General features: G+C 68.4%; 118 protein-coding genes and 1 pseudogene (2 of these 119 running past the window's edge). 29 read left to right on the top strand and 90 right to left on the bottom strand.

Annotated features, from left to right (window positions below; genetic code table 11):
* Together sucD and sucC are read right to left on the bottom strand one after the other, a co-directional pair.
* Nucleotides 1-866 carry the 5' portion of a succinate--CoA ligase subunit alpha gene (gene sucD / locus N1032_RS02635; protein ID WP_259537261.1) on the bottom strand. 37 nt of this gene lie to the left of the window's left edge, so 866 of the gene's 903 nt are visible here — the first part of the coding sequence; it begins with the start codon at nt 864-866; its stop codon lies off the left edge, out of view.
* A 16-nt stretch (nt 867-882) separates the two neighbouring features.
* Nucleotides 883-2,052: an ADP-forming succinate--CoA ligase subunit beta gene (gene sucC / locus N1032_RS02630; protein ID WP_259537963.1), complete on the bottom strand. Its 1,170-nt coding sequence runs from the start codon at nt 2,050-2,052 to the stop codon at nt 883-885.
* A gap of 221 nt (nt 2,053-2,273) precedes the next feature.
* On the opposite strand from sucC, the gene N1032_RS02625 reads away from it, so the two are divergent.
* Nucleotides 2,274-4,301 (top strand): hypothetical protein, encoded by a 2,028-nt coding sequence (locus N1032_RS02625; protein ID WP_259537260.1) that lies wholly within the window; start codon nt 2,274-2,276, stop codon nt 4,299-4,301.
* Here N1032_RS02625 and N1032_RS02620 read toward each other — a convergent pair.
* A complete protein-coding gene (locus N1032_RS02620; RefSeq protein ID WP_259537259.1) occupies nt 4,273-6,687 on the bottom strand; it encodes an ATP-dependent helicase in 2,415 nt (804 codons plus the stop codon). The two genes, N1032_RS02625 and N1032_RS02620, sit on opposite strands and share 29 nt — an antisense overlap.
* Nucleotides 6,688-6,699: 12 nt before the next feature.
* Nucleotides 6,700-7,734, bottom strand: coding sequence for a glycerophosphodiester phosphodiesterase family protein (locus N1032_RS02615; RefSeq protein WP_259537258.1), 1,035 nt, complete (start codon nt 7,732-7,734; stop codon nt 6,700-6,702).
* Nucleotides 7,735-7,883: 149 nt separating this feature from the next.
* Here N1032_RS02615 and N1032_RS02610 point away from each other — a divergent pair, with 149 nt between their 5' ends.
* Both N1032_RS02610 and N1032_RS02605 read left to right on the top strand, forming a co-directional pair.
* Entirely contained in the window at nt 7,884-8,714 is an 831-nt protein-coding gene (locus N1032_RS02610; RefSeq protein WP_259537257.1) for a Bax inhibitor-1/YccA family protein, read from the top strand.
* 103 nt (nt 8,715-8,817) lie between these two features.
* On the top strand, nt 8,818-9,867 hold the full coding sequence (locus N1032_RS02605; protein WP_259537256.1) for a DUF418 domain-containing protein: 1,050 nt from the start codon (nt 8,818-8,820) through the stop codon (nt 9,865-9,867).
* A 19-nt stretch (nt 9,868-9,886) separates the two neighbouring features.
* On the opposite strand, the gene guaA is transcribed toward N1032_RS02605, so the two are convergent.
* From guaA to guaB, 8 genes are all read right to left on the bottom strand, one after another.
* Nucleotides 9,887-11,482 (bottom strand): glutamine-hydrolyzing GMP synthase, encoded by a 1,596-nt coding sequence (gene guaA / locus N1032_RS02600; RefSeq protein WP_259537961.1) that lies wholly within the window; start codon nt 11,480-11,482, stop codon nt 9,887-9,889.
* Nucleotides 11,478-11,927: a DUF3817 domain-containing protein gene (locus N1032_RS02595; RefSeq protein ID WP_259537255.1), complete on the bottom strand. Its 450-nt coding sequence runs from the start codon at nt 11,925-11,927 to the stop codon at nt 11,478-11,480. Before N1032_RS02595 ends, guaA begins: the two co-directional genes overlap by 5 nt.
* A gap of 4 nt (nt 11,928-11,931) precedes the next feature.
* Nucleotides 11,932-12,732, bottom strand: coding sequence for an SURF1 family cytochrome oxidase biogenesis protein (locus tag N1032_RS02590; RefSeq protein WP_259537254.1), 801 nt, complete (start codon nt 12,730-12,732; stop codon nt 11,932-11,934).
* A 14-nt stretch (nt 12,733-12,746) separates the two neighbouring features.
* The gene (locus tag N1032_RS02585) at nt 12,747-14,207 is read right to left on the bottom strand and encodes a cation:proton antiporter (protein WP_259537253.1); all 1,461 of its coding nucleotides are present in this window, start codon (nt 14,205-14,207) and stop codon (nt 12,747-12,749) included.
* Between the two features lie 9 nt (nt 14,208-14,216).
* The gene (locus N1032_RS02580; protein ID WP_259537252.1) at nt 14,217-14,753 is read right to left on the bottom strand and encodes a cation:proton antiporter regulatory subunit; all 537 of its coding nucleotides are present in this window, start codon (nt 14,751-14,753) and stop codon (nt 14,217-14,219) included.
* Nucleotides 14,754-14,873: 120 nt separating this feature from the next.
* Nucleotides 14,874-16,604 (bottom strand): glycerol-3-phosphate dehydrogenase/oxidase, encoded by a 1,731-nt coding sequence (locus N1032_RS02575; protein ID WP_259537251.1) that lies wholly within the window; start codon nt 16,602-16,604, stop codon nt 14,874-14,876.
* 44 nt (nt 16,605-16,648) lie between these two features.
* On the bottom strand, nt 16,649-17,767 hold the full coding sequence (locus N1032_RS02570; RefSeq protein ID WP_259537959.1) for a GuaB3 family IMP dehydrogenase-related protein: 1,119 nt from the start codon (nt 17,765-17,767) through the stop codon (nt 16,649-16,651).
* 174 nt (nt 17,768-17,941) lie between these two features.
* Nucleotides 17,942-19,444, bottom strand: a complete 1,503-nt coding sequence (gene guaB, locus N1032_RS02565) for an IMP dehydrogenase (protein ID WP_259537250.1) — start codon at nt 19,442-19,444, stop codon at nt 17,942-17,944.
* A gap of 248 nt (nt 19,445-19,692) precedes the next feature.
* On the opposite strand from guaB, the gene N1032_RS02560 reads away from it, so the two are divergent.
* Genes N1032_RS02560 through N1032_RS02545 form a run of 4 tightly spaced genes read left to right on the top strand, consistent with a single transcriptional unit; the run spans nt 19,693 to nt 23,795 of the window.
* On the top strand, nt 19,693-20,991 hold the full coding sequence (locus N1032_RS02560) for a branched-chain amino acid ABC transporter permease (protein WP_259537956.1): 1,299 nt from the start codon (nt 19,693-19,695) through the stop codon (nt 20,989-20,991).
* Nucleotides 20,992-21,005: 14 nt separating this feature from the next.
* The gene (locus N1032_RS02555; protein WP_259537248.1) at nt 21,006-21,983 is read left to right on the top strand and encodes a branched-chain amino acid ABC transporter permease; all 978 of its coding nucleotides are present in this window, start codon (nt 21,006-21,008) and stop codon (nt 21,981-21,983) included.
* A 1-nt stretch (nt 21,984) separates the two neighbouring features.
* Nucleotides 21,985-22,959, top strand: coding sequence for an ABC transporter ATP-binding protein (locus N1032_RS02550; protein WP_259537955.1), 975 nt, complete (start codon nt 21,985-21,987; stop codon nt 22,957-22,959).
* Nucleotides 22,956-23,795, top strand: a complete 840-nt coding sequence (locus N1032_RS02545; protein WP_259537247.1) for an ABC transporter ATP-binding protein — start codon at nt 22,956-22,958, stop codon at nt 23,793-23,795. The genes N1032_RS02550 and N1032_RS02545 overlap by 4 nt, the downstream gene beginning before the upstream one ends.
* Before the next feature lie 186 nt (nt 23,796-23,981).
* Here N1032_RS02545 and N1032_RS02540 read toward each other — a convergent pair whose 3' ends face one another.
* The 4 genes from N1032_RS02540 to groES all read right to left on the bottom strand — a co-directional run bounded on the left by N1032_RS02540 (nt 23,982) and on the right by groES (nt 27,730).
* Nucleotides 23,982-25,340 (bottom strand): ABC transporter substrate-binding protein, encoded by a 1,359-nt coding sequence (locus N1032_RS02540; protein WP_259537244.1) that lies wholly within the window; start codon nt 25,338-25,340, stop codon nt 23,982-23,984.
* Nucleotides 25,341-25,493: 153 nt separating this feature from the next.
* Nucleotides 25,494-26,303, bottom strand: coding sequence for an ABC transporter substrate-binding protein (locus N1032_RS02535; RefSeq protein ID WP_259537243.1), 810 nt, complete (start codon nt 26,301-26,303; stop codon nt 25,494-25,496).
* Between the two features lie 71 nt (nt 26,304-26,374).
* A complete protein-coding gene (gene rarD / locus N1032_RS02530; protein ID WP_259537954.1) occupies nt 26,375-27,304 on the bottom strand; it encodes an EamA family transporter RarD in 930 nt (309 codons plus the stop codon).
* A gap of 129 nt (nt 27,305-27,433) precedes the next feature.
* On the bottom strand, nt 27,434-27,730 hold the full coding sequence (gene groES, locus N1032_RS02525; RefSeq protein WP_066041091.1) for a co-chaperone GroES: 297 nt from the start codon (nt 27,728-27,730) through the stop codon (nt 27,434-27,436).
* A gap of 160 nt (nt 27,731-27,890) precedes the next feature.
* On the opposite strand from groES, the gene N1032_RS02520 reads away from it, so the two are divergent.
* Complete coding sequence (locus tag N1032_RS02520) at nt 27,891-29,084, top strand: class I SAM-dependent methyltransferase (protein ID WP_259537242.1); 1,194 nt, start codon at nt 27,891-27,893, stop codon at nt 29,082-29,084.
* Between the two features lie 29 nt (nt 29,085-29,113).
* Here N1032_RS02520 and N1032_RS02515 read toward each other — a convergent pair whose 3' ends face one another.
* From N1032_RS02515 to glmS, 10 genes are all read right to left on the bottom strand, one after another.
* A complete protein-coding gene (locus N1032_RS02515) occupies nt 29,114-29,698 on the bottom strand; it encodes a DUF4190 domain-containing protein (RefSeq protein ID WP_259537241.1) in 585 nt (194 codons plus the stop codon).
* A 31-nt stretch (nt 29,699-29,729) separates the two neighbouring features.
* Nucleotides 29,730-30,008, bottom strand: a complete 279-nt coding sequence (locus N1032_RS02510) for a DUF4190 domain-containing protein (protein ID WP_259537240.1) — start codon at nt 30,006-30,008, stop codon at nt 29,730-29,732.
* Nucleotides 30,009-30,134: 126 nt separating this feature from the next.
* Complete coding sequence (gene tsaD, locus N1032_RS02505) at nt 30,135-31,205, bottom strand: tRNA (adenosine(37)-N6)-threonylcarbamoyltransferase complex transferase subunit TsaD (RefSeq protein ID WP_259537238.1); 1,071 nt, start codon at nt 31,203-31,205, stop codon at nt 30,135-30,137.
* Nucleotides 31,202-31,723, bottom strand: coding sequence for a ribosomal protein S18-alanine N-acetyltransferase (gene rimI, locus N1032_RS02500; RefSeq protein ID WP_259537237.1), 522 nt, complete (start codon nt 31,721-31,723; stop codon nt 31,202-31,204). Before rimI ends, tsaD begins: the two co-directional genes overlap by 4 nt.
* Nucleotides 31,720-32,331: a tRNA (adenosine(37)-N6)-threonylcarbamoyltransferase complex dimerization subunit type 1 TsaB gene (tsaB, locus tag N1032_RS02495; protein ID WP_259537236.1), complete on the bottom strand. Its 612-nt coding sequence runs from the start codon at nt 32,329-32,331 to the stop codon at nt 31,720-31,722. Before tsaB ends, rimI begins: the two co-directional genes overlap by 4 nt.
* 103 nt (nt 32,332-32,434) lie before the next feature.
* Entirely contained in the window at nt 32,435-33,013 is a 579-nt protein-coding gene (tsaE, locus tag N1032_RS02490) for a tRNA (adenosine(37)-N6)-threonylcarbamoyltransferase complex ATPase subunit type 1 TsaE (RefSeq protein ID WP_259537235.1), read from the bottom strand.
* The gene (gene alr / locus N1032_RS02485; protein ID WP_259537232.1) at nt 33,013-34,146 is read right to left on the bottom strand and encodes an alanine racemase; all 1,134 of its coding nucleotides are present in this window, start codon (nt 34,144-34,146) and stop codon (nt 33,013-33,015) included. Before alr (N1032_RS02485) ends, tsaE begins: the two co-directional genes overlap by 1 nt.
* The gene (gene alr, locus N1032_RS02480) at nt 34,143-35,294 is read right to left on the bottom strand and encodes an alanine racemase (RefSeq protein WP_259537231.1); all 1,152 of its coding nucleotides are present in this window, start codon (nt 35,292-35,294) and stop codon (nt 34,143-34,145) included. Before alr (N1032_RS02480) ends, alr (N1032_RS02485) begins: the two co-directional genes overlap by 4 nt.
* Nucleotides 35,291-35,650 carry a holo-ACP synthase gene (locus N1032_RS02475; RefSeq protein ID WP_259537230.1) on the bottom strand — a complete coding sequence of 120 codons (360 nt, stop codon included), beginning with the start codon at nt 35,648-35,650 and terminating at the stop codon, nt 35,291-35,293. Before N1032_RS02475 ends, alr (N1032_RS02480) begins: the two co-directional genes overlap by 4 nt.
* A gap of 7 nt (nt 35,651-35,657) precedes the next feature.
* Complete coding sequence (gene glmS / locus N1032_RS02470; RefSeq protein ID WP_259537228.1) at nt 35,658-37,505, bottom strand: glutamine--fructose-6-phosphate transaminase (isomerizing); 1,848 nt, start codon at nt 37,503-37,505, stop codon at nt 35,658-35,660.
* An 88-nt stretch (nt 37,506-37,593) separates the two neighbouring features.
* Here glmS and coaA point away from each other — a divergent pair, with 88 nt between their 5' ends.
* The gene (gene coaA / locus N1032_RS02465) at nt 37,594-38,547 is read left to right on the top strand and encodes a type I pantothenate kinase (protein ID WP_259537227.1); all 954 of its coding nucleotides are present in this window, start codon (nt 37,594-37,596) and stop codon (nt 38,545-38,547) included.
* Nucleotides 38,548-38,652: 105 nt separating this feature from the next.
* On the opposite strand, the gene glmM is transcribed toward coaA, so the two are convergent.
* From glmM to N1032_RS02385, 16 genes are all read right to left on the bottom strand, one after another.
* The gene (gene glmM / locus N1032_RS02460) at nt 38,653-40,017 is read right to left on the bottom strand and encodes a phosphoglucosamine mutase (RefSeq protein WP_259537226.1); all 1,365 of its coding nucleotides are present in this window, start codon (nt 40,015-40,017) and stop codon (nt 38,653-38,655) included.
* Between the two features lie 26 nt (nt 40,018-40,043).
* On the bottom strand, nt 40,044-40,529 hold the full coding sequence (gene rpsI, locus N1032_RS02455) for a 30S ribosomal protein S9 (RefSeq protein ID WP_259537225.1): 486 nt from the start codon (nt 40,527-40,529) through the stop codon (nt 40,044-40,046).
* A 47-nt stretch (nt 40,530-40,576) separates the two neighbouring features.
* A complete protein-coding gene (rplM, locus tag N1032_RS02450; protein ID WP_259537224.1) occupies nt 40,577-41,023 on the bottom strand; it encodes a 50S ribosomal protein L13 in 447 nt (148 codons plus the stop codon).
* Between the two features lie 178 nt (nt 41,024-41,201).
* Nucleotides 41,202-42,065, bottom strand: coding sequence for a tRNA pseudouridine synthase A (locus N1032_RS02445; RefSeq protein WP_407933006.1), 864 nt, complete (start codon nt 42,063-42,065; stop codon nt 41,202-41,204).
* Nucleotides 42,066-42,163: 98 nt separating this feature from the next.
* On the bottom strand, nt 42,164-42,751 hold the full coding sequence (gene rplQ / locus N1032_RS02440; protein ID WP_259537222.1) for a 50S ribosomal protein L17: 588 nt from the start codon (nt 42,749-42,751) through the stop codon (nt 42,164-42,166).
* Between the two features lie 58 nt (nt 42,752-42,809).
* On the bottom strand, nt 42,810-43,799 hold the full coding sequence (locus tag N1032_RS02435) for a DNA-directed RNA polymerase subunit alpha (RefSeq protein ID WP_092547909.1): 990 nt from the start codon (nt 43,797-43,799) through the stop codon (nt 42,810-42,812).
* Between the two features lie 127 nt (nt 43,800-43,926).
* Nucleotides 43,927-44,325, bottom strand: coding sequence for a 30S ribosomal protein S11 (gene rpsK / locus N1032_RS02430; RefSeq protein ID WP_022883249.1), 399 nt, complete (start codon nt 44,323-44,325; stop codon nt 43,927-43,929).
* A gap of 54 nt (nt 44,326-44,379) precedes the next feature.
* Nucleotides 44,380-44,757, bottom strand: coding sequence for a 30S ribosomal protein S13 (gene rpsM / locus N1032_RS02425; RefSeq protein ID WP_259537221.1), 378 nt, complete (start codon nt 44,755-44,757; stop codon nt 44,380-44,382).
* A 145-nt stretch (nt 44,758-44,902) separates the two neighbouring features.
* Complete coding sequence (gene rpmJ / locus N1032_RS02420; protein ID WP_022898361.1) at nt 44,903-45,019, bottom strand: 50S ribosomal protein L36; 117 nt, start codon at nt 45,017-45,019, stop codon at nt 44,903-44,905.
* Between the two features lie 69 nt (nt 45,020-45,088).
* Complete coding sequence (gene infA, locus N1032_RS02415) at nt 45,089-45,310, bottom strand: translation initiation factor IF-1 (RefSeq protein WP_022883252.1); 222 nt, start codon at nt 45,308-45,310, stop codon at nt 45,089-45,091.
* A gap of 123 nt (nt 45,311-45,433) precedes the next feature.
* Nucleotides 45,434-46,585, bottom strand: coding sequence for a mannitol-1-phosphate 5-dehydrogenase (locus tag N1032_RS02410; RefSeq protein WP_259537220.1), 1,152 nt, complete (start codon nt 46,583-46,585; stop codon nt 45,434-45,436).
* Between the two features lie 18 nt (nt 46,586-46,603).
* Nucleotides 46,604-47,035: a PTS sugar transporter subunit IIA gene (locus N1032_RS02405; protein ID WP_259537219.1), complete on the bottom strand. Its 432-nt coding sequence runs from the start codon at nt 47,033-47,035 to the stop codon at nt 46,604-46,606.
* 26 nt (nt 47,036-47,061) lie between these two features.
* Nucleotides 47,062-48,654, bottom strand: coding sequence for a PTS mannitol transporter subunit IICB (locus N1032_RS02400; RefSeq protein ID WP_259537218.1), 1,593 nt, complete (start codon nt 48,652-48,654; stop codon nt 47,062-47,064).
* Between the two features lie 68 nt (nt 48,655-48,722).
* Nucleotides 48,723-50,393: a phosphoenolpyruvate--protein phosphotransferase gene (gene ptsP, locus N1032_RS02395; RefSeq protein ID WP_259537217.1), complete on the bottom strand. Its 1,671-nt coding sequence runs from the start codon at nt 50,391-50,393 to the stop codon at nt 48,723-48,725.
* Nucleotides 50,393-50,662 carry an HPr family phosphocarrier protein gene (locus tag N1032_RS02390; RefSeq protein WP_259537216.1) on the bottom strand — a complete coding sequence of 90 codons (270 nt, stop codon included), beginning with the start codon at nt 50,660-50,662 and terminating at the stop codon, nt 50,393-50,395. The genes ptsP and N1032_RS02390 overlap by 1 nt, the downstream gene beginning before the upstream one ends.
* Before the next feature lie 13 nt (nt 50,663-50,675).
* Entirely contained in the window at nt 50,676-51,023 is a 348-nt protein-coding gene (locus N1032_RS02385; protein WP_259537215.1) for a PTS sugar transporter subunit IIB, read from the bottom strand.
* A gap of 160 nt (nt 51,024-51,183) precedes the next feature.
* Here N1032_RS02385 and N1032_RS02380 point away from each other — a divergent pair, with 160 nt between their 5' ends.
* Nucleotides 51,184-53,106, top strand: coding sequence for a BglG family transcription antiterminator (locus N1032_RS02380; protein WP_259537214.1), 1,923 nt, complete (start codon nt 51,184-51,186; stop codon nt 53,104-53,106).
* 34 nt (nt 53,107-53,140) lie between these two features.
* On the opposite strand, the gene map is transcribed toward N1032_RS02380, so the two are convergent.
* The 31 genes from map to N1032_RS02225 all read right to left on the bottom strand — a co-directional run bounded on the left by map (nt 53,141) and on the right by N1032_RS02225 (nt 74,045).
* On the bottom strand, nt 53,141-53,992 hold the full coding sequence (map, locus tag N1032_RS02375) for a type I methionyl aminopeptidase (protein ID WP_259537213.1): 852 nt from the start codon (nt 53,990-53,992) through the stop codon (nt 53,141-53,143).
* 13 nt (nt 53,993-54,005) lie between these two features.
* The gene (locus N1032_RS02370) at nt 54,006-54,611 is read right to left on the bottom strand and encodes an adenylate kinase (RefSeq protein WP_259537212.1); all 606 of its coding nucleotides are present in this window, start codon (nt 54,609-54,611) and stop codon (nt 54,006-54,008) included.
* The gene (secY, locus tag N1032_RS02365) at nt 54,608-55,930 is read right to left on the bottom strand and encodes a preprotein translocase subunit SecY (protein WP_259537211.1); all 1,323 of its coding nucleotides are present in this window, start codon (nt 55,928-55,930) and stop codon (nt 54,608-54,610) included. The genes N1032_RS02370 and secY overlap by 4 nt, the downstream gene beginning before the upstream one ends.
* A gap of 132 nt (nt 55,931-56,062) precedes the next feature.
* Nucleotides 56,063-56,752: a 50S ribosomal protein L15 gene (gene rplO, locus N1032_RS02360; protein ID WP_259537210.1), complete on the bottom strand. Its 690-nt coding sequence runs from the start codon at nt 56,750-56,752 to the stop codon at nt 56,063-56,065.
* Nucleotides 56,752-56,937 (bottom strand): 50S ribosomal protein L30, encoded by a 186-nt coding sequence (gene rpmD / locus N1032_RS02355; protein WP_171707109.1) that lies wholly within the window; start codon nt 56,935-56,937, stop codon nt 56,752-56,754. The genes rplO and rpmD overlap by 1 nt, the downstream gene beginning before the upstream one ends.
* Entirely contained in the window at nt 56,937-57,602 is a 666-nt protein-coding gene (gene rpsE / locus N1032_RS02350) for a 30S ribosomal protein S5 (RefSeq protein ID WP_259537209.1), read from the bottom strand. Before rpsE ends, rpmD begins: the two co-directional genes overlap by 1 nt.
* 26 nt (nt 57,603-57,628) lie before the next feature.
* Nucleotides 57,629-58,000: a 50S ribosomal protein L18 gene (gene rplR / locus N1032_RS02345; RefSeq protein WP_259537208.1), complete on the bottom strand. Its 372-nt coding sequence runs from the start codon at nt 57,998-58,000 to the stop codon at nt 57,629-57,631.
* Between the two features lie 3 nt (nt 58,001-58,003).
* Nucleotides 58,004-58,540, bottom strand: a complete 537-nt coding sequence (gene rplF, locus N1032_RS02340) for a 50S ribosomal protein L6 (protein ID WP_259537207.1) — start codon at nt 58,538-58,540, stop codon at nt 58,004-58,006.
* Between the two features lie 6 nt (nt 58,541-58,546).
* Nucleotides 58,547-58,945, bottom strand: coding sequence for a 30S ribosomal protein S8 (rpsH, locus tag N1032_RS02335; protein WP_066041161.1), 399 nt, complete (start codon nt 58,943-58,945; stop codon nt 58,547-58,549).
* A 76-nt stretch (nt 58,946-59,021) separates the two neighbouring features.
* Nucleotides 59,022-59,612, bottom strand: coding sequence for a 50S ribosomal protein L5 (gene rplE, locus N1032_RS02330; RefSeq protein WP_259537206.1), 591 nt, complete (start codon nt 59,610-59,612; stop codon nt 59,022-59,024).
* Entirely contained in the window at nt 59,612-59,971 is a 360-nt protein-coding gene (rplX, locus tag N1032_RS02325) for a 50S ribosomal protein L24 (RefSeq protein WP_259537205.1), read from the bottom strand. The genes rplE and rplX overlap by 1 nt, the downstream gene beginning before the upstream one ends.
* A 2-nt stretch (nt 59,972-59,973) precedes the next feature.
* Complete coding sequence (gene rplN / locus N1032_RS02320) at nt 59,974-60,342, bottom strand: 50S ribosomal protein L14 (protein ID WP_066041167.1); 369 nt, start codon at nt 60,340-60,342, stop codon at nt 59,974-59,976.
* A complete protein-coding gene (gene rpsQ / locus N1032_RS02315; RefSeq protein ID WP_259537204.1) occupies nt 60,343-60,666 on the bottom strand; it encodes a 30S ribosomal protein S17 in 324 nt (107 codons plus the stop codon). It abuts the gene before it with no gap.
* A complete protein-coding gene (rpmC, locus tag N1032_RS02310) occupies nt 60,666-61,010 on the bottom strand; it encodes a 50S ribosomal protein L29 (RefSeq protein ID WP_259537203.1) in 345 nt (114 codons plus the stop codon). Before rpmC ends, rpsQ begins: the two co-directional genes overlap by 1 nt.
* A complete protein-coding gene (gene rplP, locus N1032_RS02305) occupies nt 61,010-61,429 on the bottom strand; it encodes a 50S ribosomal protein L16 (RefSeq protein WP_022897965.1) in 420 nt (139 codons plus the stop codon). The genes rpmC and rplP overlap by 1 nt, the downstream gene beginning before the upstream one ends.
* 2 nt (nt 61,430-61,431) lie before the next feature.
* Nucleotides 61,432-62,196 (bottom strand): 30S ribosomal protein S3, encoded by a 765-nt coding sequence (gene rpsC, locus N1032_RS02300; RefSeq protein ID WP_259537202.1) that lies wholly within the window; start codon nt 62,194-62,196, stop codon nt 61,432-61,434.
* On the bottom strand, nt 62,196-62,588 hold the full coding sequence (gene rplV / locus N1032_RS02295; protein ID WP_259537201.1) for a 50S ribosomal protein L22: 393 nt from the start codon (nt 62,586-62,588) through the stop codon (nt 62,196-62,198). The genes rpsC and rplV overlap by 1 nt, the downstream gene beginning before the upstream one ends.
* Before the next feature lie 27 nt (nt 62,589-62,615).
* Complete coding sequence (rpsS, locus tag N1032_RS02290; RefSeq protein ID WP_259537200.1) at nt 62,616-62,897, bottom strand: 30S ribosomal protein S19; 282 nt, start codon at nt 62,895-62,897, stop codon at nt 62,616-62,618.
* A 12-nt stretch (nt 62,898-62,909) separates the two neighbouring features.
* The gene (rplB, locus tag N1032_RS02285; protein ID WP_259537199.1) at nt 62,910-63,749 is read right to left on the bottom strand and encodes a 50S ribosomal protein L2; all 840 of its coding nucleotides are present in this window, start codon (nt 63,747-63,749) and stop codon (nt 62,910-62,912) included.
* A gap of 25 nt (nt 63,750-63,774) precedes the next feature.
* Nucleotides 63,775-64,080 carry a 50S ribosomal protein L23 gene (gene rplW, locus N1032_RS02280; protein WP_259537198.1) on the bottom strand — a complete coding sequence of 102 codons (306 nt, stop codon included), beginning with the start codon at nt 64,078-64,080 and terminating at the stop codon, nt 63,775-63,777.
* Nucleotides 64,077-64,736, bottom strand: a complete 660-nt coding sequence (gene rplD, locus N1032_RS02275) for a 50S ribosomal protein L4 (RefSeq protein ID WP_259537197.1) — start codon at nt 64,734-64,736, stop codon at nt 64,077-64,079. Before rplD ends, rplW begins: the two co-directional genes overlap by 4 nt.
* 3 nt (nt 64,737-64,739) lie before the next feature.
* Nucleotides 64,740-65,396, bottom strand: coding sequence for a 50S ribosomal protein L3 (gene rplC, locus N1032_RS02270; protein ID WP_259537196.1), 657 nt, complete (start codon nt 65,394-65,396; stop codon nt 64,740-64,742).
* Between the two features lie 23 nt (nt 65,397-65,419).
* Nucleotides 65,420-65,728: a 30S ribosomal protein S10 gene (gene rpsJ, locus N1032_RS02265; RefSeq protein WP_092547990.1), complete on the bottom strand. Its 309-nt coding sequence runs from the start codon at nt 65,726-65,728 to the stop codon at nt 65,420-65,422.
* Between the two features lie 277 nt (nt 65,729-66,005).
* On the bottom strand, nt 66,006-66,773 hold the full coding sequence (locus N1032_RS02260) for a fructosamine kinase family protein (protein ID WP_259537195.1): 768 nt from the start codon (nt 66,771-66,773) through the stop codon (nt 66,006-66,008).
* A gap of 210 nt (nt 66,774-66,983) precedes the next feature.
* Nucleotides 66,984-67,958 carry a DNA topoisomerase IB gene (locus tag N1032_RS02255; protein ID WP_259537194.1) on the bottom strand — a complete coding sequence of 325 codons (975 nt, stop codon included), beginning with the start codon at nt 67,956-67,958 and terminating at the stop codon, nt 66,984-66,986.
* A 34-nt stretch (nt 67,959-67,992) separates the two neighbouring features.
* Nucleotides 67,993-68,214 (bottom strand): antitoxin, encoded by a 222-nt coding sequence (locus tag N1032_RS02250; protein ID WP_407932994.1) that lies wholly within the window; start codon nt 68,212-68,214, stop codon nt 67,993-67,995.
* 71 nt (nt 68,215-68,285) lie between these two features.
* A complete protein-coding gene (tuf, locus tag N1032_RS02245; protein ID WP_259537193.1) occupies nt 68,286-69,479 on the bottom strand; it encodes an elongation factor Tu in 1,194 nt (397 codons plus the stop codon).
* Between the two features lie 114 nt (nt 69,480-69,593).
* Nucleotides 69,594-71,708, bottom strand: coding sequence for an elongation factor G (gene fusA, locus N1032_RS02240; RefSeq protein WP_259537192.1), 2,115 nt, complete (start codon nt 71,706-71,708; stop codon nt 69,594-69,596).
* Between the two features lie 45 nt (nt 71,709-71,753).
* The gene (rpsG, locus tag N1032_RS02235) at nt 71,754-72,224 is read right to left on the bottom strand and encodes a 30S ribosomal protein S7 (protein ID WP_259537191.1); all 471 of its coding nucleotides are present in this window, start codon (nt 72,222-72,224) and stop codon (nt 71,754-71,756) included.
* Nucleotides 72,224-72,598: a 30S ribosomal protein S12 gene (rpsL, locus tag N1032_RS02230; RefSeq protein ID WP_011186743.1), complete on the bottom strand. Its 375-nt coding sequence runs from the start codon at nt 72,596-72,598 to the stop codon at nt 72,224-72,226. Before rpsL ends, rpsG begins: the two co-directional genes overlap by 1 nt.
* A 289-nt stretch (nt 72,599-72,887) precedes the next feature.
* Entirely contained in the window at nt 72,888-74,045 is a 1,158-nt protein-coding gene (locus N1032_RS02225) for a hypothetical protein (protein ID WP_259537190.1), read from the bottom strand.
* 158 nt (nt 74,046-74,203) lie between these two features.
* Here N1032_RS02225 and N1032_RS02220 point away from each other — a divergent pair, with 158 nt between their 5' ends.
* Complete coding sequence (locus N1032_RS02220; protein ID WP_259537189.1) at nt 74,204-75,349, top strand: FAD-dependent oxidoreductase; 1,146 nt, start codon at nt 74,204-74,206, stop codon at nt 75,347-75,349.
* On the opposite strand, the gene N1032_RS02215 is transcribed toward N1032_RS02220, so the two are convergent.
* Together N1032_RS02215 and rpoB are read right to left on the bottom strand one after the other, a co-directional pair.
* Nucleotides 75,346-79,224 (bottom strand): DNA-directed RNA polymerase subunit beta', encoded by a 3,879-nt coding sequence (locus N1032_RS02215; RefSeq protein WP_259537188.1) that lies wholly within the window; start codon nt 79,222-79,224, stop codon nt 75,346-75,348. The two genes, N1032_RS02220 and N1032_RS02215, sit on opposite strands and share 4 nt — an antisense overlap.
* A gap of 42 nt (nt 79,225-79,266) precedes the next feature.
* Entirely contained in the window at nt 79,267-82,755 is a 3,489-nt protein-coding gene (gene rpoB, locus N1032_RS02210) for a DNA-directed RNA polymerase subunit beta (RefSeq protein WP_259537187.1), read from the bottom strand.
* A gap of 332 nt (nt 82,756-83,087) precedes the next feature.
* On the opposite strand from rpoB, the gene N1032_RS02205 reads away from it, so the two are divergent.
* From N1032_RS02205 to N1032_RS02190, 4 genes are all read left to right on the top strand, one after another.
* On the top strand, nt 83,088-83,987 hold the full coding sequence (locus N1032_RS02205) for a spermidine synthase (RefSeq protein ID WP_259537185.1): 900 nt from the start codon (nt 83,088-83,090) through the stop codon (nt 83,985-83,987).
* Nucleotides 83,988-84,027: 40 nt separating this feature from the next.
* Nucleotides 84,028-85,230, top strand: coding sequence for a PQQ-dependent sugar dehydrogenase (locus tag N1032_RS02200; protein WP_259537184.1), 1,203 nt, complete (start codon nt 84,028-84,030; stop codon nt 85,228-85,230).
* 130 nt (nt 85,231-85,360) lie between these two features.
* Nucleotides 85,361-85,906, top strand: a complete 546-nt coding sequence (locus tag N1032_RS02195) for a tetratricopeptide repeat protein (RefSeq protein ID WP_259537182.1) — start codon at nt 85,361-85,363, stop codon at nt 85,904-85,906.
* A gap of 8 nt (nt 85,907-85,914) precedes the next feature.
* A complete protein-coding gene (locus tag N1032_RS02190; protein ID WP_259537181.1) occupies nt 85,915-86,415 on the top strand; it encodes a SprT-like domain-containing protein in 501 nt (166 codons plus the stop codon).
* Between the two features lie 94 nt (nt 86,416-86,509).
* On the opposite strand, the gene N1032_RS02185 is transcribed toward N1032_RS02190, so the two are convergent.
* Entirely contained in the window at nt 86,510-87,529 is a 1,020-nt protein-coding gene (locus tag N1032_RS02185; RefSeq protein ID WP_259537180.1) for a Vgb family protein, read from the bottom strand.
* Between the two features lie 91 nt (nt 87,530-87,620).
* A complete protein-coding gene (locus N1032_RS02180; protein WP_259537179.1) occupies nt 87,621-87,923 on the bottom strand; it encodes a DUF427 domain-containing protein in 303 nt (100 codons plus the stop codon).
* Between the two features lie 241 nt (nt 87,924-88,164).
* Here N1032_RS02180 and N1032_RS02175 point away from each other — a divergent pair, with 241 nt between their 5' ends.
* The 3 genes from N1032_RS02175 to N1032_RS02165 all read left to right on the top strand — a co-directional run bounded on the left by N1032_RS02175 (nt 88,165) and on the right by N1032_RS02165 (nt 91,258).
* Entirely contained in the window at nt 88,165-88,746 is a 582-nt protein-coding gene (locus N1032_RS02175; protein WP_259537178.1) for a hypothetical protein, read from the top strand.
* A complete protein-coding gene (locus tag N1032_RS02170) occupies nt 88,743-89,411 on the top strand; it encodes a DUF1684 domain-containing protein (RefSeq protein ID WP_259537177.1) in 669 nt (222 codons plus the stop codon). The genes N1032_RS02175 and N1032_RS02170 overlap by 4 nt, the downstream gene beginning before the upstream one ends.
* Before the next feature lie 224 nt (nt 89,412-89,635).
* Nucleotides 89,636-91,258, top strand: a complete 1,623-nt coding sequence (locus tag N1032_RS02165) for a DEAD/DEAH box helicase (RefSeq protein ID WP_259537176.1) — start codon at nt 89,636-89,638, stop codon at nt 91,256-91,258.
* Between the two features lie 269 nt (nt 91,259-91,527).
* On the opposite strand, the gene N1032_RS02160 is transcribed toward N1032_RS02165, so the two are convergent.
* Nucleotides 91,528-92,121, bottom strand: a complete 594-nt coding sequence (locus N1032_RS02160) for a YdeI/OmpD-associated family protein (RefSeq protein ID WP_259537175.1) — start codon at nt 92,119-92,121, stop codon at nt 91,528-91,530.
* A gap of 8 nt (nt 92,122-92,129) precedes the next feature.
* Nucleotides 92,130-92,669, bottom strand: coding sequence for an NUDIX hydrolase family protein (locus N1032_RS02155; RefSeq protein ID WP_259537174.1), 540 nt, complete (start codon nt 92,667-92,669; stop codon nt 92,130-92,132).
* Nucleotides 92,670-92,817: 148 nt separating this feature from the next.
* On the opposite strand from N1032_RS02155, the gene N1032_RS02150 reads away from it, so the two are divergent.
* Both N1032_RS02150 and N1032_RS02145 read left to right on the top strand, forming a co-directional pair.
* On the top strand, nt 92,818-97,464 hold the full coding sequence (locus N1032_RS02150) for an ATP-dependent helicase (RefSeq protein WP_259537173.1): 4,647 nt from the start codon (nt 92,818-92,820) through the stop codon (nt 97,462-97,464).
* Complete coding sequence (locus N1032_RS02145; RefSeq protein WP_259537171.1) at nt 97,457-98,236, top strand: DNA-formamidopyrimidine glycosylase family protein; 780 nt, start codon at nt 97,457-97,459, stop codon at nt 98,234-98,236. Before N1032_RS02150 ends, N1032_RS02145 begins: the two co-directional genes overlap by 8 nt.
* Here the strand turns inward: N1032_RS02145 and N1032_RS02140 are convergent.
* Nucleotides 98,205-98,690, bottom strand: a complete 486-nt coding sequence (locus N1032_RS02140; protein ID WP_259537170.1) for an MmcQ/YjbR family DNA-binding protein — start codon at nt 98,688-98,690, stop codon at nt 98,205-98,207. The genes N1032_RS02145 and N1032_RS02140 overlap by 32 nt on opposite strands.
* Before the next feature lie 51 nt (nt 98,691-98,741).
* Between N1032_RS02140 and N1032_RS02135 the strand changes: the two genes are divergently transcribed.
* The 3 genes from N1032_RS02135 (at nt 98,742) to N1032_RS02125 (ending at nt 100,559) form a co-directional block, all read left to right on the top strand.
* Nucleotides 98,742-99,464, top strand: coding sequence for an alpha/beta hydrolase (locus tag N1032_RS02135; protein WP_259537169.1), 723 nt, complete (start codon nt 98,742-98,744; stop codon nt 99,462-99,464).
* A gap of 15 nt (nt 99,465-99,479) precedes the next feature.
* A complete protein-coding gene (gene ybaK, locus N1032_RS02130) occupies nt 99,480-99,983 on the top strand; it encodes a Cys-tRNA(Pro) deacylase (RefSeq protein ID WP_259537168.1) in 504 nt (167 codons plus the stop codon).
* A 150-nt stretch (nt 99,984-100,133) separates the two neighbouring features.
* Complete coding sequence (locus N1032_RS02125; protein WP_259537167.1) at nt 100,134-100,559, top strand: hypothetical protein; 426 nt, start codon at nt 100,134-100,136, stop codon at nt 100,557-100,559.
* Nucleotides 100,560-100,707: 148 nt separating this feature from the next.
* On the opposite strand, the gene N1032_RS02120 is transcribed toward N1032_RS02125, so the two are convergent.
* Genes N1032_RS02120 through N1032_RS02110 form a run of 3 tightly spaced genes read right to left on the bottom strand, consistent with a single transcriptional unit; the run spans nt 100,708 to nt 102,815 of the window.
* Nucleotides 100,708-101,613, bottom strand: a complete 906-nt coding sequence (locus N1032_RS02120; protein WP_259537166.1) for a hypothetical protein — start codon at nt 101,611-101,613, stop codon at nt 100,708-100,710.
* Nucleotides 101,614-101,655: 42 nt separating this feature from the next.
* A complete protein-coding gene (locus N1032_RS02115) occupies nt 101,656-102,603 on the bottom strand; it encodes a YqjF family protein (protein WP_259537165.1) in 948 nt (315 codons plus the stop codon).
* Nucleotides 102,603-102,815 (bottom strand): hypothetical protein, encoded by a 213-nt coding sequence (locus N1032_RS02110; protein ID WP_259537163.1) that lies wholly within the window; start codon nt 102,813-102,815, stop codon nt 102,603-102,605. Before N1032_RS02110 ends, N1032_RS02115 begins: the two co-directional genes overlap by 1 nt.
* A gap of 171 nt (nt 102,816-102,986) precedes the next feature.
* On the opposite strand from N1032_RS02110, the gene N1032_RS02105 reads away from it, so the two are divergent.
* Both N1032_RS02105 and N1032_RS02100 read left to right on the top strand, forming a co-directional pair.
* Nucleotides 102,987-103,793: a thymidylate synthase gene (locus N1032_RS02105; protein ID WP_259537162.1), complete on the top strand. Its 807-nt coding sequence runs from the start codon at nt 102,987-102,989 to the stop codon at nt 103,791-103,793.
* A gap of 10 nt (nt 103,794-103,803) precedes the next feature.
* Nucleotides 103,804-104,451 (top strand): dihydrofolate reductase, encoded by a 648-nt coding sequence (locus N1032_RS02100; RefSeq protein WP_310795909.1) that lies wholly within the window; start codon nt 103,804-103,806, stop codon nt 104,449-104,451.
* Here the strand turns inward: N1032_RS02100 and N1032_RS02095 are convergent.
* Nucleotides 104,442-104,699 (bottom strand): hypothetical protein, encoded by a 258-nt coding sequence (locus N1032_RS02095; protein WP_259537161.1) that lies wholly within the window; start codon nt 104,697-104,699, stop codon nt 104,442-104,444. The two genes, N1032_RS02100 and N1032_RS02095, sit on opposite strands and share 10 nt — an antisense overlap.
* Before the next feature lie 302 nt (nt 104,700-105,001).
* Between N1032_RS02095 and N1032_RS02090 the strand changes: the two genes are divergently transcribed.
* Both N1032_RS02090 and N1032_RS02085 read left to right on the top strand, forming a co-directional pair.
* Nucleotides 105,002-105,442: a helix-turn-helix transcriptional regulator gene (locus N1032_RS02090; RefSeq protein WP_259537952.1), complete on the top strand. Its 441-nt coding sequence runs from the start codon at nt 105,002-105,004 to the stop codon at nt 105,440-105,442.
* 11 nt (nt 105,443-105,453) lie between these two features.
* Nucleotides 105,454-105,858: a VOC family protein gene (locus tag N1032_RS02085; RefSeq protein WP_259537160.1), complete on the top strand. Its 405-nt coding sequence runs from the start codon at nt 105,454-105,456 to the stop codon at nt 105,856-105,858.
* 99 nt (nt 105,859-105,957) lie between these two features.
* On the opposite strand, the gene msrA is transcribed toward N1032_RS02085, so the two are convergent.
* Both msrA and msrB read right to left on the bottom strand, forming a co-directional pair.
* The gene (msrA, locus tag N1032_RS02080) at nt 105,958-106,476 is read right to left on the bottom strand and encodes a peptide-methionine (S)-S-oxide reductase MsrA (protein WP_259537159.1); all 519 of its coding nucleotides are present in this window, start codon (nt 106,474-106,476) and stop codon (nt 105,958-105,960) included.
* Nucleotides 106,473-106,961: a peptide-methionine (R)-S-oxide reductase MsrB gene (gene msrB / locus N1032_RS02075; RefSeq protein ID WP_259537158.1), complete on the bottom strand. Its 489-nt coding sequence runs from the start codon at nt 106,959-106,961 to the stop codon at nt 106,473-106,475. The genes msrA and msrB overlap by 4 nt, the downstream gene beginning before the upstream one ends.
* A gap of 150 nt (nt 106,962-107,111) precedes the next feature.
* Here msrB and N1032_RS28370 point away from each other — a divergent pair.
* Nucleotides 107,112-107,698, top strand: a pseudogene (locus N1032_RS28370) (mismatch-specific DNA-glycosylase).
* Between the two features lie 328 nt (nt 107,699-108,026).
* On the opposite strand, the gene N1032_RS02065 reads toward N1032_RS28370, so the two are convergent.
* The gene (locus N1032_RS02065) at nt 108,027-108,551 is read right to left on the bottom strand and encodes a MarR family winged helix-turn-helix transcriptional regulator (protein WP_259537157.1); all 525 of its coding nucleotides are present in this window, start codon (nt 108,549-108,551) and stop codon (nt 108,027-108,029) included.
* Between the two features lie 76 nt (nt 108,552-108,627).
* Here N1032_RS02065 and N1032_RS02060 point away from each other — a divergent pair, with 76 nt between their 5' ends.
* Nucleotides 108,628-109,476: an SDR family NAD(P)-dependent oxidoreductase gene (locus N1032_RS02060; protein ID WP_259537951.1), complete on the top strand. Its 849-nt coding sequence runs from the start codon at nt 108,628-108,630 to the stop codon at nt 109,474-109,476.
* A gap of 42 nt (nt 109,477-109,518) precedes the next feature.
* On the opposite strand, the gene N1032_RS02055 is transcribed toward N1032_RS02060, so the two are convergent.
* The 3 genes from N1032_RS02055 to N1032_RS02045 form a co-directional block, all read right to left on the bottom strand.
* A complete protein-coding gene (locus tag N1032_RS02055) occupies nt 109,519-110,160 on the bottom strand; it encodes a winged helix-turn-helix transcriptional regulator (RefSeq protein ID WP_259537156.1) in 642 nt (213 codons plus the stop codon).
* Between the two features lie 5 nt (nt 110,161-110,165).
* On the bottom strand, nt 110,166-110,600 hold the full coding sequence (locus N1032_RS02050) for a VOC family protein (RefSeq protein ID WP_259537155.1): 435 nt from the start codon (nt 110,598-110,600) through the stop codon (nt 110,166-110,168).
* A 114-nt stretch (nt 110,601-110,714) separates the two neighbouring features.
* On the bottom strand, nt 110,715-110,886 hold the final stretch of the coding sequence (locus N1032_RS02045) for an SMP-30/gluconolactonase/LRE family protein (protein WP_259537154.1). The gene runs 686 nt beyond the window's last position; the window shows 172 of its 858 coding nt (coding positions 687-858); its start codon lies off the right edge, out of view; its stop codon occupies nt 110,715-110,717.

The raw sequence follows: 110,886 nt of genomic DNA, 5'->3' as shown, positions 1-110,886 counted from the left end.
GTCTCGCTCGGGGTCTTGCCGACGCGCACGCCGGCGGCCTCGAGGGCCTCCTTCTTGGCCTGAGCGGTGCCGGCCGAGCCCGAGACGATGGCGCCCGCGTGGCCCATGGTCTTGCCTTCGGGAGCAGTGAACCCGGCCACGTAGCCGACGACCGGCTTCGTGACGTTGGCCTTGATGAAGTCGGCCGCGCGCTCCTCGGCGTCGCCGCCGATCTCGCCGATCATGACGATCGCCTTGGTCTCGGGGTCGGCCTCGAAGGCGGCGAGCGCGTCGATGTGGGTGGTGCCGATGATCGGGTCGCCGCCGATGCCGATGGCGGTCGAGAAGCCGAGGTCGCGCAGCTCGTACATCATCTGGTAGGTCAGCGTGCCCGACTTCGACACCAGGCCGATCGGGCCCTTGCCGGTGATGTTCGCCGGCGTGATGCCCACGAGCGACTCGCCCGGCGTGATGATGCCGGGGCAGTTCGGCCCGATGATGCGGGTCTGGTTGCCCTTCTCCTTGGCGTAGGCCCAGGCCTCGGCCGAGTCCTGCACGGGGATGCCCTCGGTGATCACGACGAGGAGCGGGATCTCGGCGTCGATGGCCTCGATGATCGCGTCTTTCGAGAACGCGGGGGGCACGAACGCGATCGACACGTCGGCGCCGGTGGCCTCGATGGCCTCCTTCACGGTGCCGAACACGGGCAGCTCGACGGTGCTGCCGTCGGCGGCGGTGTGCGAGACGGTGGTGCCGGCCTTGCGGGCGTTGACGCCGCCCACGACCTGCGTGCCCGCCTTCAGCATGAGCGCCGTGTGCTTGGTGCCCTCGCCGCCGGTGATGCCCTGGACGATGACCTTGGAATCCTTGTTCAGAAAAATCGACATGCTCTCTCGTCCTTACTTACTTCGCCGCGGCAGCGAGCTCGGCGGCCTTGTCGGCACCCTCGTCCATGGTGAGGGCCAGGGTCACGAGCGGATGCGCCGCCTCTTCGAGGATGCGCCGGCCCTCCTCGACCTTGTTGCCGTCGAGGCGCACCACGAGCGGCTTGCTGGCGGTGTCGCCGAGCACCTCGAGGGCGCCCACGATGCCGTTGGCGACCGCGTCGCACGCGGTGATGCCGCCGAAGACGTTCACGAACACGCTCTTCACCTGCGGGTCGCCGAGAATCACGTCGAGCCCGTTCGCCATCACCTGGGCGGATGCTCCGCCGCCGATGTCGAGGAAGTTGGCCGGCTTCACGCCGTCGTGCTTCTCGCCGGCGTAGGAGACGACGTCGAGGGTCGACATCACGAGCCCCGCGCCGTTGCCGATCACGCCGACCTGGCCGTCGAGCTTCACGTAGTTGAGGCCGAGCTTCTTGGCCTTCGCCTCGAGCGGGTCGGCCGCCTCGGCGTCTTCGAGCGCCTCGTGGCCCGGGTGACGGAAGTCGGCGTTCTCGTCGAGCGAGACCTTGCCGTCGAGGGCGATGATGTCGCCCTCCTCGGTCAGCACGAGGGGGTTCACCTCCACGAGCGTGGCGTCTTCGCCCTTGTAGACGTCCCACAGCTTCACGAACACCGGTGCGACCTTGTCGACCAGCTCGGCGGGGAACTTGGCATCGACCGCGATCGCCTTCGCCGTGTCGAGGTCGATGCCCTTGATCGGGTCGACTTCGATGCGGGCGAGGGCCTCCGGGCGCTCGACGGCGAGCTGCTCGATCTCCATGCCGCCCTCGTAGCTGGTGAGCGACAGGTAGGAGCGGTTGGCCCGGTCGAGCAGCACCGAGAAGTAGAACTCCTGCGCGATGCGCGCTCCGCCGGCCACCATGACGCGCTTGACGACGTGGCCCTTGATGTCGAGGCCGAGAATCGCCTTCGCGGCCTCTTCGGCGGCGGCGGGGTCTTTGGCGACCTTCACGCCACCGGCCTTGCCACGCCCGCCGACCTTGACCTGGGCCTTCACGACCGTCACACCGCCGAGCTTCTCGGCCGCCGCCCTGACCTCGTCAGGGGTGTCGGCGACGATGCCCGGCAGCACCGGCACACCATAGCTTTCGAACAGGTCTCGGGCTTGGTACTCGAATAGATCCACGCTGGTCTTCCAATCCGCATTCTTCTCGTCGTCCTGGGGTGAGGACATGACTCAAGGCTCGACGAAGAGAAGGTCTCCCCTTCGTCGCTCCGGACACCACCAAGAACTCTACCCCCGCGGAGATACGGGTCTTGTCCTCCCCCGATGCCCGGATGCGCCGCAGACTCCACAGATCGAAGCCACTCGGTCCACGGCCCCGGCCGGCCCGACACCCTGAAGGCATGAACCGCCACCTCCGCATCCTCACCGCCGCCCTGTTCACACTCGTCACACTCTCCGTCGTCGTCGGCGCCGGCCACACGACCGCGTTCGCCGTGCGCGCCCTCGCGCACGGGCAAGGAGTGCTGTGGAACGCCGACCACGCCTCCTGGATCGGCAACTACGAGCTCGACGACGGCAACTTCGGCTACTGCATCGACGTCTCGCGGCATGCCCCCGCCGGGGCCGACGTCGACTACGTCAACGGCGGAGACACCGGATGGTTCTCCCCCGACGACTCGGCCAGGCTCACCTTCATCTCGCGCAACTGGGGCTCCCCCGCCGACGCCCTCACGGCCGCCGCCGCTCAGCTGGCGACGTGGACCATCACGGGACTAGCCGGCCACGACCAGGCCTACTTCGCCCAGCGCGCCAACGCCGACGCCGCACTCGTGCTGCAGACGGCGAACCACATGCTGCACATCGTCGACGGCCCGGGCGGGGCGTCGCGCGGTGCGTCGGCGACGGCCGAGCTCACCCTCGACGGCGACACGGGCACCGTCGTGTCGCAAGTCGTCGCCGACTACCTCGCGGGCCCGTCCTCCATCGACCCCGGCACGTTCAGTTCGACCATGACGTTGCAGGGCGCCACCTTCGACGACGGCAATCGGGCGGCGGTGATCAAGAACGGCGTCGTGGCGCGCATCCATCCCGACCAGGTCGGCGCCACCGAGCACGTCTCGGTGGAGGTCGCCTATCACGACCTGCCGTTCGGCACCGGCTTCCGTCTGGGCCGAAACACCGGCGACACCCAGAACCTGCTGGTGACCATGCCCTTCCCCCTCGACGTGCGGGCCTCCGCCGCCGCGGCGGGGCCCACCGCTCTGCCGTTCCGGCCGCTCGTGCAGACCACCTCGAGCTCGACGACTGCCCGTCCTGGAGACGAGCTCACCGACACCCTCCACCTGGGCGTGCACCCGGAGTCGAAGACCGGAAAGGAGTGGGGGGTCTACCGAGCCGCCGGCGGCACCCTCGAACTCATCCCGGTGGTGATCGAGAGCAGGCTGCTGGGCCCGTTCTCCACGCCTCCGGTCGAGGCCGATTCCATGCCGGCCGACGCCCCGGAGGTCTGCTCCGTGGAGGTCGAGGTCGACACGGGCCCAGGTGTCTACGAGACGCCGCCGTGCGTCGTCCCGACCCCGGGTTACTACGTGTGGGTCGACTCGATCGATCCGGCGCGAACCCCCGTCGATCGCGGTCGCGACCGGTTGACCGGCTGGACGTCGCCTTTCGGAGTGGCGACGGAGACCACCCTCGTGCCGGCGGAGCCGCGCATCGAGACGACGGCCTCGGCGAACGAGGTGAAGCAGAAGACGTGCATCAGCGACAGCCTGACGGTCACAGGGCTCCCGTCGGGCATCGATCCCGTCGTCGTGAGATCGACGCTGATCGGCCCCTTGGGCGTGGCACCGGAAGCCGAGAGCACGCCCGCCGGCTGGGAGGGGTTCCCCGTCGCCGGCGCGGTCACCACGCGCGTGGCCACCGACGGCACCCACCGCACTCCGTGCATCTCGGTGACGAAGCCGGGCTTCTACTACTTCGTCTTCGAGACCACGTCGGGGGACGCCTCGAGCGGTTCCGCGACGCCCGACGAGAATGGTGGAGAGACGTCGTCGGTCGCGGCGTCGCCCGCAGGGCCCGGGCTGAGTTCGTCGGGTCTGGGGCCACTCGTTCCGCCGGTGAGCGACACCCGGGTGCACGCGTCGGAGTCGGTGGAGTTCGCGGCGCCGCCTGCGACGCCGACGCCCACGGCACCGCCGACGCCTCCGGCGACCGCTCCCGCAGTGCCGGTGACCCCCGCGCCGCCGGTGACAGCACTCGCCCGCACCGGCGTGGCGGGCGAGCCGAGCGCTGTCGCGGTCGCCCTGTCGGTCGGCCTCATCGTGATCGGTCTGGCCGTGGTCGGCCTCGTGGCCGTCGCTCGCACGGCAGCGGCGTCAGGCCCCGACGGGAACCGCGCGGTCAGATCTTCTCGATCGGAGCGATCTTGATCAGCAGCTTCTTCGGCCCGGCCGCCTCGAACTGCACATGAGCAACCCGCTTCGGCCCGACGCCGGTCACCTGGTTCACCCGGCCCTCGCCGAAATCGGTGTGGCGGATGCGGTCGCCCGGCACGAGCTCGAGGTCGCCGTTGTCGCGCACCTGGCCGGTGACGCGGTTCGCCCACTCCGTCTTCGGCTTCGGGGGTGCCGGGGGAATGCCGTAGCCCGAGTCGCTGCCCCAGCGCGATCCGCCGCCATACGACGATCGCCCGCGAGAGGCGTTCAGCGCCCGGGGCTCGGTGCCACCCCGCGAGGTGGCCATGCCGGGCGACTGGATCCACTCCACCAGTTCGGCCGGAATCTCCTGCAGATACCGGCTCGGCATGGCGACGGCCGTCTCACCGAACTGTGCGCGCGTCATGGCCAGCGAGAGAAAGAGGCGCTTGCGGGCACGGGTGATGCCGACGTAGAAGAGCCGGCGCTCCTCGGCCGGCCCACCGGGCTCACCGGCCGACATCCGGTGCGGCAGCAGGTCTTCTTCGACACCGGTCAAGAACACGGCGTCGTATTCCAGGCCTTTCGCCGTGTGCAGCGTCATCAGCGACACGGTGCCGCTGCTGTCGTCGAGGTCGTCGACCGCCGCCACGAGCGACACCTCGGTCAAGAAGTCGAGCAGCGTGCCGTCGGGGTTGTTGCGGTTGAACTCCTTCGTCACCGCCAGAAGCTCTTCGACGTTCTCGGCGCGCGCTTCGTCTTGCGGGTCACGACTGGCGCGCAGCGTGGTGACGTAGGCGCTCTTCTCCATCAGCAGGGCGAGCACCTCACTCACCGGAGCCTGCCCACCGGGCCGGTCGGGGTCGATCAGTTCGGTCGCCTCATCGAGCAGCGTGGCCAGCTGCAGGATGGCGCCGGTCACCTTCGGCCCGAGCCCGAGGTCGCCCGCACGCCGCATCGCCTCGCGGTAGGTCACGTTCTCACGCTCGGCATACGACGCCAGCTGGGTCTCGGTGGCGGGGCCGATGCCGCGCTTCGGGGTGTTCAGGATGCGCCGCAACGCGAGCCCGTCGAAAGGGTTGGCCACCGCGGTGAGGTAGGCCATCGCGTCTTTGATCTCGGCGCGCTCATAGAACTTCGTGCCCCCCAGAACGCGGTAGGGCAGCGCGGAGCGGATGAAGATCTCCTCCAACGCTCTGGTCTGCGAGTTGGTGCGGTAGAACACGGCGATCTGGTTGTAGGGCATGCCGCCGTCGTGGAGCTTGGCGATCTCGTCGGCGACGAACTGGGCCTCGTCGTGACCCGAATAGCCGGTGAAGCCGATGATCTTGTCGCCGTCGCCCACCGCCGTCCACAGCTTCTTGTCTTTGCGGTCGAAGTTGTTCGAGATGACGGCGTTCGCGGCCGAGAGGATGTTCTGCGTCGACCGGTAGTTCTGCTCGAGCAGCACCACGGTCGCCCCGGGGAAGTCGCGCTCGAACTCGACGATGTTGCGGATGTCGGCGCCGCGGAACGCGTAGATCGACTGGTCCGAGTCGCCCACCACGGTGAGCGAGGCCCCTCCGCCGGCGAACGACTGGATGCCGGCCAATTCGTTCGACTGCGGTGGCCGGGTCAGCTCACGGATCAGGGCGTACTGGGCGTGGTTGGTGTCTTGGTACTCGTCGACCAGGATGTGACGGAACCGCCGCTGGTATTTCTCGGCCACCTGCGGGAACGCGCGGAAGAGGAACACGGTCTGGCTGATCAGGTCGTCGAAGTCGAACGCGTTCGCCTCGCGCAACGCGCGGGAGTAGGCGCGGAAGATCTCGACGAACATCGCGTCTTGCGGGTCGGAGAAGTTCGCCTGGCGAGCGTAGGTGTCGGCGTCGGAGAGTTCGTTCTTGAGCTTCGAGATCTTGCCGGTGACCTGCGAGACGGTGAACCCGAAGGTGTCGGCCTGCAGGTCTTTGATGATGCGCTTGACGAGCGCCCGCGAATCCTGCGAGTCGTAGATGGTGAAGCTCTTGGTGAACCCGAAGTTCTCGGCCTCGCGACGCAGGATGCGCACGCACGCCGAGTGGAACGTCGAGATCCACATGCCCTCCGCCACCTGGCCCAGCAGGTGCGCGACGCGCTCACGCATCTCGGCCGCCGCCTTGTTCGTGAAGGTGATGGCGAGGATCTGGCTCGGCCACGCCTCGCCCCCCTTGATGAGGCTCGCGATGCGGTGGGTGAGCACGCGGGTCTTGCCACTGCCGGCGCCCGCGACGATGAGCAGCGCCGGCCCGCGGTAGACGACGGCCTCGCGCTGCTCGGGGTTCAGCCCGTCGAGCAGCTCATCGTCGTCGCCCTGCACGCCGGGGCCGCCGACGATGATCGGGCGAATGCCCCTGGTTGTCGATTCGGTGGTGTCGCTCATGCTGCACCAAGTTTAGGCCGCACCACCGACAGCGCTGCGAGCGGCGACCGCGAGATCGGGCTGGTCGGCGAACACCCCGTCCACCCCCGATTCGAGAACCGAGCGGAAGTACTGCTCCCATTGACCGTGAGCGGCCTTGTCGTGACCGATCCGGTAGTTGCGGGGCAGAAATCGGTTCTCGGCGCGGAGGGTCCAGGTGAAGACGTCGAGTCCGGCGGCGTGTGCGCGGTGAACGACATCCGAGGGCGCGTGCGCAGCCCCGGTGAGGTCGCGCGGCACGATGAGCGCGGTGTCGAGGCTGATTCCGTCGACCTCGGCCGCCAGCGCAGCGAGGCCGTCATCGGTGAGGAACGCCGCGTAGTCGCGCGCCTTCGCGCCCGACCGCGCGATCTCGTCGAAGGGGGCACCGGATGCCTCGAGCAAGAACACATACCGCGCCGGCAGCCCCGCGGCAGCCAGCCCCGCGAGCACCGTCTTCTCGAACGACTCCACGACGAGCTGCTCCGGCCGCTCGCTCCACCCTGCGTCGGCGAGTTCCGCGGCCACGATCTCGCCGAGCGGCAGTCCGATCGAGTCGAAATAGGTCGCGTGCTTCAGCTCCACGACCGCCGACCGGGCGACGCCCTGCTCGCTTGCGCAGTCGTCGACGATCTTCAGCACGTCGGAGAGGCGCAGGATGCCGAACCGGTCGTCGAAGCTCGCACTCGACGGGCGGATCGCCGGCAGCCGCTCCCGGGCCTTCAGGGTGCCCAGCTCCGCCCAGGTGAAATCCTCGGTGAACCACCCGCTCAGAGCCTCGCCGTCGACCGACTTCGTCGTGCGGCGGCTCGCGAACTCGCCCCGGGTCGAGACGTCGGTCGTTCCCGAGATCTCGTTCTCGTGGCGCACGACCGGCACACCGTCGAGCGACAGCACGACGTCGGGCTCCACGGCGTCGGCGCCCAACGCGAACGCGAGTTCATAGGCCGAGGCCGTGTGCTCGGGGCGGTAGCCGCTGGCACCGCGGTGGCCGATGACGAGGGGGCGTGCGGGTGGGAGCGGAGTCACCCTCACACGCTACGCCGAGGGCGCCCCGCGCGTTCGCCCAGGGCGTCTCGCGCAGGCCCGAATCAAGCGGATTACCAGCGATCACGAGCCCAGGGTGCACTAAGTTAAAGGGTGTCCACGTTCACGTTCGACACACAGAAGAGACTGACATGGCAGAACCCACCTCGAGCAATCCCGCCTTCGCCCGCAACCCGATCTTCAACGGCAAAGCGGCTGCGACCCAGACCCCGACCATCTCGGCCGAGGGCCTGCAGGAGCTCTACAACAGCCCCGCGGCCACGCCCGCGCAGACCGACCGCATGAGCTACGACGACGTGATCGTCAAGACGGTCGGCATGTTCGTCGTGCTGCTCGTCGGCGCGGCCGCCGGCTTCCTCACCAACTTCCCCGCCCCCACGCCGCTCGGCATCGGGCTGATGATCGTCGGCATCGTCGGCGGTCTCGTGCTCGGCATCGTCAACGCCGTCAAGCGCGAGCCGTCGGTTCCTCTCATCCTGCTCTACGCGGGCCTCGAGGGCCTCGCGGTCGGCGCCCTGTCGGGCTTCTTCGAGGCTCGCTGGTCGGGCATCGTGCTGCAGGCCGTGCTCGCCACCTTCGCGGTCTTCGGCGTCACGCTGGCGCTGTTCGCGAGCGGCAAGGTACGCGCGTCGAAGCGGGCGACCAAGGTCTTCCTGATCGCGATCGTCGGCTACGCGGTGTTCTCGCTCATCAACTTCGTGCTGATGATCACGGGCGCTGTTCCGAACGCCTTCGGCCTGCGCGGCGTCGAGATCTTCGGCATCCCGCTCGGCCTCGTGATCGGCGTGTTCGCCGTCATCCTCGCGGCCTACTCGCTCGTTCTCGACTTCGACGCCATCCAGCGCGGGGTCAAGTCGGGCGCACCGCGCAAGTACGGCTGGTCGGCCGCCTTCGGCCTGGTCGTGACGCTCGTCTGGCTCTACCTCGAGCTGCTGCGCATCATCGCCATCTTCCGAAACTGACGCGGGAGCCATCATCCGCGAGAACGGGGTCGTCCACACGGACGGCCCCGTTCCGCGTTTCCGGCTCCGTTCCCGGCGAGCGACCGGTGGCCGCTCGCGCATCGTGGGGCTCGACATCGCCCGTGGCCTCGCCCTGGTCGGCATGCTCTTCGCCCACACCGTGCCCGAGGGCGACGCCGAGACGGTGTTCGACGGGCGCTCCTCGATTCTCTTCGCCACCATCGCCGGAGTCTCGCTCGGCCTGATGTCGGGCGGCGCGAGCCGCGTCGGTCGCGAAGACCGCGGCCGGGTGGCGCGGGTGGTCGCCCTCCGAGGCGTCGTGCTCGTCGTGCTGGGCCTGGCTCTCACGGCGTTCGACACTCCCGTCGCCATCATCCTCGACACCTACGGGTTGCTGTTCGTCGTCGCGATCCCGCTGCTCTTCGCGCCACGGTGGGCCATCGCCGCGATCGCCGCCGTGAGCGCCCTCCTCGGCCCCGTAGCGGTCGACGCTGTCGATGCCGCGGTCGAGGCGGCCACCGGCCCGGCCGAGAGCGTGGTCGAGAGCGCGTGGGCCTACTTCCCGCTCCGCTGGCTGATCGAGGCCTACCCCGCGCCCGTCTGGCTCGCCTACATCGCCGTGGGCATCCTGGTCGCGCGCTCCGACCTGCGCCGCCCCGTCACACAGCTCGCGCTCGTCGTGCTCGGCGCGCTCGTCGCCGCCGGCGCCTACTCGATCGCCGCCGCCGTCGGGCATCCGGTTCTGGCGCACGACGACACCACCGCCGAGGTGTTGGCCTCGGGCGGCGTGGCTGTCGCCGTGATCGGGGCGCTGGTCGGGCTGACGGCATCGGCACCTCCGCGGATGCGCCGCATCGCCGAGCGTCTGCTCTACCCGCTCGCGGCCGCCGGGTCGATGCCCCTCACCGTCTACACGCTGCAGATCGTCGTGATCTGGGTCTACATCACGATCGTCGACCACCCGGGCGGCTTCCTCGGCTGGCAGAACCTGCCGCTGTTCGTAGGGCTCGCTGTTCCCACGGTGCTCGCCGCGAGTCTCTGGCGACTCCGCTTCGAGCAGGGCCCGTTGGAGTGGGTGGTGAGCCGGGTCACCACGCAACGCCCGTGGCCAGAGAAACGCCGGCGGCAGACGAATCCACCACCGGCGCTCTAGCGAGGTCGAGCCTCGAGCGTCACTCCCACTCGATGGTTCCCGGCGGCTTCGACGTGACGTCGAGCACGACCCGGTTGACCCCGGTGACCTCGTTGGTGATGCGGTTCGAGATGCGCGCCAGCACGTCGTAGGGCAACCGCGTCCAGTCGGCCGTCATGGCGTCTTCGCTCGAGACCGGGCGCAGCACGATCGGGTGGCCGTAGGTGCGGCCGTCGCCCTGCACACCCACCGAGCGCACGTCGGCGAGCAGCACGACCGGGCACTGCCAGATCTCGCTGTCGAGGCCCGCTGCGGTCAGCTCGGCGCGCACGATGGCGTCGGCGTGACGCAACAGGTCGAGGCGCTCGGCCGTCACCTCGCCCACGATGCGGATGCCGAGGCCGGGGCCGGGGAACGGCTGCCGCCCCACGATCTGCTCCGGAAGGCCGAGTTCGCGGCCGATGGCGCGCACCTCGTCTTTGAACAACGCGCGCAGCGGCTCCACGAGCTCGAACTGCAGGTCTTCGGGCAGGCCGCCCACGTTGTGGTGGCTCTTGATGTTCGCGGTGCCGCTGCCGCCGCCCGACTCCACCACGTCGGGGTAGAGGGTGCCCTGCACGAGGAACCGGATGGGGTCGCCGTCTGCCGCGGCCTCGGCCACGAGGTCGGCCTGGGCCTTTTCGAAGGTGCGGATGAACTCGCGCCCGATGATCTTGCGCTTCTGCTCGGGGTCGCTCACGCCGGCGAGAGCGGTCAAGAACTGTTCGCGGGCATCGATGGTGACCAGGCGCACTCCGGTGGAGGCCACGTAGTCTTCTTCGACCTGCCGCCGCTCGCCCTCGCGCAGCAGACCGTGGTCGACGAACACGCACACCAGCTGATCGCCGACCGCCTTGTGCACGAGCGCGCCGGCGACCGCCGAGTCGACGCCGCCGGAGAGGGCGCAGATGACCTTGCCGTCGCCGACCTGAGCCTGGATGGCGGCGACCTGGTCGGCGATGACGTTGCCCGGGTTCCAGTCGGCCGGGATGCCGGCGGCGCGGTGCAGGAAGTTCTCGATCACGGTCTGGCCGTATTGCGTGTGCCTCACCTCGGGGTGCCACTGCACGCCGTAGAGGCCGCGGTCGGGGTTCGCGAACGCGGCAACCGGTGTCGATGAGGTGCTCGCGAGCACGTCGAAGCCCTCGGGGGCCTGCACCACCGAGTCGCCGTGGCTCATCCAGACGGTCTGCTCCGTGGGCTGCTCGCCGAGCAGCGAACCGCCCTGGCCGTCGACGGCCATGTCGGTCGAGCCGTATTCGCGGGCGCCCGTCTTCGCGACCTCGCCGCCGAGGGCCTTCGCCATCACCTGGAAGCCGTAGCAGATGCCCATCACCGGAATGCCGAGGTCGAAGATCGCCGGGTCGAACTCGGGCGCACCCTCTTCGTAGACACTCGACGGCCCACCGCTCAGCACGATGCCCACCGGGTTCTTGGCGGCCACCTCGTCGGCGCTGATCGAGTGCGGCACGATCTCGGAATAGACGCTCGCCTCGCGAACGCGCCGGGCGATCAGCTGCGCATACTGCGCACCGAAGTCGACGACGAGAACCGGGCGGGTGAGGTCGTCGTGGTTCGGAGTGTCTGTTCCGCTAATTGGAGGCCTCCACTGGTTGCGGGGTTGCCGCCTCGGCTTCACGCGAGGCGAGGTAGGTCTTCACCTCACGCGCGACGCGCGCTTCGAGGAAGAAGGAGAGGAACGGGATGACGCCCCCGAGCGCGATGACGATGAACCGGGTGAACGGCCACCGCATCAGGCTCCAGAGGCGGAAGTCGGAGAAGAGGTAGACGACGTAGAACCAGCCGTGGGCGATCAGCACGCCGGTGCTCAGGTTGACGGCGACGGTCGTGCCCGAGGGAACGAACGCCAAGAAGCCCCGGGGGCCGCCGAGCTCGAGCTCGACGCCGATCGGCGTGTATTTCAGCAGCATCTCGACGCAGAGCAGAAGCAGCATGACGCCGGTGATGATCGAGGCGACCTGGTAGAACTTCAGGGCCCCGCGGATGCGCGGGAAGTCCTTCATCTTGGGGGCGAGAGCCATGGATCTAGCCTACCCGCGCATCCGGTGCGTTCTCGTCGGCTTCCTCCAGCTCACGCTCCCAGGCGTCACGCACCAGGCGATACCAGAGGTAGATCGCGAACCCGGCGAACACCACCCATTCGGCGGCGTAGAAGATGTTGAGCCAGTTCAGCTGCACCGAGCGGTCGGGTTCGGGCGAGTCGATCGCGGTGAGACCGGCGGGAGCCTCGTCGACCACGAGGTAGCCGCCGTAGACGTCGGCGTTCGCGTCGAAGTCCGGCCAGGAGTTGATCAGCGACGAAACCGCCATCGTGGTCTCCAGCACGCCGGTGCCGAACGACGACGGGCCGGCCACGGGTTTCTCGGCGTCATCCGGAGCCGGCGCCTCGGTGGGCAGGTAGCGCCCCTCGAGTTGCACCACGCCGGCCGAGCCGCCGGCCGCGAGGGCGTCGACGGCCGCTTGCGCGTCGTCGGCGCTCGAGGTCCAGCCGAGGGCCACGGCGAGCGAGGTGTCGATCAGGCCGTCGACGTGTAGCTGGCCGATCACCCAGTAGCCGGGCTCACCGTCGTTGAGGCGGTCGCCGAGCAGGCCGTAGCCCGACGGCACGTACTCCCCCGCCACACTGACGCGCTGCGCCGCCTGGGTCTCGACCACCGGGGTCTGCGGCTTCGCCACATCGGCCAGCGGACGCACGTTCTCGGTCTGGTCGTTGACGGCGGTGCCGGTGGACACGGCGCGGCCGAGCTGCCACTGCCCGAGCGCCGCGAATCCTGCGGCGACCGCCAGGGCGAGCACGAGCGTCGCGATCCAGCGCGGACGCCTCATCACACTTCCGAGAGTCAATACTCGCTGTCCCTTGCGTTGCGGTTCGGTTCGTCGCCCTGTTGCATCGCCTGCTCGATCAGGCGGTCGATGTTCGCGAGCTCGGGGTCGGCGGTGTCATCGGAGCCTCCGGCGTCATCGAGGCCGTCGCCGGCGAGCGCATCGTCGGCGAGCGGATCGTCGGCGACATCCGGATCGGGGTAGGGGTCGACCCGGTCGGCCTCGAGCTCGCCCTCCATCAGGGCGATCGCCTCGTTCGACACCGGCGACCCCGCCGGAGCGCCCACGGTCTTGGCGGGTGCGCGCTTCTTGTTGGTGCGCAACACGAACGCCCCGATCTTCTCCGAGTTCACGGCGAGGATGGGCCCGATGATGGCCATGATGAGCACGTAGAGCCCCGCGAACGGCTGGATGCGCGCGTCGAGCCCCGCCGCGAGGGCGAGGGTCGCGAGAATGAGCGCGAACTCCCCCCGGTTCTGCAGGATGGCCGCCGTGTTGATGCCCGCCTGGGCGTTCAGGCCGTTCAGCCTGGCCACGAACTGCCCGGCGATGATGTTGAGGCCGATGGTCATGCCGACGGCGATCACCACGGGCACGATCACGAGCGGGAACTTCGACGGGTCGAGCCCCAACCCGAAGTTCAAGAAGAAGAACGCGCCGAACACGTCGCGCAGGGGGATGGCGATCTGTTCGATGCGGTTGCGATAGCGGGTCGCACCCAGCACGAGGCCGATCAGGAAGGCACCGATCGCATCCGTCACCCCGAGGATCTCGCCGAGGCCTCCGAACATGATGGCCAGCCCGAAGAACAGGATGGTGAAGAGCTCGTCGTCTTTGGTGCGGAAGATGCGCGACACGAATCGGCCGCCCCAGCGGGCGACCGCGAACATGACGACCAAGAAGACGAAGGCGATCACGAGCTTGCCGACCACCGGCCAGATCTCGGTCTCGCCGCTCAGCACCACCGAGACGATCGCCAGGTAGATCGCGATGAAGACGTCTTCGACCACCGTCACGCCCAGGATCATCGGCGTCTCGCGGTTGGCCAGCCGGTTCAGTTCGATCAGCAGTTTCGTGACGATGGCGCTCGAGGATGTCGCGGTGATTCCCGCGATGATCAGCGCTTCACGGGAACCCCAGCCCACCAGGAAGCCGAACACGAGCCCGACCGCCATGTTGATGGCGATGTAGGAGCCGCCCGAGATGATGAGCTTGCCGGCGTTGCTGAAGAACTCGTCTTGATCGAACTCGAGCCCCAGGTTGAACAGCAGCAGGATCAACCCGAAGACCGCGATCAACTCGATGTAGTCGCCGTGCGCGAAGCTGAGCGGGAACCAGGTGAAGTAGGGGCTCGCGATCAGCCCCACGACCATGTAGATCGGAATCGCGGGCAGGCCGATCGACTTTCCCAACCGCCCCAGCACATAGGCGATGACGAACAGGATGCCGAGAACGAGGAGGTCGGGGCCCAGGTGCATTCGGCGGGCCTAGCTGAGGCCGGGAGAGCCGTCGACCACTCCGGCCCGGAGCTTCGCCTCACCGGTGCGGAAGAAGTTGAACGCCTTGGCGACCTTCTCGGGCGAACCGGCCACGACGAGCGTGTCGCCGGGGAACACCTTGAAGTCGGTCGCCGGCGCGGGGTTGGTGGAGTCGCCGCGCACGACGGCCACGACGGTGAGACCTGCGATGCCGCGCTCGGCCGGGCTGCCGAGGGGCTGGCCGGCGATGTGGTCGTCGTAATCGACCGTGAACCAGTCGATGCTGAGGCCCGGGATCTGGTCGAGCGCCGTCAGCGACTCGGTGATCTGGGTGCCGCCGAGCAGCTCGGCGAGGGTGTGCGCTTCGTCTTCGGAGAGGCGGAGTGAGATCTTGGTGGCGTTCGAGCCGTCTTCGTCGTCGGAGAACGTGATGAGGTCGCTGTGCCCGGAGCGGTGGGCGATCACGCCGACCTTGCCGCCGTCCGACGTCTTGAACGTGTGCAGCACCCCCACGCCGGGAAGCTTGACTCGCCGAACGTCCACCATGGCTGTCTCCTCAGGAAAACCTCATCGCGATCATCCGATCCGCGGTGATTCCAGTTTAGTCGAGGGGGCGGCATCACCCGTCGTCGCCGGCTGCCCGTTCGCGCCCAGCGCAGCCGCCTGTCAGTCCACCTTCACGATGTCGGGCGCCTCGAGCCGGATGCGCTCGGCCGACTCGTCGTCGGGCTGCTCCTGACTCGCCCGCTCGGCGGCGACGCGTTCGAGGTAGACCGTGACCTCGTGCTGGATGCGCTCCTCGTCCCAGCCGAGCACCTCGCCCATCAGCCGTGCGGCCACCGGCGCCGCCGACACCCCGCGGTCCCAGGCCTCGATCGAGATGCGGGTGCGGCGCGCCAGCACGTCGTCGAGGTGCAGCGCGCTCTCGTGCGACGCCGCATAGACCACTTCGGCGCCGATGTAGTCGTCGGCCCCGGGCAGCGGCTCCGCCAGCTCGGGCCGCTCGGCGATCAGGTCGAGCAATTCGTCGGTGAGCGTGCCGTAGCGGTTCAGCAGATGCTCGATCCGCACGGTGTGCACCCCGAACCGGCGCGCGATCTTGGCGCGCTTGTTCCAGGCCGCCTGGTAGCCCTCGGCCCCGAGCAACGCGATGTCCTGCGTCACCGACGGCGAGATCTTGCCGTCGAGCGCCGAGACCGCGGCGTCGATGGCGTCTTTGGCCATGATGCGGTAGGTCGTCCATTTGCCCCCGGCCACCACGACGAGCCCGGGCACCGAGTGCGCCACGAGGTGCTCGCGCGAGAGCTTGGAGGTCTGCTCCGACTCGCCGGCGAGCAACGGGCGCAGGCCCGCGAACACACCCTCCACGTCTTCGCGCGTGAGCGGCACGGCGAGCACCTTGTTGACGTGTTCGAGCAGGTAGTCGATGTCGGCCGCCGTCGCCGCCGGATGCGCCTTGTCGAGGTGCCAGTCGGTGTCGGTGGTGCCGATCAGCCAGTGCCGGCCCCACGGAATGACGAAGAGCACGCTCTTCTCGGTGCGCAGCAGCAGGCCCGACTTGCCCTGGAACCGGTCGCGCGGCACCACCAGGTGGATTCCCTTCGAGGCCCGCACCTTGAACTGGCCGCGCTCGCCCACCATCGCCTGGGTGTCATCGGTCCACACCCCGGTCGCGTTCACGACCTGCTTCGCCCGGATGTCGAACTTCTCGCCCGACTCGAGGTCGTGCGCGTGCACGCCGACCACGCGTTCGCCCACCTTGATGAACCCGTCGACCTGCACCCGGCTCGCCACGTGCGCACCATAGGAGGCCGCCGTGCGCGCGACGCTCGCCACGTAACGGGCGTCGTCGACCTGGGCGTCGTAGTAGGTGATGCCGCCGATCAGCGCGTCTTTCGACAGGCTGGGCATGAGCGTCTGCACCTGGCGGCGCGAGAGGTGGCGGTGGTGCGGCACCCCCGGAGGGCGTCCGCCCGAGTACGAGAAGATGTCATAGAGCAGCATGCCGGCGCCGATGTAGGCGCGCTCGATGACCCGTTTGTTCAGGGGGTAGAGAAACCGCACCGGCTTCACCAGGTGCGGGGCGATGCGCTGCAGCAGCAGCCCGCGCTCGATCAGGGCCTCGCGCACCAGGCGGAAATCGAGCTGCTCCAGGTAACGGATGCCGCCGTGCACGAGCTTCGACGAACGGCTCGACGTGCCCGACGCCCAGTCCCGTGCCTCGACCATTCCGACCCGCAGGCCCCGGGTGACGGCATCCAGGGCGCTACCGGTGCCGACGATGCCGCCGCCCACCACCAGGATGTCGAGTTCTTTCGACTTGAGGGCCTCGATCGCCGCCGCTCGTTCCTCCGGGCCGATCTTCGTCGAGTGCGAAACCGAACTTGTCGTGCCCATGAGACTCTCCTTCGTTGGTGAGCTAACTGCCCTCGTTCTTTACGCTAGTCAACCCGGTAGGGGGCGACAACCACTTCGATGCGCTGGAACTCCTTGAGGTCGGAGTAGCCCGTCGTCGCCATCGAACGGCGCAGTGCGCCGATCAGGTTGGCGGTGCCGTCGGCGACCGGTGAGGGGCCGTAGAGGATCTGCTCGAGCGGCGCCACGGTGCCCACGTGCACCCGGTTGCCCCGCGGAAGCTGGGAGTGGTGGGCCTCGGGGCCCCAGTGGTAACCGCCGCCTGGGGCATCCGTCGCTCGCGCCAGCGCGGTGCCGAGCATGACGGCGTCGGCGCCGACCGAGATGGCCTTCACGATGTCGCCCGAGGTGCCGAGGCCGCCGTCGGCGATGACGTGCACGTAGCGGCCGCCCGACTCGTCCATGTAGTCACGGCGTGCGCCCGCGACATCCGCCACCGCGGTGGCCATGGGGGCGTGGATGCCGAGGGTCGCGCGGGTGGTGGAGGCGGCTCCCCCGCCGAAACCGACGAGCACCCCGGCGGCGCCGGTGCGCATGAGGTGCAGGGCCGCGGTGTAGGTGGCGGCGCCGCCCACGATCACCGGCACGTCGAGTTCGTAGATGAACTTCTTGAGGTTGAGCGGCTCGACGTTCTTCGACACGTGCTCGGCCGACACCGTGGTGCCGCGGATGACGAACAGGTCGACGCCGGCGGCCACGACGGTCTCGTAGAGCTCCTGGGTGCGCTGGGGCGACAGCGAGCCGGCGACGGTGACGCCCGAGGCGCGGATCTCGGCCAGTCGCGCCGCGACGAGCTCGGGCTTCACCGGCTCGGCGTAGATCTGCTGCATGCGCTCGGTGGCGCGGTCGTCGGGCAGGCTGCGGATCTCGGCCAGCAGGGGCTCGGGGTCTTCGTAGCGCGTCCACAGACCCTCGAGGTCGAGCACGCCGAGGCCGCCGAGCTGGCCGATCATGATCGCCGTCTTCGGCGACACCACGGAGTCCATCGGGGCGGCGAGCACGGGGATGTCGAACTGGTAGGCGTCGATCGACCAGTTCACCGAGACGTCTTGCGGGTCGCGGGTGCGCCGCGACGGCACCACCGCGATGTCGTCGAAGGCATAGACGCGGCGACCCCGCTTTGCGCGGCCGATTTCAATTTCCATCACGCTTCATCCTATCCGGGCGCCCGTCCCCCGGCCCGGGCCTCCACTGGCCCGGCGTCGCCCTCCCCCGCGAGAAGTCACAATCCGTTCCCCACACCCCCACCGAGCAACGAAAAGTGACTTCTCGGCGGAGGTGGGGCAACCTGAGCGAACTACCGCCCGTCCCGCCAGGTACTACCGACGGTAGTTCGGCGCCTCCACCACCATCTGCACGTCGTGCGGGTGCGACTCCTTGAGGCCCGCAGCGGTGATGCGCACGAAGCGCCCCTTCACCTTGAGCTCGGGGATGGTGCGCGCGCCCACGTAGAACATCGACTGCCGCAGCCCGCCGGCCAGCTGGTAGGCCACCGACGACAGCGGGCCGCGGTAGGGCACCTGGCCCTCGATGCCCTCGGCGATGAGCTTGTCGTCCGACGGCACGTCGGACTGGAAGTAGCGGTCCTTCGAGTACGAGGTCTTCTGCCCCCGGGTCTGCAGCGCGCCGAGCGAGCCCATGCCGCGGTAGTTCTTGAACTGCTTGCCGTTGACGAACACGAGGTCGCCGGGGCTCTCGTCGCAGCCGGCGAGCAGCGAGCCGAGCATCACGGTGTCGGCGCCGGCGACCAGCGCCTTGGCGATGTCGCCCGAGTACTGCAGGCCGCCGTCGGCGATCACCGGAACTCCGGTCTCACGAGCGGCGAGGGAAGCTTCATAGACCGCTGTCACCTGGGGCACGCCCACGCCCGCGACCACGCGGGTGGTGCAGATCGAGCCTGGCCCGACACCCACCTTGATGGCGTCGGCTCCCGCGTCGATCAGCGCCTGCGCGCCCGAGCGGGTGGCCACGTTGCCACCGATGACGTCGACGTCGGCGAAGGCCGAGTCGCTCTTCAGGCGACGGATGATGTCGAGCACGCCTGCGCTGTCGCCGTTCGCTGTGTCGACCACGATCACGTCGACACCCGCGTCGAGCAGGTTGGTGGCGCGCTGCCAGGCGTCGCCGAAGAAGCCGATCGCGGCACCCACCCTCAGGCGCCCGGCGGCGTCTTTCGTGGCGTTGGGGTACTTCTCGCTCTTGTCGAAGTCCTTAACCGTGATGAGACCGGTGAGACGCCCGGAGTCGTCGACGATCGGCAGCTTCTCGATCTTGTGCTGCGCGAAGATGGCGACCGCGTCATCCGGGTCGACGCCGACCTTGGCGGTGATGAGCGGCATCTTGGTCATCACGTCGCGCACGAGGGTGGTCGACTTCTCGAACTGCGACACGAACCGCATGTCGCGGTTGGTGATGATGCCCACCAGCACACCGGAACCGTCGACGACCGGCAGACCCGACACGCGGTAGACGCCGCACAGCGCATCGACCTCGGCCACGGTCGCGTCGGGGGTCGTGGTCACCGGGTCGGTCACCATGCCCGACTCGCTGCGCTTCACGCGGTCGACCTGTTCGGCCTGATCGACGATCGACAAGTTGCGGTGCAGGATGCCGAGGCCACCCTCCCGGGCCATGGCGACGGCCATGCGCGACTCCGTGACGGTGTCCATCGCCGCCGAGAGCAGCGGGGTGGCGACCTGGATGCGGCGGGTCAGGCGCGACGACGTGTCGGCCTCGCTCGGGATGACGTCGGTGTGCCCGGGCAGGAGCATCACGTCGTCATACGTCAATCCAACAAAACCGAACGGATCCGCCTGGTCCATCTCACTCCTCTAAACGCCCGAAACCTGTCTAAATGCTAACGGTTAGGCGCTCTCGTTATTCCGGTGTAGAAATGACGGACGTCGAAGATGGCCACCTGAAACACCGTGGACACAATTCGAATGTATGGTCTAGCAATGTCGCTACGACCATAGACACGGAGATCGCCGCTGCACCCGGCGGTCTCCTTCCAGGAGGTGCTGTCTTGATCGCAGGTATCCGTCTCGGACGCGGTGTCCGCTTGACCACGATGATCGTCGCAGTGCTAGCGCTCTGCCTCGGCTTCGCGCTCGGCGCCGCAGCCACTTCGGCAAGGGCCACCGAAACGCCCGCACCAACCCCGACGTCGACCGATTCCGGCGATTTCACCACGACCTACACCATCGGCGGAATCCTCCGCGACGGCGACACCCTCGTCGCCGGCGCCGAGGTCACGGTCGAGGGCGGCGACTTCTCCGAGGTCGCGACGACGGATGACACGGGCCGCTGGTCTGTGGTCGTGCCGGGCAAGGGCGACTACACCGTCACCCTCGACCCCGAGACGCTTCCCGACGGCGTCGAGCTGCGCGATCCCGACAAGAGCTCGGCGACCGTCTCCGCCGGCGAATGGCAGACCAACACGATCACGAGGTCGTTCCCGCTCGGCGCTGACACCCGTCAGACGACGGGCTTCTTCGAGCAGTTCCTGCAACGCCTCGCGGCCGGCCTCAACTTCGGTCTGCTGATCGCCCTCGCCGCCATCGGCATCACACTCATCTTCGGCACCACGGGCCTCAACAACTTCGCCCACGGCGAGATGGTGACCTTCGGGGCCATCGTGGCGTGGGTGGTCGCGGTGCTGCTCGGCATCAACATCTTCATCGCGATGGTGGTCGCCCTCGTGCTCGGTGGCGTGTTCGGCTACCTGAACGACTGGTTGCTCTGGAAACCCTTGAGACGCAAGGGGGTGAAACTCGTGCAGGCCATGATCGTGTCGATCGGTCTCGCGATCGCCCTGCGTTACCTCTATCTGTTCAACATCGGCGGCGACACGAAGACGATGAACGTCGGGCTCTCCGACGCCGTCGTACTCGGGCCGGTGCGCATCACCACGGGATCGCTGATCAGCATGCTGATCTCGGTGGTCGTGCTCGTGCTGGTCGGCCTCTTCCTCACTCGCACCCGCATCGGCAAGGCGACGCGGGCCGTCTCCGACAACCCGTCGCTCGCGGCGGCATCCGGAATCGACGTCGACCGCATCATCCGCATCGTCTGGGTGCTCGCCGGCGCCCTCGCAGCCCTCGCCGGCGTGATGCTGGCCCTCTACCGCCAGGTGTCGTGGGACATGGGCTTCCAGGTGCTGCTGCTGATGTTCGCGGCCGTCACGCTCGGTGGTCTCGGCTCGGCCTACGGCGCGCTGGTGGGCTCGATCGTCGTGGGCCTGTTCGTCGAGCTGTCGACCCTGTTCATACCGCCGGACCTGAAGTACGCCGCGGCTCTCGTGGTGCTCATCCTGGTGCTCCTCGTGCGACCGCAGGGCATCCTCGGGCGTAAAGAACGAATCGGTTAAGGGAGGAGAGACTCATGGACTGGGGAAACATCTTCGGCAATGCCGTCGGCGAGATCATCAGCCCGACGACCGCGGCCTATGCGCTCGCGGCCATCGGCCTCGGCATCCACTTCGGCTACACGGGCCTCCTGAACTTCGGTCAGGCCGCCTTCCTCCTCATCGGCGCCTACGCGTTCGCCATCCCGACGCTCGCGGGCGCACCGCTCATCGTCGCGGTGCTGAGCGCCATCATCTGCTCGGTGATCTTCGCGTTCATCCTCGGCATCCCGACGCTGCGACTGCGGGCCGACTACCTGGCCATCGTCACGATCGCGGCGGCCGAGGTGGTGCGCTACATCGTGACCACGACCGGGCTCACCGACTTCACCGGTGCGGCGAACGGCCTCTCCGGCTTCAAGGGCACCTTCGCGGCGATCAACCCGATTCCCGAGGGCCGTTACGGCTTCGGCCCGTTCACCTACAACGAATACGACTGGTGGATCCGCATCGTCGGCTGGGCCCTCGTGGTGCTCGCCAGCGTGCTGGTGTTCCTTCTGATGCGCAGCCCCTGGGGCCGCGTGGTGAAGGGCATCCGTGAAGACGAGGATGCCGTGCGCTCGCTCGGCAAGAACGTCTACTCCTACAAGATGCAGGCCCTGGTTCTCGGTGGCGTGATGGGCTCGGTCGCGGGCATCATCTTCATCCTGCCGCGAGCGGTGCAGCCGGCGAACTACACCACCGGCCTCACCTTCTTCATCTGGACGATCATGCTGCTGGGTGGCGCGGCCACCATCTTCGGCCCCATCGTCGGCTCGATGATCTTCTGGGTCGTGCTCTCGCTCACCCAGGGCATCCTCTACGGCGCCATCGAATCCGGTGCCCTGAGTTTCATCAGCACCACTCAGGCTGGGCAGATACGATTCATCCTCGTCGGTGTCGCGCTCATGCTGCTCGTCATCTTCAGACCGCAAGGTATTTTCGGAAACAAGAAGGAGCTGTCCTTCAGTGTCTAACATCTCAGAACCCGCCGTCGTCGCCACCCACCCGCTCGTCAAGGGCGAGGTCGGCCCGGGCTGCGCCAAGACCGATCCGATCGTGATCGCCGACCACGTGACCCGCCAGTTCGGCGGCCTCAAAGCCGTGGATGTCGATCACCTCGAGATTCCCCGCGGGCAGATCACCGCGCTCATCGGCCCGAACGGGGCCGGCAAGACCACGATGTTCAACCTGCTCACCGGCTTCGACAAGCCGAACACCGGCACCTGGGAGTTCGACGGCAAGTCGCTCGCGGGCGTTCCGGCCTTCAAGGTGGCTCGCGCCGGCATGGTGCGCACCTTCCAGCTGACCAAGTCGCTCGGCCGCCTCTCGGTGCTGCAGAACATGCTGCTCGGCGCCACCGGCCAGAAGGGCGAGGGCCTGTTCAGCGCCCTGTTCAAGCCGCTGTGGCGCAAGCAGGAAGAAGAGAACACGGCCCGCGCCGACGACCTCCTCGCCCGCTTCAAGCTCGACGCCAAGCGCGAAGACTACGCCGCCTCGCTCTCGGGCGGCCAGCGCAAGCTCCTCGAGATGGCCCGCGCGCTCATGTCGAAGCCCGAGCTGATCATGCTCGACGAGCCGATGGCGGGTGTCAACCCGGCGCTCACGCAGTCGCTGCTCGGCCACATCAAGAACCTCAAGAGCGACGGCACCTCGGTGCTGTTCGTCGAGCACGACATGCACATGGTCATGCACATCTCCGACTGGGTGATCGTGATGGCCGAGGGCCGCGTGGTGGCCGAAGGGCCGCCCGAGAGCGTCATGAAAGACCCCGCCGTGATCGACGCCTACCTGGGCGCGCACCACGACGAAGACCTCGGCGACCTGATGGAAGACGGCCCGAACCCCGTGCTCGAGGCCGAGCGCAAGGCTCGCGAGGCGCATCCGGAGGTCGACGAGGGCCCCGGCTACGGCGAGACCACCACACCCCCGGCAGCGGAGAGGGAGCGATGAGCGACATCAACCCGAACGAGGTCAACGACGAGACGAACGTGCTCGCCGAGGACTCCGCGCGTGCACGCCCCCAGGGCCCGCACACCCTCGCGCCCACCGACCGCGGCGAGCCGGTGCTCAAGACCGACAACCTGATCGGCGGCTACCTGCCGGGCGTGAACATCTTGAACGGCTGCACGATCGAGGCCTACCCGGGCGAGCTGATCGGCATCATCGGGCCCAACGGCGCCGGCAAGTCGACGGTGCTCAAGGCGATCTTCGGCCAGATCAAGATCCGCGGTGGCAAGGTCATCCTGAAGGGTGAGGACATCACGGGCCTCAAGGCCAACAAGCTCGTCACCAAGGGTGTCGGCATGGTGCCGCAGAACAACAACGTCTTCCCGAGCCTCACAATCGAGGAGAACCTCGAGATGGGCCTGTTCCAGAAGCCGTCGATCTTCGCGGAACGCTTCGACTTCGTCACCACCCTCTTCCCCGAGCTCGGCAAGCGCCGCAAGCAGCGCGCCGGCTCGCTCTCGGGCGGTGAGCGCCAGATGGTGGCCATGGGCCGGGCGCTCATGATGGAGCCATCCGTTCTGCTGCTCGACGAGCCGTCGGCGGGCCTCTCGCCCGTGCGCCAGGACGAGACGTTCATGCGCGTGCACCAGATCAACCGCGCCGGCGTCTCGGTCATCATGGTGGAGCAGAACGCGCGCCGCTGCCTGCAGATCTGCGACCGGGCCTACGTGCTCGACCAGGGCCGCGACGCCTACACGGGCACCGGCCGCGAGCTCATGAAAGACCCCAAGGTCATCGAGCTCTACCTCGGCACCCTGGCGGCCGATCAGGGCCACTAGGCCCGCCTCACCCGCCTCGAGAAGTCGAGAAACGCCCCAAGACTGCGGTCTTGGGGCGTTTTTTGACGTCTCGACGAGGGCCGGGCGGGCGCTAGCCCGCGCCCGCGCCGCGACCACGCGCGCCCGGCACAGCGAAAGGCCCGGCACCCTCCGAGGAGGGGCCGGGCCTTCCGGTGTTCGGGAGGACTACTCCGCGAGCGAGCCGAACTCGACGTTCAGCGGCGCGTAGGTGTTGTCCGAGCCGTACTGGTAGATGCCGATGTAGGCCTCGGTCGGGTCACCGTTGTCATCGAACGTGATCGGGCCGGAGATGCCGTCGTAGTCGATGTCGGTGCCCGCAGCGAGCAGGTCGGCGCACTCCGAGAAGCTGGTGCACTTCGTGCCACCCTCAGAGACCGCCTGCATGTTCGCCTGGATGGCGGGGCCGGTGGCCGAGCCGCCGGCGATCGCCGCGAGGGCCATCAGGTTCACCGCGTCGTAGGACTCAGCCGCGTAGCTGAAGTCGGTCAGATCGGGGTTCACACCGAGCAGCTTGGCCTTGAACGCGTCGTCAGCGAGAACGCCGGGGAGCGTGCCCTTGGCGCAGTTCAGGGTGCCCTCGTCGAAGTCGGCCGAGTAGTCGGCCAGGTTGCCGTCGACGAAGTAGACCTTGCCGCCGTCGTAACCCTTGGTTCCGACGAGCTCGGGGATGATGACCTTGGTCTGGTCGAACGCGATCAGCGCGATGGCGTCGGGGTCTTCGGCCACGACGGCGTCGATCTGAGCGCTGAACTGGCTGTCGCCTTCGTTGAAGGCCTCCGACGCGACGACGGTTCCACCGGCCGCTTCGACAGCCTTGGCGACGTTCTCTTCGAGACCGGAGCCGTAGGCGTCGTTGAGGTAGATGATGCCGATGTTCGTGGCGCCGTCACCGACCATCAGGTTGCCGAGCACGCGGCCCTGCAGCACGTCGGACGGGGCGGTGCGGAAGTAGTAGCCGCCGTCGTCGTAGGTCGAGAAGTCGGGCGAGGTGTTCGCCGGCGAGATCTGAACGACCTGAGCGCCGGTCACCTGGTCGATGAAGGTGAACGAGACACCGGATGACGCAGCACCCACGATGCCCGCGACGCCCTGGCTGAGCAGGTCGGTCGCCGACTGGGTCGCGATGTCGGTCGTGGTGTCGCCGGAGTCGCGGTGGATGACCTCGACGTTGCCGCCGAGAACGCCGGATGCCGATGCGTTGATCTCGTCGACGGCCAGGTCGACACCCGCGATCTCGGGCGGGCCGAGGAAGGCGAGGCTACCGGTGGTCGGCAGGATCGAACCGATCTTCAGGGTCGTGTCGCGGGTCTGGGCTGCCTCAGGCGCGGTTGCCGTGATGTCGGCCGCCGTGGTCGCCGCGTCGGGCCCGCAGATCGCTGCGGCCGCGGTGGTCTCTCCGCCGTCGTCAGACGGGGTCGACGCGCACGAGGCCAGCAGCAAAGCGCCGGCACTGAACGCGGCAACGCCCGCAAGGATCGACAGGGGCTTCGAGCGCGAGGTGGTGACCTTCGCGAATACGCTCATGGTGCTCCTTATGTGAATGTGTGCAGTTTCTCGGCAGACTCGAAGAATCGCCGTGCATTCAAGCTATGCGCCCGAGCGCCCCGGAACAATACGTGCGTGTTACAGCCGTGTAACACGGCCAAATCGTTACCTTGCGGTGACATGGCCGCGCTCTCAGCGGGTGAGTCCGATCAGCACGAGCGTGCCGGCGACGGGGGCCGCGGCATCCGTCGTCAGCGTCGACGCCACCCCGGTGTAGCGGATGTCGGCGCGCGACTTCAGCACGTCGAGACAGGCCCCGTAGCTCGAGCAGGCCACCCCGCCCGAGGTCACGGCCGGGAGGAACTCGGCGATCGAGGCCGCCCCGTCGTCGCCCGCGAGCTCGGCGGCGAGGGCGATCATGACCGTGGCGTCGTAGCTCTCGGCGCCGAAGGCGGTGTCGGCGAGGGTGGGGTCGGAGGAGCGCAGGCGGGCGGCGAAGGCGTCGTCGACGGCCTCGGGCTCGGCCACCGCGGTCACCCCCGGCAGGCCCGCTGCGAGCGCGGCCGCGCCGATCGCGTCGACCAGGTCGGCGCTGTTCGGCCCGACGACGGCATCGACCCCGCGCCCGGCGAACGTGGCGACGCTCTCGGCGCCGCGGGTGCTCGTCGCGTCGGCGGCATCCCCCGGCACCACGATCACCGGTGTGCCGAGCGCGCCACCGGCTTCGGCGATGTCGCGTGCGGCCAGCGCGACTCCGGCGAGGCCGGCGTTGCCGTGCACGGCGTTCGCCCCCGAGAGCGGCACGAGCGCGCCGATCACGACGGTGCCGTCGCCCGTGGGGTTCGGCTGCACCATGGTGGCGACCGGTGTCGGCGTGCCCGAGGGCACCGCCGGGCCGCTCACGCACGCGGTGAGCGCGACCGCCACCGCGGTGGCGAGCACGGCGAGCGCCGCGCGGCGTGCGGAGGCAGGTCGTCGGGTGCGGGTCGAGCCGGGAATCATGTCGGTTTCACCATATCGCCGCTGCGACCCGGAACTCTGCGACTCAGAGCCCGCGACTCAGAACACCCGACTCAGAGCCCCTCGACCTCGAGGTCGAGCGGCTTCGACTGGCGCGAGGCCCGCAGCATGTCGACGACGAGCAGCGCGAGCGACACCCACACGATCGCGAATCCCGCCCAGCGCTCGGGCGGCATCGGCTCCTTCAGCACGAAGACGCCGATGGCGAACTGCAGAATGGGCGCGATGAACTGCATGAACCCCACATAGACCAGGGGCAGTCGGCGGGTCGCCGATGCGAAGAGCAGCAGCGGGATGGCCGTGGCCACCCCCGAGACCAGCATCAGCACGGTGTGCCACACGCTCACGCTGCCGAACACCAGCCCGCTCACCTGACCCACGACGATGAGCTGCACGATCGCGACCGGGGTCAGCCACACCGTCTCGAGCGTCAGGCCGCTCACGGCGTCGACGCGCGGCCCGACCACCTTCTTCACCAGGCCGTAGAGCCCGAACGACGAGGCGAGCACGAGGGCGATCCAGGGCACCGAGCCGTAGCCCACCGTGAGCACCACCACGGCGAGCGCGCTCACGCCGATGGCGACCCATTGCAGAACGCGAAGCCGCTCGCGCAGCACGAGCACACCGAGCAGCACGGTGACGATCGGGTTGATGAAGTAGCCGAGGGATGTCTCGACCACCTGGTTCGAGAGGGTGCCGAGGATGTAGGTCTGCCAGTTGACGTAGATGAGCGCCCCCGCGAGACCCATGAGCAGCAGGATCTTGGGCTGACGCGCGATCGCCAGGAACGGCTTCCAGGTGCGCAGCGACGTGATGAGCACGACGCAGAAGACGAGTGAGAACAGGATGCGCCACGCCACGATCTCGAAGGCGCCGGCGGGCCGCAGCAAGAGGAAGTAGAGGGGGAACACACCCCAGAGAACGTAAGCGACGAGGGCGCTCACGAGCCCGGTGCGGAATCGCTGCGACTCCGAGCCCGAGATGGTGAGCACGTTCGAGGGCGGAGGGGGCGGTGGCACCGACAAACTCTACCCCCGCAGACGCCCCGGCCCGGAACGCAGAAGAACCCGGGCGGCCTGAGCCACCCGGGTTCTGTCAGTGTGCGATTCGCGTCAGCGAACGACCACCGCGAGCACGTCGCGAGCCGAGAGCACGAGGAAGTCTTCGCCCGCGTACTTCACCTCGGTTCCGCCGTACTTGGAGTAGATGACCTTGTCGCCGACAGCGACGTCGAGCGGCACGCGGTTGCCGTTGTCGTCGATGCGGCCGGGGCCGACGGCGACGACTTCGCCCTCCTGGGGCTTCTCCTTGGCGGTGTCAGGAATGACGAGACCGGAAGCAGTGGTCTGCTCAGCTTCGACCTGCTTGATGACGATGCGATCCTCGAGCGGCTTGATGGAGACCGACACGGTTGACCTCTTCTTTCTCAGTTACAAAACGTCTGGGTTAGCACCCTCACACCGAGAGTGCTAAGTCGAGTTTAGAGGCTCTTTTGGCACTCGCGCAATGTGAGTGCCAGACAAGGCCGACGGATGGGCGCACCACCCGGCAGGTTGGTACCGTTGCCGGATGGATTCCGCCGAGCTCACCCTCCTGCTCACCTCGGAGGGGCTCACGCTGCTCGACTCGCTGCCCGAATACTCCGCGGCGCACGCGGTGCAGCAGGTCGCGGCGCTGCGCAAGGCCGGGCACTCGCCCGAGCTCGTCGCCGCCGTGCTGACGCAGTCCCGGCTGCGCGCCAAGGCCCGATCCAAGTTCGGCGCGTTCGCCGACCGACTGCTCTACACCCAGGCCGCCCTCGAGCAGGCGACCCGGCTCAAGGTCGCGGCACTGCACGCGGGTCGCTACCGCGACGCGGGCGTCAGCCGGGTGGCCGACCTCGGCTGCGGCATCGGCGCCGACGCGCTGGCGCTGGCGGCACTCGACATCCCGGTCGTCGGCGTCGAACGCGACGAGGTCACCGCCGCACTCGCGACCTACAACCTGGCGAGCTTTCCGAACGCCGAGGTGGTGCTGGGCGATGCCGAGCGATTCGACCTCGCCGGCGTCGACGCCGTCTACCTCGACCCCGCCCGCCGCACGAGTGGCACGGCGAACACCACCCGGCTGACCCGCCCCGAGGACTACTCCCCCTCGGTCGACTTCGCGTTCGGGCTGGCCGAGCGGATGCCGACCGGCGTCAAGCTCGGCCCGGGCTTCGACCGCTCGCTCATCCCGGCCGCCGCCGAGGCGCAGTGGGTGTCGGTCGACGGGCAGGTGGTCGAGATGGGGCTGTGGTTCGGGTCGCTGGCGCGTGGCGGCATCCGCCGATCTGCCCTCGTGGTGAGCGACACCGGCATCGCCGAACTGTCGGCGGCGGAAGACAGCACCGACGCCGAGGTGCGCGCGCTCGGCGACTACGTCTACGAACCCGACGGCGCGGTGATCCGGGCCCGGCTCATCGGCGCCCTGGCGGGCACCCTCGGCGCCGGCATGCTCTCGCGCGACATCGCCTACCTCACCGGCGACGAGCTCGTCGAGACGCCGTTCGCCTCGGCGTTCCGGGTGCGCGAGCGGCTGCCCGCGAGCGAGACGCAGCTCAAGAAGGCGCTGCGCGAGCGGCGCATCGGCACGCTCGAGATCAAGAAGCGGGGCACCGACGTCGACCCGGCCGCACTGCGCACGCGACTGGGCCTCAAGGGGCCCGAGTCGGCCACCCTCATCCTCACCCGGGTCGGCGGAGCGCACGAGGCGCTGCTCGTCGACCGGGTGACGACAGGCTGAGGCAGCCGCCACGCAGAGCGTGGGGCCGCTCAGTACGACGAGGTGTAGCCGGCGGTTCCGGCGGCGGCGAGAACGAGCACGATCACCACGATGTAGGCGATGAACGCCAGCACGGCGATGCCCGTCAGCACGTAGGAGATGATCAGCCCGGCCTTGGCGAGGCCCCGGCCCGATTCACCGGTGCGGTCGATCTGCTTGAGCGCGATGTGGCCGGTGACGATGCCGGCGATCGAGAACACGAACGCGAGGATGATCGTGACGATCGCGAGGGTGTTCATCGGCGGCGTGGGCGACGGCTGGTAGCCGTAGTACTGCTGCGCGGCCGGCGGCTGGTAGCCCGGCGGCGGCGTCTGCTGATAGCCGGGCGGCGGAGGCTGCTGGTAGCCCTGGGCGGGTTGCTGCGGGTATCCGGGCGTCGGCGGCGCCTGGTATCCGCCCGCCGACGGCGGCTGGTAGGCGGGCGGCGGCGTGTAGGGCGGCGGGGGCGCGGCCGGCGCCTGGTAGCCGCCCGGCGGAGTCGGCGGGGTCGGCGGCGCAGGCGGCACCGGGGGTGTCGCGGGCGTCGGGGGAACGCCGGGTTCCGCCCCCTCGGGGGTGTTGTTCGTGTCGCTCACGCTGAACGCCCTTCTCTCTGGCCGGGCGGACTCAGTAGGTGGTGGTGATGTTGCCCGCGGCGGCGGCGACGCCGAGAACGATGAAGAAGATGATCCAGAACACGAAGCCGATGCCGCCGATGATGATGCCGGCGATGGCGAGGCCACGGCCCGACTCCCCGGTCTTCTTGATCTGGCTGAGGGCGATGATGCCGAGGATCACGGCGATGATGTTGAAGCTCAGGATCGAGAGCACGAGCGAGACGATCGCCAGCACGTTCGTCTTCTGCGCCACGGGTGCGGGCGTGTAGGCGGGGGTGGGTTCGGTCAAGACGGGCTCCAATGTCCTAGGTGAAACGATGACGGCACCTATCGTGGCAGGGGCCGTGAGAAAGTGTCAATCATCCGCCGCAACACGGCGACGCGAGAGCGGATGCCGCCCGCCGGCATCCGTCGGTCAGAACGGTCGCTCGTCGACCTGGATCTCGGTCACCGGCAGCGTGGAGTCCGCGCCGAACCCGAGGCCCGACGGCCGGTGCCCGGCGGTGATGAGCTGGGCGCCGAGTGCGGCGATCATCGCCCCGTTGTCGGTGCAGAGCGAGAGCGGCGGGATGCGCAGGGTGACCCCCTGGGCCGCCGCGCGTTCGGCCGCGACCTCGCGCACCCGGGCGTTGGCCACCACACCACCGCCGAGCAGTAGGCGCGGGATGCCGTGGTCGGCGCAGGCGCGGAACGCCTTCGTCAACAGCACGTCGACCACCGCCTCGCGGAAGCTCGCGGCGACATCGGCCACCGGAATCTCGTCTCCCGCGTCGCCCGCCCGCTCGACCCAGCGGGCCACCGCCGTCTTGAGGCCCGAGAACGAGAAGTCGTAACGGTGCTTCTCGGCGTCCTTCGCGTGCATCAGCCCTCGGGGGAAATGGATCGCCTTCGGGTCACCACCCACCGCCACGCGATCGATCTGGGGGCCGCCCGGGTAGGGCAGGCCGAGCACCCGCGCGACCTTGTCGAACGCCTCGCCCGCGGCGTCGTCGATGGTCTCGCCGAGCAGCTCGACGTCACCCACCAGGTCGCGCACGAGCAGCAGCGAGGTGTGGCCGCCCGAGACGAGCAGGGCGATGGTCGGATACTCGAGCGAATCGGCCGCGAGCACGTCGGCCCCGACGTGGCCGACCAGGTGGTTGACCGCGTAGAGCGGCTTGCCGGTCGCCACCGAGAGGGCCTTCGCGGCCCCGACGCCCACCATGAGTGCGCCCGAAAGGCCCGGGCCGCTGGTCACCGCGATGGCGTCGATCTCGTCGAGACCGATGCCCGCCTCGTCGAGCGCCGCCTGCAGCGTGGGGTTCATCGCCTCGAGGTGCGCGCGGGCGGCGACCTCGGGCACCACTCCCCCGTAACGGGCGTGCTCGTCCATCGACGACGCGATCACGTTCGCCAGCAGCGTCTGCCCGCGCACGATGCCGACCCCGGTCTCGTCGCACGAGGTCTCGATGCCCAGCACCACAGGGCCGCCGCGCTCCCCGGTCATGACGACTCCTCCGACGACGGTACGGCAGTCGCCTTCTGCGCCAGCGTGGGCTCGGGCCGCCGCAGCGGAGCGCGCATCACGATCGCGTCGACGCCGTCGGGCTGGTAGTAGGCCGGCCGCACGGCGATGTCGGCGAACCCCAGCGACAGATAGAGCGCGTGCGCGACCGGGTTGTCGGCGCGCACCTCGAGGAACATGCTCTTCGCTCCCCGCCGGGCCGCCTCGGCGAGCAGTCGCGTCATGAGCTGACGACCGAGGCCGCGCCCGCGCGACCGCTCCGAGACCGCGATGGTCTGGATGTCGGCATCACTCGCCCCCGGCGGGCTGAGCAGCCCCGCGTAGCCCTCGACGGCACCCGGATGCTCGGCGTCGACACCCACCAGGTAGTAGCAGTAGGGGTGCTCGATCTCGCGCAGCATCGACTCCCGCGACCAGGCGTCGCTCTCGAACGACGACTCCTCGAGCGCCATGATCTCGTCGAGATCGTCGGCCGTGGCGCGCCGCAGCTGCCAGGTCATTGTGACACCCGCTTGCGCGCGCCGGGCATGGTCACGTCGGGCGAGCGCAGGTAGAGCGCCTCGGTGAACTCCTCGGGAATGCCGAGGTCGAGGTGCATGCGGGCCGCGCGCCCCAGGTCGCCGGCGCTCACCTGGGTGGCGTCGACGCGGAGGAACTCCGGGTAGGGCAGTTCATCGGGTTTGCAGAGCCCGGGCCCGTCGGTGCGCGCCGGCATCCGGTCGTCGAGTCCGTAGCTCGACCAGTAGACCTCGCGGCGGCGGGCGTCGGTGACGACGAGGAGGTCGCCGCGGGTTCCCGCAGCCCACTCCTCGAGGGCAACCGCGTCATGGCTGACCACCGGGATCACCGGCACCCCGATGCCCCACGCGAACGCCCGAGCGGCGGCGATGCCGACCCGCAGTCCGGTGAAGGGCCCGGGGCCCATGCCGGCCACGACGGCGTCGATTCCGGATGCCGGCACCCCGGCGTCGTCGAGCGCCCCCGAGATCATGTCGCCGATCACCTCGGCGTGACGCATCGTGTCTTCGGTCGACCGCTCCGAGAGCACGAGCTCACCCTCGACGACGGCCACCGAGGTGCCGGCGGAGGTATCGATGGCGAGGAACACAGAACGAGCCTAACGCGGCCGCACCGGCACCCGGCCGCCACGGGCGACGAGCACAGCGGAGTCGAGGGGAACGGAACACGACACAGCGGAGCGGCGCGCCCGATCAGGTCCAGCGCGGGCCGACGCCCCGCAGCTGCACGGTGCGGGGCTCGATCGGCTCCTCCACCTCGTCGAAGTCGCCCGGGTCGCCGGGGTCGAGCGGGCGCTCGCTGTCGCCCGACTCGGCGCTCGCCCGACCGGCGCCTGCCGACTCGGTGCTCGCGGCCGCCCCGTGCGGCCGGTCGATGTCGATCGCGAGGTATGACTCGGTGAGCACTTCGACGAGGCCCGCTCCCCACTCGATCACCACCACGGAGTGCTCGAAGTCGATGTCGAGATCGTCGAGCTCGACCGCGCTGCCCAGCCGGTAGGCGTCGACGTGCACGAGGGCCGGACCGCCCGAGAGCGACGGATGCGTGCGCGCGAGCACGAACGTGGGGCTCGTGACGGGCCCGCGAACGTCGAGGGCGTCGCCGAGCCCGCGCGTGAACGTTGTCTTGCCCGCGCCGAGGTCGCCCGAGAGCAGCACCACGTCGCCGGCCCGCAGCAACCCGGCGATGCGGCGCCCGAAGTCGTGCATCTCGTCGGGGGTCGCGATCTCGAGCGGCGACCCGATCCCGGCGAGCTCCTCTTGGCCCGACATCACCGTTCTCCGCGATAGACGCGGGTCACCCGGGGACCGACCCGGGCCACGATCTCGTCGCCGATGGTGTCGGCGAACGAGGCCCACTCCTCGGCGGTCGGTTCGCCCCGGTCGCCCTCGCCGAACACCACGACGAGGTCGCCGGGAGCCACCTCGTCGTCGCCGACGTCGACCACGAACTGGTCCATCGCGATGCGGCCGGCGATCGGGTAGCGGCGTCCGTTGATCCACACCTCGCCGGTGCCCGAGGCGATGCGCGGGATGCCGTCGGCGTAGCCCAGCGGCACGAGCGCCAGCGTGGTCTCGGCGGCGGTGCGGTAGGTGAGGCCGTACGAGACGCCGTGACCCTCGGGCACCCGCTTCGTCGACACCACCGGCGCCTGCAGGGTCATCACCGGGCGCAGGCCGAGGTCGCGCGCCGACTGGTCATCGAAGGGCGAGATGCCGTAGGCCGCGATGCCGAAGCGCACCAGACCGAGGCGCGCCTCCGGCATCCGGATGCCGGCCGAACTCGCCGCGAGGTGCATGAGCTCGAACCGGGCCCCGAGCCCCTCGGCCACCTCGATCGCCCGATGGAGCTTCGCGAGGGCCACGGCGTCGTCGGCGGGCGACGCGTCGGCGAGGTGCGACCAGGCGGCGTGCACCTTCACGGCGCCGGTGCGCTCGTGCGCGAGCGCGGCGGTCACGAGGCCCGGCCAGTCCTCCTCGGTGGCGCCGTTGCGGCTGAGACCGGTGTCGACCTTCAGGTGCACACGGGGAGCCACGGATGCCGCGGACGCAGCGATGGCGTCGAGCTGCCACTCGGCCGAGATGCCCAGGTCGATGTCGGCCTCGGCGGCCTCGCCGAACAAGGCGTCGGGGTCGTGCATCCAGGCGAAGATCGGCGCGGTGATGCCCGCCTCGCGCAGTGCCAGGGCTGCCGGGATGTCGAGCACGGCCAGCGAGCCGGCGCCCGCCTCGAGCGCCGCCCGGGCGAGCGGCAGCATGCCGTGCCCGTAGGCGTCGGCCTTCACGGCCAGCATGGTCTCGGCCGGCTTCGCGAGGTCGGCGAGGGTGCGCACGTTGTGCCGGAACGCGTCGAGATCGATCACGGCCTCGCGCTCGGGGGCGGCGGCGTTGATTGCTGTGCTCATCCGTAGACCCGCTTCACCCGTCGGCCGAGGCGCGTGACGATCTCGTAGTTGATGGTGTGGGCCGCCCGCGCCCAGTCGTCGGCACTCGGGAACGGCTCGCCGGCCTCGGCCGCGTCGCCGTGGCCGGTCGTGCCGCCGAACAGCACCACCCGGTCGCCCACGGCCGCCCGGTGCTCGCCCAGGTCGACGACGAACTGGTCCATGGCCACGCGCCCGACGATCGGATGCACGCGCCCGTTCACCCACACCGAGCCGCGGTTCGACACGTGCCGCGGAATGCCGTCGGCGTAGCCGAGCGGCACGAGGCCGAGCCACGAGTCGGCGTCGGGCCGGTAGGTGTAGCCGTACGAGACGCCGGTTCCGGCGGCGACGTGCTTGACCGAGATCAGCCGGCTCTCGAGCCGCAGAGCGGGCCGCAGCCCGAGCTCGTGCGAGGTGGCGTCGTCGAACGGCGAGAGCCCGTAGAGGCCGATGCCCAGGCGCACGAGATCGAGGCGCGCCTCGGGCAGCCGCAGGGCGGCCGCCGTCGAGGCGATGTGCCGCAGCTGCGGGTCGAGGCCGGCGTCGCGGGCCACCGCGGTGGCCTCGTCGAAGGCCTCGAGCTGCGCGCGGTCGTCGTCGGGCAGCGCGTTCGCCAGGTGGCTGAACAGGCCGTCGACCCGGATGCGCCCGGTCGCCTCCGCAGCGGCCGCCGCGGCGAACAGGGGCTGCCACTCGTCGCGCTCCACCCCGTTGCGGCCGAGGCCGGTGTCGACCTTGAGGTGCAGGTGGGCGGGATGCTGCGCCGTGCCGGCATCCGTCGCCCGCTCGAGCTGGCGCCTGGAGCTGATGCCGAGCGACACCCCGCTCGCCACCGCGGCCTCGAAACGGGGGTCGTGCCCGTGCAGCCAGGCCAGCACGGGCGCGGTGATGCCGGCCGCTCGCAGCGCGAGGGCCTCGTCGACGTCGGCCACGCCGAGCCAGTCGGCCCCGCCGTCGAGGGCCGCCCGGGCGACCTCGGCGGCTCCGTGACCGTAGCCGCCGGCTTTCACCACGGCCATCACCTGCGCCGGGGCGACGAGTGAGCGCACGTGCTCGACGTTCGCGCCGATCGCGCCGGTGTCGATGATCGCCCGGCGGAGGGCTGGGGTCTCGGCGTCGGTCGTCATGCGGCACCGCCTTCGGCCACCACGAACGCCACCGCGGTGCCGCCGTCGTGGGTCATGCTCAAGTGCAGGCTGGTGGCGCCGATCTCGGCGAGCGCGGCCGCGACGCCCCCCGACACCTGGAACTCGGGGTTGCGGTGCTCGTTCGACACGACCTCCATGTCGTGCCAGCGGAACTCCGTCGAGTGCCCCACAGCCTTGATCAGGGCCTCTTTCGCGGCGAAGCGGGCGGCCAGGGAGCGCACCGGCAGATCGCGTTCGCTCGGAGCGAACAGCCGGTCGCGCAGGCGCGGAGTCTTCTCCAGCGCCCGCTCGAACCGGGCGACGTCGACGAGGTCGACCCCGACTCCGACGATCACGGCCGGCCTACTCGACCGTGACGGACTTCGCCAGGTTCCGCGGCTGGTCGACGTCGAGGCCCTTGGCGGTCGCGAGTTCCATGGCGAACAGCTGCAGCGGAATGACCGTCAGCAGCGGCTCGAACAGGGGTGCGGCGAGCGGGATGCGGATGACTTCGTCGGCGAACGGCAGCACCGCGACATCCCCCTCTTCGGCGATGGCCAGGATGCGGGCGCCGCGCGCGCGGATCTCCTGGATGTTGGAGACCACCTTGGCGTGCAGCGAGTTCGGGTCGCGCGGGCTCGGCACCACGACGAACACGGGCTGGCCCGGCTCGATCAGGGCGATCGGCCCGTGCTTCAGCTCGCCGGCGGCGAAGCCCTCGGCGTGGATGTAGGCGAGCTCCTTGAGCTTCAGCGCCCCCTCGAGCGCGATCGGGTAGCCCACGTGCCGGCCGAGGAAGAGCACGGCGCGGGTGTCGGACATCCACTTCGCCAGCTGGGTGATCTCGGGCGCGTTGGTCAGCACCTGCTCGATCTTCGCCGGGATCGACTGCAACTCGCTCAGCTGCTTCGCCGCGACGGCGTCGTCGAGCGTGCCGCGCACGCGGGAGAGGTGCAGGCCGAACAGGTAGAGCGCGGTGATCTGGGCCACGAACGCCTTGGTCGACGCGACCGCGACCTCGGGGCCGGCGTGGGTGTAGACCACGGCGTCGGACTCGCGGGCGATGGTGGCGCCCTGGGTGTTGCAGATCGAGAGGGTGCGGGCGCCGTTGGCGATGGCGTACTTCACGGCCATCAGGGTGTCCATCGTCTCGCCCGACTGGCTGATCGACACCACGAGCGTGCGCGGCGTGAGCACCGGCTCGCGGTAGCGGAACTCGTGCGAGAGCTCCACCTCGACCGGCACGCGGGCCCACTTCTCGATGGCGTACTTGCCCACGAGGCCCGAGTAGCTGGCGGTGCCGCACGCGATCACGATGATGCGGTCGATGTCCTGCAGCACGTCGTCGAGGCCGGCGAGCTCGGGCAGCACGACCTGGCCGTCGACCACGCGGCCGAGGATGGTGTTCGCCACGGCCTCGGGCTCTTCGCTGATCTCCTTGGCCATGAAGCTCGACCAGCCGCCCTTCTCGGCGGCCGAGGCATCCCATGACACCTCGAACTCCTGCGCTTCGACCGCGTTGCCGTCGAAGTCGGTCACCTCCACCGAGTCGGGCGTGATGATGACGATCTGGTCTTGGCCGATCGCCACGGCGCGGTGTGTGTGCTCCACGAAGGCCGCGACGTCGGAGCCGAGGAAGTTCTCGCCGTCGCCGAGCCCGATCACGAGCGGCGAGTTGCGGCGGGCGCCCACGACGACGCCGGGCTCGTCCTGGTGCAGGGCGAGCAGCGTGAAGGCCCCGTCGAGGCGCGACACCACCCGGCCGAGGGCGTTCGGCAATCCGTCGCCGACCTCGTATTCGCGGCCGAGCAGCTTGGCCGCGACCTCGGTGTCGGTCTCGCTCTCGAACTCGAAGCCGTCGTCGAGCAACTCCTGCTTGAGGGTGGCGAAGTTCTCGATGATGCCGTTGTGGATGAGCGCGATGCGCCCATCGGCCGAGAGATGCGGATGCGCGTTGACGTCGGTCGGGCCGCCGTGCGTCGCCCAGCGGGTGTGCCCGATGCCGGTCTGCCCGTCGGCCATCGGATGCGCCTCGAGGTCGTCGGCGAGAACGGCGAGTTTGCCGGCCCGCTTGCGCGTCGACAGGCTGCCGTCTTCGCCGATCACGGCCACTCCGGCCGAGTCGTAACCGCGGTACTCCAGTCGGCGCAGACCCCCGAGGAGCACCTCGAGACTGCTCTTGTTGCCGACGTAACCCACGATTCCACACATGCCGACGAGTTTAGCCGAGCGTAACTGGGCGACCTGTCAGAAGCCGTCCGGGCGGCGGGCACCGCGACTTCGGGCAGAATGGAGTCCTATGCCCGATTCCGCCTCGACTCCCGGCGTCGCGCAGTTCAGCCCCTTCGTCGAATTCGACCGGGCGCACTGGGCGGCACTCGCGCCGACGACTCCGCTCCCCCTGCTCGAGACCGAGATCGTGCAGTTGCGCGGCCTCGGCAACCCGCTCGACATGCGTGAGGTGACCGAGGTCTACCTGCCGCTCGCCCGGCTGATCAACCTCTACGCCATGGGCGCGAAGCAGCTGCACCGCTCGACCTCCGACTTCCTCGGCGAGAAGTCGAGGAGCACCCCATTCGTCATCGGCGTGGCCGGCTCGGTCGCCGTCGGCAAGTCGACCATCGCCCGCCTGCTGCGCGAGCTGCTCGCCCGCTGGGCCGACACCCCACGCGTCGAGCTGGTGACGACCGACGGCTTCCTGCTGCCCAACCGCGAGCTCGAGCGTCGCGGCATCATGCAGCGCAAGGGCTTTCCGGAGTCATACGACCGCCGGGCGCTGCTGCGCTTCGTGAGCGCGGTGAAGAGCGGCAACCCCGAGGTGCGTGCTCCGTTCTACTCGCACCTCAGCTACGACATCGTGCCCGAGGCCCAGATCGTGGTGCGGCAGCCCGACATCCTGATCGTCGAAGGCCTCAACGTGCTGCAGCCGCCGGCGGCGAGCAACACCCTCGCGGTGAGCGACCTGTTCGACTTCTCGGTCTACGTCGACGCGCGCACCACCGACATCGCGGAGTGGTATGAGAACCGGTTCCTCGACCTGCAGCGCGGGGCGTTCGCGAACCCGCAGTCCTATTTCCACCGCTACTCGACGTTGAGCGAGGTCGAGGCGCGGGAGACCGCTCGATCGATCTGGGAGTCGATCAACCTGCCCAACCTGATGGCGAACATCCGCCCCACCCGCTCACGGGCGACCCTCGTGCTGCGCAAAGACGCCGACCACACCGTCAACAAGGTGCTCCTCCGCAAGCTCTGACCCGCCCCGCGTCCCCTCGTCCCCTTTCGCGAGTGGTCACTTTCAGCGCTAAAACCGCGGTTTTAGCGCCGAAAGTGACCACTCGCGAAAGGGGGGAAGGGCGGGTTAGATGCTCTGCTCGACGCCGGTCGAGAGGCGCTGGCGCACGACGTCGGCGAGCGACTCGGCGATGCGGTCGGCCGTGGCCTGGTCGCCGGCCTCCACCATGACGCGCACGAGCGGTTCGGTGCCCGAGGGGCGCAGCAGCACGCGGCCGGTCTCGCCGAGGTCGGCCTCGGCTTCGGCCACGGCCTGCGCGAGCACGCGATCGGTCGACACACCGTCGCGGTCGACGCCGCGCACGTTCACGAGGGTCTGCGGGTAGACCTTCATCACGCTCGCGAGTTCGGCGAGGGTCTTCTTCGTGGCCGCCATCTGGCTCAGCAGCTGCAGGCCGGTGAGGATGCCGTCACCCGTTGTGGCGTGGTCGGCGAAGATGATGTGGCCCGACTGCTCCCCACCGAGGCTGAGCTTCTTCTCGTTGATCGCCTCGAGCACGTAGCGGTCGCCCACCCGGGTCTCGAGCATCGCGATGCCGTGTTGGGCCATCGCCACCTTGAGACCGAGATTGCTCATCACCGTGGCGACGAGGGTGTTCTCGCGAAGGGCGCCGCGCTCGAACTGGGCGAGGGCGAGGATGGCCATGATCTGGTCGCCGTCGACGACCTTGCCGTTCGCATCGACCGCGAGGCACCGGTCGGCGTCGCCGTCGTGGGCGATGCCGACATCCGCGCCGGCGGCCACGACCGCGGCCGCGAGCTTGTCGAGGTGGGTCGAACCCACGCCGTCGTTGATGTTCATGCCGTTCGGATCGTTGCCGATCACGGTGATGCGCGCACCCGCCTGGCTGAACGCCTCGGGCGAGACGCCTGCCGCGGCGCCGTGCGCGCAGTCGAGCACGACGTGCAGGCCGTCGAGGCGGTGCGGCAGCGTCGTCAAAAGGTGCACGACGTAGCGGTCTTCGGCGTCGGCGAACCGCTTGATGCGGCCGATGTCGCCGCCGAGCGGCGCGAGCTGCGGATGCTCGAGGGCGGCCTCGATCGCGATCTCGACCTCGTCGGGCAGCTTCTTGCCCGCCCGCGCGAAGAACTTGATGCCGTTGTCGGGGGCCGGGTTGTGCGACGCCGAGATGACGACGCCGAAGTCGGCGCCGATGTCGGCGATCAGGAAGGCGGCCGCCGGGGTGGGCAGAACGCCGGCGTCGAGAACGTCGACACCGGAGCTCGCGAAACCGGCCGAGACCGCGGCCGCGATGAAGTCGCCCGATTGCCGTGGGTCGCGAGCGACCACGGCAACCGGTCGACGACCAGCATTTCGGGCTTCAGCCCCCAGAACGCGTGCACCGGCCTGAGCGATCCGAAGAGCGAGGTCGGCGGTGACATCCTGGTTCGCGAGCCCACGCACCCCATCGGTGCCAAACAGGCGAGCCATACGCTAAGCGTAGAGCCGAAGCGCGATCAGCGCTTCGAGAACTGCGACGCCTTACGGGCCTTCTTGAGACCGGCCTTCTTGCGCTCGATGACGCGGGCGTCACGGGTGAGGAAGCCGGCCTTCTTCAGCTGGGCACGGTTGTTGTCGCGGTCGATCTCGTTCAGCGCACGCGCGATGGCGAGACGCAGGGCGCCGGCCTGACCCGAGGGGCCACCACCGGTGATCTTCGCGACCACGTCGTAGGAGCCGAGCAGGTCGAGCACCTTGAAGGGATCGTTGATCAGCTGCTGGTGCAGCTTGTTGGGGAAGTAGTCGGCGAACTCACGGCCGTTGACCGTGAGGGTGCCGGCGCCGGGAACGAGGCGCACGCGGGCGATGGCCTGCTTGCGGCGGCCGACGGCCGCTCCCGACACGGTGAGAACGGCGCGGGGCGCGCGAGGCGCCTCGTCGGCCGGGGTTTCGGTGGAGTAGCTCTCGGGAGCCACGTCAATCTGGTCTGCGATCTTCGCCACGGTACTGATGAGTCCTTTGTCTGAGTCTGCTGAACGAACGCGGGACGCTACTGGGCGACCTGGTCGAGGATGTACGGGGTGGGCTGCTGAGCAGCGTGGGGGTGCTCAGGGCCTGCGTAGACCTTCAGCTTGCGGAACTGGTCGCGGCCGAGCGAGGTCTTGGGGAGCATGCCGCGGATGGCTTTCTCGACCGCGCGCTCGGGGTTCTTCTCGAGCAGCTCGGAGTACGAGACGGCGGTGAGGCCGCCCGGGTAACCCGAGTGGCGGTAGGCCTTCTTCTGCGCCAGCTTCGAACCGGTCAGGGCGACCTTGTCGGCGTTGACGATGATGACGAAGTCGCCCATGTCCATGTGCGGGGTGAAGGTCGCCTTGTTCTTACCGCGCAGGATGGCGGCGGCGTGGCTGGCCAGGCGGCCCAGAACGACGTCGGTGGCGTCGATGATGACCCAGCCGCGCTGGACTTCGCTGGCTTTCGGGGAGTAAGTACGCGTCACAGTAGTGCTGCTTTCTTGTTCGAGTGAGGAGTTCGTGAATCCCACTCCGGTGGGCGTTTTCCCTGTTGTCAGATCGACGGAACCAGGGCGAACGCATCCGATGGAGGGCTCAACTACGGGTGGTTCGCTATGAGGCGAGCACACCAAAGATCAAGAATAGGCGATAGCACCGGCGCGGTCAAATGAGCTCACGACGCGCCCTGGTCTGCTCGGCCCGGGTCGCGAAATCACCGGCGGCCGGATAGCCCACCTCGGTGAGCGTGAGACCCTTCGCCGGCATCACCAGGAACTCGCCCGTGCGCTGCCCCTCGTCGCGGAGCCGCACGACGTCGTCGCCGCTCAGCGAGCCGTCGCCCACGGCCACGGTCGCCCCCACGAGGGAGCGCACCATGCTGTGGCAGAACGCATCCGCCTCCAGCGAGGCGATCAGCACGCCATCCGCCTGCCGGCGCCAGGCGAACGAGCGCAGGGTGCGGATGGTGGTGGAGTGCGGGCGGGGCTTGCAGAACGTCGCGTAGTCGTGCAGGCCGAGCAGGGCTCGCGCCGCGGTGTCCATCGCCTCCACGTCGAGCTCGGTCGGGTGCCGCACCGTGCGCCGGCGCTCGAGCGGATCGTGCTCGGCCGCGGCATCCGCCACCCGGTAGCGGTAACGCCGCCAGATCGCCGAGAAGCGCGCGTCGAAGCCCTCGGGCGCCAACGTGGACGAGCGCACCACCACGTCGGAGTCGGCCCCGAGCACGCCGTTGATGCGCTGCCCGAGCAGCTGCGCGAGTTCGGCCTCGCCGATGCCCGCGGGCGCACCCCGGCGGCGCAGGCTCCGCAGCTGGTCGGTGGCGAGATCGACGTGCGCGACCTGGCCCGTGGCGTGCACGCCGGCATCCGTGCGCCCGGCGACGTACAGCACCGGATGCGGCGGGTAGCGCCGCAGGATGGTCGCCATCGTCTCTTCCAGCACCCCCTGCACGGTGCGCAGCCCCGGCTGTCGGGCCCAGCCCGAGAAGTCGGTGCCGTCGTAGGCCAGGTCGAGGCGGATCCGCCGCATCCCACTCTGCACGCTCACGTCCTCCGGCACGTCGTCCATCTTAAAGCGAAGAGGGCCCCCATCCTCGACGGATGCGGGCCCTCTTGGTGCAGCGGGTGCTACTTGGTCTCCTCCGCGGGAGCCTCGTCGGCGGCCGGCTCAGCGGCGGCCTCGTCGGCAGCGGGAGCCTCGGCGTCGGACGCCTCGGCCTCAGGGGCCTCGGTGGTCTCGTCGGCAGCGGCCTCGGTGTCGGCCGGAGCCTCGACCTCGGTCTCCTCCTCGACCGGAGCCGCACCAGCGGGGGTCGCGGGGGCGGCGGTCTTCGCGGTCGACTTCTTCTTCGGCGCGACCGGCTCGAGCACGAGCTCGATCTGCACCATCGGAGCGTTGTCACCCTTGCGGTAGCCGAGCTTCGTGATGCGGGTGTAGCCGCCCTCACGCTCCGCCATCAGCGGGGCGATCTCGGTGAAGAGCTCGTGCACGACGTTCTTGTCGCCGATCACGGCGAGCACGCGACGACGCGCATGCAGGTCGCCGCGCTTGGCGAACGTGATGAGACGCTCGGTCAGCGGACGCATCCGCTTGGCCTTGGTCTCGGTCGTCTTGATGCTCTTGTGGGTGAACAGGGCGGCAGCCAGGTTCGCGAGGAGCAGGCGCTCGTGCGCCGGTCCGCCACCGAGACGGGGTCCCTTGGTTGGCTTTGGCATTTCTTATCTCCAGATGTGGGTCAGTTGGTCAGGTTGGAAGAAGGGTCGACGCGTCGTCTCAGACGTTCTCGTCGTCGTATCCGCCGTAGAAGTGAGCGCCGTCGAAACCGGGAACGGTGTCCTTCAGCGAGAGGCCGAGCTCGACGAGCTTGTCCTTCACCTCATCGACCGACTTCTGTCCGAAGTTGCGGATGTTCATCAGCTGCGTCTCCGACAGGGCCACGAGCTCGGAGACCGTGTTGATGCCCTCGCGCTTGAGGCAGTTGTAGGAGCGCACCGACAGGTCGAGGTCTTCGATCGGAACCGACAGCTCCGACGACAGAACGGCGTCGACCGGCGCGGGGCCGATCTCGATGCCCTCGGCCGCGGAGTTGAGCTCGCGGGCCAGACCGAACAGCTCGGTCAGCGTGCGGCCGGCCGAGGCGATGGCGTCGCGCGGAGTGATGGCCGGCTTCGTCTCGACGTCGACCACGAGGCGGTCGAAGTCGGTGCGCTCACCGGCACGGGTGGCCTCGACGCGGTAGGTCACCTTGAGCACGGGCGAGTAGATCGAGTCGATCGGAATCTGACCGGCCTCGGAGAACTCGCTGCGGTTCTGGGTCGCCGACACGTAGCCGCGGCCGCGCTCGATGATGAGCTCGAGCTCGAACTTCGCCTTGTCGTTGAGCGTCGCGATGACGAGCTCGGGGTTGTGGATCTCGACACCGGCCGGAGCCGAGATGTCGGCCGCGGTGACCTCGCCCGACGCGTGCTTGCGCAGGTAGGCGGTGATCGGCTCGTCGTGCTCGCTCGAGACGACGAGGCCCTTGATGTTCAGGATGATCTCGGTGACGTCTTCTTTCACACCGGGGATGGTGCTGAACTCGTGCAGCACGCCGTCGAGGCGGATGCTCGTGACAGCAGCGCCGGGAATGGACGAGAGAAGCGTGCGGCGGAGCGAGTTGCCGAGCGTGTAGCCGAAGCCGGGCTCGAGCGGCTCGATGACGAACCGCGAGCGGAACTCCGAGATGTTCTCTTCGGTGAGAGTTGGGCGCTGTGCAATGAGCACTGTTATTCCTTTCAGCTGAGTGTCCGCTATATGACACTCACGTGCAGAGGTATTGAGTTGTGAAGAACGAGTTCACCGACGGGGCGCGCACACAAGCGCACCCCGTCGGCGAATCAGCGTGAGAACGTCACACGCGGCGGCGCTTGGGCGGGCGGCATCCGTTGTGCGCCTGCGGGGTGACGTCGTTGATCGAGCCCACCTCGAGGCCGGCGGCCTGGAGCGAGCGGATCGCGGTCTCGCGGCCCGAACCCGGGCCCTTGACGAACACGTCGACCTTCTTCATGCCGTGCTCCTGCGCCTGGCGGGCTGCGGACTCCGCAGCGAGCTGAGCGGCGAACGGGGTCGACTTGCGCGAACCCTTGAAGCCGACTCCACCGCTGGATGCCCAGCTGATGACGGCGCCGGTCGTGTCGGTGATCGAGACGATCGTGTTGTTGAACGTCGACTTGATGTGGGCCTGGCCCACGGCGACGTTCTTCTTCTCTTTCTTGCGCGGCTTGCGAACAGCCGACTTGGGTGCTGCCATGATTTCTCCTGAATCTGAGTGGCTACGCCAGTTTCACCCGGCGCAAATCGGTTGTTAGCGGCCGGCCTTCTTCTTGCCTGCCACGGTGCGCTTCGGGCCCTTGCGGGTGCGAGCGTTGGTCTTGGTGCGCTGGCCGCGCACGGGGAGCCCCTTGCGGTGGCGAACACCCTCGTAGCTGCCGATCTCGACCTTGCGGCGGATGTCGGCGGCGACCTCGCGGCGGAGGTCACCCTCAACCTTGTAGTTGCCCTCGATGTAGTCGCGGAGAGCGACGAGCTGGTCGTCGGTCAGGTCTTTGACCCGGATGTCTCCTGAGATGTCGGTGTCGGCGAGGGTCTTGAGGGCCCTCGTGCGGCCGACGCCGTAGATGTACGTGAGGGCTACTTCCACGCGCTTGTCGCGGGGAATGTCAACTCCTGCTAGACGTGCCATGGTGGCTATCTCCTGTTGATGAGTGGAGGTGTGGGACAGTGCCTGTGCTCCGGCCTCCAACCGGGGGTGTCCGCCGCCCGCACGGAGCGGGCGGCATCTGGCACTGCCTATCTGTATTCAGTTGTCTCGCGCAGCGAGCGGGCGATCAGCCCTGACGCTGCTTGTGACGCGGGTTGCTCTTGCAGATCACCATGACGCGACCGTTACGACGGATCACGCGGCAGTGCTCGCAGATGGGCTTGACGCTGGGGTTGACCTTCATTGTTCGTTCTCTCTTCGCTGTCCTCGTACCTCGCGGAGTGCCGCGGGGCCGTTACTTTCCAGCAGCGGTTTATTTGTAGCGGTAGACGATCCGGCCACGGGTGAGGTCATAAGGGCTCAACTCCACGATCACGCGGTCCTCGGGGAGGATGCGGATGTAGTGCTGGCGCATCTTGCCCGAGATGTGGGCAAGCACTTTGTGACCGTTCGTCAATTCCACCCTGAACATCGCGTTCGGGAGGGCTTCGACGACCGCGCCCTCGATCTCGATAACACCGTCTTTTTTGGCCATAGCCTCACTGTCGCTAAAAATAGGATTTGCTGGTCGTGCGGAGATCGGCCTCGCGATTCGCGCAGGCGAAACGGGCCGAAAACACCAAAGATCAAGCTTACGCTATGAAACGCCCCGATGCAATCAGCGGAAAGCGTCGACCGATCGTATAGTGCCCACCAGGTCGGCGAAGAGCGGATGCCCCGGCTCGATCCCCGAGACCTGCTGGGCGAATTCCTCGGGCGACAGGCGGCCGAGGAGCTCGGCCAGCTCCGCGCTCTGCGGGTCGCTCGTTGCGTCGAAGCGCAGGGCCGCGCCCACCGCGCGCAGCAGCGCAGCGGTCGGGAGACCCCGCTCCGCCAGTTCGGCCGCGGGCCCGATGAACCGCTCGTGCCGGCTGATCTTGCGCAGCGGCTGGCGGCCGACGCGCTCGGGGGTGTCGGTGAGGTAGGGGTTCGCGAACCGCACCAGGTTCTTCTCGAGGTACGCCTCCTGCACCGCCGGGTCGAACTCGTGCTTGGCGACGAGCAGCGCCTTCGTCTCGGCCAGCACGGCCTTCACCTCGAGGAAGACCTCCGGAATCGACAGGGCGTCGGCGAGCGTCGTCGCTCCCTCGATGTAGCCGTAGTAGGCCGTGGTCGCGTGCCCGGTGTTGACCGTGAAGAGCTTGCGCTCGATGTAGGGCGCGAGGTCGGGCACGAAGTGCGCATCGGGGATGACGGGCGGGTTGCCGCCGAACGGCCCCGCCTCGATCGCCCACTCGAAGAAGTCCTCGACCGTCACGTCGAGACCCGCGCCCGGCTCCTGGTTGGGCACGATGCGGTCGACCGCCGTGTTCGCGAACACCGCGCGCGAGAGAGCGGATGCCGCCTCCCCGCCCTCGAGCCGGGTGGCGACCTCGCCGCGCAGCACATCCGTCGCGTTGATCGCGTTCTCGCAGGCCATCACCGTCAGGGGCGGCAGGCCCGCGTCGCGTTGCTCGAGGGCCTTCGCGATCACCGGCGCCACGAACTTGAGGATGTTCGGCCCGACGGCCGTGGTCACGATGTCGGCCGAAGCGATCTCGGCGATCACGCCGGCCTCGTCGCTCGCGCTGTTGAGGGCGCGGTAGTCGGTGACCGTGCGGGTCGACGAGTTCTCGCCCACTGCGTGCACGTCGTAGCTCGTCGAGGCCGCGAGGGCGTCGATCAGCTCGGCGTTCACGTCGGCGAAGACGAGTTCGTAGCCCGCGTCGTGCAGGATCAGCCCCACGAACCCGCGCCCGATGTTGCCGGCGCCGAAGTGAACGGCTTTCATGTGGAGCTCCTTGCGTCGTTACTCGTTGATGTCGCCGAGGATCTCGAGCACGTCGTCGACGGTCTCGGCGCCGAGCAGGCGCTCGACCTCGTCTTCGTCGCTGAACACGATGGCGATCTTGGTGAGGATCTCCATGTGCCCGTTGTCCTTGCCGGCGATGCCGACCACGAAGCGCACGTCCTCGCCGCCCCAGTCGATCGGCTCGTCGTAGCGCACGAACGAGAGCGCCGACGCGAGGATCGTGTCCTTGCCCTCGTTCGTGCCGTGCGGAATGGCGAGGAGGTTTCCCATGTAGGTCGAGACCGTCTGCTCACGCTGGAGCATGTAGTCGAGGTAGTCGGCGGTCACCGCACCCGCGCCCACGAGGATCTCGCTCGCCTCGGCGATCGCGTCCTCCTTGGTGCGCGCGGTGCCGCTCATCCTGATCTGCGACGGTTCCAGAACTGCCATGGGAATCTCCTCCTCTTCCACGTCGCCTATTTGGCGGCGTGCTGTTCCTTCAGCTTCTCGACGACCTCGTCGTAGCGAGGGCTGTTCATGAAGTTGTCGACCGACACGTGCTCGGCGCTCGGCGTGCGCTCCTGCGCCCGGGGGGTGAGCTCGCGCTGCGTGATCACCAGATCGACGTCGTCGTCGAGGTTGGCGATGGCCTTGTTGACCACGGTGACCCCCTCGATGCCGGCCTTCTTGATCTTATTCCGCAGCACCGATGCGCCCATCGCACTCGACCCCATGCCCGCATCGCAGGCGAACACGATGTTCGAGATGGGGCGGGTGTCGGTGAGCAGCGAGCTCTCCTCGGCCACGGCCTCGGCGTCGCCCGCGGGCACGCCCTCGGCACGCAGGTTGGCGAGCACCGAGCTCTCCTTGCCCTTGTTCGCCTCGGTCTGCGCGATCGCGGCGCTCAGGTCGCCGGCGTTCTCCTTCTCGAGGTCGCGCTTGCGGCTGGCCCGCAGGATCACGGCGGTGACGAGGAACGAGACCGCCGCGGCCGAGATCACCGAGAGGATGACGCCGACGTAGCTGTCGGGCGCCGTCTGCGCCAGCACCGCGATGATGCTGCCCGGCGAGGCCGGTGCGCGCAGTCCCGTGTTGAAGAGCACGTTGACGGCGACGCCGGTGGCGCCTCCGGCGATGGCCGCGAGGATGGTCATCGGCTTGGACAGCACGTAGGGGAAGTAGATCTCGTGGATGCCGCCGAAGAACTGGATGATCGCGGCGCCCGGAGCGCTGGCCTTGGCCAGGCCGATGCCGAAGATCGAGAACGCGAGCAGGATGCCGAGACCGGGGCCGGGGTTCGCCTCGATCAGGAACAGGATCGACTTGCCCTGCTCCGCCACCTGCTGCACACCCAGCGGGGTGAACACACCGTGGTTGATGGCGTTGTTGAGGAACAGCACCTTGCCGGGCTCCACCAGGATGGACGCCAGCGGCAGCAGTCCCGCGCTGATCAGCCAGTCGACGCCCACCTCGAGCGCCTTCGACAGCCCCTGGATCACCGGGGCGATTCCGAAGAAGCCTGCGATGGCGAGCAGACCGCCCAGGATGCCGGCCGAGAAGTTGTCGACCAGCATCTCGAATCCGGCCTTGATCTTGCCGGCCCAGATGCGGTCGACCTGCTTGATCAGCCAGGCGCCGAGCGGGCCCATGATCATGGCGCCGATGAACATCGGGATGTCGGCGCCGACGATGACACCCATCGTCGCGATCGTGCCCACCACGCCACCGCGTGCCCCGTAGACCATGCGGCCACCGGTGTTCGCGATCAGGAGCGGCAGCAGGTAGGTGATCATCGGACCGACGAGGCCCACGTACTGCGGGAACGTCGTGCCGTCATCGGCCTGCGCCAGAGCGGTGGCGGCGCCGGTCCAGCCGATCGCGTCGGCGTTGCCGAACCCGCCGAGGATGCCGTTGGGCAGCCAGCCGGTGGCGATGAAGAGGCTCGTGATGAGCCCCCAGGCGATGAACGCGGGGATGTTGGGCATGACCATGCCCGACAGGAAGGTTCCGAAGCGCTGAACGCGCACCCGGGCCCCACCTCCTGTCTTCGTTTCTGACGTCGTTGTCATGACGGCTACTCCGTTTCTGTGATTGATTCGAGTTGAGTCGGGTGGTGGTGCAGTGGTGCGATGGTGCGTCAGGAGATCGAGGCGGCGGTGACGGCCGCGCGAGCCTCGATCGCGCTGTTGGCCGACAACGCCAGGTCGGCGAACCGCCGGGCGTCGTCGAGGGTGAAGCGGGCGAGTTCGGCCCGCACGTCGGCCAGTGCGGCCGGCGACATCGAGAGGGTGGTGGCGCCGAGGCCCACCAGCACGACGGCGAGCAGCGGGTCGGCGGCGGCCTCTCCGCAGATGCCGACGGGCTTTCCGAGCTGCTGGCCAGCCTTGCCGACCTCGCCGACGAGCTTCAGCACCGCCGGATGCCACGGGTCTTGGAACGAGGCCACCGAACCGAGCAGGCGGTCGGCCGCCAGCGTGTACTGGGTGAGGTCGTTGGTGCCGATCGAGGCGAAGTCGGCGTCGGCCAGGATGCGATCGGCGAGCAGGGCCGACGACGGCACCTCAACCATGACGCCGGCGGTCTTCAGTCCGCACTCGCGGGCGAGAGCGGTGAAGTAGCGGGTCTCCTCGACGGTCGACACCATGGGAGCCATGACCCACACGTCCGCGTCGGTCTCGGCGTCGGCGGCGGCGAGCGCCCGCAGCTGATCGCGCAGGATCGGCTCGTTCGCGCGGAGGGCGCGCAGTCCGCGCAGCCCCAGTGCCGGGTTCTCCTCCGGAGCGTCGTTCAAGAAGCTCAGGGGCTTGTCGGCACCGGCGTCGAGCGCACGCACCACCACCTTCTTGCCGGCGAAGGCCTGCAGCAGGCGAACGTACTGCGCCTTCTGCTCGTCGACCGTGGGGGCGCTCGTGGAGTCGAGGAAGAGGAACTCGGTGCGGAACAGGCCCACGCCCTCCGCGCCCTTGGCCAGGGCGTCTTCGGCGCCGTCGGCCGAGCCGAGGTTCGCCAGCAACGGCACCTCGGTGCCGTCGGCCAGGCGGCCCGGCCCGGTGTCGGCGCTGCGGGCCGAGCGGAGCTCTTCGGCGCGCTCGAGCGCCTGAGCCCGCTCGTCGTCGGTCGGCGAGACGGTGACGGTGCCGGTCGAGGCGTCGACGATGACCTCGGTGCCGTCGGCCAGGTCGAGCGCGTCGGCCACGCCCACCACCGCCACGATCGACTTCTCCCGGGCGAGGATGGCGGTGTGCGAGGTCGGGCCGCCGTCGCTCGTGACCAGGGCGAGCACCTTCTCGAGGTCGAGCAGAGCCGTGTCGGCCGGGGCCAGGTCGCGGGCGACGAGCACGAAGGCGAAGTCGGGATCGGGAACACCGGGGGCGGCGACACCGCGCAGGTGGGCCACCACCCGCTGCGAGACGTCGTCGAGGTCGGTCGCGCGCTCCCCCATGTAGCCGCCCATGCTCACCAGCAGGTCGCGGAATGCGGCGAACGCCTCGAACACCGCGCGCTCGGCGGTCTTGCCGCTGTCCAGCCGCTCCCCCACGTCGTCGATGAGCGTCGGGTCCTCGGCCATGAACGCCTGGGCCTCGAGCACGTCTTTGGCCGAGCCGCCGGCACGCTCGCCGCGGTGCCGGATGATGGCCGCTGTGGCCGCCAGCGACGCTCGGGCCCGCTCCTTCTCGGCGTCGGGGGTGAGCGCGCTGGGGGTGTCGTCGGGTTCGGGCAGAGGATCCGGCATCCGGAGCACCTGACCCACGGCGATGCCGCGGCCGATGCCCGTGCCCTGCAGGCGGCGGCTGGTCACGTCGGTCATCAGTCGGCGTCCAGGTCGGTGCTGAGCAGGGTCACGAGTTCGTCGAGCACGGCGTCGGCGCTGTCGCCCTCCGACACCAGCGTGAGCGTGTCGCCCTGCTCGATGCCGAGCGAGATGACGCCCAGGATGCTCGCGGCGTTCACCGCTTTTCCGCCGGCCTTCGAGATCTGCACCGGCAGCCCCGACTTCGCCACGGTCTGCGTGAAGATCGTCGCCGGGCGAGCGTGAAGACCGTGCTTCGATGCCATTTCGACGGTTCGTTCAGCCATGTTCAATCTCCTTCTAGGTTGGCTCTACTGTGAGCCGGTCGGTCGAGGCCTGTGGTGCGCCGAGCAGGTCGGCCACCAGGTCGGCGGCGGCTTCCGCGCCGCCCGCATCGAAGACGGTGTCGGGCAGCAGCGCGGCCCCCACTCCGGCATCGTTCGCCCGTGCCTGGAGCTCTGCGAACTCCGCCCCGAGATGCGGACCGACCAGCAGCAGGTCGGTGCCGGTGAGCCGGTCGTCGAGATCGAACCGGGTGCCGGCCTCGACGGTGAGATCGAGTCCCCGCGAACGGGCGACCCCGCGAAGCCGCAGTGCGAGAAAGGTGCTCGACGCTCCTGCACCGCAGATGATGAGCACCCTGTTCACGCACGCCTCCTCGCGTCGTCGGTCGATCCACTGTCGATACTCGGCCACGGGGCCGGTGCGCGGCCAGCAGGTTTCCTTCCTCGCCCCCGGAAGCGGCGTTGTCGCGGGTACGCTTGATCGGCAACAGCCAGACCGAACACGACGCCGGAAAAGACGGGTGATGAGCGAGAAGTACGAACGGCTGCTGGAGTTCCTGGCCGAGTCCGACGAGTGGGTCACCGCCGGCGAGCTGGCCGACCGGCTCGGCGTGACCACCCGCAGCGTGCGCAGCTACGTCACGGGCGTCAAGAACGCCGCCCGCCCGCTCGAGGTGATCGCGTCGTCGACGAGCGGCTACCGGCTGAATCGCGAGGCCTACGCGAGTTTCGTCACCGGCCTGCGGTCGCGCGACGCCGAGCCCGGCAGCCCCCGCGAGCGCGTGCACTTCATCATCCGCGGTCTCGGCGACGCCCTCGACGGCCTCGACGTCTACGACCTGGCCGCGTCGCTGTTCGTGAGCGAATCGACCGTCGAGGCCGACCTTCGCAAGGTCAAGCTGCTGGTCGAGGAGGCGGGGCTGTCACTCGTGCGGCGCGGCAGCTCGGTGTCGCTCTCGGGCAGCGAGCTGAACCGGCGGCGGCTGCTCAGCCGCATCTTCCGCGACGAGAGCGCCCAGGGCTTCCTCGACCTCGAGAACATCCAGCGGGAGTTCTCGGGCGACAACCTCGGCGCCTTCAAGTCCGACCTCATCGCCATGCTCGACGAGCACGGCTACTTCGTCAACGAGTACTCGATCAACAACGTGCTGCTGCACATCGCGATCGCCGTCGACCGCGTGGCCAAGAACCAGTCGATCGACCAGGCCGACGAGCATCCGGTCTCCGAGACCATCCGCGACATCGCCGGCCGGCTCGACGGCCTCATCCGCTCGCATTTCGACGCCGCCCTGAGCATCCGCGAACTGACCTACCTGTCGGTGCTGCTCACCACGCGGGTGCTCACCCCGGGCCACGACGAGCCCACCGAGGTGGTCGCCGCCAACTACCTCGACCGCGACTACCTCGACGACATGCGCCGCATCGTGCGGCTGGCGAGCGACGAATACCTGGTCGACCTCAACGACGAGGACTTCATCGTGCGGCTGAGCCTGCACATCCGCAATCTCGTCGCCCGGGCCCACGAGAACTCCTACTCGCGCAACCCGATGACCCGGTCGATCAAGGGCTCGTTCCCCATGATCTACGAGCTCGCGGTGTTCATCGCCAGCCAGATCCAGCGGCGCGAGCAGATCACGATCAACGACGACGAGATCGCCTACATCGCCCTGCACGTGGGCTCCTATCTCGAGCGGCAGAACCTGCGCGAAGAGCGCGTCACCTGCGCGATCGTGTGCCCCAACTACTACGACATGCACGTCGTGCTGCGCTCGAAGCTCGAGGCCGAACTCGGCTCCGACCTGCAGGTCGACGTGGTGATCACCCGGGCCGACGTCGACTGGTCGGGGCTGTCGTCCGACATCGTGGTCACCACCATCCAGGCCCCGGCGGCGCGCGACAACGTCGTGGTCATCCAGCCCTTCCTCACCGAGTCCGACTTCGAGGCGGTGCGCCGGGCGATCGCCACGGTGCGCCGCCACCGTCGCCGCATGGAGATCAAAGACGAGCTGCTGCAGTACTTCGACGAGCGGCTGTTCTGGCGCAATTTGCGTGCCCCGACCGAGGCGGGCATGATCCGCACGCTGGGCGACTCGATGGTGGGGCTCGGCGTGATCGACGAGTCCTACGTCGAGGGCGCCATCGAGCGCGAGCGCATGTCGTCGACGGCGTTCACCGACACCATCGCCGTGCCCCACGCGATGGAGATGAGCGCCACCCGCACCGCCATCGCGATCGTCGTCAACGAGTCGCCGATGACCTGGGGCGACAACCGGGTGAACGTCATCGCCCTCATCGCGTTCAGCGCCAGCGGGCGCAAGGCGTTCCAGAACGTGTTCGATCAGCTGGTGGAGGTGTTCTCCGACCGCGACGACGTGCAGCGCATCGTGAAGCGCGGCGTCGACTTCCCGTCGTTCATCGACGAGCTCGTGCACGTCATCGACACCTGAGGGCCGGGCGGGCAGCTCCCGCGGCCGGAGTGCGTCAGGGAATGGGCACCGGCGTCACTCCGAGCGGCGCCAGGGCGGCCGCGCCGCCGTCGTCGGCGGTGAGCACCCAGATGCCGTCTTCGTGCACGGCGACCGAGTGCTCCCAGTGCGACGACATGCTGCCGTCGGCGGATGCCACGGTCCACTCGTCTTCGCGCACGTAGGTCTCGGTGGTGCCGGCCGTGATCATCGGCTCGATCGCCACCACCAGGCCGGGCTTGACCTCGGGGCCCTTCGGGCGCACCCGGTAGTTGAACACCGGCGGCGCTTCGTGCATGCTGCGACCGATGCCGTGGCCGATGTAGTCGGTGAGGATGCCGTAGGTCGCGCCGTCACGTGTCGACGGGTGGTTCTCGACGAACTCCTCGATGGCCTCGCCGACCTCGTTGAGGTGGCGTGCGGCGGCCAGACGCGCGATGCCGTGCCAGAGCGACTGCTCGGTTACATCCGACAGCAGACGGCGGGCCGCCACCTCGACCGGCCTCGACGCATCGTCGAGCACCACGGTGATCGCCGAGTCGCCGTTCCAGCCGTCGACCTCGGCGCCGCTGTCGATCGACACGATGTCGCCGGCCTCGAGCACGCGGCCACCGGGGATGCCGTGCACGATGTCGTCGTTGACCGACGTGCAGAGCGTGTGGAAGTAGCCGGGCACCATCTGGAAATTCGACACCCCGCCGAGCGACCGGATGGTGCTGTCGGCGATGGCGTCGAGCTCGAGCGTGCTGATGCCCGGGCGGATGGCGGCGCGCACCGCGGCGAGCGACGCGGCCGTCACCAGCCCGGGGCGCACCATCAGGCGCAGCTCCTCGGGCGTCTTGTAGATGCCCTTGTTCTTGCGGATCATGCGGGTTCCGGGGTCAGCGACTCGCGAGCGCGGCGATGATGCGGCCGGTGACCTCGTCGATCGCTCCGAGCCCGTCGACCTCGATCAGCAGTCCGCGCTGGGCGTAGACATCGATGAGCGGAGCCGTCTGCTCGGCGTAGACGTCGAGCCGGCGGCGGATCACCTCGTCGGTGTCGTCGCTGCGGCCCTGCTCGGCCGATCGCTTCAGCAGTCGCTGCACCACCTCGTCGGTGTCGGCGGTGAGCACGACGACCGCGTCGAGCGATGCGGCATTCACGCCGAGGATGTCGTCGAGCTCCTCGACCTGCTGCAGGGTGCGGGGGTAGCCGTCGAGCAGGAAGCCGTCGGCGACATCCGGCTGGCTCAGTCGGTCGCGCACCAGCTCGTTGGTCAGGGAGTCGGGAACGTAGTGCCCCGCGTCCATGTACTCCTTGGCCTTGACGCCGAGCTCGGTGCCCTCTTTCACGTTCTCGCGGAAGATGTCGCCCGTCGAGACCGCGGGAATGCCGTAGGCCTCGGAGAGACGAGCCGCCTGGGTGCCCTTGCCGGCCCCGGGCGGGCCGATGAGGAGCAGGCGGAGCGAGCCGTTCGAATCGGCCGCGCCCGGCCCGTCCGTCATCGCAGAAGTCCCTCGTAGTGGCGTTGCTGCAACTGCGAGTCGATCTGCTTCACGGTCTCGAGACCGACACCGACGATGATCAGGATCGACGCGCCACCGAACGGGAAGTTCTGGTTGGCACCGACCAGCGCGAGAGCGATCAACGGCAACAGCGCGATCAGACCCAGGTAGATCGACCCGGGAAGGGTGATGCGGGTGAGCACGTAGTCGAGGTATTCGGCGGTCGGCCGGCCGGCACGGATGCCGGGGATGAACCCGCCGAACTTCTTCATGTTGTCGGCGACCTCTTCGGGGTTGAAGGTGATCGCGACGTAGAAGTAGGTGAAGCCCACGATGAGCAGGAAGTACAGCAGCATGTAGAGCGGGTGATCGCCCTGCACCAGGTAGCTGTTGATCCAGGTCACCCAGCCAGCGGGCTGCTCGCCCGGTTGTGGCTGGTTGAACTGCGCGATCAGAGCCGGCAGGTAGAGCAGCGACGACGCGAAGATCACGGGCACCACGCCGGCCATGTTGACCTTGATGGGGATGTAGGTGTTGTTGCCGCCGTAGGTGCGCCTGCCCACCACGCGTTTGGCGTATTGAACCGGGATGCGCCGTTGCGAGAGCTCGACGAACACCACGAGCCCCACGACCAGGAGCCCGACGGCGATCACCAGCAGGAAGACCTCGAAGCTCTTGGTCTGCGCGATGAGCCAGAGCGAGGCGGGGAAGCGGGCGGCGATCGACGTGAAGATCAGCAGCGACATGCCGTTGCCGATGCCGCGCTCGGTGATGAGTTCACCCATCCACATGATGACGCCGGTGCCGGCGGTCATGGTGATGACCATGAGCAGGATGGCGTACCAGGCGTCGTTGGTGATGAGCTGCCCGCACTCGGCGACGGTCGACGTGCCGAACAGCGCACCGCTGCGGGCGACCGTGATGAGCGTCGTCGACTGCAGCACACCCAGCGCGATGGTGAGGTAGCGCGTGTACTGCGTCAGGCGGCTCTGGCCCGACTGGCCCTCCTTGTAGAGGGTCTCGAAGTGAGGGATGACCACGCGCAGCAGCTGCACGATGATCGAGGCCGTGATGTACGGCATGATCCCCAGCGCGAAGATGGAGAGCTGCAGGAGGGCGCCACCACTGAAGAGGTTGACGAGCTCGTACAACCCGGACGTGTTCTGGTTCGCGGCTAGACAGGTCTGCACGTTTCCGAAATCCACGAAGGGAGCGGGGATGAACGATCCCAGGCGGAACAGTGCGACGATGCCGAGCGTGAAGCCGATCTTCCGGCGGAGATCCGGCGTGCGGAAGATCCTCGCTACGGCTTTGAACAAAAAGGGCCTCCTGCGTTTATGTGGCTCAATGCCAAGAAAGCCGGTGACCCGATTCGTGGCCTCGACAGGCTACATCATTCACATGACGCAGGATGTCGAGCGCTCACCAATCAGGTCACCGGTCTGCGGAACCTACTTGACGGAACCACCCGCGGCGACGATCTTCTGCTCGGCGGAGCCGGAGACCTTGTCGACCGCGACGTTCAGCTTAACCGCAATGTCGCCATTGCCGAGAACCTTCACTTTTTCGTTCTTGCGCACGGCACCCTTGGCGACCAGGTCGACCACGGTGACGTCGCCGCCCGAGGGGTAGAGCTCAGCGAGCTTCTCCAGGTTCACGACCTGGTACTCCACCCGGAACGGGTTCTTGAAGCCGCGGAGCTTCGGGGTGCGCATGTGCAGCGGCATCTGCCCACCCTCGAAGCCGACCTTGACCTGGTAGCGGGCCTTCGTGCCCTTGGTGCCACGGCCCGCGGTCTTACCCTTGGAGCCCTCACCACGGCCCACGCGGGTGCGAGCCTTCTTGGCTCCCGCAGCGGGACGGAGGTGGTGCACCTTGAGCACGTGCTCGCGGGGGCCGGCGGTCTCGTCGGCGGCGGGCTTGGCCTTGGCAGCAGGCGCCTTGGCCGCGGCCGGAGCCGTGGTCTCAGCGTCGGCAGCCTTGGCGGGAGCCTTCTTCGCGGCGGCCTTGGCGGGAGCCTTCTCGGCCGGAGCCTTGGCAGCCGCCTTGGGCTCCGCCTTCTCCTTCGGCGCGGCCTTGGGGGCCGCAGCCTTCTTCGGAGCCGCCTTCTCGGCGGTCTCCTTGGCGTCGTTCTCAGCCATTAGTCAATCTCCTCGACCTTCACCAGGTGTGCGACGGTGCGCACGTAACCACGGTTCTGGGCGTTGTCTTCGCGAACGACGATGTCGCCGATCCGCTTCAGTCCGAGGCTGCGCAGCGTGTCCCGCTGGTTCTGCTTCTCGCTGATCTTGGACTTGATCTGGGTCACTTTGAGGCGCGCGGCCATCATGCACCTGCCTTCGCAGCTAGAGCGTCGGCCTCGGCGCGCACGAGGCGGGCCGGGGCGACGTCTTCGAAGTCGAGGCCACGACGGGCGGCGACGGCACGCGGCTCTTCGAGCTGCTGCAGCGCCTCGACGGTCGCGTGCACGATGTTGATCGTGTTCGACGAGCCGAGCGACTTCGAGAGGATGTCGTGGATGCCGGCGCACTCGAGAACGGCGCGCACCGGGCCACCGGCGATGACGCCGGTACCGGCGGCGGCGGGGCGCAGGAGCACCACACCGGCGGCCGCCTCACCCTGAACCGGGTGAGGGATCGTGTTGCCGACGCGGGGAACGCGGAAGAAGTTCTTCTTCGCTTCCTCGACGCCCTTCGAGATGGCGGTCGGCACCTCGCGGGCCTTGCCGTAGCCGACGCCCACCAGACCGTTGCCGTCTCCGACGACGACGAGAGCGGTGAAGCTGAAGCGACGACCACCCTTCACCACCTTCGAGACGCGGTTGATGGTGACGACGCGCTCGAGGAAGTTGCTCTTGTCGGAGTCACGTCCTCCGCGGTCGCCGCGGTTCGGGTTGCGCTCACGGCCTCCACGGCGTGCCTCGCGGGGCTCGCTCTGGGTCGACTCGGTCGACGCGGCGGTCTCGACGGGGGCTTCAGCTACTGCTGCCACGTCCTGCTCCTTATTGGTTTCGGGGGTCACAGGCTCAGACCACCCTCTCGAGCTCCATCGGCGATGGCCGCGACGCGACCCGCGTAACGGTTTCCACCGCGGTCGAACACGACGGCGTCGATCCCGGCCTGCTTCGCACGCTCGGCGACGAGCTCGCCGACCTTCTTGGCCTTGGCGGTCTTGTCACCGTCGAAGGTGCGCAGATCGGCTTCGAGGGTCGAGGCCGACGCGAGGGTGTGACCCTTGCTGTCGTCGACGACCTGCACGAAGACGTGACGAGCCGAACGGGTGACCACCAGGCGCGGACGCGCCGGGGTGCCTTCGACCTTCTTGCGAAGTCGCAGGTGCCGGCGATCGCGGGCAGCGGACTTCGACTTTCCTCTGATTCCAGTAGCCATGGTCTACTTACCACTCTTTCCGGCCTTGCGGCGAACTACCTCGCCGGCGTACCGCACGCCCTTGCCCTTGTAGGGCTCGGGCTTGCGCAGCTTGCGAATGTTTGCGGCAACTTCACCGACGGCCTGCTTGTCGATTCCGTTCACCGTGAGCTTGTTGTTCCCTTCCACCGTGAACGAGATGCCCGCGGGCGGCTCGACCGAGATGGGGTGGGAGTACCCGAGCGCGAACTCGACGCCGCTGCCCTTGGCAGCGACGCGGTAACCGGTTCCGACGACCTCGAGGCTCTTGGAGTAGCCCGTGGTGACGCCGGTGATCTGGTTCGCGATGAGGGTACGCGTGAGGCCGTGGAGCGATCGCGAGGTGCGCTCGTCATCCGGGCGGGTGACGAGAACCTGGTTCTCTTCGACCGTGGCCTTGATGGGCTCCGCGACGACGAGCGCGAGCTCGCCCTTGGGGCCCTTGACCGCGACCTGCTGGCCGTCGATGGAGACGGTGACGCCGGCCGGGATGTCGATGGGGAGACGTCCGATTCGTGACATTGTCAGTTACCACACATAGGCGAGGACTTCCCCACCTACGCCCTTCTTGCTCGCCTGGCGGTCCGTGAGGAGACCCGAGGAGGTGGACAGGATGGCGACGCCGAGCCCGCCGAGAACGGTCGGGATCTCGGTCGACTTCGCGTAGACGCGCAGACCGGGCTTCGAGACGCGCTTGATGCCCGCGATGGAGCGCTCGCGGTTCGGGCCGAACTTGAGGTTCAGCGTGAGGGTCTGTCCGACCTTCGCGTCGGTGACCTCCCAGCCCGAGATGTAGCCCTCGGACTTCAGGATGTCGGCGATGTGCGACTTGAGCTTCGAGTGCGGCATCGACACGGTGTCGTGGTGCGCCGAGTTCGCGTTGCGCAGTCTGGTCAGCATGTCTGCGACCGGATCTGTCATTGTCATTATGTGTGGCCTTTCGCGCCTGGTTTCGACACCCTTTCCGAGGATGCCGACCTATGGTCGTGGTGGGTGAATGGTGCTAGTTGGTGGTGCTGTCGTCGGACTTGAACGGGAACCCGAGCGCCTTGAGCAGCGCACGACCCTCGTCGTCGGTCTTGGCGGTCGTGACGACGGTGATGTCGAAACCACGAACGCGGTCGATCCTGTCCTGGTCGATCTCGTGGAACATCGACTGCTCCGTGAGACCGAACGTGTAGTTGCCGCGGCCGTCGAACTGCTTGTCCGAGAGACCACGGAAGTCGCGGATGCGGGGAAGCGCGAGCGACAGGAGGCGGTCGAGGAACTCCCAAGCACGGTCGCCACGGAGCGTGACGTGGGCGCCGATGGGCTGACCCTCACGCAGCTTGAACTGGGCGATCGACTTGCGGGCCTTCGTGACCTGCGGCTTCTGACCGGTGATCGCGGTGAGGTCCTTCACGGCGCCGTCGATGATCTTGCCATCGCGGGCCGCTTCGCCGACACCGGTGTTCACGACGATCTTCACGAGTCCGGGCACCTGGTGCACGTTCGTGAAACCGAAGTCCTTGGTGAGCTGATCGACGATCTGGCTCTGGTACTTCTGCTTGAGGCGCGGCTGGATTTTGCCAGCTGCGGGGGCAGTCGTGGTCATTAGAGGTCCTTACCTGACTTCTTCGCGTAACGAACGCGGACCGTCTTCGTGACGCCGTCCTTCGTTACTTCTTCGTTGCGGTGGCCGACGCGGGTCGGCTTCTTGGTGTCGGGGTCGACCAGGGCGACGTTCGACACGTGGATCGGCGCCTCCATGGTCTCGATGCCACCGGTCTTGGTGCCGCGCTGGGTCTGACCGACGCGAACGTGCTTCGTGACGAAGTTCACGCCCTCGACGACGACGCGGTCCTTCTCGACCTGCACCTCGATGACCCGACCCTGCTTGCCGCGGTCTCCGCCGCGGGCCTGGCTGGGGCCGGTGATGACCTGAACCAGGTCACCCTTCTTGATGTTCGCCATGACTAGATAACCTCCGGTGCCAGCGAGATGATCTTCATGAACTTCTTGTCACGGAGCTCACGGCCGACCGGTCCGAAGATGCGGGTGCCACGGGGGTCACCGTCGTTCTTCAGGATCACAGCGGCGTTCTCGTCGAACTTGATGTACGAGCCGTCGGAGCGACGGGTCGACTTGACTGTGCGGACGATGACGGCCTTGACCACGTCGCCCTTCTTGACGTTTCCGCCGGGGATGGCGTCTTTCACGGTCGCGACGATGACATCGCCGAGGCCCGCGTAACGACGGCCGGATCCACCGAGAACACGAATCGTCAGGAGTTCCTTGGCGCCGGTGTTGTCGGCGACCTTAACTCGTGATTCTTGCTGCAGCATTTACTTCGCCTTTTCCAGGATCTCGACCAGGCGCCAGCGCTTCGACGCTGACAGGGGACGGGTCTCGTTGATGAGCACGAGGTCGCCGATGCCGGCGCTGTTGGTCTCGTCGTGCGCCTTCACCTTGGAGGTGCGGCGGATGACCTTGCCGTACAGCGGGTGCTTCACGCGGTCCTCGACCTCGACGACGATGGTCTTGTCCATCTTGTCGGAGGTGACGTAGCCACGACGTGCCTTGCGGTAACCGCGAGCCGCGGCATCCTTGACGTCGTGCGAGGACGACTCGTGGCCGGTCGCGACGACCTTCTCTTCGGTCTTAGCCATTACTTGGCCTCCTCGGTCTGTGCAGCCGTCTCAGGCTCGACTGCGGGCGCCTCGGCGTCTGCAGCCTTCTTGGTCTTCTTGGGTGCCTTCGCCGGCTTCGCCGCGACCTCCACCGGGGCGGGCGTGGCACGGATGCCGAGCTCCCGCTCGCGGATGATCGTGTAGATACGGGCGATGTCGCGCTTCACGGCGCGCAGGCGGCCGTGGCTTTCGAGCTGGCCGGTGGCCGACTGGAAGCGCAGGTTGAACAGCTCTTCCTTGGCCTTGCGAAGCTCCTCGAGAAGTCGAGAATCTTCGAACGTGTCGAGCTCCGCCGAGGCGAGCTCCTTAGAACCGATCGCCATTACGCGTCGCCCTCCTCGCGCTTGATGATGCGTGCCTTCAAAGGCAGCTTGTGGATTGCACGGGTCAGTGCCTCGCGAGCGATGGTCTCGTTGACCCCGCTCAGCTCGAACAGCACGCGGCCCGGCTTGACGTTCGCGACCCACCACTCGGGCGAACCCTTACCGGAACCCATGCGGGTTTCGGCCGGCTTCTTCGTGAGCGGACGGTCGGGGTAGATGTTGATCCACACCTTTCCACCACGCTTGATGTGACGGGTCATCGCGATACGAGCGGACTCGATCTGACGGTTCGTCACGTAAGCGGGCGTGAGGGCCTGGATGCCGTACTCACCGAAGCTGACCTTGGTGCCACCGGTGGCCTGGCCACTGCGACCCGGGTGGTGCTGCTTGCGGTGCTTGACTCGACGGGGGATAAGCATGGTTACGCCTCAACTCCTGCTGCGACCGGAGCCTCCGCCTTGGGGGCGGAGTTACGGCGCGGACGGTCACGGTCGCCACGCTCGGGGCGCGACGACTTCTGGTTGGCCTGCTCGCGGGCGAGCTCCTTGTTGGTGATGTCGCCCTTGTAGATCCAGACCTTCACACCGATGCGGCCGAACGTCGTCTTGGCCTCGTAGAAGCCGTAGTCGATGTTGGCGCGAAGGGTGTGCAGCGGAACGCGGCCTTCACGGTAGAACTCGGAACGGCTCATCTCGGCGCCGCCGAGGCGGCCCGACACCTGGATGCGGACACCCTTGGCGCCGGCGCGCTGAGCGCCCTGCAGGCCCTTGCGCATCGCACGACGGAACGCCACGCGAGCGGTGAGCTGCTCGGCGATGCCCTGTGCGACCAGCTGAGCCTCGGCCTCGGGGTTCTTCACCTCGAGGATGTTGAGCTGAATCTGCTTGCCGGTGAGCTTCTCGAGGTCGGAGCGGATGCGCTCGGCCTCGGCGCCACGACGACCGATCACGATGCCCGGGCGGGCGGTGTGGATGTCGACGCGGACGCGGTCACGGGTGCGCTCGATCTCGATGCGCGCCACTCCGGCGCGGTCGAGGCTCGTCTTCAGCAGGTTGCGGATCTTCACGTCTTCGGCGACGTAGTCGCTGTAGCGCTGACCCTTCTTCGTGCTGTCCGAGAACCAGCGCGACACGTGGTCGGTGGTGATCCCGAGACGGAAGCCGTAAGGATTGACTTTCTGGCCCATTACTTGCTCGCCTTCTTGCTCGCGGCTGCGACATCCGCTTCGTCCGGCGTGGCCAGGACGATGGTGATGTGGCTCGTGCGCTTGTTGATGCGGAACGCGCGTCCCTGAGCACGGGGCTGGAAACGCTTGAGCGTGGTGCCCTCGTCGACGAAAGCCTTCGCGACGAAGAGGTCCTGCTCGTCCAGGTAGCTGTTCGAGGCGTCGGCCTTGACCCGGGCGTTCGCGATCGCGGATGCGACGAGCTTGTAGACAGGCTCGGACGCTCCCTGCGGGGCGAACTTCAGGATCGCCAGTGCCTCGACGGCCTGACGGCCGCGGATCAGGTTGACGACACGACGGGCCTTCATGGGGGTGACGCGGATGTGACGCACGCGTGCGATCGACTCCACCATTTCTCTTCCTCCTTCACGTCACCGCGGTTAGCGGCGACGGCCCTTCTTGTCGTCCTTCACGTGACCACGGAAGGTGCGGGTGGGGGCGAACTCGCCGAGCTTGTGGCCCACCATGGTCTCGGTGATGAACACCGGGATGTGCTTGCGGCCGTCGTGAACGGCGATCGTGTGCCCGAGGAAATCGGGGATGATCATCGAACGACGCGACCAGGTCTTGATGACGTTCTTGGAACCGGCTTCGTTCGCGGTGACGACCTTGCGGTACAGGTGGTCGTCGACGAAGGGGCCCTTTTTGAGACTGCGTGGCATTTTCTAAGACTCCTACTTACGCTTCTTGCCGACGGTCCGGCGACGCACGATGAGCTTGTCGCTTTCCTTGTTGGGGTGACGGGTGCGGCCCTCGGACTGGCCCCAGGGGCTGACGGGGTGACGTCCGCCGGAGGTCTTGCCCTCACCACCACCGTGCGGGTGGTCGACCGGGTTCATGGCGACACCGCGCACGGTCGGGCGGATGCCCTTCCAGCGGCTGCGGCCGGCCTTGCCCCAGTTGATGTTCGACTGCTCGGCGTTGCCGACCTCGCCGATGGTGGCGCGGCAGCGGGCATCCACGTTGCGGATCTCGCCCGACGGCAGACGGAGCTGCGCGTAGGGGCCGTCCTTCGCCACGAGACGAACCGAGGCACCGGCGGAACGAGCCATCTTGGCTCCTCCGCCCGGCTTCAGCTCGATGGCGTGGATGACGGTACCGGTGGGGATGTTGCGCAGCGGCAGGTTGTTGCCGGGCTTGATGTCAGCACCCGCACCCGACTCGACGATGTCGCCCTGGGAGAGCTTGTTCGGCGCGAGGATGTAGCGCTTGGTGCCGTCCACGAAGTGGAGCAGCGCGATGCGCGCGGTGCGGTTGGGGTCGTACTCGATGTGAGCGACCTTGGCGTTCACGCCGTCTTTGTCATTGCGACGGAAGTCGATGACGCGGTACTGGCGCTTGTGGCCACCACCGATGTGACGGGTCGTGATGCGGCCCTGGTTGTTGCGGCCACCGGTCTTGGAGAGCGGGCGGAGCAGCGACTTCTCAGGAGTCGAACGGGTGATCTCTGCGAAGTCCGCGACCGACGAGCCGCGGCGGCCCGGAGTCGTGGGCTTGTACTTACGAATAGCCATGTGTCTTTTCCTCTAGCTTCCGCGCCTAGCCGACGGCCGTGAAGATGTCGATGGATCCGGACTTGAGCGTGACGATCGCACGCTTGGTGTCCTTGCGCTTGCCCTGGCCGAACTTGGTGCGACGGGTCTTGCCCGTGCGGTTCAGCGTGTTGATCGACGCCACCTCGACCTTGAAGATCTTCTCGATGGCGAGCTTGATCTCGGTCTTGTTCGAGCGGGGGTCGACGACGAAGGTGTATTTGCCCTCGTCGATCAGGCCGTAGCTCTTCTCGGAGACGACGGGCGACAGGATGATGTCGCGCGGGTCTTTGTTGAACGCGGCGTTGCTCATGCGGAAACCTCTTCCTTCTTGGTCTTCGCGGCGACGAACGCGTCGAAGGAACCCTTGGTGAAGACGATGTCGTCGGAGACGAGGACGTCGTAGGCGTTCAGCTGGTCTGCGGGCAGCACGTGAACGGTCGGGATGTTGCGGACGCTCTTGAGGCTCAGGTCGTCGCTGCGCTCGAGCACGACGAGCACGTGCTTCGACGAGGCGACGGTGGCGAGGAACTCGTTGACGGCCTTGGTCGACGGCGTCTCACCCTGCGAGAGGGACTCGACGACGTGCAGGCGGCCTCCGCGGGCTCGGTCGGAGATGGCGCCGAGCAGAGCTGCGGCGATCATCTTCTTAGGGGTGCGCTGGGCGTAGCTACGGGGCACCGGTCCGTGGACGATGCCACCGCCGGTCATCTGAGGGGCGCGGATCGAGCCCTGACGAGCGCGACCGGTTCCCTTCTGCTTGAACGGCTTGCGGCCGGCACCGGAGACCTCACCACGACGCTTGGTCTTGTGGGTTCCCTGGCGGGCGGCGGCGAGCTGAGCGACGACGACCTGGTGGATGAGCGGGATGTTGGTCTGCACGTCGAAGATCTCGGCGGGCAGCTCGACGGTGCCGGACTTCTTGCCGGCGACGTCGAGGACATCGAGCGTGTTAGTTGCGGTGGCCATGAACTACGCCCCCTTCACTGCGTTGCGAACGAAAACGAGGCGGCCCTTGGCGCCGGGAACCGCGCCCTTGACGAGCAGCAGGCCCTTCTCGGCGTCGACCGAGTGGATGACCAGGTTGAGCACGGTGACGCGCTCGCCACCCATGCGGCCGGCCATGCGCATGCCCTTGAAGACACGGCTGGGCGTCGACGACGCACCGATCGAGCCGGGCTTGCGGTGGTTGCGGTGCGAGCCGTGCGAGGCGGAGACACCCTTGAAGTTGTGGCGCTTCATGACACCGGCGAAGCCCTTGCCCTTGGAGGTGCCCACGACGTCGACCTTCTGGCCGGCTTCGAAGACGCTCTCGGCGGTGAGCTCCTGGCCGATGCTGTAGTCAGCGGCATCCGCGGTGCGGATCTCGGTGATGTGGCGACGGGGGGTGACGCCCGCGGCGTCGAAGTGGCCGGTGGCCGGCTTGTTCACCTTGCGGGGGTCGATCTGACCGGCGGCGATCTGGACGGCCGAGTAGCCGTCTTTCTCGGGGGTGCGGATCTGGGTCACGACGTTGGGCGAGACCTCGACGACGGTGACGGGGATGAGACGGTTGTTCTCGTCCCACACCTGCGTCATGCCGAGCTTCTTGCCGAGCAGACCCTTGGAAGTCTTAGCTGCGAGAGCCATAGTGATTACCTAGTCCTTCGCGCTCAGAGCTTGATCTCGATGTTGACGTCGGCGGGCAGGTCGAGACGCATGAGCGAATCGACGGCCTTCGGCGTCGGGTCGATGATGTCGATGAGCCGCTTGTGGGTGCGCATCTCGAAGTGCTCGCGGCTGTCCTTGTACTTGTGGGGCGAACGGATGACTGCGATCACGTTCTTCTCCGTCGGAAGCGGCACGGGGCCGACGACGGTTGCTCCTGCACGGGTGACCGTGTCGACGATCTTGCGCGCCGAGGTGTCGATGACCTCGTGGTCATACGACTTAAGTCGAATGCGGATCTTCTGTCCCGCCATGTGTGACTCTCTCTCTGTCTCGCGTCATACAGCCTCGACTGCATTGGACGCCCACTGTTTTGCTATCAGGCACCGCAACACAAACTTCTAGCCAGGAGAAGAGGGGGTTGCGATTAAGCTGTGTTCTGCTGTCTGCGGCCTAACCACGAAGAACGGTGTTCTGTGGGCTATGCACTGCCAAAACAGTGATTCGGGCACGCAAGGCGGCCCAAAATGTTGAACTAGACGAGTTTGCCACATCCTGGGCCTACATGCAACCCGGGCGTGTCGCGCTTTCTCACGCCTGTCCGGCCGCCAGCTGCAGCACCGCGTGCGCGGCGCGCTCGAGCTCGACGCCATACGACGGACCGTGCCCGACGGCGTGCACCGCGAGCGGGAAGAGCTGGTGCATGGGCACCCTGGCGTGCCATCCCGGGGCCAGCGGTGCGGCCTTGTCGTAGGCCGTGAGGATGTCGTCGAGGAAGGGGGCGCCGAACAGCACCAGCATGGCCAGATCGGTCTCCCGGTGGCCGCCGTGGGCCGCGGGGTCGATGAGCGTGACGCCGGTCGGGGTCCACATGACGTTGCCCGACCAGAGGTCGCCGTGCAGCCGCGCCGGGGGCTCGCCGTCGTCGAAGAGGCCGGACTGGATGAAGTCGCACGCCTTCTGCACCGTGCGGAAGCCGTCGGCGCTCAGGTTGCCGCGCGCCACCGCCTGCTCGGCGTAGGGGCGCACGCGCTCGGCCGGGTAGAAGTCGCTCCAGGTGCCGTAGGCGCCCACGCTCATCTCGCGTCGGCCGATGTAGCACGGCCCCGCCCAGCCGGCGGGCGGTGAGCCGAACGCGTCGGCCCCGGCCGCGTGGGTCACGGCGAGCAGCTCGCCGAAACGCCGGGCGGCCTCGCGGCTCGGGCGTGCGGAGCGCAGCTCGTCGAGCTCGATGGTGCCCTCGCGCACCGCCAGCACCCTGACGCAGGGCACTCCCCCGCTGCTCGCGAGCCAGGACAGGCCCGCGGCCTCGGCTTCGAAGAAGCCCTCCGGCGCGGCGGGGTCGTACTTGGTGAACACGCTTCCACGCTATGCCCGCAACGTTTCATCGGTATGTCGGGCGAGGAACGTTCTTACGGGAGAGCTGGGGCTCAGTCGGTCAAGCGCGCTGACCACTCTCGGTCAAGCTCTGTTCGCAGCGTCTGGCGGCAGGTCTCCCGTAAGAACGATTGACCCCATTCTGCGCTTCTGACCGGGGAACACAACCTTGACTTCTACCGAATTCTGCGGTCATTCGAACAGCAGCGCGCGCAACTCGCTCTCGGCCGAGGACACTCGTGCCGGGTCGATCGTGACGCCGTGCTCGTAGTGGTCGACGACCCGAGGATCGACGTAGCTCTTCTTGGCGATCGCGGGCGTGTTGCCGAGCACCACGCTGGCATCGCGCATCGCCTGGGCGAGCGCGTGCGTTCTGGCCGTCTTCTTCTGCTCGGGCCCGTGCACGGCGAGGCTCACCGCCGCGGCGATGGTGCCGTGCAGGGTGCGGAAGTCCTTCGCGGTGAACTCGCCGCCGGTGCGCTCGCGCACGTAGTCGTTGATCTCGCCCGGATCGACCGGGTGCCAGGTCTTCGTGCCCTCGTTCTTCCAGGCGAGCAGGCGCGCCTGGGGGCCGCGGCGCTTCAGGCTCCGCACGACGTGCGCGAGGTCGGCGTCGGTGATCTCCGACGACCACTCCTCGCCGCTCTTGGCTGGGAACTCGAGCTTCACCACGTCACCCGAGACCCTGGCGTGGGTGCCGAGCAGACTGGTCAGGCCGTAGCTGCCGTGCTGCTGGGCGTAGCGCTCGTTGCCGACGCGCAGTGAACCGGTGTCGAGCATCCGGAAGCCCGCCGCCAGCGCCCGCTCCCGCGGGTAGCCGTCGCGGCGCAGGTCGATCGTGACGAAGCGGCGGGCGATGGGCAGCGACTCGGCGAGGGCCAACGCGCGGTCGTACTTGATGCGGTCTTTCTGCTCACGCCAGGTGGGGTGGTAGATGTACTGGCGCCGGCCGGCGCCGTCGACACCGGTGGCCTGGATGTGGCCGTTCGCGAAGGGCGCGATCCAGACATCCGTCCACGCCGGAGGGATGGCGAGGTGCTCGATCCGGGCTCGCAGCTCCGGGTCGGTGATGGTCACCCCGTCGTCGTCGCGGTAGGTGAAGCCCTTGCCGGCCTTGAGACGGCGGATGCCCCGTCCCGATGAATCTGATCGTCGGAGGCGGGGCATCTCACCATCTAATACCCAACTGCAGCGATAACGCCTATTCGTTGCCCACGGCTTTGTCGGCCGTGTCGCGAGCGCCGTCGACCTGGCTCTCGAACTTCTTGCCCGTGACCTTGTTGACCGCATCGGCCACGCCGTCGAGCACCTTGTCGCTGATGTCCTCCGCCTTCTCGCTCTTCAGGGCATCCTTCACCTTGTCGTCGTTGAGGAAGGCCTGTGCCTTCTTGGTGATGTCGTCGAATCCCGCCATGTCGACCATGGTGCTCCTCTTGCGGGCAAAACAAAAGGGCCGTGCCCGAAGGCACGACCCTTTTGTGTGTGGAGCTAGGACTACTTGATGATCTTCGTGACGGTTCCGGCGCCGACGGTGCGGCCACCCTCACGAATAGCGAAGCCGAGGCCCTCCTCCATCGCGATCGGCTGGATCAGCGCGACCGAGATGTCGGTGGTGTCGCCGGGCATGACCATCTCGGTGCCCTCGGGCAGCGTGATGACGCCGGTGACGTCGGTGGTGCGGAAGTAGAACTGCGGGCGGTAGTTCGTGTAGAAGGGGTTGTGACGGCCACCCTCATCCTTCGACAGGATGTAGGCGGTGCCTTCGAAGTCGGTGTGCGGCGTGACCGAACCCGGCTTGACGACGACCTGGCCGCGCTCCACGTCTTCGCGCTTGGTGCCGCGGAGAAGCAGACCACAGTTCTCGCCGGCCCATGCCTCGTCGAGCTGCTTGTGGAACATCTCGATACCGGTGACCGTGGTCTTCTGCGTCGGGCGGATGCCGACGATCTCGACCTCGGAGTTGATGGCGAGGGTTCCACGCTCGGCGCGGCCCGTGACGACGGTTCCACGACCGGTGATCGTGAAGACGTCTTCGATCGGCATCAGGAACGGCTTGTCCTTGTCGCGGATCGGGTCGGGGATCGACTCGTCGACGGCGTCCATGAGGTCGAGGATGGACTGGGTCCACTTCTCGTCACCCTCGAGGGCCTTGAGGCCCGAGACGCGAACGACGGGGGCGTTGTCGCCATCGAAGTTCTGGCTCGCGAGCAGCTCGCGAACCTCGAGCTCGACGAGCTCCAGGATCTCCTCGTCGTCGACCATGTCGGCCTTGTTCAGCGCGACGAGCAGGTAGGGAACGCCGACCTGCTTGGCGAGCAGAACGTGCTCGCGGGTCTGAGCCATCGGGCCGTCGGTGGCGGCGACCACGAGGATCGCGCCGTCCATCTGAGCCGCACCGGTGATCATGTTCTTGATGTAGTCGGCGTGACCAGGGGCGTCGACGTGAGCGTAGTGACGCTTGGGCGTCTCGTACTCGACGTGCGAGATGTTGATCGTGATGCCGCGCTGGCGCTCCTCAGGAGCGGAGTCGATCGACGCGAAGTCGCGCTGAACGTTGGTCGCCGACGGGAACTTGTCCGCCAGGACCTTCGAGATGGCAGCGGTAAGAGTGGTCTTACCGTGATCAACGTGACCGATCGTTCCGATGTTGACGTGCGGCTTGGTCCGCTCGAACTTGGCCTTAGCCACTAGGTCCTCCTCAGGACTCTCATGCCGGAGTCACGGGTGCTGGATTGCATCCGGAATCAGGCGGGGGTTTGTTGATATTTTACGCGAACCTACGAGGTGCGCAGAACTCGGGTGCTACTCGCCCTTGTTCTTCTGGATGATCTCGTCGGCCACAGCCTTCGGGACCTCGGCGTAGCTTTCGAAGGTCATCGAGTACACGGCACGGCCGGAGGTCTTCGACCTCAGGTCGCCGATGTAACCGAACATCTCCGACAGCGGCACGTGTGCACGAACCACCTTGACGCCGCTGGCGTCCTCCATGGACTGGATCTGGCCACGACGCGAGTTGAGGTCGCCGATGACGTCACCCATGTATTCCTCAGGGGTGCGCACCTCCACGGCCATCAACGGCTCGAGCAGAACCGGGCTCGCCTTACGAGCGGCTTCTTTGAAAGCCATCGATCCGGCGATCTTGAACGCCATCTCCGAGGAGTCGACGTCGTGCGACTGGCCGTCGAGCAGGCTCGCCTTGACCCCGACCATGGGGTATCCGGCGAGGATGCCGACCTGCAGCGCATCCTGGATTCCGGCGTCGACCGACGGGATGTACTCGCGCGGAACGCGACCACCGGTGACCTTGTTCTCGAACTCGTAGGTCTTGTCGGCCGTGACCTCGAGAGGCTCGATGGCGATCTGCACCTTCGCGAACTGACCCGAACCACCGGTCTGCTTCTTGTGCGTGTAGTCGTGGCGCTCGACGGTCTTGCGGATCGTCTCGCGGTAGGCCACCTGGGGCTTGCCCACGTTGGCCTCGACGTTGAACTCGCGCTTCATGCGGTCGACCAGGATGTCGAGGTGGAGCTCGCCCATTCCCTTGATGACCGTCTGACCGGTCTCCTGGTTCTGCTCGGTGCGGAAGGTCGGGTCTTCTTCAGCGAGCTTCTGGATGGCGACACCCAGCTTCTCCTGGTCGGCCTTGGTCTTCGGCTCGATGGCGACCTCGATGACCGGCTCCGGGAACGTCATCGACTCGAGGACGATCTGGTTCGACGGGTCGGACAGGGTGTCGCCGGTGGTCGTGTCTTTGAGGCCGATGACCGCGTAGATGTGGCCGGCGGTGACCGAGTCGACCGGGTTCTCCTTGTTGGAGTGCATCTGGAAGATCTTGCCGATGCGCTCCTTCTTGCCCTTGGTCGAGTTCATGACCTGTCCGCCCGACGCGAGGTGACCCGAGTAGACGCGGATGTAAGTGAGTCGACCGAAGAACGGGTGAACCGCGACCTTGAACGCGAGGGCCGCGAAGGGGTCTTTCGGGTCGGGGTGACGCTCGACGACGATTTCCTCGTCGCGGATGTCGTGACCTTCGGTCGCGGGCACATCCAGCGGGGAGGGGAGGTAGTCGACGACCGCGTCGAGCATGGGCTGCACGCCGCGGTTCTTGAACGCCGAACCGCACAGCACAGGGTAGATCTCGCTGTTGACGGTGAGCTTGCGGATGGCGCCCTTGATCTCGGCGACCGTGAGCTCCTCGCCACCGAAGAACTTCTCGAGCAGCGCGTCGTCGGTCTCGGCGACGGTCTCGAGCAGCAGCTGACGGTATTCGTCGGCCTTCTCCTTGAGGTCGGCCGGGATCTCTTCGATCTCGTACTTCGCACCCATCGCGACGTCACCCTTGGAGTCGCCGCGCCAGGTGAGCGCGCGCATCTCGACCAGGTCGACGACGCCCTCGAACGAGGACTCCGCACCGATCGGGAGCTGGATCACGAGGGGCTTGGCACCCAGGCGGTTGATGATGGTGTCGACCGTGAAGTAGAAGTCGGCGCCCAGCTTGTCCATCTTGTTGACGAAGCAGATGCGGGGCACGTTGTACTTGTCGGCCTGACGCCACACCGTCTCGGACTGGGGCTCGACGCCCTCCTTGCCGTCGAACACGGCGACGGCGCCGTCGAGCACGCGGAGCGAACGCTCCACCTCGACGGTGAAGTCGACGTGACCGGGGGTGTCGATGATGTTGATCTGGTTCTTGTTCCAGAAACAGGTGGTCGCCGCAGACGTGATCGTGATGCCACGTTCCTGCTCCTGCGCCATCCAGTCCATCGTCGCGGCGCCGTCGTGCACCTCACCGATCTTGTGGGTGATGCCCGTGTAGAACAGGATGCGCTCGGTGGTGGTGGTCTTGCCGGCATCGATGTGCGCCATGATGCCGATGTTGCGGACCTTGTTCAGGTCGGTGAGCACGTCCTGTGCCAAAGGGATTCCTCCGAAAGGTAAGAGTGGGAAAGCGGGGTCGGACGACTACCAGCGGTAGTGGGCGAATGCCTTGTTCGACTCGGCCATCTTGTGGGTGTCTTCGCGACGCTTGACAGCGGCGCCGAGACCGTTGGATGCATCGAGGATCTCGTTCTGGAGACGCTCGGTCATGGTCTTCTCGCGACGGGCCTTCGCGTAGGTGGTGAGCCACCGGAGTGCGAGGGTGTTGGCGCGGTGAGGCTTGACCTCGACCGGCACCTGGTAGGTCGAGCCACCGACACGGCGGCTGCGCACCTCGAGGGTGGGGCGCACGTTGTCGAGAGCCTTCTTCAGCGTGACGACGGCGTCCTGGCCGTTCTTCGACGAGACGCCCTCGAGCGCTTCGTAGACGATGCGCTCGGCGATGGCCTTCTTGCCGTCGAGGAGGATCTTGTTGACGAGCTGGCTGACGACCGGCGCACCGTAGACCGGGTCGGCGACAACGGGACGCTTCGGGGCGGGACCCTTGCGAGGCATTACTTCTTCTCCATCTTCGCGCCGTAACGGCTGCGAGCCTGCTTGCGGTTCTTCACGGCCTGCGTGTCGAGCGCGCCGCGGACGATCTTGTAACGCACACCGGGGAGGTCTTTCACACGACCGCCGCGAACGAGCACCATCGAGTGCTCCTGCAGGTTGTGGCCCTCACCAGGGATGTAAGCGGTGACCTCGGTGCCGTTCGACAGCTTGACGCGGGCGACCTTGCGAAGCGCGGAGTTCGGCTTCTTGGGGGTGGTGGTGTACACACGGGTGCACACGCCGCGCTGCTGGGGGTTGGCCTTGAGGGCGGGCGCCTTGGTCTTGGTGACCTTCGGGGTGCGACCCTTTCGGACCAACTGCTGAATGGTTGGCACTACTTACTCCTTGTATTCGTAACGCTCGGTGTCGATTAGCTCGGTGTCGATGCGCACGCCAGTGTTGGCGTGTCGAGATTCGTTTGGACCCACCGGCGGTACAAAATGGCTCTGGTATCGCTGGTTGGAAGAGCGGTGGAAGCCCTGGGCTTTCTCGCCCGGGCCTGCTTCGCTCGAAAATCTGGGCATGCAAGTATGCACACACCCGGAAAATTCTAGCCTCTTGACCCCTCGGGGTCAAATGCCGAGGGGCTCGAGCCCCACGACCGGCAACGCGGACCTCAGGATCTTACCAGGTCGTGCCGGGAACCTGCGTCTCGGTGTGACCGGCCGACGCCGGCGCCGCGGTGGTGGGGACTGCCAGGGCGGCCTCCTGGTTGCGCTCGTACTCCTCGCGGGCCGCGATGTTGCGGGCCTTCACCCGCCGCCCGCGCGCGGCGATCCACGCGCCGGTCCAGATCGAGACCTCCCGGGCGACGATCGCGCCGGCGAGGGTCAACGGGTCCATGGTGAGCGATCGCACGAAGTCGTACTGCTCCTGCGGCTGGAAGTTCCAGGCCTGCACGTGGATGAGGGCCCCCGCGATGCCGGCGACGTAGACCAGCACGGCGACGAGGAAGCCGCCGAGCACGTAGGCCCACCAGCCCGCGCGGTTGACGATCAGCACGATCAGGATGAGTGAGATCGCGAAGACGACGACCGGCACGATGAAGGCGGCGCTCAGCAGGAACGATGAGAACGCGGGGATGTAGTCGGTGGCGCCGACGTTCGCCGCGATGATCAGGAAGGACACACCGGCGTAGACGATCGCGAACGCCAGGGTGCCGATCAGCGCGATGAGCGAGCCTCCGCCGCGATTGCCCTTCGCGTCGGGCGGCACGGGCGCGGCGAGCGGCTGGGGAACGGGCTGGTAGGCGTAGGCCGCGCTTCCGACAACCGCGGCGGGGGCGGCGCCCGCGGCCGGGGCGGGTGCCGGCGCGAACGCGGCGGCGGGGTAGGGCGTCGACTCGGTGAGGTTCTCGTTCGCCGAGGGCGTCGGCTCCGACGAGGTGACGTAGGGGCCGCCGATCGGCTGGCGCTCGTAGGCGGCTGTCGCCTGCTCGGCCACCGGCGCCCCGTGCTCGGTCACGACGTAGGGACCGCCGAGCGGCTCGCGGGCCGCCGTCTCGCGCGCCGCGCTCTCGCGGGCGGACGCGTCGGCATCCGTCTCGACGACCTCGACGACCTCGAACTCCTCGACCACCTCGGGCCGGTCGGAGCCGGAGCCGGTCGCGCGGTCGGCACTGACAGATTCGGGGCGCCCCGTGGAGTCGTCGACCGGAGCCTGCCAGGCCGGGATGTCGGGCAGGGGCGGCGTGGCCGCGGCCGGCGTCTGGGCGATGGGGTTGCCGTCGGCATCCCGCATGGGGAATTCCGGCTGGTCGCCCTGACGATCGTCGGTGCTCATGGCGCAACTCCTCACGGCCGGCTCGGCCTCTTCACACGACACCGGTTGCGGTGCTGGCGTCACTCTAACAACGGCAGGCACCTGCGTCGGGGACGCGCGCCGGGCCGATCCGGATGCCGCGGGGAAGGGTTGTGCGGCCGCCGATGTTCGACCATCACATGACTCCCTCCCTTCCCGCTCGTGTGCGCGTGGTGGTGATCGGCGCCGGCCAGGCGGGACTGTCGGTGGCCTACCACCTGCGCCGGCTCGGCCTGCGCCCCGTCGACGAGGTGCTCGTGCTCGACCGCGGCCCGCGGGCGGGCGGCGCGTGGCAGTTCCGGTGGGAGTCGCTCCGGCTCGGCACCGCACACCGCGTCAACGACCTGCCCGGTATGGGCGACCTCGGGCTGAGTTTCGCCACCGCCGACCAGTCGCGCCCCGCGCGGGACGTCGTGCGGGAGTACTACGAGCGCTACGAGGAGGCCTACGGGCTCGGCGTGATGCGCCCGGTGACGGTGCTCGCGGTCGAGGCCGCCGACGCGGCATCCGGGCTCCTCGTGGTGCGGACGGATGCCGGCGACGTGCTGACCGAGGTGGTGGTGAACGCGAGCGGCACCTGGGGCTCGCCGTTCCGGCCCTACGTGCGGGGCGAGGAGACGTTCCGCGGGCGGCAGTTCACGACGCCGGAGTACGTGCGGGCCGAAGACTTCCGGGGCCGCCGGGTCGTGGTGGTCGGCGGTGGCACGTCGGCCGTGGGGTTCGTGCTCGAGCTCGAGGGCGTCGCCGCGTCGACGACCTGGGTCACCCGTCGCGAGCCGGAGTTCATGGCCGGCGACGCGCTCAACCAGGAGGCCGGCATCGCCGCGGTGACGATGCAGGACGAGGCGGCCAAGCAGGGCCTGCCGCTGCCGAGCATCGTTAGCGGCACCCGGCTGGTGGCGACGCCGGCGATCGCGGCGGCCCGGGAGCGCGGCGTGCTGCAGGCGCATCCGATGTTCACCTCGATCGAGCCCGCCGGGGTGCGCTTCGCCGACGGCTCGTTCGAACCGGCCGACGACATCATCTGGGCCACCGGATTCCGCCCGGAGCTCTCCCACCTGGCGCCGCTCGGGCTGCGCGAGCGCTCGGGCGGGCTCGCGGTGGAGCGCGGGCACTCGTTGCGTGATGCGCGGGTCTTCCTGGCCGGCTACGGCCCGCAGGCGTCGACCATCGGCGCCAACCGCGCCGGCCGGCTCGTCGCCCGTCAGGTGGTCGCACAGCTCGCCGAGACGACGAAGGGCCCCTCACCCGAAGATGAGGGGCCCAGCCTGGCTAGCGCACCTTAGTTGTAGGTGCCCGGCGTGTAGTCGTCGCTCGAGAAGCTGTCGAAGTCGACGAACGAGAGGTCGGCTTCGGAGAACACCGAGTCATCCGTGAAGATGCGGTTCGGGTAACGCTCTGCCTTCGCCTCCTCGGTCGCCTCGACCGTGACGTTGCGGTACTTCTGGAGACCGGTTCCGGCCGGGATCAGCTTTCCGATGATCACGTTCTCCTTCAGGCCCACCAGCGGGTCGGACTTGCCCTCCATGGCGGCCTGCGTGAGAACACGCGTGGTCTCCTGGAACGACGCGGCCGACAGCCACGACTCCGTCGCGAGGGAGGCCTTGGTGATACCCATGACCTCCTGGCGGGCGGATGCCGTCTTCTTGCCCTCGGAGAGAGCGGCGCGGTTGACCTCGTTGTAGCGAGCCCGGTCGACGAGCTCACCCGGCAGCAGATCGGTGTCGCCGTGCTCGACGACGGTGACCTTGCGGAGCATCTGCCGAACGATGACCTCGATGTGCTTGTCGTGGATCGGCACACCCTGCGAGCGGTAGACGCCCTGCACACCGCCCACGAGGTGCTTCTGCACCTCGCGCACGCCCTTGACGCGAAGGACTTCCTTCGGGTCGACGGCGCCGACGATGAGCTGCTGACCGAGTTCGACATGCTGCCCGTCTTCGATGAGAAGGGTGGCACGCTTCAGCACCGGGTAGGCGATCGGTTCGTCGCCGTTGTCGGGCGTGAGGATCACCTTGCGGCTGCGGTCGGTGTCTTCGATCGTCACGCGGCCGGCAGCCTCGACGATCGGCGACGCACCCTTGGGGGTGCGGGCCTCGAAGAGCTCCTGAACGCGGGGCAGACCCTGGGTGATGTCGTCGGCGGATGCCGAACCACCGGTGTGGAAGGTACGCATCGTGAGCTGCGTGCCGGGCTCACCGATCGACTGGGCCGCGATGATGCCGACGGCCTCGCCGATGTCGACGAGCTTGCCGGTGGCGAGCGAGCGGCCGTAGCAGGCAGCACACACACCGACGGCCGACTCGCAGGTCAGCACGGAGCGCACCTTGATGTTGCGCACGCCCGCGGCGACCAGCTTCTCGATCAGCACGTCTCCGACGTCGTCTCCGGCCGAGGCCACGACCTCGCCCTTCTCGTTCACCGCGTCAGCGGCCAGCGAGCGGGCGTAGACCGAGTTCTCGACGTTGGCGTCGCGAACCCACACACCGGGAGCCTCTTCGATGGCGATCGGGAGGTCGAGACCCCTCGAGGTGCCACAATCGGGCTCGCGGATGATGACGTCCTGCGACACGTCGACGAGACGACGGGTCAGGTAACCGGAGTCGGCCGTACGGAGAGCCGTGTCGGCCAGACCCTTGCGGGCACCGTGGGTCGCGATGAAGTACTCCGCCACCGACAATCCCTCGCGGTACGAGGAGATGATCGGACGAGGGATGATCTCACCCTTCGGGTTGTTCACGAGGCCTCGCATACCGGCGATGTTGCGCACCTGCAGCCAGTTACCACGGGCACCCGAGGTGACCATGCGGTTGATCGTGTTGTCGACCGGGAAGTTCGCGCGCATGGCTGCGGCGACCTCATCCGTGGCCTTCGTCCAGATCTGGATCAGCTCCTGGCGACGCTCGAGGTCGGTCGTGAGACCCTTCTCGAACTGCGCCTGCACCTTGGCGGCCTGCTTCTCGTAACCCGCGACGATCTCCCGCTTGGTGGGAGGCGTCAGGATGTCGGAGAGCGCGACGGTCACACCGGAGCGCGTGGCCCAGTAGAAACCGGCGTCCTTGATGCGGTCGAGCGATGCCGCGACCTCCACCTTCGGGTAGCGCTCCGCGAGGTCGTTCACGATCGCCGAGATGGCGCCCTTGTCGGCCACCAACTCCACGAACGGGTAGTCCTCGGGGAGGGCCTCGTTGAAGAGCGCGCGACCGAGGGTGGTCTCGACGAGCACGGGGCCGTCGACGTATCCCTCAGGGCCGGCGCCTTCGGCGAAGTGCACGTCGTTCAGACGGATCTTCACGAGCGCGTTGAGGTCGAGCGAACCCTGATCCTTGGCCAGGATCGCCTCGGACACGGAGGAGAACGCGCGGCCTTCGCCGATCGCGCCTTCCTTCACCGTGGTGAGGTGGTGCAGGCCGATGATCATGTCCTGGGTCGGCAGGGTGACCGGGCGGCCATCCGACGGCTTCAGGATGTTGTTCGACGCGAGCATCAGGATGCGGGCCTCGGCCTGGGCCTCGACCGACAGCGGAAGGTGCACGGCCATCTGGTCACCGTCGAAGTCCGCGTTGAACGCGGCGCAGACGAGCGGGTGCAGCTGGATGGCCTTGCCCTCCACGAGCTGAGGCTCGAAGGCCTGGATGCCGAGGCGGTGAAGCGTCGGTGCGCGGTTGAGCAGCACCGGGCGCTCGCGGATGATCTCCTCCAGCACGTCCCACACCTGGGGACGGCTGCGCTCGACCATGCGCTTCGCGGCCTTGATGTTCTGAGCGTGGCTCAGGTCGATCAGGCGCTTGATCACGAACGGCTTGAACAGCTCCAGCGCCATCTGCTTGGGCAGACCGCACTGGTGCAGCTTGAGCTGCGGGCCGACGATGATGACCGAGCGGCCCGAGTAGTCGACGCGCTTGCCGAGCAGGTTCTGGCGGAAACGACCCTGCTTTCCCTTGAGCATGTCGCTCAGGGACTTCAGGGCGCGGTTGCCGGTTCCGGTGACGGGGCGACCACGGCGGCCGTTGTCGAACAGGGCGTCGACGGCCTCCTGCAGCATCCGCTTCTCGTTGTTGACGATGATCTCGGGGGCACCGAGGTCGAGCAGTCGACGGAGACGGTTGTTGCGGTTGATCACGCGGCGGTAGAGGTCGTTCAGGTCGGAGGTCGCGAAGCGGCCACCGTCGAGCTGCACCATCGGGCGCAGCTCCGGCGGGATCACGGGGACCACGTCGAGAACCATCGCCGCCGGCGAGTTGCCGGTCTGCAGGAACGAGTTCACCACGCGCAGGCGCTTGATGGCGCGGATCTTCTTCTGACCCTTGCCCTCGGCGATCTGCAGGTGCAGCGTGTCGGACTCCGTGGCCAGGTCGAAGGCCTCGAGGCGCTTCTTGATGGCCTCGGCGCCCATGTAGGCCTCGAAGTACATGCCGTAGCGGTCCTGCAGCTCGTGGAAGATCGCGTCTTCGGGCTTGAGCTCACCGACCTTGAGGCTGCGGAAGTCCTCCCACACGCGCTCCAGCTGACCGATCTGGTCGTCGTAGGCCTTGCGGGTCTGCGACATCTCCTTCTCGGCGCCATCCTTCGTGCGGCGCTTCTGGTCGGCCTTGGCACCCTCGTTCTCGAGCTCGGCCAGGTCGGCCTCGAGGCGCGTCAGACGGTCGGCGATGCGGGCATCGCGCTGGTCGGACAGCGTCTTGATCTCGAGACGCAGCTCGTTCTCGAGGCCGGGCATGTCGGCGTGACGGCCCTCCTCGTCGACCGAGATGATCATGTACGCGGCGAAGTAGATGACCTTCTCGAGGTCTTTCGGCGCCATGTCGAGCAGGTAGCCCAAGCGCGAGGGAACGCCCTTGAAGTACCAGATGTGCGTGACCGGAGCGGCGAGCTCGATGTGGCCCATGCGCTCGCGGCGCACCGACGACTTCGTGACCTCGACACCGCAGCGCTCGCAGACGATGCCCTTGAAGCGCACCCGCTTGTACTTGCCGCAGGAACACTCCCAGTCACGGCTCGGCCCGAAGATCTGCTCTCCGAAGAGGCCGTCCTTCTCGGGCTTCAGCGTGCGGTAGTTGATGGTCTCGGGCTTCTTGACCTCACCGTGCGACCACTTGCGGATGTCGTCGGCCGTTGCGAGGCCGATCCGCAGCTCATCAAAAGTTGTTACGTCGAGCAATTTTCCTTCTCTCCTGGAAAAAGTCTTCTAGTGGTTGCCGGCTCAGATGTCGTCGATGGACGACGACTCGAAGCGGCTGGAGATGTTGATGCCGAGCTCTTCGGCGGCACGGAAGACCTCGTCGTCCGTGTCGCGCAGGCTGACCGCGGTTCCGTCGGCCGAGAGCACCTCGACGTTCAGACACAGCGACTGCATCTCCTTGATGAGCACCTTGAAGCTCTCGGGGATGCCGGGCTCCTGGATGTTCTCGCCCTTGACGATCGCCTCGTAGACCTTGACGCGGCCCAGGATGTCGTCGGACTTGATGGTCAGGAGCTCCTGCAGTGCGTACGCCGCGCCATAAGCCTCGAGCGCCCACACCTCCATCTCACCGAATCGCTGGCCACCGAACTGCGCCTTACCACCCAGCGGCTGCTGCGTGATCATGGAGTACGGGCCGGTCGAACGGGCGTGGATCTTGTCGTCGACCAGGTGGTGCAGCTTCAGGATGTACATGTAGCCGACCGAGACGGGCTCCGGGTAGGGCTCGCCGGAGCGGCCGTCGAAGAGCTGCGTCTTACCCGAGGAACCGATCAGGCGCTCGCCGTCACGCGTGAGCGTGGTGGAGTCGAGCAGACCCGCGATCTCTTCCTCCGACGCACCGTCGAACACCGGGGTCGCGACCTTGGTGCCGGGAGCAGCCGAACGGGCCTGCTCCGGAAGGCTCGCGGCCCACTTCGGCTTGCCGTCGACTTCCCAGCCCTGCTTCGCGATCCACCCGAGGTGGGTCTCGAGCACCTGGCCGAAGTTCATTCGGCCGGGGATGCCCATCGGGTTGAGCACGATGTCGACCGGGGTTCCGTCGGCGAGGAAGGGCATGTCCTCGACCGGGAGGATCTTCGAGATGACACCCTTGTTGCCGTGGCGGCCGGCGAGCTTGTCACCCGCGGTGATCTTGCGCTTCTGGGCGATGTAGACCACGACGCGCTGGTTGACGCCCGAGCCGAGCTCGTCGTCGTTCTCGGCCGAGAACTCCTTGACGGCGATGATCGTGCCCTCTTCACCATGAGGAACCTTGAGGCTCGTGTCGCGAACCTCGCGGGACTTCTCGTTGAAGATGGCGCGCAGCAGGCGCTCCTCGGCGCTGAGCTCGGTCTCGCCCTTCGGCGTGACCTTGCCGACCAGGATGTCGCCGGGGCGCACCTCGGCACCGATCCGGATGATTCCACGCTCGTCGAGGTCGGCCAGCAGCTCCGGGCTCACGTTGGGGAGGTCACGGGTGATCTCCTCCTTGCCGAGCTTGGTGTCGCGGGCATCCACTTCGTATTCCTCGATGTGGATCGAGGACAGCACGTCGTCTTTCACCAGGTTCTGGCTGAGGATGATCGCGTCTTCGAAGTTGTGACCCTCCCACGGCATGAATGCCACGAGCAGGTTCTTGCCGAGCGCGAGCTCGCCGTTCTCGGTGGCCGGGCCATCGGCGATGACCTGACCGGCCTCGATGCGCTCACCCTCGGAGACGATGACGCGGTTGTTGTACGACGTGCCCTGGTTCGAGCGGTCGAACTTGCGCAGGTAGTAGGTCTCGGTTCCGGCGTCGTCGAGGAGGACGGTGACCGAATCGGCCGAGACCTCCTGCACCACACCGGCACCGTTCGCGGTGACCACGTCACCGGCGTCGATGGCGGCGAAGCCCTCCATACCGGTTCCGACCAGCGGCGACTCCGAACGGAGCAGCGGCACGGCCTGACGCTGCATGTTCGCACCCATGAGGGCGCGGTTCGCGTCGTCGTGCTCGAGGAACGGAATGAGCGAGGTCGCGACCGACACCATCTGGCGCGGGGAGACATCCATGTAGCCGATGTCCTCCTGCGGGAACAGGTCGACCTCGCCGCCCTTCTTGCGGGCGAGCACGCGGGCCTCGGCGAACTTGGCGTCGGCGGTCAGCGGTGCGTTCGCCTGGGCGACGATGTACTCGTCTTCCTCGCTCGCGGTGAGGTAGTCGATGTTCGCCGTGACCACGCCGTCGACCACGCGACGGTAAGGGGTCTCGATGAAACCGAACGAGTTGATGCGCGCAAACGAGGCGAGCGAACCGATCAGACCGATGTTCGGACCTTCCGGGGTCTCGATCGGGCACATGCGGCCGTAGTGCGACGGGTGAACGTCTCGCACCTCGACGCCGGCACGCTCACGGCTCAGACCACCCGGGCCCAGCGCGGAGAGGCGACGCTTGTGCGTCAGGCCCGCGAGGGGGTTGTTCTGGTCCATGAACTGGCTGAGCTGCGAGGTACCGAAGAACTCCTTGATCGCGGCGACGACGGGGCGCACGTTGATCAGGGTCTGCGGGGTGATGGCCTCGATGTCCTGAGTCGTCATGCGCTCACGCACGACGCGCTCCATGCGGCTGAGGCCGGTGCGCACCTGGTTCTGGATGAGCTCGCCGACCGCGCGGATGCGGCGGTTGCCGAAGTGGTCGATGTCGTCGACGTCGAGGCGGATCTCGACCTTCTTGCCATCACGCACGCCGGGCAGCACGGTCTGGTTGTCGTGCAGGGCCACCAGGTACTTGATGGTCGCGATGATGTCCTGGTTCGTCAGAACCGAGTCACTCAGCGGCGCGTCGATGCCCAGCTTGCGGTTGATCTTGTAACGACCCACCTTCGCCAGGTCGTAGCGCTTGGGGTTGAAGTAGAAGTTGTCGAGCAGCGCACGCGCAGCCTCGGCAGCGACCTGCTCGCCCGGGCGGAGCTTGCGGTAGATGTCCTTCAGGGCCTCTTCCTTGGTGAGGATGGAGTCCTTCTCGAGGGTGGCCTCGATCGAGGCGTAGCCCTTGAACTCCTCAAGGATCTCTTCGCTCGTGAGGCCGAGGGCCTTGAGGAAGACGGTCACCGACTGCTTGCGCTTGCGGTCGATGCGAACGCCGACCTGGTCGCGCTTGTCGATCTCGAACTCGAGCCAGGCACCACGGCTCGGGATGATGCGAGCGGAGTAGATGTCTTTGTCGGACGTCTTCTCGGGGGTGCGCTCGAAGTACACGCCGGGGCTGCGGACGAGCTGGGACACGACGACACGCTCGGTGCCGTTGATGATGAACGTGCCCTTCTCGGTCATGAGCGGGAAGTCGCCCATGAAGACCGTCTGGGTCTTGATCTCACCGGTCTGGTGGTTCATGAACTCGGCCTCGACGTAGAGGGGAGCCGCGTAGGTCTTGCCGCGCTCCTTGCACTCGTCGATGGTGTACTTCTCGGGCTCGAGGAACGGGCTCGTGAAGCTGAGCTGCATGGTCTCGCCGAGGTCTTCGATGGGTGAGATCTCCTCGAAGATCTCATCGAGGCCCGAGCGGCTCGGCAGGTCTTGACGACCGGCCTTCTTTGCTTCTGCGACGCGTGCCTTCCACACGTCGTTGCCGACCAGCCAGTCGAAGCTCTCGGTCTGCAGAGCGAGCAGATCGGGAACCGTCAGCGTGTCGGTGATCTTGGCGAACGAGAGCCGTGATGCGGCCCGACCGTTCTTGGGTGAAGTGGTGGTTGCGTTGCGCGCAGCAGCCAAGGAAATAACCTCCGTGGACCCCGTCGGGTCTTGCGTTACTTACGGTCGATGTGTGTCGAGAACTCCCGAGATATGGTCTGAACCCGCAATATGGTTCTAGAGTGTTTGCTGAGCGATGAAGCGCAGCTGCCGACCACAATATGAAGGCATGGTTGTTCTGGGAGCGCAAAGAACCACTATAGGCGAATCCGACACGCCTGTCCAGTCGATTTCTTGACCAGTTCCCTTTTCTCGGGTATAACCACGAGTTCCCGCGGCGTGGCCGGCCCGGTCTACCCGCCGAAGGCACCGGTGGCCGCCGACGCGACCGCGGCGCCGAGTAGGGTCGAGTGGTGGCCAGGGATCGGGACAGACGCGGGGAGCAGGCCGCGCATCCGTCGCTCCGACTGGCCGACGGATTGCTCGCCACCATCGAGGAGGACCGGTTCCGGCCCGGGTCGCACGTGTTGATCGTCGACGGCACACCGCAGTCCCACGTCGACCTCGAAGACCCGTCGTATCTGTCATTCGAATACGTGCGGCGCATCGGCCACGGGCTCGACCTGGTGGCTCCCGAGGGCGAGGCCATCACCGCCGTGCACCTCGGCGGCGGCGCCTTCACTCTTCCGCGCTACGTCGACGCCACCCGGCCGGGATCGCGCCAGCAGGTGGTCGAGATCGACAGCGACCTGGTCGGCTTCGTGCGCGAGCACCTGCCGCTCCCCCGGGCCGCGAGCATCCGCGTTCGGCACGGCGACGCCCGCGAGGTGCTCGAGAAGTTCCCCCCGGGGCTCCGAGGCACGGTCGACGTGGTCGTCGTCGACGTGTTCGCGGGCGCGCGCACGCCGGCGCACGTCACCAGTGCGGAGTTCTACCAGGCCGTCTCGGGCATCCTGAGCCCGCGCGGACTCGTGGCCGTGAACATCGCGGATGGCGCGGGGCTCGCGTTCGCCCGTGGGCAGGCCGCCACCCTGTCGCACGTGTTCGAGCACGTGGCGCTCGTGGTCGACCCGCAGATGCTCAAGGCGCGGCGGTTCGGCAACGTCGTGGCGTTCGCGTCGGCGGCACCGCTGCCGTTCGAGCGCATGCCGCGGCTGGTGGCGAGCGATCCGGTGCCGGCGAAGGTGGTCGACGGGCGGGAGCTGCGCAACTTCATCGCGGGCGCCGCGGTGTCGACCGATCAGACGTCGACCCGGTCTCCGGCTCCCGCTCGCAGCATTTTCCAGGTAGACCGGAAGAGAGTGGACGACTAGGGCGCATCGACGGAGCCGCCCGGAGGGCGAGGCCGCGACCATGAGCACCCGGACACCAGCCACGAGCGCACCGGTCAGACGCGGCATCCTGGCGCTCGCGATCACGTCGCTGACGGGGCTCGCTCTCGCTGCGTGCAGCAGCTCGGCGCCGGCACCCACCTCGACCGTCGCGCCCACCGCGGCGCCGACGCCCACCGCCAGTGCGACGCCGACCGTCACGCCCACCCCCACCCCGTCGGCCGCGCCCGTCGCCGATCTCGGCCCGCTCGTGCCGTCGGGTGATCCGGTGCCGATCGCGTCGAACCTGCCCGCACCCTGGTCGATCGCCCAGCTGGCCGACGGGTCGATGTTCGTGAGCGAACGCGACTCCGGCGAGATCGTCGAGATCGTGGGCGGCCAGGCCGTGCCGGTCGGCGCCGTGCCCGGAGTCGTCGCGGCGGGCGAGGGCGGGCTGCTGGGCATCGCGGCGCTGGAGGCGGCATCCGGGGCCTACCTCTACGCCTACTACACCGCGGCCGACGACAACCGGGTGGTGCGGATGCCGCTCGCGGGCTCCCCCGGAGCACACACCCTCGGGGCCCCGGAGGGCGTGCTGACCGGGTTGCCCAAGGCGTCGAACCACAACGGCGGGCGCATCGCCTTCGGCCCCGACGGCATGCTCTACGTCACAGCCGGCGACGCGAGCAACGGCGCGAACGCCCAGTCGCTCGACTCGCTCGGGGGCAAGATCCTGCGCATCACGCCGATCGGCACCGTGCCTGCCGACAACCCGTTCGCGGGCTCGCCGGTGTGGTCGCTCGGGCACCGCAATCCGCAGGGCATCGCGTGGGCGGCCGACGGCACCATGTGGGCGGCGGAGTTCGGGCAGGACACCTGGGACGAGATCAACCGCATCACCCCGGGCGCGAACTACGGCTGGCCCGTCGTCGAGGGCATCGCGGGCGACCCCGCGTTCGTCGACCCCGTGCAGCAGTGGCCGACCGACGACGCCTCGCCGTCGGGCATCGCGGTCGTCGGCGACACGGTCTTCATGGCCGGGCTCGGCGGCGAGCGCCTGTGGACGATCGGCTTCGACGGGCAGGCGGCGGACTGGTACGGCGGCGGGCAGCTGGGGCGGGTGCGCGACGTGGTGCGCGGGCCCGGGACATCCGTGTATCTGCTGACCAACAACACCGACGGGCGGGGGTCGCCGCGACCGGGCGACGACGTGCTCTATCAGGTGAATCTGGTGCCGGCCGGATGAGGTCGTGCACGGGCTGTGCGACCGGGCCATTCGCGACCTGCCGGGCGACGCGAGGGCGGATGACGGATGCGCTGGGTAGCCTTGACGTGACCGGATCCGAATCGCCGGTGGGTGGTGGCGCCGAATCCAGGTGCCGCGCCCGGAGAAGTACCAGGAGCACGAACTGAGCATCATCACCGGTTACGACATGACCACCCTGCGCGAGAAGGTCGATCTGCGCGCCGTGGGTGAGCGTCTCGACGAGCTCGGCAAGCTGCGGAGCCTGTCGGCGCTCAACGAGAAGGTGGTGCTGCTGCGTCTCAGCGGGCAGCTCGACGAGGCGTTCGTGATCGCCAACGAGGCGCTGCGGCAGGCACGGTTCTCGGGCGACCGCGAGCAGGCGCTCGGGGCGCGCATCCGTCGTGCGCAGGTGCAGCAATACCAGGGCAAATACCCGGCGGCGCTGCAGGAGCTCAGTCTCTGTGTCGAGGAGGCGCAGACCCACGAGTGGGGAACCCTCGAGGCCACGGCAACGCTCAGCCGGGGCAAGGTGCGGTTCGAGATGCAGGACTACCCCGAGGCGCTCGTCGACTTCAAGGCGGCGGTGTTCCTGATGGAGCGGCTCGGCGCGTCGATCGATCAGCTCGAAGGATCGCTCGTGGCGGTGGCCGTCACCGAATCGTTCCTCTCGGCCTGAGGTGCACGATGGCTGATCTCACACGCGTGACGACGTGGGCGAATGCCCTGATCGCCCTGCATCTCGATGCCCGCGTGTGGTCGTTCGGCTTCGACAACGCGAAGACGCGGGCCGGGCAGTGCAACTACACGGCCCATCGCATCACGGTGTCGCGCTATCTGGCGGCGCGGTATGACGACGACGAGATCCACCAGATTCTGCTGCACGAGATCGCGCACGCGCTGGCCGGGTCGGCCGCGGGTCACGGGCCGCGCTGGGTCGCCATCGCGCGCGAGATCGGCTACGAGGGCAAACGGCTTCACGACGGCGATCGGGCCGACGACCTGGCGCCGTGGATCGGGCGCTGCCCGGCCGGGCACGAGTTCTATCGGCACCGCAAGCCCAAGTGGCGGTTGTCGTGCAGCCTGTGCGCGCGGGGGTTCAGCACGGCGCACCTCATCACCTGGACGCAGCGGGACGTGGGGGCGCTGCGGCGGAATGCGCGGCGGTCGGACGCCCGGTCGGCGTAGGCGGCTTGCCCTCGGTTGGGTTTCTTCTTCGGCTGGGCTTCTTCTTCGGCTGGGCGCGCTTTGCCTTCAGTTGCTGGCCCGTGCCTTTCTGCCGTCAGACCCAGCCGAGCGTGCCGCGGGTGAAGTCGGTGTACCAGAGCGATCCGGTGCCCGAGACGGCGAGGCGGTTCGGCATGGCGCCCGCGAACGGCGGCCTGACGAACGAGAGGGTGCCGGCGGAGTCGATCTCGCCGATGGCTCCCGCGTTGTCGGTGAAATAGAGCGCTGAGGCTTCGCCGGCGACGAGCGAGGCCGGTGAGATCGCGCCGAAGGGCGCGGCAGGGATGGGCACGATCGTCACGGCACCCGCGAGCGTGATGTTCGCGAGAGCGCCGGTTCCGCCAACCCAGAGGGTGCCGTCGCGGCCGAGCGCGACGCCGGAGACGTCGATGAGGGCGAGGGGCATCAGGTCGAACGTGCCGGCGGCCGGGTCGTAGGCCCCGAGCGACGACAGGCCCGGCCGGGTGTACCAGAGCCGGCCGTCGGGTGCGCTCACGAGGTTGGTGATCACCGCGCCGTCGGGATCGGGCACGCGCGAGATGGTGCCGTCGGCCGCGATGTGTCCGAGCCCTCCGGCGCTCGGTTCACCGAACCAGATGTCGCCGTCGGGGCCGGTAACGAGCGAGAACGCCATGTCCCACGCGCCGCCCAGCGCGAACGAGTCGACACTGCCGGTGCGCGGGTCGAGCCGGCCGATGGCCGAGTTGGCGGCGTCCCCGAACCAGATGTCGCCGTCGGGGCCCATCGTGAGGTCGATGACCCCTGGATGCGCCGGGCCGAGATCGAACGGCAGCTGGCCGCCGCCGACGGGGTCGACTCGCACGAGCTGGTTGCTGAGGCCGTCGTAATACCAGACGAAGCCGTCGGCATCGCTCGTGAGCGTCTCGGGTCGCCCGCCGGCCGTGGCCGCCTCGGTCTCGTGCCAGGTCGCGAAGTCGCGGGGGAAGAGATCGAGCGCGGTGGCGGGCGCCGAGGTGGCGACGACCACCGCCGGTGCCATGAGGGCGACCGCGAGCGCCGCGACGAGAGCGGTGCCGACACGGCGGCGAAGGGGACTGGCAGGCAGGACGGACACGGGCGCTCCTCGGATCATTCGACGCCGGGGTGAGACGCCGAACGATCACGCTAAGGGGTGCGCTGGCCGCGGCATCCTGAGCAATTTCTGCTCAGTCGGTGACCTGCACCTCTTTCCAGAAGGCCACGTAGTTGCTGAAGTCCTTGCCGACGCGGTCGAACGCCGTGGGGTAAGGGGTGGGGTAGCTCCAGGCGCGATCCTGCAGCGTGCTGCCGCCGTCTTTGACATTGAAGTACTGGCACTCGCCCTTCCACGGGCAGGTGTAGGGCGTGGGGCTCTTCTCGAGGTATTCGGCGTTCACGCTGTCGGGAGGGAAGTACCAGTTGCCCTCGATCGCGATCAGATCTTCTTTGGGTGCTTCGGCGATGACGTTGCCGCCCAGGACTGCCTTCATGTGGTGACCTCCAATGTCACCTCAACGCTACGCCTTGTCGGTGCGTCAGTCGTCGATCCAGCTGACTCTCGGAGGGCGGCAGGGCTGCCGATTGCAGGCAGCGGCGCCCACCCGGGGATCGCTCGGGAGGAGGAGGACATCGCAACGCCTCTCTAGAGCTTCATCGGCTTCTCCTCCTCCCGAAGCGCATCGACGCCCACTTGGTGCATGCGCACGAGCGGGAGATGATGAGGGGGTGCGCGTGTTGCTGAAGTTGATTCTCGATTGCGATCCGGATGCCGCGTGGCGCGCCATCCGGAGCCCCGCCGTGTTCCGTGAGGTGTCGAGCCCGCTGATCGAGATCGAGTCGCTCGCGGCGGACGGCTTCCCGACGGTGTGGGAGCCGGGCCAGCACCCGGTGGAGATGCGCGGGGCCGGGGTGATTCCGATGGGCAAGCAGATCATCCGGCTCACGTTCGAGACCGCCCGACGCGGAGACGTGCGCATCGTGCATGACTCGGGCCAGGGGGTGACGGGGGCGGTCAGCGCCATCCGGCTCTGGGATCACAAGATGGCCATCGCGCCCGACCCGGCCGGCACGGGCAAGACGCTCTATCGCGATCAGCTGACCATCGGGGCCGGGCTGCTGACGCCGTTCGCGTGGTACAGCCTCTGGGCGTTCTGGCAGGTGCGCGGGCACAAGCTGAAGAAGCTCGCGCCGACCTGGGCCTACGACTTTCCCGCGCCGGAGCCTGTGCAGGACGAGACACCGGTGCAGGACGAGACGCCCGGGCACGACGCGACGCCTGTGCAGGAGAAGACGACCATGGAGGACCAGTCATGACCGCAGCCGCGACCACCGCTCTCGAGACCGCCGACTGGCGCCGCCGCGTGTTCAGCATCTATGAAGAGGTGCGACGCCTGCGCGGTGTCGACCCGGTCGAGGCGCACGAATTCTGGCGGGAGGCCCGCGACGACCTGTTCCGGATGCATCCGGCCACGCCGTTGCTGCCCGCCGATTTCGAGGGGTTCGCCGGCCTGCCGATCGCGCCCTACGACCCGGCGTGGAGCTTCGAGGTCGAGATCGAACCGGTCGCCGACGACGACCCCCGCCCCCGGCACTTCGACTTCGAGACCGGCACCGACGGCGTGGTGCCGTTCGACCTGCTCGGCATCGCCCGCCTCGACGGGGTGGGCACGCTCGACGTGTGGCGCCTCACGTCCTACGGCGGCGGCCTCTTCATTCCGGTGAAAGACGCCCTCGCGGGCAAGCCCGGCGGCACCTACGGCGGCGGCCGCTACCTCGTCGACACCATCAAGGGCGCAAGCCTCGACCAGAACGTCGTGCTCGGCGTCGGCAGCTCTTCGACGCTCGTGCTCGACTTCAACTTCGCTTACAACCCCTCGTGCGCCTACGACCCCGAGTGGGCTTGCCCGTTGGCCCAGCCGGGCAACCGCGTGGCTGTGGAAATCCCCGTCGGTGAGAGCTACCCCGGCGACGTGCACTAAGCTGGAACCACTCGAGGGCTCGATAGAGAGTCCCGTGCGTCGAAAGAACGCTCCCTCTTCACTCTGATCCAGGGCCGGCCGTCAGCATCTCTGTCACGGCGGGGCGGATCATTTGCAGATACTTCTTGCGGCGAACGGATGCACCGTCGGTGCGTTCGCCAAACATCCGAGTGAGCCTTCTTTTCGAGCTGTGCGCACCGGACTGATGCCTGAAAGGCACCACGTTGTCCAACACCCCCTCATCCTTCGGCGCGCTGGGCGTGCCCGCACCCCTCGTCGCCTCGCTCTCCGCGAGCGGCATCCTGGAGCCGTTCCCGATTCAGGTCGACACGCTCCCCGACACCCTGAACGGCCGCGACGTGCTCGGCCGCGGAAAGACCGGCTCGGGCAAGACCCTGGCCTTCTCCATTCCAATGGTCGCCCGCCTGGCCGGCCAGCTCTCCGGCGGCAAGCGCCGCCCGGGCCGCCCGCTCGGCCTCATCCTGGCCCCGACGCGTGAGCTCGCGACGCAGATCGACGCCGTGCTGGCGCCGCTCGCCAAGGTCTACAACATGACCACCACCACCATCTTCGGCGGCGTCTCGCAGTCACGTCAGGTGACCGCGCTGAAGGCCGGCGTCGACATCGTCGTGGCATGCCCGGGCCGCCTCGAAGACCTCATGAAGCAGGGCTTCGTCACGCTCGACGCCGTCGAGATCACCGTGCTCGACGAGGCCGACCACATGGCCGACCTGGGCTTCCTGCCCGTCGTCACCCGCATCCTCGACAAGACCCCCCAGTCGGGCCAGCGCCTGCTCTTCTCGGCCACGCTCGACAACGGGGTGGACAAGCTCGTTCGCAAGTTCCTCCACAACGAGGTGCTGCACTCGGTCGACGAGGCCAACTCCCCCGTCGCCGCCATGACGCACCACGTGTTCGAGACCGAGTCGGTCGAGTCGAAGCGTGTTCTGGTCGAGAAGCTCGCGTCGGGCACCGGCCGCCGCATTCTCTTCATGCGCACCAAGCACCACGCCAAGAAGCTCGCGAAGCAGCTGACCGATGCCGGCATCCCCTCGGTCGACCTGCACGGCAACCTCTCGCAGGTGGCCCGCGACCGCAACCTCGCTGCCTTCTCGGCCGGCGACGTGCGCGTTCTGGTGGCGACGGATGTCGCGGCCCGCGGCGTGCACGTCGATGACATCGAACTCGTCATCCACGTCGACCCGCCGGCGGAGCACAAGGCCTACCTGCACCGCTCGGGCCGCACCGCCCGTGCCGGTTCGGCCGGTGACGTCGTGACGATCATGCTCCCCGCACAGCGCAAAGACGTGAAGGACCTGCTGCGCAAGGCCGCCATCACGGTGACCCCCGAGGTCGTCTCGGCCGACTCGGCGTCGGTCAACGCGCTCGTCGGCCAGGTGGCCGCCTACGTGAAGCCCGCGCCGCGCACCACCAACCAGCTGCCGGCCTCGGGCCAGCCTCGTCGCGGTGGCGGCTCGGGCGGCTACAGCGGCCAGTCGCAGGGCGGATCGCAGGGCGCCAACGCCCAGCGCAAGCGCGCTCGTCGCGGCGGCACCGGAGCCGGCGAAGGCGGTCAGGGCGCAGCCGGTGGCTCGCGCCAGGGTGCGTCGAGCGGCCGCGGCAACGGCGGCCGTGGCGGCAACGCCGCAGGCGGCAGCCGCTCGTTCTACAGCACGTCGAGCGACGGCGCGGGTTCCGGCCAGAGCCAGGGTCACGGCGGCGCGTCGGGCTCGGGCGACGGCGGCGGACGCCGCGGCGGACGCGGTGCGGATGCCGCCAACGGCCGCCCTCGTCAGTCGGCAGCCTCGTTCAGCGCCGGATCGGGTGGCGGTCGCCGCTCGCGCTAGTCGCGGCATCCGCTGTTCTCAGCGATCGTCGAACGGCCCGTCTCTTCGTGAGGCGGGCCGTTCGGCGTCTCTGCGCGCCCCGAGAAGTCACGTTTCGGTGCTTCGGCCCGTGTTGTGGACCGGGAAGTGACTTCTCGGCGGGTGGGAGTGGGGGGCCGGATGCCGCGAGTGGGCACTTTTGGCGCCAAAACGCGGGATATGGCGCCAAAAGTGACCACTCGCCAAGGGGCGATGGGGGTGGGATGCCGCGGGGCGGGGGCGGGGGCGGGTCAGGGCTTGGGCGGGGACTGGGGGTAGACGGTCTCGTGACGGGCGAGCATCGCGACGAAGTCGGCGATGCGGCGGGCACGGGTGTCAGCGCGCTTCGCGTTGTGCACGCGGAAGAGGATCGCGTAGCGGTTCTGACTGGTGAGTGTGGTGAAGAAGGACTCGGCCTCGGGATTCGCCCGCAGCGCGTCGGCGAGGTCGGAGGGCACTTCGATGGTCGACGACGAGGCGTAGGCGGCATCCCATCGTCCGTCGGCCTTCGCCCGGTCGATCTCGCGCTGACCGCCCTCGCGCATCCGGCCCGCCTCGGTGAGCGCGGCGACCTTGTCGCGGTTCACCTGCGACCAGAGGCTGCGCGAGCGTCGAGGGGTGAAGGTCTGCAGGAAGTAGTCGTCGTCGAGGGCGTTGCGGCGGCCGTCGATCCAACCGTGGCAGAGGGCGACGTCGAGGGCTTCGAGGTGGCTCACCGTCGTGTCGGAGCTGCCCTTCTTGGCGATCTTGAGGCGCACGCCGTCGCAGGTGCCGGCGTTCTGCTCGAGCCACGCTTCGAACTCGGCCGCGTCGCCGAACCTCAGGTGCTCGTAGTCGTCGGCCATCGCACCGCCTAGACCAGCTTGCCCACCGAGGCGAGGGCCGCGCGCAGCAGGCCGCCTCGGCCGCCCTCCATCTCGTCGGAGATGCCCTGCGAGGCCGCCTCCTCCGGGGTCATCCAGGTGAGCTCGAGCGCGTCTTGGCGGGGCTCGCAGGTGCCCGTCACCGGCACGACGTAGGCGAGCGAGACGGCGTGCTGGCGCTCGTCGTAGAAGGGCGAGACGCCCGGCAGCGGAAAGTACTCGGCCACCTGGAACGGCACGGGGCTCGCCGGCAGCTGCGGGAAGGCCATCGGCCCGAGGTCTTTCTCGAGGTGCCGGAACAGCGCGTCGCGCAGCGTCTCGCCGTACATCACGCGGCCCGACACGAGCGTGCGGGCGATGGTGCCGCTGGATCCGACCCGCAGCAGCACGCCGACCTCGACCACCTGGCCGAGGCCGTCGACGCGCACCGGCACCGCTTCGACGTAGAGCAGCGGCAGGCGCTGTCTGATCTCGGCGAGCTCGCTGTCGCTCAACCAGCCGGAGTTGGGATCGGGGGTGCGCACGCTCATAGTCCATTCTTACCCGATAACCCCGCCGTGCCCGCTCATGCCGCGGGGAGCGGTCTCACTGCTGCGGCGTCGGCCTGTCGCGGCGGCGCCGATTACGCCGTCGGCGAGAGCCGGTGCCGATGTCGGCGGTTCGGGTGAGGATGGGGGCATGAGCGATGTGCTCGACAGGTTCTCCCCCGCCACCCGCGAGTGGTTCCTCGGCGCCTTCTCGGCGCCGACCGCGGCCCAGATCGGGGCGTGGGACGCCGTCTCCGGCGGCGACCACGCGCTCGTCGTCGCGCCCACCGGCTCCGGCAAGACCCTCGCCGCGTTCCTCTGGGCCATCGACCGGCTCGCCCACACCATCACCCCCGGCGAGCCGCGCAAGACCTCGGTGCTCTACGTCTCGCCGCTGAAGGCGCTGGCGGTCGACGTCGAGCGCAACCTGCGCTCACCGCTGGTCGGCATCACGCAGACGGCGAAGCGGCTCGGCGCCGAGCCCCCGGTCATCACGGTGGGCGTGCGCTCGGGCGACACCCCGGCCGGCGAGCGCCGCAACCTCGCCAAGAACCCGCCCGACATCCTGATCACCACGCCCGAGTCGCTCTTCCTGATGCTCACCTCGGCCGCCCGCGAATCGCTCTCCGAGGTCACCACGGTGATCGTCGACGAAGTGCACGCCGTCGCCGCCACCAAGCGCGGCGCCCACCTCGCCGTGAGCCTCGACCGGCTCGATCTGCTGCTCGCCGCCCCGGCCCAGCGCATCGGCCTCTCGGCCACCGTCCGCCCGCGCGAAGAGGTCGCGCGTTTTCTGGCGGGCGGCCGCGACGTGAAGATCGTCGCACCGCCGTCGACGAAGAAGTTCGACCTCAAGGTGGTGGTGCCGGTCGAAGACATGACCCAGATTCCGCCGGCCGAGTCGGCCTCGTCGCTCGAAGGGCCCGCCGCCGCGGCATCCGGGCCCGAGCAGGGATCGATCTGGCCGCACGTCGAAGAAGACATCGTCGACCGCATTCTCGAACACCGGTCGTCGATCGTGTTCGCCAACTCGAGACGATTGGCCGAGCGGCTCACCGCACGCCTGAACGAGATCTTCGCCGAACGGATGGCGACTGCCGACGACGAGCCGGCTCCCCCGCGCACTCCCGCCGACCTCATGGGGCAGGCGGGCCAGACCGAGGGCGCCGAGCCGCTGCTCGCGCGCGCCCACCACGGCTCGGTGAGCAAGGAGCAACGGGCGATCATCGAAGACGACCTCAAGACGGGCCGACTGCGCTGCGTGGTCGCGACGTCGAGCCTCGAGCTGGGCATCGACATGGGTGCGGTCGACCTGGTCATCCAGGTCGAGGCGCCGCCGTCGGTCGCGAGCGGGTTGCAGCGCGTCGGGCGTGCGGGCCATCAGGTGGGCGAGGTGTCGAAGGGCCTGCTCTACCCCAAGCACCGCGCCGACCTCATCCACTCGGCCGTGGTGTCGATCCGCATGACCGAGGGCCTCATCGAGACGCTGTCGATCCCGGCGAACCCGCTCGACATCCTGGCGCAGCAGACGGTGGCCGCCTGCGCACTCGAACCCATCGACGTCGAGGAGTGGTTCGACGTGGTGCGCCGCAGCGCCTCGTTCACCAACATGCCGCGATCGGCATACGACGCCACGCTCGATCTGCTGGCGGGCCTCTACCCGTCCGACGAGTTCGCCGAGCTGCGCCCGCGCCTGGTGTGGGACAGAGACGCCGGCACCCTCACCGGCCGCCCGGGTGCCCAGCGTCTGGCCGTGACCAGCGGCGGCACCATCCCCGACCGCGGACTGTTCGGCGTGTTCATGGTAGGCGGAGAACCGACGGATGCCGACCCCTCGACCGGCTCGACGCGCTCCGCCCCCGGGCGCCGCGTGGGCGAGCTCGACGAGGAGATGGTCTACGAGTCCCGCGTCGGCGACGTGTTCGCGCTGGGCGCGACGAGCTGGCGCATCCAGGAGATCACCCACGACCGCGTGCTGGTGACCCCGGCCTTCGGGCAACCCGGCCGCCTGCCGTTCTGGCGTGGCGAGGGTCTCGGCCGCCCGGCGGAGCTCGGAGCGGCCATCGGCGAATTCACCCGCACGGTCGCCGCCGCGTCCGCCGACGAAGCGGGCGCTCTCGCCGAGCGGGCCGGGCTCGACGCCTGGGCCGCCGCCAACCTCGTGGCGTTCATCACCGAGCAGCGAGAGGCCACGGGGCACGTTCCGAGCGACAAGACGCTCGTGGTGGAACGGTTCCGCGACGAGCTCGGCGACTGGCGCGTCATCCTGCATTCCCCGTTCGGCATGCAGGTGCATTCGCCCTGGGCGCTCGCGGTGAACGGCCGCATCCGCGAGCGTTTCGGCGTCGACGCGAACGCCGTGGCGAGCGACGACGGCATCGTGGTGCGCCTGCCCGACACCGAGAGCGACCCACCCTCGGCCGAACTCTTTCTCTTCGACCCGGCCGATCTCGAGCAGATCGTCACCGACGAGGTGGGCGGCTCGGCGCTGTTCGCCTCCCGCTTCCGTGAGAACGCCGCGCGCGCCCTGCTGCTGCCGCGGCAGAACCCCGGCAAGCGATCGCCGCTCTGGCAGCAGCGGCAGCGGTCGGCGCAGCTGCTCGAGGTGGCGCGCAAGTACCCGACCTTCCCGATCATCCTCGAGACCGTGCGCGAATGCCTGCAAGACGTCTACGACCTGCCCGCGCTGCTGTCGCTCGCCCGCGATCTCGAGTCGCGGCGCATCCGCGTGGTCGAGATCGAGTCGGCCGAGGCGTCGCCGTTCGCGCGATCGCTGCTGTTCGGCTACGTGGCCTCGTTCGTCTACGAAGGCGACAGCCCGCTCGCCGAACGGCGTGCGGCGGCGCTCTCGCTCGACCCCAGCCTGCTGTCAGAACTGCTCGGGCGCGCCGAGCTGCGCGAGCTGCTCGACCCCGGGGTGATCGAAGAGACCCAGCGCGAGCTGCAGCGTCTGACGGCCGAGCGCCGCGCCCGCGACATCGAGGGGGTCGCCGACCTGCTGCGGCTGCTCGGCCCGCTCACCACCGACGAGGTGCGCGAGCGCTCACTCGAGTTCGACGTGGTGGAGGCACTCGACGAACTGCTCGCGTCCAAGCGCGCGCTGCGAGTGACGTTCGCAGGCCGCGAGTGGTGGGCTCCGATCGAAGACGCCGGGCGCCTCCGCGACGCCCTCGGCGTGCCCATCCCCTTCGGCGTGCCCGACGCGTTCATCGCGCCCGTCGAGCATCCGGTGCTCGACCTGGTGAGCCGCTACGCGCGCACCCACGGGCCCTTCCTGTCGCACGAGGTCGCCGAGCGGTTCGGCCTCGGCGTGTCGGTGGTGGCGGATGCGCTGCGCCGGCTCGCCGCCGACCGCCGCGTGATCGAAGGCGAGTTCCGGCCGAGCGGTCACGCCGACACCCGGGTGGGCGTGGCGGGCAGCACCGAGTGGTGCGACGCCGAGGTGCTGCGCCGCCTGCGGAGCCGCTCCCTCGCGGCGCTGCGGCACGAGGTGGAGCCGGTGGAGCCGCGCACACTCGCCCGCTTCCTGCCGGCCTGGCAGCACGTCGGCGGGTCGCTGCGGGGCATCGACGGCGTGCTGACGGTGGTCGAGCAACTCGCGGGCGTGCCCGTTCCCGCGTCGGCGTGGGAGAGCCTCGTGCTGCCCGCCCGCGTGCGCGACTACAGCCCGGCGATGCTCGACGAGCTCACGGCATCGGGCGAGGTCGTCTGGTCGGGCCGGGGAAGCCTGCCGGGGAGCGACGGCTGGGTCGCCCTGCACACCCTCGACACCCTGCCGGTGTCGTCGACCCCTGCTGAAGAGTTCGACGACACCGAGCTGCACCGGGCCGTTCTCGCCACCCTCTCGCGGGGTGGCGCCTATTTCTTCCGGTCGCTCGCCGACGACGTGGCGGCCACGCTGCAGGAGTCGCCGTCGGCCGTCGCGATCGACGACGCCGCCATCGTGAGCGCCATCTGGGATCTGGTGTGGGCCGGCCTCGTCACCAACGACACCGTCGCTCCCCTGCGCACCCTCACCGGGTCGGGCAAGTCGGCGCACAGCACCAAGCGCCCCGCACCGCGGTCGCGCATGTACCGCGGTCGCGGCTTCGCCCGGCCGACCATGCAGACCCGGGTCGGCCCGCCGACGGCCGGCGGCCGCTGGTCGCTGCTGCCCGAACCGATCACCGATGCCACGCTGCGGGCGCACGCCACCGGTGAACTGCTGCTCGACCGCTACGGCGTGGTGACCCGCGGCTCGGTGGTGAACGAACGCGTGCCCGGCGGCTTCGCGCTCGTCTACCGCGTGCTGAGCCAGTTCGAAGAGAGCGGGCGCTGCCGGCGCGGCTACTTCGTCGAGACGCTCGGAGCCGCCCAGTTCGCCACGGGCGGCACGGTCGACCGGTTGCGTGGCTTCGCTCCGGATGCGATCGGTCGCGACAGCGGGCGCGACCGGCCGCCCGAGGCCCTCACCCTCGCGGCCACCGACCCCGCCAACCCCTATGGCGCCGCTCTCTCGTGGCCGAGCGTCGAGGGTCACAAGCCCGGCCGCAAGGCGGGCGCCCTCGTGGCGCTGGTCGACGGCGAGCTCGTGCTCTACCTCGAGCGCGGCGGAAAGACGGCGCTCGCCTTCACCGACGACGACGAGGTTCTGGCCGTCGCCGCCCGATCGGTGGCGCAGGCGGTCACCACGGGCCGGGTCGACAAGCTCGCGGTCGAGCGCGTGAACGGCGACTTCGTGCTGGGCACCCCGGTCGGCGGTGCTCTCGAGACCGCCGGGTTCACCGGCACGCCGAGAGGGTTGAGGCTGCGTGCCTGAGGGCGACACCGTCTATCGCACGGCCCTGCATCTCGACGAGGCACTGCGCGGCCGCCCGCTCACCGTCAGCGACCTGCGGGTGCCGAAGTACGCATCCGTCGATCTCGTGGGCGAGGTGGTCGAAGGTGTTGTGTCGCGCGGCAAGCATCTGCTGACGCGGGTAGGTGACCACAGCATCCACACCCACCTCAAGATGGAGGGGTCGTGGCACATCTACCGGCACGGCACCCGGTGGCGACGGCCCGCCTACCAGGCGCGCATCGTGCTCGAGAATGCCGACTGGGTGACGGTGGGTTTCGACCTCGGGGTGGTGGAGGTCGTCGAGCGAGATCGTGAAGACGAGGTGGTGGGTCATCTGGGGCCCGACCTGCTCGGGGCATCCTGGAACCCCGACGAAGCCGCGCGCCGGCTCGCCTCCGACGGCGACCGCGAGATCGACGTGGCGCTGCTCGATCAGCGCAATCTCGCGGGCCTCGGCAACGTCTATGCCAACGAGCTGTGCTTTCTGCGGGGCGTGCTGCCGCAGCGTCCGGTGTCGGAGGTGAAAGACCTGCCGGCGGTGGCCGCGCTCGCCCACCGGCTGATCGTCGCCAACCGCGATCGGGTCGAGCGCACGACGACGGGCGACTTGCGGCCGGGGCGGCAGACCTGGGTCTATGGGCGCGAGGGGCAGCCGTGCCGGCGGTGCGGCACGCGCATTCGTCGCGGAACCCTCGGCGCGACCGAGTTGTCGCAGCGGGTCACGTATTGGTGCCCGCGGTGCCAGACGTAGGGGCGGGCGCTGGCGCGTCGGGGGCGGGGGCGTCGGGCGCTTCTGGGTCGGGGGCTTCGGGCGCGGGCGCGTCCGGCGCGGGTCGGCTGTCCAGCGCGGCCAACTGCCGTTTGAGGGCGACCTGGCGGAACGAGGTCTCGATGAGCTCGGCGACGAACTGCCAGTCGGTGCGGTCGCCGACCTCGATGGCGAGCCAGCCCGACGGCCCGAAGTAGGGCGGAACGAAGATCTCGGGCAGCTCGAGCAGCGCCGGGTGCTCTTCGGGGTCGGGCTTGAACACGACCGTGTGCGGGTGGTCCATGGTGGCGCCCGCGACGACGAAGATCTTCTTGCCCGCCCGGAACGTGGGCCGCCCCCAGGCCAGCACCTCGGCCGACTCGGGGTAGTCGGCGCAGAGCTCGCGGATGCGCGCGACCACGGGGTCGTCAGCGGTGAAGAGCTTCGGATGCTCCATGCCGGAACACTACCGGGGTTCGACTCCCGGCTCGAATGTTAGATTCGCTGAATGAGCGATCCGGATGCCCCCACGCCCCTGTTGATCGATGATTCGGCGGTGGTGTGGTCGGTGGATGCTTCCGAGTTGTCGGAACGGCTCGCGGTCGAACCGCTCGTCGTCGTGATGCACGGCCGGGGGTCGCACGAGAACGACCTCGCCGGCCTGTTCCCGTCGCTGCCTGAGGGGGTCGTCTACGCCTCGCTGCGCGCGCCGCTCCCGGGAGCGCCGTTCGGCATGGGCGGCTGGACCTGGTTCCCGCCGGGCGAGCCGTCGAATCCCACGCCGTCGACGGCCACGGCCGCGGCATCCGCGGTGCTCGGTTGGCTCGACCGGATCGAGGCCGAGTTCGGCGCGCCGCCGGCCGTCGCCGTGATGGGGTTCTCGCAGGGCGGCGTGATGTCGATCCAGCTGATGCGGCTCGCACCGCACCGGTTCGCCGCCGCGGTCAACCTGTCGGGCTTCTCGGCCTCGGGCGAGGAGCCGGGCGATGCCGTGCTCGCCGAACTGCGGCCGCCGTTGTTCTGGGGGCGTGACACCGAGGATCCGGTGATCGCCCTGTCGGGTGTCGAGCGCACCGAGGCGTTCGTGGCGGGGCATTTCGACACGTCGGCGCATTTGTATGCCGGCGTCGGGCATTCGATCTCGCTCGAAGAGTTGGGCGACGTCTCGGCCTTCTTGCGACGGGTGCTTCCGCTCGAGGCGGCGGATCAGGTGCCCTCGAGCGTCGAGTAGTCAGGGCGAGGTCTCATGGCGAAGAAATCCGGTGCCTCCTCCGGCGGTCCGACCACGGCGGCGACGGCGGCTCTGATGCGGGCCGGTGTGCTGTTCACGCCGCACGTCTACCGCCACGATGCCGCCTCGACCGATTTCGGTGCGGAGGCCGCTCGGGAACTCGGAGTCGACGCGGCGCGGGTCTTCAAGACGCTGATGGTCGACACGGATGCCGGCCTCGGCATCGGTATCGTCTCGGTGAGCGACCAGCTCGACCTCAAGGCGCTGGCCGGCGCCCTCGGCGCCAAGCGGGCGGCGATGGCCGACAAGGGCCTGGCCGAGCGCAAGAGCGGCTATGTCGTGGGCGGCATCAGCCCGGTGGGCCAGAAGACGCGGCTGCCGACCGTGATCGACGAGTCGGCCCTCGAGTTCGCCACGATCTTCGTGTCGGGCGGCCGGCGAGGGTTCGACATCGAGCTCGCGCCCGGGGATCTGGCCGGGATCGTGGCGGGGAGCTTCGCGGTCATCCGGCGGGGGTGAGGTGGGGAGCGGGGCGGGCGTGCCGTTGCCCTGACGGCTTGGGGCGGGGTGCCGTTGCCCCGACGCCGAGCCGCCCGGCCCGACCCGCTCGGGAGGCCGTCCGCCGCGCGGGAGGCCGTTTCGGCCGCCCGAACGCCGCGGACGCCGCCAATGGCCTCCCCCACGGCGGGCCACCCCTCGCGGCCTCGCGTCGGGCACGCGGCATCCGGTGGCCTCCCGGCGGGGGGTGACCTCGCGCGGCGTCGCGATGGGGTCGCGGCATCCAGTGGCCTCGACGATCGAGGTCGAGTCGCGGCTGCGAGTCGGGGCAGCGGTCGGGAGGCCATCCCGCGCTCGGGAGGCCGTTTCGGCCGCCGGAGGGATGAGGTTACGGCCGGCGGCCTCCCCACGGCGGGCCACCTGGCGCGGCGCCGCAGCGGGGTCGCGGCATCCGGAGGCCTCGACGATCGAGGTCGAGTCGCCGCCGACAGCCGGGGCCGCTGCCGGGAGGCCATCCCGCGCTCGGGAGGCCGTCTCGGCCGCCCGAACGACGAAGCTACCGCCAGCGACCTCCCTACGGCGGGTCACTCGGCGTGACGACGCGGTGTGGTTGCGGCATCGGGTGGCCTCGGCCCGGGCGGGAGGGCTGGTGGCCAGCAGGCCGGCGGAGGGACTGACGGCGGGGTGGGCGGTCGGAAGGGCGGGCGGCGGGACCACCGTTGACAGGACGGTCAGCCGCGGGGCGTCAGTAGGGGAGGTCGGCGGGTAGCGGGGAGCCGTCGACGATGTGCTGGGTCCAGCGGCGGAGGAAGACGGCTCCGGCGGCGTCGTTGGTGACGTCGGGGTCGGCGGTCAGCACGGGGTAGCGCGTGACGGGCACGCCCTCGGCCGGGCGGACATCGAGGTGGGCGACGTCGTAGCGCTCGGTGTGGAGCCACTCTGCCATGGCGTAGTCGCTGCGCGAGTCGCCGACGGTGCGCCAGGTGCGGGGAACGTGACCGGTGGCGGCGACGAGCGCGAGCGCCCGTTCGGCGCCGAGGTCTTTGCCGACGCGCACCGACTCGATGTCGGTCGAGATGATCGACGGATCGATGCGCAACAGCACCCGGCCATCGCTCGCGGGCTGCTCGTCAGTTCTCCACACGACGCCGATGTCGAAAGTTCTGCACAGATCAAGCACTGCCCGGTCGAAGACGGGCTGGATCGCGAGATAGTCGTCAGACGCGACATCCGTTCGCTGCTCGACCGAGACCATCGTGCGTTTGGTGCGGTCGAAGAACATCGAATCGGTGAAGCGCGCGGTGACGAGTTCGTCGATCGCGGCGGTCAATGAAGCAGGAACCAGGAGGGTCTCATCGATGGAGAGGTCGCCGACCCCGGCGGGGGTGATTCGAAACCACACCGCGCCTTTCTCGCACACGCCGAAAACCCTGGCCTCGGGGCTGAGTCCGCCGTCGACCAGGGGGCCGACGACTTCGCCCTGCAAGAACTGGTCAGATCGTCCGGTGTTGAACACGATCGGAACCCCGGCGTTCGCGAGCGTCACGAGGTCTTCGGCGATGGACGGGATGGCGATGCTGCGCGTGAGCGGGCTGGCGATCGGCCCGTCGACGTCGAGCAGCAGGCCGAGATCGGGGAGGTCTGAGGTCACTCGCCCATTATCCCTGCAGGCAGGGGTGCCTCCCGGTGCCGGTCACCGGCCGCGCGGCAGCGCCCGGCCGAAGGCGGTGTGCACTCCGGGCGAGAACAGCACCGAATCCGGAGCACGGTCGGCAAGCCCCGCGAATCCGGCGGCGGCGAGCAGTTCGTCGTCGAGAAACCGCAGGTCGGCGTCGACGACTTGCCACGGCTCGTGTGTGTTCGGGATGAACCTGGTGGGTCTGCGTCCGCGTGCGATATGGAGCCCCCAGCGCGCGGTGAGGAAGACCGCGAGGTCGTCGTTCGACCGATCGGTGGTGCCGGCGATCGCGTCGATGCGGCTGTGCGGTCCGGGGCCGCCGCCGAAGCCGTTGTCGCCTCGGCGCTCCGACCGGTAGCTGATGGTGCCGTCGGCGGAGGTCGTGATGCTCATGCGCGCCCAGCGATAGGGCAGTCCGAACAGGGTGTGGGCAGCGGTGACGGCCGCGAGGCGCGACGATTCGAGAGAGGAGAAGACGACCCCGTGGCGACCCTGATCGTCGATCGAATAGAGGCGCACGTTGATCTCGGGAAACGTGCCGACGACGGGGATGGGGCCAAGTGCGCGGAATCCGGGCGCCGTCGCGTTCGCGAGGCGGAAGGGAATCAGGCCGACCCAGGCCGAGCCGTCGAACAGGTCGGGGCGGGTTCCAGGCGGCAGGTGCGGGGCGACGAGGGCCGGATCGACGCGCCAGTGCAGGAAGGTCAGCGACTGCCAGTCCTGTTCGTGCAGCGGGCCGCCCTCGAGCGGCGGAGCGAATCGGCTGGGTGGGCTGACGGGCGTCAGAGCACCGGATGGCGTTCGCGCGGCGGACGGAGTCGGCTCGGCGGGCGGATTCGGCTCGGCGGACGGATTCGGCTCGGCGGACGGACTCGGCTCGGCGGACGGACTCGGCTCGATGGACGGAGTCGGCTCGGTGGGCAGAGTCGGCTCGGTGGGCGGCGGGGGCGCACTGGGCGCCATCAGTCGTCGGCGTCGATTCCGATGACGGCGACACCGACGCCGGGTGTGAGCAGGATGTCGGCTCGCTTGTACTTTCCCTCTCCGACGTTGACCTCCAGCCAGGTGGGCACAGCGGACTCGATGGCGGCACGGATCTCCTCTTTCACCGCGTCGACGTCACGCCCGGAGATGGAGTATTGCGTGCCGGCGTAGAGGATGTTGATGCGCTTCATCGAGGCCTGCCCTTCGTCGTGACTCAGGCTACTTGTCCCAGGGCCGCAGCGCCCGCCTACAGCACGGGCCGGCCGGGCGGATCGCGATGCGCGATGCAACACGCGCGCCCGTGCGCCGCGATGGCCGCGCCACTGTTCGAGTTGCCGCGGTCTTGGCCTACGCTCGGTGTGATGACCACGATCGCGACCCCCTACGAAGACCTGCTGCGAGAGACGCTCGAGCACGGCACGCCCAAGTCCGACCGCACCGGCACGGGCACCCGGAGTGTCTTCGGCCGGCAGTTGCGGTTCGATCTGTCCGAGGGGTTTCCGCTCGTCACGACGAAGCGCGTGCACTTCAAGTCGGTGGCCTATGAGCTGCTCTGGTTCTTGCGGGGCGAGAGCAATGTGCGCTGGCTGCAGGAGAACGGCGTCTCGATCTGGAACGAATGGGCCGACGCCGACGGCGAACTCGGACCGGTCTACGGGGTGCAATGGCGTTCCTGGCCGACGCCCTCCGGCGATCACATCGACCAGATCAGCCAGGTGATCGACACCATCCGCCGCGACCCCGACTCCCGGCGCATGATCGTGTCGGCGTGGAACGTGGCCGAGATCCCCGAGATGGCGCTCGCCCCCTGCCACGCCCTGTTCCAGTTCTACGTCGCCGACGGCAAGCTCTCGTGCCAGCTCTACCAGCGCAGCGCCGACCTCTTTCTCGGCGTGCCGTTCAACATCGCCAGCTACGCCCTGCTCACGCACCTCATCGCGGCGCAGACCGGTCTCGAGGTCGGCGACTTCGTCTGGACCGGCGGCGACTGCCACATCTACGACAACCACGTCGAGCAGGTCGAGCTGCAACTCTCGCGCGACCCCTACCCCGCACCGACGCTCACCATCACCCGCGACCGCCCGACCGTCTTCGACTACGAATACGACGACCTCGAGGTCACCGACTACCAGCATCACCCGGCCATCCGGGCGGCCGTGGCCGTATGACGGTCACCGGATGACGGTCGCACTCATCTGGGCCGAGGCTCACGACGGAGTCATCGGCGACCAGGGCGCCATCCCGTGGCACCTGCCCGAAGACCTCGCACGATTCCGCGAGCTCACCGCCGGCAGCACGGTCGTGATGGGACGACGCACCTGGGATTCCCTGCCGGAACGCTTCCGCCCGCTTCCCGGCCGCACCAACATCGTCGTCACCCGGCAACCCGACTGGATCGCCGAGGGAGCCCACGTGGCGCATTCCCTCGACGAAGCACTCGCGCCGTTCGCGGACGGCGCGCCGGCCGCGACGGACGACGGGAGATCCCGAACAGACGTGACCGCCGCGACCGGCGAGGCAGCGGCATCCGTCTGGGTCATCGGCGGCGGCGACATCTATCGGCAGGCGCTGCCTTACGCCACGAGGATCGAGATCACCGAGGTCGACATCACCGCTTCGGGCGACACCCGCGCACCTGCGGTCAGCGGCTGGCAGCGCTCGACGGCGCCCGATCACGGCTGGGCGACGTCGCGATCCGGGCTGCGCTACCGCTTCAGCACGCTCACCCGCAGTTCGCCCGCCCGCGGCGCCGACCCTGCCGACCGTGCCGGCGCCGACCCCGCCGGCGCAGACCTCGCCCAGCCCGACGGCGCCGCTCAGTCGTAGACGTGCGTCACGGTCCAGTGCTGCCCGCCCTGGTGCCGCACCAGATCGAACACCCGGCTCACGCCCGCCTCGTCGGTGGCCTGAAAGCGCCAGGCGATGAAGTCGGGGGCATGCGTCGTCCAGTACAAGCCCTCGGGCTCGGTCGGCTGATCGGTGACCCGCCAGCGCTGGCCGCGCCACAGCATCCGCACCGGAACCGCGTCAGAGAACCACAGCGTCGCGATGTCGGTCAGGTCGATCGTGGTCATGAGCACCTCCGCACTTTCGAACATATGTTCGATCGATCCACTATGACCGACGAAGGCGCGACACGCCAAGACCGCCTCCTCGAAGACGGGAGTACGTTCGAAGAGAGCGGGGAGCGCGACCGGGATAAGGCAGGCGCTCCCCACTCTCACCCGATGGTATCGAAGCGCGCGCGGCAGCCGGTACGGGTTGACTTCTCGACGCGGCCGAGGGTGCCGGTAGCGTGACCCGCGTAACGCAGGCCCTGCTCGTCACGACCGGCCGTCGAGTGACACCGGATGCCGCGGCGGCGCATACTGGTGGCATGGGCACCGTCGATCTCGAGGAACTCCGCCGAGCGCGCGACCTCATGGATCGCGAATACGCACGCCCCCTCGACGTGCCCGCGCTGGCGCGCACCGCCCTGATGTCGACCGCCCATTTCAGTCGCCGCTTCCGCGAGGCCTACGGCGAGACGCCCTATGCCCACCTGATGACCCGCCGCATCGAGCGCGCGATGGCCCTGCTGCGCCGCGGCGACATCAGCGTGAGCGACGCGTGCTTCGCCGTGGGCTGCACCAGCCTCGGGTCGTTCAGCTCGCGGTTCACCGAGATCGTCGGCGAGACGCCGAGCGCCTACCGGGCGCGAGACCATGACGCCACCCGGGTCGTGCCGAGTTGCTCGGCCATGGTGCTCGACCGGCCCCGGAGAGACCGCGCCACATCGAGCAGAAACGAAGAAGCCGTCGTCACGCCCGCGCACTAGCGTCTTGTGACATGACCATTTCACTCAGCCACGTGCACATCCTCGTCGACGACCCCGATGAGGCCCTCGCCTTCTACCGCGACACCCTCGGACTCGAGGTGCGCAACGAGGTGGAGAACGGCGGGTTCCGCTGGATCACGCTGTCGACCGCCAGCCAGCCCGAGATCGAGATCGTGCTCTCGCAGCCCCACGCCGGGGTGTCACCCGAAGACGGCGACGCCCGCGCCACCCTGCTCGCGAAGGGCGAGCTGCCGGGGGTGCTCTTCCGCACCGACGACCTCGACAGCACCTTCGAGAAGGTGCGCGCCGCCGGCAACGCCGAGATTCTGCAGGAGCCGACCGACCAGTTCTGGGGCGCCCGAGACGCCGCCTTCCGCGACCCGGCCGGCAACCTGGTGCGCATCAGCCAAGCCTGAGGCCGAGCAGCGCGCCGGCAGCGCGCCGGCACCGCACCGACACGACGAAGGGGTGGGAGCCGCAGCCCCCACCCCTTCGCGCCTGTTACCGACCGGCCGCTAGTTCGCGACCGCCTCCTCACGGCGCGGGAGCTTCCAGCCCGGGCGCACGTAGTGGCAGGTGTAGCCGTTCGGGTAGACCTGCAGGTAGTCCTGGTGCTCGGGCTCGGCCTCCCAGAAGTCGCCGGCGGGGGCGACCTCGGTGACGACCTTGCCCGGCCACAGGCCCGACGCGTCGACGTCGGCGATGGTGTCGACGGCGGTCGCCTTCTGCTCGTCGTTCAGGTAGTAGATGCCCGAACGGTAGCTGGTTCCGACGTCGTTGCCCTGACGGTTCTTGGTCGACGGGTCGTGAATCTGGAAGAAGAACTCCAGCAGCTCGCGGTAGCTCGTCTTCGCCGGGTCGTAGGAGATCTCGATCGCCTCGGCGTGGGTTCCGTGGTTGCGGTAGGTGGCGTTCGGGGTGTCGCCGCCGGTGTAGCCGACGCGGGTGTCGACGACTCCCGGGCGACGGCGGATCAGCTCCTCCATGCCCCAGAAACAGCCGCCGGCGAGGATCGCCTTCTCGGTCGTGGTCATCGTGCACTCTCCTTGCTGGCGGAGGCCGCGGCATCCGTCGTCGTGTCGAACAGGGTGGTGTAGTCGCCGTAGCCCTCGGCCTCGAGGTTCTCGAGAGGCACGAAGCGCAGGGCGGCCGAGTTGATGCAGTAGCGCAAGCCACCGGCCTCGGCGGGGCCGTCGTCGAACACGTGCCCGAGGTGGCTGTCACCGTGGGCGGAACGCACCTCGGTGCGCACCATGCCCCAGGTGCGGTCCTTCTTCTCGACCACGTTGGCGGAGTCGATCGGCACCGTGAAGCTCGGCCAACCCGATCCGCTGTCGAACTTGTCGACCGAGGCGAACAGCGGTTCTCCCGACACCACGTCGACGTAGATGCCCGGCTGGTGGTTGTCCCAGTACTGGTTGCGGAACGCCGGCTCCGTAACGTCGTCCTGGGTGACGCGATACTGCTGGCGGGTGAGGCGGGCGAGCGCCTCGGGGGTCTTGCGGTACTCGGTGGTCACGTGAGATCTCCTTAGTTCACACCGCTGGCTGCGGCGGTCACTAAAGAGAACACCCGTTCTGCCGTGGATGTTCCGGATGCCGCGCACTCATCCACCGGTCACAGCCAGCTCTCAGCAAGCTCCGGATGCCGCTGGGCGTAGCCTGCAGGCATGGGTTACACGCGTGCCGAACTCGACGCTTTCCGGGGCCGGTCCATCCCCGATGTTGTGGGACCCCACCCCCGCTTGCTGCTCGTCGGCATCAATCCGGGCCTGCACACCGCCGCGGTTCAGGCGCCCTTCAGCCGGCCGGGAAACCGGTTCTATCCGGCGCTGTTCCAGGCCGGCATCGTCGATCACGTCATCGACGCGTCGTCGGGACTTCAGCCGACCGACCGCGAGCAGCTGCTCGATCGCGGTGTCGGCATCACGACCTTGGTCGCGGGCGCCACCGCGCGAGCCGACGAACTCACGACCAGCAGCTCATCGAGGGCGCCGACGCCCTGCGCCCCCGCGTGCGCGATCTGCGGCCGCGGGTGGTGGCGATGCTCGGCATCACGACGTTCCGCATCGCCTTCGGGCAGCCGAAGGCGACCGTCGGCCGGCAGCCCATGGACTTCGAGAACGCCGAGCTGTGGGTGGTGCCGAACCCGAGCGGACTCAACGCGCACGAGTCGGTCGCCTCGTTGGCCACTGCCTACCGAGAGGTGGCCGTGGCTGCCGGAATCGACGTGGGGAAAGATTCGGTAACGACTTAGATACGCGCCTGGCAGCGGGAGTTCACGCGGAGTACTTTTTGGGGCGATGGGATTGTCTGTTGGAGGGGTCCAATGGAACTCGAACCGAACGAACCACCCGTGGTCTCGTGCGTGACCGGCTTCGTCGTGTCGGCGAGCGGTGCGGCGGTGATCTCGGCCGCCCTCACGGCACAGCCGGTGGTGGTGGCGCTCAGCGCGGCCATCGGGCTGGGCTCGGTGGCCTACTGGTTGTGGTCGTCGCGGCTGCGGCCCGAGGGTCGCGTGGCGAGGTCGATCAGGCCGATGTCGTCGGTCGCGCCGAGGGCCGGCGTCGTGCCGGGTTCTGATGTCACGCCGATGACTCCCCCGCTCGCCCAGGCGCCGGGGCGTTCGCCGTCGGCTGCCAGCCCGGCTGCTGCCGAATCGCGGTCGCTATCCGCCGGCTGATCTGCGTCAGCTGGCGCTGCTGAGCCTTGGTCAGCGGGTCGAAGATCACCTGTTGCAACGTCGCGAGGTGCGCCGGCGTGGCGTCGTCGAACCTCGTCAGACCCTCGAGGGTGAGCACGGCGAGCGTCGATCGCCCGTCGCTCGGGTCGGGCTCGCGACGCACCCACCCGCGCGCCTCGAGCCTCGACACGGCCCGTGACAGCCGGGTGAGCGAGCTGTTCGCGTAGTCGGCGAGCACGCTGAGTCGCAGTGTTCGCTCGGGCGCGTCAGCCAGCGCGTAGAGCAGGCCGTACTCGAAATGCGTGAGCTCGAACCCGGCGGCCAGCGGCGCGTCGAGCGCCGGCGGCAGCCACTCGAGCACGGTCGCGAACGCCGACCAGGTGTCGAGTTCGTCGTCGGTGAGCGTCGGATCGCGGTCGTGCGGCATGGCTTCAGAGTAGTAGCTTTAACTTGACTGAGCAAGTAAATGCGTCAAGAGTCGACGCAAAGGAAGTGAGCGAGTGATGGATCTGCACCTGGCCGGCAAGAGAGCGTTCGTGAGCGGTTCGACCCAGGGCATCGGCTACGCCATCGCCCGGGCGTTGGCCGGCGAGGGCGTGAGCGTGGTGATCAATGGACGGGACGCGAGCCGGGTCGAGCAGGCCGTGCGCGCGCTGCGGGCCGAGGCCGCGGAGGCCGCCGAGGCCGCGAGGACTGCCGGGGTCACGGATGCTACGGGTGCCGCGGAGGTCGCCGAGATCGGGGGGATCGCCGCCGACTTCGCGGATCCGGCGCAGGTCGAGCGACTCGTCGCCACCCTCGGCGAGGTCGACATTCTCGTGAACAACGTCGGCCTGTTCGGGGTGACGCCGTTCGGCGACATCCGTGACGACGACTGGCAGCGGTACTTCGACGTCAACGTCATGAGCGGCGTGCGACTCTCGCGAGCGCTGCTGCCCGGCATGCTGACGCGGGGATGGGGTCGCGTGCTCTTCATCGGCAGCGAGTCGGGGGTGAATGTGCCCGCCGACATGGTGCACTACGGCGCGACCAAGGCGGCGATGCTCGCCGTGGGGAACGGGCTGGCGAAGCTGACCCGCGGCACGGCGGTGACGGTGAACTCGATCCTCGGCGGGCCGACCTATTCCGACGGTGTCGCCGGAGCGGTGGACGGACTCGCGGAGACGCAGGGACTACCCGCCGCCGACCTCAAGGCCGCCATCATCGGCGGCAACAGCACCACGCTGCTCGAGCGGTTCATCGAGCCCACCGAGATCGCGAACCTGGCGGTCTATCTGGCGAGCCCGGTGTCGTCGGCGACCAACGGCGCGGCGGTGCGTGCCGACGGCGGGGTGCTGACCAGCACGCTCTGAGCACCCGCCATCACGCGGCGCCCGCCGTCACACGGGCCACCGTCACGCGGCGAGGTGGAACGTGGTCGCGAACCGGTCGAGCAGCAGACCCCGCCCGTGCAGCACCTCCACCACACCCGTGGCGATCGCGCGGTCGGGGGCGATCTCGCCCGAGATCAGCCGCCGGATGTCGGCGCCCGCGCGGAAGGCGAGGTCGGCCGGCCCGTCGCCGCGCTTCACGTCGAGCGAGGGGCCGTCGACCCGGATCAGCAACTCGGCCGCACCGAGTCGTGCGGCGTAGGCGGTGGCCGGCAGGTCGGCCGCCACCTCAGGCTGGAAGGCCGTGCGCAGATCCATCGTCATCGAGTCGGGTGTGATGATCTGCTCCTCGCGCGGGTCGCCGAGCGCCTTGAAGCCCCATGCACCGAGCGCGAGCACGATCGGCTCGAGCTCGCGGCCGTAGGAGGTGAGCTCGTAGATGATCACGCGCGAGCGCGGCGCCCGGCGGATGACGCCGGCCGCCTGCAGCTCCTTCAGCCGCGCCGCAAGGATGTTGCTCGGAATGCGGGGAAGCCCCGCGGCGAGCTCGCCGTAGCGGCGCGGCCCCACGAGCAGGTCGCGCACGATGAGCAGCGCCCAGCGCTCGCCCACGAGTTCCAGGGCTCGCGCGGCGCCGCCGTACTGCCCGTAGTCGCGGGCGGCCACGAGCCTCAGGCCTGCTGCGTCGCGACGGCCTCGGGGCCCTGTTCGGCGGCCACCGGGTCCATCCACCCGAACTCGAGCAGGTTGCCGTCGGGGTCGCTGATCTGGCGCTGATACATGAAGCCGTAGTCGGATGCCGGCCGCGCCTCGGTCCCACCGGCCGCGAGACCTGCCTCGACGGTCTGGTCGACCTCGTCGCGGCTGTCGACGAAGATCGCGGTCGACACCGACGGGTTGACCGCGGGGTCGCCGATCGGCAGGTCGGTGAAGGTCTGGAAGTAGTCGCGCACGAGGATCATGAAGAAGTTGTGATCTTCTTCGACCACCACGCAGGCGGCGTTGTGGTCGCTGAACTTCGGGTTGATGCTGAAGCCGAGCGCCGTGTAGAACGCCTTGGCGCGCTCCAGGTCGGTCACCGGCAGGTTGACGAACATCGCGGTCATGGTTATCTCCCTCTCCTGAGTCCTTATGTGGACGGTGTCAGCACTTGCAAAATACAAGCGCTGCGTCAAGGTCGAGGAGTCATTCGATCGGCCGGCCGCCGACCTACGAGATCTTCACCCCGCGAAAGCTCGAACCGGAGTTCCTCTCACCCCGACAGACGCCGCGAAGACCGAGCCGGCGAGCGGCTGCTCACCCTCGTCGAGGTTCTCGCGACTAGTGGTGATGTAGAGGGTGCTGAGATCGGGGCCGCCGAACGTGCAGGAGGTCACTTTCGTGACGGGCAGT

The sequence above is a fragment of the Herbiconiux daphne genome (genome assembly GCF_024979295.1).
GTDB classification, from domain to species: domain Bacteria; phylum Actinomycetota; class Actinomycetes; order Actinomycetales; family Microbacteriaceae; genus Herbiconiux; species Herbiconiux daphnes.
The sequence above is the reverse complement of the archived record's forward strand: the minus strand, read 5'-3'. Positions and strand labels throughout refer to the sequence as shown.

What these genes read in the sequence shown, in the direction of transcription:
- N1032_RS02625 (WP_259537260.1), top strand. Translation starts at nt 2,274, where the DNA reads ATGAACCGCCACCTCCGCATCCTCACCGCCGCCCTGTTCACACTCGTC.
- N1032_RS02620 (WP_259537259.1), bottom strand. Translation starts at nt 6,687, where the DNA reads ATGAGCGACACCACCGAATCGACAACCAGGGGCATTCGCCCGATCATC.
- N1032_RS02610 (WP_259537257.1), top strand. Translation starts at nt 7,884, where the DNA reads ATGGCAGAACCCACCTCGAGCAATCCCGCCTTCGCCCGCAACCCGATC.
- N1032_RS02595 (WP_259537255.1), bottom strand. Translation starts at nt 11,927, where the DNA reads ATGGCTCTCGCCCCCAAGATGAAGGACTTCCCGCGCATCCGCGGGGCC.
- N1032_RS02590 (WP_259537254.1), bottom strand. Translation starts at nt 12,732, where the DNA reads ATGAGGCGTCCGCGCTGGATCGCGACGCTCGTGCTCGCCCTGGCGGTC.
- N1032_RS02585 (WP_259537253.1), bottom strand. Translation starts at nt 14,207, where the DNA reads ATGCACCTGGGCCCCGACCTCCTCGTTCTCGGCATCCTGTTCGTCATC.
- N1032_RS02580 (WP_259537252.1), bottom strand. Translation starts at nt 14,753, where the DNA reads ATGGTGGACGTTCGGCGAGTCAAGCTTCCCGGCGTGGGGGTGCTGCAC.
- N1032_RS02575 (WP_259537251.1), bottom strand. Translation starts at nt 16,604, where the DNA reads ATGGGCACGACAAGTTCGGTTTCGCACTCGACGAAGATCGGCCCGGAG.
- N1032_RS02570 (WP_259537959.1), bottom strand. Translation starts at nt 17,767, where the DNA reads ATGGAAATTGAAATCGGCCGCGCAAAGCGGGGTCGCCGCGTCTATGCC.
- guaB (WP_259537250.1), bottom strand. Translation starts at nt 19,444, where the DNA reads ATGGACCAGGCGGATCCGTTCGGTTTTGTTGGATTGACGTATGACGAC.
- N1032_RS02560 (WP_259537956.1), top strand. Translation starts at nt 19,693, where the DNA reads ATGATCGTCGCAGTGCTAGCGCTCTGCCTCGGCTTCGCGCTCGGCGCC.
- N1032_RS02555 (WP_259537248.1), top strand. Translation starts at nt 21,006, where the DNA reads ATGGACTGGGGAAACATCTTCGGCAATGCCGTCGGCGAGATCATCAGC.
- N1032_RS02545 (WP_259537247.1), top strand. Translation starts at nt 22,956, where the DNA reads ATGAGCGACATCAACCCGAACGAGGTCAACGACGAGACGAACGTGCTC.
- N1032_RS02540 (WP_259537244.1), bottom strand. Translation starts at nt 25,340, where the DNA reads ATGAGCGTATTCGCGAAGGTCACCACCTCGCGCTCGAAGCCCCTGTCG.
- N1032_RS02535 (WP_259537243.1), bottom strand. Translation starts at nt 26,303, where the DNA reads ATGATTCCCGGCTCGACCCGCACCCGACGACCTGCCTCCGCACGCCGC.
- N1032_RS02520 (WP_259537242.1), top strand. Translation starts at nt 27,891, where the DNA reads ATGGATTCCGCCGAGCTCACCCTCCTGCTCACCTCGGAGGGGCTCACG.
- tsaD (WP_259537238.1), bottom strand. Translation starts at nt 31,205, where the DNA reads ATGACCGGGGAGCGCGGCGGCCCTGTGGTGCTGGGCATCGAGACCTCG.
- rimI (WP_259537237.1), bottom strand. Translation starts at nt 31,723, where the DNA reads ATGACCTGGCAGCTGCGGCGCGCCACGGCCGACGATCTCGACGAGATC.
- tsaE (WP_259537235.1), bottom strand. Translation starts at nt 33,013, where the DNA reads ATGTCGGGCCAAGAGGAGCTCGCCGGGATCGGGTCGCCGCTCGAGATC.
- alr (WP_259537232.1), bottom strand. Translation starts at nt 34,146, where the DNA reads ATGAGCACAGCAATCAACGCCGCCGCCCCCGAGCGCGAGGCCGTGATC.
- alr (WP_259537231.1), bottom strand. Translation starts at nt 35,294, where the DNA reads ATGACGACCGACGCCGAGACCCCAGCCCTCCGCCGGGCGATCATCGAC.
- glmS (WP_259537228.1), bottom strand. Translation starts at nt 37,505, where the DNA reads ATGTGTGGAATCGTGGGTTACGTCGGCAACAAGAGCAGTCTCGAGGTG.
- coaA (WP_259537227.1), top strand. Translation starts at nt 37,594, where the DNA reads ATGCCCGATTCCGCCTCGACTCCCGGCGTCGCGCAGTTCAGCCCCTTC.
- glmM (WP_259537226.1), bottom strand. Translation starts at nt 40,017, where the DNA reads ATGGCTCGCCTGTTTGGCACCGATGGGGTGCGTGGGCTCGCGAACCAG.
- N1032_RS02445 (WP_407933006.1), bottom strand. Translation starts at nt 42,065, where the DNA reads ATGCGGCGGATCCGCCTCGACCTGGCCTACGACGGCACCGACTTCTCG.
- rplQ (WP_259537222.1), bottom strand. Translation starts at nt 42,751, where the DNA reads ATGCCAAAGCCAACCAAGGGACCCCGTCTCGGTGGCGGACCGGCGCAC.
- rpsK (WP_022883249.1), bottom strand. Translation starts at nt 44,325, where the DNA reads ATGGCAGCACCCAAGTCGGCTGTTCGCAAGCCGCGCAAGAAAGAGAAG.
- rpsM (WP_259537221.1), bottom strand. Translation starts at nt 44,757, where the DNA reads ATGGCACGTCTAGCAGGAGTTGACATTCCCCGCGACAAGCGCGTGGAA.
- rpmJ (WP_022898361.1), bottom strand. Translation starts at nt 45,019, where the DNA reads ATGAAGGTCAACCCCAGCGTCAAGCCCATCTGCGAGCACTGCCGCGTG.
- infA (WP_022883252.1), bottom strand. Translation starts at nt 45,310, where the DNA reads ATGGCCAAAAAAGACGGTGTTATCGAGATCGAGGGCGCGGTCGTCGAA.
- N1032_RS02410 (WP_259537220.1), bottom strand. Translation starts at nt 46,585, where the DNA reads ATGAAAGCCGTTCACTTCGGCGCCGGCAACATCGGGCGCGGGTTCGTG.
- N1032_RS02405 (WP_259537219.1), bottom strand. Translation starts at nt 47,035, where the DNA reads ATGGCAGTTCTGGAACCGTCGCAGATCAGGATGAGCGGCACCGCGCGC.
- N1032_RS02400 (WP_259537218.1), bottom strand. Translation starts at nt 48,654, where the DNA reads ATGACAACGACGTCAGAAACGAAGACAGGAGGTGGGGCCCGGGTGCGC.
- ptsP (WP_259537217.1), bottom strand. Translation starts at nt 50,393, where the DNA reads ATGACCGACGTGACCAGCCGCCGCCTGCAGGGCACGGGCATCGGCCGC.
- N1032_RS02390 (WP_259537216.1), bottom strand. Translation starts at nt 50,662, where the DNA reads ATGGCTGAACGAACCGTCGAAATGGCATCGAAGCACGGTCTTCACGCT.
- N1032_RS02380 (WP_259537214.1), top strand. Translation starts at nt 51,184, where the DNA reads ATGAGCGAGAAGTACGAACGGCTGCTGGAGTTCCTGGCCGAGTCCGAC.
- map (WP_259537213.1), bottom strand. Translation starts at nt 53,992, where the DNA reads ATGATCCGCAAGAACAAGGGCATCTACAAGACGCCCGAGGAGCTGCGC.
- N1032_RS02370 (WP_259537212.1), bottom strand. Translation starts at nt 54,611, where the DNA reads ATGACGGACGGGCCGGGCGCGGCCGATTCGAACGGCTCGCTCCGCCTG.
- rplO (WP_259537210.1), bottom strand. Translation starts at nt 56,752, where the DNA reads ATGGCTGAGAACGACGCCAAGGAGACCGCCGAGAAGGCGGCTCCGAAG.
- rpmD (WP_171707109.1), bottom strand. Translation starts at nt 56,937, where the DNA reads ATGGCCGCGCGCCTCAAAGTGACCCAGATCAAGTCCAAGATCAGCGAG.
- rplR (WP_259537208.1), bottom strand. Translation starts at nt 58,000, where the DNA reads ATGGCTACTGGAATCAGAGGAAAGTCGAAGTCCGCTGCCCGCGATCGC.
- rplF (WP_259537207.1), bottom strand. Translation starts at nt 58,540, where the DNA reads ATGTCACGAATCGGACGTCTCCCCATCGACATCCCGGCCGGCGTCACC.
- rpsH (WP_066041161.1), bottom strand. Translation starts at nt 58,945, where the DNA reads ATGACAATGACAGATCCGGTCGCAGACATGCTGACCAGACTGCGCAAC.
- rplE (WP_259537206.1), bottom strand. Translation starts at nt 59,612, where the DNA reads ATGACCACGACTGCCCCCGCAGCTGGCAAAATCCAGCCGCGCCTCAAG.
- rplX (WP_259537205.1), bottom strand. Translation starts at nt 59,971, where the DNA reads ATGGCGAACATCAAGAAGGGTGACCTGGTTCAGGTCATCACCGGCCCC.
- rplN (WP_066041167.1), bottom strand. Translation starts at nt 60,342, where the DNA reads ATGCTGCAGCAAGAATCACGAGTTAAGGTCGCCGACAACACCGGCGCC.
- rpsQ (WP_259537204.1), bottom strand. Translation starts at nt 60,666, where the DNA reads ATGGCTAAGACCGAAGAGAAGGTCGTCGCGACCGGCCACGAGTCGTCC.
- rpmC (WP_259537203.1), bottom strand. Translation starts at nt 61,010, where the DNA reads ATGGCGATCGGTTCTAAGGAGCTCGCCTCGGCGGAGCTCGACACGTTC.
- rplP (WP_022897965.1), bottom strand. Translation starts at nt 61,429, where the DNA reads ATGCTTATCCCCCGTCGAGTCAAGCACCGCAAGCAGCACCACCCGGGT.
- rpsC (WP_259537202.1), bottom strand. Translation starts at nt 62,196, where the DNA reads ATGGGCCAGAAAGTCAATCCTTACGGCTTCCGTCTCGGGATCACCACC.
- rplV (WP_259537201.1), bottom strand. Translation starts at nt 62,588, where the DNA reads ATGGTGGAGTCGATCGCACGCGTGCGTCACATCCGCGTCACCCCCATG.
- rpsS (WP_259537200.1), bottom strand. Translation starts at nt 62,897, where the DNA reads ATGCCACGCAGTCTCAAAAAGGGCCCCTTCGTCGACGACCACCTGTAC.
- rplB (WP_259537199.1), bottom strand. Translation starts at nt 63,749, where the DNA reads ATGGCTATTCGTAAGTACAAGCCCACGACTCCGGGCCGCCGCGGCTCG.
- rplW (WP_259537198.1), bottom strand. Translation starts at nt 64,080, where the DNA reads ATGAGCAACGCCGCGTTCAACAAAGACCCGCGCGACATCATCCTGTCG.
- rplD (WP_259537197.1), bottom strand. Translation starts at nt 64,736, where the DNA reads ATGGCCACCGCAACTAACACGCTCGATGTCCTCGACGTCGCCGGCAAG.
- rplC (WP_259537196.1), bottom strand. Translation starts at nt 65,396, where the DNA reads ATGGCTCTCGCAGCTAAGACTTCCAAGGGTCTGCTCGGCAAGAAGCTC.
- rpsJ (WP_092547990.1), bottom strand. Translation starts at nt 65,728, where the DNA reads ATGGCGGGACAGAAGATCCGCATTCGACTTAAGTCGTATGACCACGAG.
- N1032_RS02255 (WP_259537194.1), bottom strand. Translation starts at nt 67,958, where the DNA reads ATGCCCCGCCTCCGACGATCAGATTCATCGGGACGGGGCATCCGCCGT.
- N1032_RS02250 (WP_407932994.1), bottom strand. Translation starts at nt 68,214, where the DNA reads ATGGTCGACATGGCGGGATTCGACGACATCACCAAGAAGGCACAGGCC.
- rpsG (WP_259537191.1), bottom strand. Translation starts at nt 72,224, where the DNA reads ATGCCTCGCAAGGGTCCCGCCCCGAAGCGTCCCGTTGTCGCCGACCCG.
- N1032_RS02225 (WP_259537190.1), bottom strand. Translation starts at nt 74,045, where the DNA reads ATGAGCACCGACGATCGTCAGGGCGACCAGCCGGAATTCCCCATGCGG.
- N1032_RS02220 (WP_259537189.1), top strand. Translation starts at nt 74,204, where the DNA reads ATGACTCCCTCCCTTCCCGCTCGTGTGCGCGTGGTGGTGATCGGCGCC.
- N1032_RS02200 (WP_259537184.1), top strand. Translation starts at nt 84,028, where the DNA reads ATGAGCACCCGGACACCAGCCACGAGCGCACCGGTCAGACGCGGCATC.
- N1032_RS02190 (WP_259537181.1), top strand. Translation starts at nt 85,915, where the DNA reads ATGGCTGATCTCACACGCGTGACGACGTGGGCGAATGCCCTGATCGCC.
- N1032_RS02180 (WP_259537179.1), bottom strand. Translation starts at nt 87,923, where the DNA reads ATGAAGGCAGTCCTGGGCGGCAACGTCATCGCCGAAGCACCCAAAGAA.
- N1032_RS02170 (WP_259537177.1), top strand. Translation starts at nt 88,743, where the DNA reads ATGACCGCAGCCGCGACCACCGCTCTCGAGACCGCCGACTGGCGCCGC.
- N1032_RS02160 (WP_259537175.1), bottom strand. Translation starts at nt 92,121, where the DNA reads ATGGCCGACGACTACGAGCACCTGAGGTTCGGCGACGCGGCCGAGTTC.
- N1032_RS02155 (WP_259537174.1), bottom strand. Translation starts at nt 92,669, where the DNA reads ATGAGCGTGCGCACCCCCGATCCCAACTCCGGCTGGTTGAGCGACAGC.
- N1032_RS02150 (WP_259537173.1), top strand. Translation starts at nt 92,818, where the DNA reads ATGAGCGATGTGCTCGACAGGTTCTCCCCCGCCACCCGCGAGTGGTTC.
- N1032_RS02140 (WP_259537170.1), bottom strand. Translation starts at nt 98,690, where the DNA reads ATGGAGCATCCGAAGCTCTTCACCGCTGACGACCCCGTGGTCGCGCGC.
- N1032_RS02135 (WP_259537169.1), top strand. Translation starts at nt 98,742, where the DNA reads ATGAGCGATCCGGATGCCCCCACGCCCCTGTTGATCGATGATTCGGCG.
- ybaK (WP_259537168.1), top strand. Translation starts at nt 99,480, where the DNA reads ATGGCGAAGAAATCCGGTGCCTCCTCCGGCGGTCCGACCACGGCGGCG.
- N1032_RS02125 (WP_259537167.1), top strand. Translation starts at nt 100,134, where the DNA reads ATGGCCTCCCCCACGGCGGGCCACCCCTCGCGGCCTCGCGTCGGGCAC.
- N1032_RS02115 (WP_259537165.1), bottom strand. Translation starts at nt 102,603, where the DNA reads ATGGCGCCCAGTGCGCCCCCGCCGCCCACCGAGCCGACTCTGCCCACC.
- N1032_RS02110 (WP_259537163.1), bottom strand. Translation starts at nt 102,815, where the DNA reads ATGAAGCGCATCAACATCCTCTACGCCGGCACGCAATACTCCATCTCC.
- N1032_RS02105 (WP_259537162.1), top strand. Translation starts at nt 102,987, where the DNA reads ATGACCACGATCGCGACCCCCTACGAAGACCTGCTGCGAGAGACGCTC.
- N1032_RS02100 (WP_310795909.1), top strand. Translation starts at nt 103,804, where the DNA reads ATGACGGTCGCACTCATCTGGGCCGAGGCTCACGACGGAGTCATCGGC.
- N1032_RS02095 (WP_259537161.1), bottom strand. Translation starts at nt 104,699, where the DNA reads ATGACCACGATCGACCTGACCGACATCGCGACGCTGTGGTTCTCTGAC.
- N1032_RS02090 (WP_259537952.1), top strand. Translation starts at nt 105,002, where the DNA reads ATGGGCACCGTCGATCTCGAGGAACTCCGCCGAGCGCGCGACCTCATG.
- N1032_RS02085 (WP_259537160.1), top strand. Translation starts at nt 105,454, where the DNA reads ATGACCATTTCACTCAGCCACGTGCACATCCTCGTCGACGACCCCGAT.
- msrA (WP_259537159.1), bottom strand. Translation starts at nt 106,476, where the DNA reads ATGACCACGACCGAGAAGGCGATCCTCGCCGGCGGCTGTTTCTGGGGC.
- N1032_RS02065 (WP_259537157.1), bottom strand. Translation starts at nt 108,551, where the DNA reads ATGCCGCACGACCGCGATCCGACGCTCACCGACGACGAACTCGACACC.
- N1032_RS02060 (WP_259537951.1), top strand. Translation starts at nt 108,628, where the DNA reads ATGGATCTGCACCTGGCCGGCAAGAGAGCGTTCGTGAGCGGTTCGACC.
- N1032_RS02050 (WP_259537155.1), bottom strand. Translation starts at nt 110,600, where the DNA reads ATGACCGCGATGTTCGTCAACCTGCCGGTGACCGACCTGGAGCGCGCC.